Annotated in this window: 79 protein-coding genes, 1 tRNA gene and 3 pseudogenes (1 of these 83 cut by a window edge); 33 read left to right on the top strand and 50 right to left on the bottom strand. The window is 41.9% G+C overall.

The features are described from left to right. Positions 1-331, top strand: the final stretch of a protein-coding gene (locus NXV01_RS05195; RefSeq protein ID WP_148367861.1) for a tyrosine-protein phosphatase. The gene continues 731 nt to the left of window position 1, outside the view; 331 of the gene's 1,062 nt are visible here — the last part of the coding sequence; its start codon lies off the left edge, out of view; the stop codon is at positions 329-331. 74 nt (positions 332-405) lie between these two features. After that, the gene (locus NXV01_RS05190) at positions 406-2,343 is read left to right on the top strand and encodes a DEAD/DEAH box helicase (protein WP_148367860.1); all 1,938 of its coding nucleotides are present in this window, start codon (positions 406-408) and stop codon (positions 2,341-2,343) included. 162 nt (positions 2,344-2,505) lie between these two features. Here NXV01_RS05190 and NXV01_RS05185 read toward each other — a convergent pair whose 3' ends face one another. The 9 genes from NXV01_RS05185 to NXV01_RS05145 form a co-directional block, all read right to left on the bottom strand. Beyond that, on the bottom strand, positions 2,506-3,498 hold the full coding sequence (locus tag NXV01_RS05185; protein ID WP_234131722.1) for a DUF4973 domain-containing protein: 993 nt from the start codon (positions 3,496-3,498) through the stop codon (positions 2,506-2,508). Between the two features lie 14 nt (positions 3,499-3,512). Next, positions 3,513-5,582 carry a RagB/SusD family nutrient uptake outer membrane protein gene (locus NXV01_RS05180; RefSeq protein WP_259021849.1) on the bottom strand — a complete coding sequence of 690 codons (2,070 nt, stop codon included), beginning with the start codon at positions 5,580-5,582 and terminating at the stop codon, positions 3,513-3,515. 10 nt (positions 5,583-5,592) lie between these two features. Next, positions 5,593-8,685 (bottom strand): TonB-dependent receptor, encoded by a 3,093-nt coding sequence (locus NXV01_RS05175; RefSeq protein WP_195649690.1) that lies wholly within the window; start codon positions 8,683-8,685, stop codon positions 5,593-5,595. 24 nt (positions 8,686-8,709) lie between these two features. Continuing rightward, positions 8,710-10,050, bottom strand: coding sequence for an IPT/TIG domain-containing protein (locus NXV01_RS05170; RefSeq protein WP_195649689.1), 1,341 nt, complete (start codon positions 10,048-10,050; stop codon positions 8,710-8,712). A gap of 298 nt (positions 10,051-10,348) precedes the next feature. Then, positions 10,349-11,569 carry a glycoside hydrolase family 76 protein gene (locus tag NXV01_RS05165; RefSeq protein ID WP_234131725.1) on the bottom strand — a complete coding sequence of 407 codons (1,221 nt, stop codon included), beginning with the start codon at positions 11,567-11,569 and terminating at the stop codon, positions 10,349-10,351. Between the two features lie 38 nt (positions 11,570-11,607). Continuing rightward, positions 11,608-13,620 carry a glycoside hydrolase family 97 protein gene (locus NXV01_RS05160; RefSeq protein WP_259021848.1) on the bottom strand — a complete coding sequence of 671 codons (2,013 nt, stop codon included), beginning with the start codon at positions 13,618-13,620 and terminating at the stop codon, positions 11,608-11,610. A gap of 52 nt (positions 13,621-13,672) precedes the next feature. Next, positions 13,673-15,253 (bottom strand): sulfatase, encoded by a 1,581-nt coding sequence (locus NXV01_RS05155; RefSeq protein WP_195649686.1) that lies wholly within the window; start codon positions 15,251-15,253, stop codon positions 13,673-13,675. 6 nt (positions 15,254-15,259) lie between these two features. Continuing rightward, on the bottom strand, positions 15,260-17,512 hold the full coding sequence (locus tag NXV01_RS05150) for an MGH1-like glycoside hydrolase domain-containing protein (protein WP_258978944.1): 2,253 nt from the start codon (positions 17,510-17,512) through the stop codon (positions 15,260-15,262). A 23-nt stretch (positions 17,513-17,535) separates the two neighbouring features. Beyond that, the gene (locus NXV01_RS05145; RefSeq protein ID WP_195649684.1) at positions 17,536-18,717 is read right to left on the bottom strand and encodes a glycoside hydrolase family 76 protein; all 1,182 of its coding nucleotides are present in this window, start codon (positions 18,715-18,717) and stop codon (positions 17,536-17,538) included. A gap of 295 nt (positions 18,718-19,012) precedes the next feature. Between NXV01_RS05145 and NXV01_RS05140 the strand changes: the two genes are divergently transcribed. Then, positions 19,013-23,071, top strand: coding sequence for a hybrid sensor histidine kinase/response regulator transcription factor (locus NXV01_RS05140; RefSeq protein ID WP_234131728.1), 4,059 nt, complete (start codon positions 19,013-19,015; stop codon positions 23,069-23,071). Between the two features lie 708 nt (positions 23,072-23,779). Here the strand turns inward: NXV01_RS05140 and NXV01_RS05135 are convergent. After that, a complete protein-coding gene (locus tag NXV01_RS05135; protein WP_195649682.1) occupies positions 23,780-26,434 on the bottom strand; it encodes a glycoside hydrolase family 78 protein in 2,655 nt (884 codons plus the stop codon). 193 nt (positions 26,435-26,627) lie between these two features. On the opposite strand from NXV01_RS05135, the gene NXV01_RS05130 reads away from it, so the two are divergent. Then, positions 26,628-27,494: a DMT family transporter gene (locus NXV01_RS05130; protein ID WP_259021847.1), complete on the top strand. Its 867-nt coding sequence runs from the start codon at positions 26,628-26,630 to the stop codon at positions 27,492-27,494. 39 nt (positions 27,495-27,533) lie between these two features. Here the strand turns inward: NXV01_RS05130 and NXV01_RS05125 are convergent, their stop codons facing one another. The 5 genes and pseudogenes from NXV01_RS05125 to ruvB all read right to left on the bottom strand — a co-directional run bounded on the left by NXV01_RS05125 (position 27,534) and on the right by ruvB (position 34,427). After that, positions 27,534-29,675, bottom strand: coding sequence for a S46 family peptidase (locus NXV01_RS05125; protein ID WP_259021846.1), 2,142 nt, complete (start codon positions 29,673-29,675; stop codon positions 27,534-27,536). A 19-nt stretch (positions 29,676-29,694) separates the two neighbouring features. Next, a pseudogene (locus NXV01_RS05120) lies at positions 29,695-31,051 on the bottom strand (TIGR00341 family protein). A 2-nt stretch (positions 31,052-31,053) separates the two neighbouring features. Next, positions 31,054-32,550, bottom strand: a complete 1,497-nt coding sequence (locus NXV01_RS05115) for an oligosaccharide flippase family protein (protein WP_259021845.1) — start codon at positions 32,548-32,550, stop codon at positions 31,054-31,056. A gap of 30 nt (positions 32,551-32,580) precedes the next feature. Continuing rightward, positions 32,581-33,357, bottom strand: a complete 777-nt coding sequence (locus NXV01_RS05110; protein WP_195649677.1) for a dienelactone hydrolase family protein — start codon at positions 33,355-33,357, stop codon at positions 32,581-32,583. Positions 33,358-33,395: 38 nt separating this feature from the next. Beyond that, positions 33,396-34,427, bottom strand: coding sequence for a Holliday junction branch migration DNA helicase RuvB (gene ruvB, locus NXV01_RS05105; protein WP_148367853.1), 1,032 nt, complete (start codon positions 34,425-34,427; stop codon positions 33,396-33,398). Between the two features lie 126 nt (positions 34,428-34,553). Between ruvB and NXV01_RS05100 the strand changes: the two genes are divergently transcribed. Both NXV01_RS05100 and ybeY read left to right on the top strand, forming a co-directional pair. Next, positions 34,554-35,786: a nucleoside recognition domain-containing protein gene (locus NXV01_RS05100; protein ID WP_259021843.1), complete on the top strand. Its 1,233-nt coding sequence runs from the start codon at positions 34,554-34,556 to the stop codon at positions 35,784-35,786. Between the two features lie 16 nt (positions 35,787-35,802). Beyond that, complete coding sequence (gene ybeY, locus NXV01_RS05095; protein WP_007762844.1) at positions 35,803-36,222, top strand: rRNA maturation RNase YbeY; 420 nt, start codon at positions 35,803-35,805, stop codon at positions 36,220-36,222. Between the two features lie 159 nt (positions 36,223-36,381). Here ybeY and NXV01_RS05090 read toward each other — a convergent pair whose 3' ends face one another. From NXV01_RS05090 to NXV01_RS05005, 18 genes and pseudogenes are all read right to left on the bottom strand, one after another. Then, complete coding sequence (locus NXV01_RS05090) at positions 36,382-38,988, bottom strand: zinc-dependent metalloprotease (RefSeq protein ID WP_259021842.1); 2,607 nt, start codon at positions 38,986-38,988, stop codon at positions 36,382-36,384. An 8-nt stretch (positions 38,989-38,996) separates the two neighbouring features. Continuing rightward, a pseudogene (locus NXV01_RS05085) lies at positions 38,997-41,583 on the bottom strand (zinc-dependent metalloprotease). A 95-nt stretch (positions 41,584-41,678) separates the two neighbouring features. Further along, entirely contained in the window at positions 41,679-43,313 is a 1,635-nt protein-coding gene (locus NXV01_RS05080; protein ID WP_259021840.1) for a PKD-like family lipoprotein, read from the bottom strand. 21 nt (positions 43,314-43,334) lie between these two features. Next, positions 43,335-44,024 (bottom strand): DUF4843 domain-containing protein, encoded by a 690-nt coding sequence (locus NXV01_RS05075; protein ID WP_195649674.1) that lies wholly within the window; start codon positions 44,022-44,024, stop codon positions 43,335-43,337. A 26-nt stretch (positions 44,025-44,050) separates the two neighbouring features. Further along, positions 44,051-45,472, bottom strand: coding sequence for a RagB/SusD family nutrient uptake outer membrane protein (locus NXV01_RS05070; RefSeq protein ID WP_195649673.1), 1,422 nt, complete (start codon positions 45,470-45,472; stop codon positions 44,051-44,053). Positions 45,473-45,496: 24 nt separating this feature from the next. Beyond that, the gene (locus tag NXV01_RS05065; RefSeq protein ID WP_195649672.1) at positions 45,497-48,865 is read right to left on the bottom strand and encodes a SusC/RagA family TonB-linked outer membrane protein; all 3,369 of its coding nucleotides are present in this window, start codon (positions 48,863-48,865) and stop codon (positions 45,497-45,499) included. A gap of 39 nt (positions 48,866-48,904) precedes the next feature. Then, positions 48,905-50,089, bottom strand: a complete 1,185-nt coding sequence (locus NXV01_RS05060; RefSeq protein ID WP_258978939.1) for a FecR family protein — start codon at positions 50,087-50,089, stop codon at positions 48,905-48,907. Positions 50,090-50,179: 90 nt separating this feature from the next. Next, positions 50,180-50,749 (bottom strand): RNA polymerase sigma-70 factor, encoded by a 570-nt coding sequence (locus tag NXV01_RS05055; protein ID WP_148367846.1) that lies wholly within the window; start codon positions 50,747-50,749, stop codon positions 50,180-50,182. A gap of 226 nt (positions 50,750-50,975) precedes the next feature. Continuing rightward, a complete protein-coding gene (locus NXV01_RS05050) occupies positions 50,976-51,398 on the bottom strand; it encodes a lipocalin family protein (protein ID WP_148367845.1) in 423 nt (140 codons plus the stop codon). A gap of 4 nt (positions 51,399-51,402) precedes the next feature. Next, positions 51,403-54,120 (bottom strand): prolyl oligopeptidase family serine peptidase, encoded by a 2,718-nt coding sequence (locus NXV01_RS05045; protein WP_259021839.1) that lies wholly within the window; start codon positions 54,118-54,120, stop codon positions 51,403-51,405. Beyond that, positions 54,104-56,461, bottom strand: a complete 2,358-nt coding sequence (locus NXV01_RS05040; RefSeq protein WP_259021838.1) for a DPP IV N-terminal domain-containing protein — start codon at positions 56,459-56,461, stop codon at positions 54,104-54,106. Before NXV01_RS05040 ends, NXV01_RS05045 begins: the two co-directional genes overlap by 17 nt. A gap of 18 nt (positions 56,462-56,479) precedes the next feature. Further along, entirely contained in the window at positions 56,480-58,834 is a 2,355-nt protein-coding gene (locus NXV01_RS05035) for a DPP IV N-terminal domain-containing protein (RefSeq protein WP_259021837.1), read from the bottom strand. A gap of 39 nt (positions 58,835-58,873) precedes the next feature. Beyond that, positions 58,874-60,580 carry a PKD-like family lipoprotein gene (locus tag NXV01_RS05030; RefSeq protein WP_148367841.1) on the bottom strand — a complete coding sequence of 569 codons (1,707 nt, stop codon included), beginning with the start codon at positions 60,578-60,580 and terminating at the stop codon, positions 58,874-58,876. Positions 60,581-60,598: 18 nt separating this feature from the next. Beyond that, positions 60,599-61,357 (bottom strand): DUF4843 domain-containing protein, encoded by a 759-nt coding sequence (locus NXV01_RS05025; protein WP_148367840.1) that lies wholly within the window; start codon positions 61,355-61,357, stop codon positions 60,599-60,601. Between the two features lie 41 nt (positions 61,358-61,398). After that, complete coding sequence (locus tag NXV01_RS05020; RefSeq protein WP_148367839.1) at positions 61,399-62,913, bottom strand: RagB/SusD family nutrient uptake outer membrane protein; 1,515 nt, start codon at positions 62,911-62,913, stop codon at positions 61,399-61,401. A 10-nt stretch (positions 62,914-62,923) separates the two neighbouring features. Then, complete coding sequence (locus tag NXV01_RS05015; protein ID WP_148367838.1) at positions 62,924-66,265, bottom strand: SusC/RagA family TonB-linked outer membrane protein; 3,342 nt, start codon at positions 66,263-66,265, stop codon at positions 62,924-62,926. A gap of 39 nt (positions 66,266-66,304) precedes the next feature. Beyond that, positions 66,305-67,507, bottom strand: coding sequence for a FecR domain-containing protein (locus NXV01_RS05010; protein ID WP_148367837.1), 1,203 nt, complete (start codon positions 67,505-67,507; stop codon positions 66,305-66,307). Between the two features lie 246 nt (positions 67,508-67,753). Continuing rightward, positions 67,754-68,323: an RNA polymerase sigma-70 factor gene (locus NXV01_RS05005; protein ID WP_148367836.1), complete on the bottom strand. Its 570-nt coding sequence runs from the start codon at positions 68,321-68,323 to the stop codon at positions 67,754-67,756. Between the two features lie 1,316 nt (positions 68,324-69,639). On the opposite strand from NXV01_RS05005, the gene mnmG reads away from it, so the two are divergent. From mnmG to NXV01_RS04970, 7 genes are all read left to right on the top strand, one after another. Then, complete coding sequence (gene mnmG / locus NXV01_RS05000) at positions 69,640-71,526, top strand: tRNA uridine-5-carboxymethylaminomethyl(34) synthesis enzyme MnmG (protein ID WP_148367835.1); 1,887 nt, start codon at positions 69,640-69,642, stop codon at positions 71,524-71,526. Between the two features lie 50 nt (positions 71,527-71,576). Then, a complete protein-coding gene (locus NXV01_RS04995) occupies positions 71,577-72,107 on the top strand; it encodes an adenine phosphoribosyltransferase (protein WP_148367834.1) in 531 nt (176 codons plus the stop codon). Between the two features lie 196 nt (positions 72,108-72,303). Next, the gene (gene uvrC, locus NXV01_RS04990; protein ID WP_148367833.1) at positions 72,304-74,145 is read left to right on the top strand and encodes an excinuclease ABC subunit UvrC; all 1,842 of its coding nucleotides are present in this window, start codon (positions 72,304-72,306) and stop codon (positions 74,143-74,145) included. A 229-nt stretch (positions 74,146-74,374) separates the two neighbouring features. Continuing rightward, the gene (dtd, locus tag NXV01_RS04985; protein ID WP_148367832.1) at positions 74,375-74,827 is read left to right on the top strand and encodes a D-aminoacyl-tRNA deacylase; all 453 of its coding nucleotides are present in this window, start codon (positions 74,375-74,377) and stop codon (positions 74,825-74,827) included. Between the two features lie 19 nt (positions 74,828-74,846). Then, the gene (locus NXV01_RS04980; protein ID WP_117610926.1) at positions 74,847-75,185 is read left to right on the top strand and encodes a nucleotide pyrophosphohydrolase; all 339 of its coding nucleotides are present in this window, start codon (positions 74,847-74,849) and stop codon (positions 75,183-75,185) included. After that, a complete protein-coding gene (gene deoC / locus NXV01_RS04975; protein ID WP_004296713.1) occupies positions 75,172-76,074 on the top strand; it encodes a deoxyribose-phosphate aldolase in 903 nt (300 codons plus the stop codon). The genes NXV01_RS04980 and deoC overlap by 14 nt, the downstream gene beginning before the upstream one ends. Positions 76,075-76,469: 395 nt before the next feature. Next, on the top strand, positions 76,470-77,150 hold the full coding sequence (locus NXV01_RS04970; protein WP_148367831.1) for a DUF1266 domain-containing protein: 681 nt from the start codon (positions 76,470-76,472) through the stop codon (positions 77,148-77,150). On the opposite strand, the gene NXV01_RS04965 is transcribed toward NXV01_RS04970, so the two are convergent. Further along, positions 77,151-78,125, bottom strand: coding sequence for a polyprenyl synthetase family protein (locus NXV01_RS04965; protein WP_195649664.1), 975 nt, complete (start codon positions 78,123-78,125; stop codon positions 77,151-77,153). A gap of 88 nt (positions 78,126-78,213) precedes the next feature. On the opposite strand from NXV01_RS04965, the gene polA reads away from it, so the two are divergent. Both polA and NXV01_RS04955 read left to right on the top strand, forming a co-directional pair. Further along, positions 78,214-81,063: a DNA polymerase I gene (gene polA / locus NXV01_RS04960; RefSeq protein WP_148367829.1), complete on the top strand. Its 2,850-nt coding sequence runs from the start codon at positions 78,214-78,216 to the stop codon at positions 81,061-81,063. 390 nt (positions 81,064-81,453) lie between these two features. After that, the gene (locus NXV01_RS04955; protein ID WP_004296707.1) at positions 81,454-81,849 is read left to right on the top strand and encodes a DUF3836 domain-containing protein; all 396 of its coding nucleotides are present in this window, start codon (positions 81,454-81,456) and stop codon (positions 81,847-81,849) included. An 88-nt stretch (positions 81,850-81,937) separates the two neighbouring features. Here NXV01_RS04955 and NXV01_RS04950 read toward each other — a convergent pair whose 3' ends face one another. Both NXV01_RS04950 and NXV01_RS04945 read right to left on the bottom strand, forming a co-directional pair. Beyond that, complete coding sequence (locus NXV01_RS04950; protein WP_259021835.1) at positions 81,938-82,717, bottom strand: LytTR family DNA-binding domain-containing protein; 780 nt, start codon at positions 82,715-82,717, stop codon at positions 81,938-81,940. Further along, a complete protein-coding gene (locus NXV01_RS04945; protein ID WP_259021834.1) occupies positions 82,714-84,765 on the bottom strand; it encodes a histidine kinase in 2,052 nt (683 codons plus the stop codon). Before NXV01_RS04945 ends, NXV01_RS04950 begins: the two co-directional genes overlap by 4 nt. Before the next feature lie 124 nt (positions 84,766-84,889). On the opposite strand from NXV01_RS04945, the gene NXV01_RS04940 reads away from it, so the two are divergent. The 18 genes from NXV01_RS04940 to NXV01_RS04860 all read left to right on the top strand — a co-directional run bounded on the left by NXV01_RS04940 (position 84,890) and on the right by NXV01_RS04860 (position 103,739). Continuing rightward, positions 84,890-85,795 (top strand): serine O-acetyltransferase, encoded by a 906-nt coding sequence (locus NXV01_RS04940; protein WP_004296704.1) that lies wholly within the window; start codon positions 84,890-84,892, stop codon positions 85,793-85,795. Positions 85,796-85,812: 17 nt separating this feature from the next. Next, positions 85,813-87,252, top strand: a complete 1,440-nt coding sequence (locus tag NXV01_RS04935; RefSeq protein WP_234131742.1) for a class I SAM-dependent RNA methyltransferase — start codon at positions 85,813-85,815, stop codon at positions 87,250-87,252. A gap of 149 nt (positions 87,253-87,401) precedes the next feature. Further along, a complete protein-coding gene (locus tag NXV01_RS04930; RefSeq protein ID WP_148367824.1) occupies positions 87,402-87,965 on the top strand; it encodes an ORF6N domain-containing protein in 564 nt (187 codons plus the stop codon). A gap of 14 nt (positions 87,966-87,979) precedes the next feature. Next, a complete protein-coding gene (locus tag NXV01_RS04925) occupies positions 87,980-89,887 on the top strand; it encodes a DPP IV N-terminal domain-containing protein (protein ID WP_409012917.1) in 1,908 nt (635 codons plus the stop codon). After that, entirely contained in the window at positions 89,802-90,179 is a 378-nt protein-coding gene (locus NXV01_RS25995; RefSeq protein ID WP_409012916.1) for an alpha/beta hydrolase family protein, read from the top strand. The genes NXV01_RS04925 and NXV01_RS25995 overlap by 86 nt, the downstream gene beginning before the upstream one ends. Positions 90,180-90,244: 65 nt before the next feature. After that, on the top strand, positions 90,245-91,519 hold the full coding sequence (purD, locus tag NXV01_RS04920) for a phosphoribosylamine--glycine ligase (RefSeq protein ID WP_259021833.1): 1,275 nt from the start codon (positions 90,245-90,247) through the stop codon (positions 91,517-91,519). Between the two features lie 236 nt (positions 91,520-91,755). Beyond that, entirely contained in the window at positions 91,756-92,766 is a 1,011-nt protein-coding gene (locus tag NXV01_RS04915) for a hypothetical protein (RefSeq protein ID WP_259021832.1), read from the top strand. Next, positions 92,751-93,230 (top strand): YqaA family protein, encoded by a 480-nt coding sequence (locus tag NXV01_RS04910; RefSeq protein ID WP_117610918.1) that lies wholly within the window; start codon positions 92,751-92,753, stop codon positions 93,228-93,230. The genes NXV01_RS04915 and NXV01_RS04910 overlap by 16 nt, the downstream gene beginning before the upstream one ends. 66 nt (positions 93,231-93,296) lie before the next feature. Then, positions 93,297-94,043 (top strand): tRNA (5-methylaminomethyl-2-thiouridine)(34)-methyltransferase MnmD, encoded by a 747-nt coding sequence (mnmD, locus tag NXV01_RS04905; protein ID WP_259023431.1) that lies wholly within the window; start codon positions 93,297-93,299, stop codon positions 94,041-94,043. A 44-nt stretch (positions 94,044-94,087) separates the two neighbouring features. Next, a complete protein-coding gene (locus NXV01_RS04900; RefSeq protein ID WP_074559799.1) occupies positions 94,088-95,017 on the top strand; it encodes a metal ABC transporter solute-binding protein, Zn/Mn family in 930 nt (309 codons plus the stop codon). Between the two features lie 37 nt (positions 95,018-95,054). Further along, a complete protein-coding gene (locus NXV01_RS04895) occupies positions 95,055-95,876 on the top strand; it encodes a metal ABC transporter ATP-binding protein (RefSeq protein WP_195649658.1) in 822 nt (273 codons plus the stop codon). Positions 95,877-96,075: 199 nt separating this feature from the next. After that, the gene (locus NXV01_RS04890; RefSeq protein ID WP_259021831.1) at positions 96,076-99,489 is read left to right on the top strand and encodes a DUF2723 domain-containing protein; all 3,414 of its coding nucleotides are present in this window, start codon (positions 96,076-96,078) and stop codon (positions 99,487-99,489) included. A 126-nt stretch (positions 99,490-99,615) separates the two neighbouring features. Further along, complete coding sequence (locus tag NXV01_RS04885; RefSeq protein WP_148367818.1) at positions 99,616-100,230, top strand: polysaccharide deacetylase family protein; 615 nt, start codon at positions 99,616-99,618, stop codon at positions 100,228-100,230. Positions 100,231-100,917: 687 nt separating this feature from the next. Continuing rightward, positions 100,918-101,148, top strand: a complete 231-nt coding sequence (locus tag NXV01_RS04880) for a hypothetical protein (protein WP_148367870.1) — start codon at positions 100,918-100,920, stop codon at positions 101,146-101,148. Between the two features lie 99 nt (positions 101,149-101,247). Beyond that, complete coding sequence (locus NXV01_RS04875) at positions 101,248-101,739, top strand: hypothetical protein (RefSeq protein WP_032842839.1); 492 nt, start codon at positions 101,248-101,250, stop codon at positions 101,737-101,739. Positions 101,740-101,759: 20 nt separating this feature from the next. Beyond that, positions 101,760-102,395: an outer membrane beta-barrel protein gene (locus NXV01_RS04870; RefSeq protein ID WP_195649656.1), complete on the top strand. Its 636-nt coding sequence runs from the start codon at positions 101,760-101,762 to the stop codon at positions 102,393-102,395. A gap of 105 nt (positions 102,396-102,500) precedes the next feature. Then, complete coding sequence (locus NXV01_RS04865; protein ID WP_409012948.1) at positions 102,501-103,220, top strand: hypothetical protein; 720 nt, start codon at positions 102,501-102,503, stop codon at positions 103,218-103,220. 48 nt (positions 103,221-103,268) lie between these two features. Continuing rightward, complete coding sequence (locus NXV01_RS04860) at positions 103,269-103,739, top strand: lipocalin family protein (protein WP_074559731.1); 471 nt, start codon at positions 103,269-103,271, stop codon at positions 103,737-103,739. 218 nt (positions 103,740-103,957) lie between these two features. Here the strand turns inward: NXV01_RS04860 and NXV01_RS04855 are convergent, their stop codons facing one another. The 14 genes and pseudogenes from NXV01_RS04855 to NXV01_RS04790 form a co-directional block, all read right to left on the bottom strand. Continuing rightward, complete coding sequence (locus tag NXV01_RS04855; RefSeq protein ID WP_074559733.1) at positions 103,958-105,199, bottom strand: DUF4861 domain-containing protein; 1,242 nt, start codon at positions 105,197-105,199, stop codon at positions 103,958-103,960. Between the two features lie 148 nt (positions 105,200-105,347). Then, positions 105,348-106,151 carry a gluconate 5-dehydrogenase gene (locus NXV01_RS04850; protein ID WP_099147396.1) on the bottom strand — a complete coding sequence of 268 codons (804 nt, stop codon included), beginning with the start codon at positions 106,149-106,151 and terminating at the stop codon, positions 105,348-105,350. 40 nt (positions 106,152-106,191) lie between these two features. Next, positions 106,192-107,034 carry a 5-dehydro-4-deoxy-D-glucuronate isomerase gene (kduI, locus tag NXV01_RS04845; RefSeq protein WP_074559737.1) on the bottom strand — a complete coding sequence of 281 codons (843 nt, stop codon included), beginning with the start codon at positions 107,032-107,034 and terminating at the stop codon, positions 106,192-106,194. Between the two features lie 759 nt (positions 107,035-107,793). Beyond that, positions 107,794-108,729 carry a transposase gene (locus tag NXV01_RS04840; protein WP_259021648.1) on the bottom strand — a complete coding sequence of 312 codons (936 nt, stop codon included), beginning with the start codon at positions 108,727-108,729 and terminating at the stop codon, positions 107,794-107,796. A 40-nt stretch (positions 108,730-108,769) separates the two neighbouring features. Continuing rightward, positions 108,770-109,141, bottom strand: a complete 372-nt coding sequence (locus NXV01_RS04835; RefSeq protein WP_259021647.1) for a transposase — start codon at positions 109,139-109,141, stop codon at positions 108,770-108,772. Positions 109,142-109,282: 141 nt separating this feature from the next. Next, positions 109,283-109,353 (bottom strand) — tRNA-Gln (locus tag NXV01_RS04830). Positions 109,354-109,460: 107 nt separating this feature from the next. Then, positions 109,461-110,753, bottom strand: coding sequence for a tyrosine--tRNA ligase (tyrS, locus tag NXV01_RS04825; protein ID WP_148367813.1), 1,293 nt, complete (start codon positions 110,751-110,753; stop codon positions 109,461-109,463). An 86-nt stretch (positions 110,754-110,839) separates the two neighbouring features. Further along, positions 110,840-111,532, bottom strand: a complete 693-nt coding sequence (locus tag NXV01_RS04820) for a TatD family hydrolase (RefSeq protein WP_259021829.1) — start codon at positions 111,530-111,532, stop codon at positions 110,840-110,842. Positions 111,533-111,556: 24 nt separating this feature from the next. Then, complete coding sequence (yidD, locus tag NXV01_RS04815; RefSeq protein ID WP_004298909.1) at positions 111,557-111,832, bottom strand: membrane protein insertion efficiency factor YidD; 276 nt, start codon at positions 111,830-111,832, stop codon at positions 111,557-111,559. Beyond that, positions 111,829-112,218 carry a ribonuclease P protein component gene (gene rnpA / locus NXV01_RS04810; protein ID WP_081352769.1) on the bottom strand — a complete coding sequence of 130 codons (390 nt, stop codon included), beginning with the start codon at positions 112,216-112,218 and terminating at the stop codon, positions 111,829-111,831. The genes yidD and rnpA overlap by 4 nt, the downstream gene beginning before the upstream one ends. 5 nt (positions 112,219-112,223) lie before the next feature. Next, positions 112,224-112,970 (bottom strand): uroporphyrinogen-III synthase, encoded by a 747-nt coding sequence (locus NXV01_RS04805; RefSeq protein ID WP_074559743.1) that lies wholly within the window; start codon positions 112,968-112,970, stop codon positions 112,224-112,226. A gap of 4 nt (positions 112,971-112,974) precedes the next feature. After that, positions 112,975-113,809, bottom strand: a pseudogene (locus NXV01_RS04800) (DUF4271 domain-containing protein). Beyond that, positions 113,806-114,393, bottom strand: coding sequence for a TIGR00730 family Rossman fold protein (locus NXV01_RS04795; RefSeq protein WP_074559771.1), 588 nt, complete (start codon positions 114,391-114,393; stop codon positions 113,806-113,808). Before NXV01_RS04795 ends, NXV01_RS04800 begins: the two are co-directional and overlap by 4 nt. 498 nt (positions 114,394-114,891) lie before the next feature. Continuing rightward, on the bottom strand, positions 114,892-115,263 hold the full coding sequence (locus tag NXV01_RS04790) for a DUF3244 domain-containing protein (protein ID WP_259021828.1): 372 nt from the start codon (positions 115,261-115,263) through the stop codon (positions 114,892-114,894). Positions 115,264-115,343: the final 80 nt, after the last annotated feature.

The following is a 115,343-nucleotide window of genomic DNA, read 5'->3' as shown; positions in this document are numbered from 1 at the left end:
TGTAATTCATTGCACATCCGGGAAAGGGCGTACAGGAGTCGTTTCCGCTTTATTGCTTGCCGCTCTTGGTGTCAACGAGGACGTTATTATGGAAGACTATCGTTTGAGTAATGACTATTTTAATATTCCAAAAGCTTCTAAATATGCATATAAGCTGTCGATCAATTCGCAAGAAGCCATTACAACCATCTACTCTGCAAAAGAAGATTTCCTGAACGCTGCTAAAGAACAGATTGAGGCAGAATATGGAAGCGTACAAGCCTATCTGAAAAAGGGAATCGGACTTTCTGCAGAAGAAATTGAACAGTTACGCAGTATCCTGCTGGAATAAATCGCAAATCGTAATTCGTAATTCGTAATTATTCTCTATCTTTGCAGCCGAAATAAAAGATATACAGAGATTTAATGAAGACATTTGAAGAGCTTGGCGTTTCTCCGGAGATACGTAGAGCAATTGAAGAAATGGGATACGAGAATCCCATGCCGGTACAAGAAGAAGTGATTCCGTACCTTTTAGGAGAAAATAATGATGTAGTAGCTCTTGCACAGACAGGAACAGGTAAAACAGCCGCATTTGGTCTGCCCCTGATCCAACAGATTGACGTAAAGAACCGAATCCCCCAATCACTTATCCTCTGCCCCACCCGCGAGCTTTGCCTCCAGATAGCAGGAGATTTGAACGACTATTCCAAGTATGTTGACGGATTGAAAGTACTGCCTGTTTACGGCGGTTCTTCCATTGACAGCCAGATACGCAGCCTGAAACGCGGTGTACATATCATTGTGGCTACTCCCGGACGTTTACTGGACTTGATGGAACGGAAAACCGTATCCCTGTCTACTATCCGCAACGTAGTGATGGACGAAGCGGACGAAATGCTGAACATGGGATTTACAGATAGCATCAATGCCATTTTAGCGGATGTTCCGCAAGAACGCAACACCTTGCTGTTCTCGGCAACCATGAGTCCGGAAATTGCACGCATTTCTAAAAAATACCTGCGTGATGCGAAGGAAATTACGATCGGTCGCAAGAACGAAAGTACCAGCAATGTGAAGCACGTCGCTTACACTGTACAAGCCAAAGATAAATTCGAAGCACTGAAACGCATCGTCGACTATTATCCGCAAATTTATGGTATCATCTTCTGCCGCACCCGTAAAGAGACACAGGAAATTGCAGATAAGCTGATGCAGGAAGGCTACAATGCCGATTCCCTGCATGGAGAACTTTCACAAGCACAGCGAGACGCAGTTATGCAAAAGTTCCGCATCCGTAACCTGCAACTTCTCGTTGCCACTGACGTAGCTGCCCGCGGACTGGACGTAGATGATCTTACCCACGTTATCAACTACGGACTGCCGGACGATACGGAAAGTTATACGCACCGTAGCGGACGTACAGGACGTGCCGGAAAAACAGGAACCTCTATCGCTATCATCAATCTTCGTGAAAAAGGAAAGCTCCGCGAAATAGAGCGTATCATCGGCAAGAAGTTCATTCCCGGAGAGATGCCAACAGCAGCAGGCATCTGCCAGAAACAGCTGATCAAAGTGATTGATGACCTCGAGAAGGTAAAAGTAAACGAAGAAGAAATCTCCGAGTTTATGCCGGAAATCTATCGCAAACTGGAATGGTTAAGCAAAGAGGATTTGATTAAACGAATGGTTTCTCACGAATTCAACCGCTTTGCCGAATATTATCGTAACCGTGCAGAAATAGAAGTACCGACTGACATTCGCGGAGAACGTGGTGCAAGAGGTGACCGCAAAGAGGGTGGCTTTGAAAAGAGAAGCCGGAAGGCTGCTCCGGGCTTTACCCGTCTGTTTATCAATATGGGTAAAACGGACAACTTCTTCCCCAGTGACCTTATTGGTCTGCTGAACAGCAACACACGAGGGCGCATAGAACTAGGACGCATCGACCTGATGCAAAACTTCTCTTTTTTCGAAGTCGTTGAAAAAGAAGCGCAGAATGTAGTGAAAGCATTGAACCGCGCCAACTGGAACGGGCGTAAAGTCTCTGTTGAAGTGGCCGGCGAAGAAAGCGGAGAAGGCCGTAAAACAGGTGGTTTTGCAGATCGTAAAGGCGGAAAAAGGTTCGGAGGTAAAAACGACGAACGTACACCACGCTACGAGAACAAAGACAGAAAGGATAGAAAATCAGAAACTTCGACAAGAGGAGGTGCTAAATCTGCAAAGAAAGAAAAGCCAAGCCGTGCCGAACGAGGATATGCCGACGCCCGTGGCCCGAAAAAGAAAGAAGACTGGCAGCAGCTCTTCAAAGATAAAGAGCCTGATTTCAGCGAAGAGGGATGGGCACGCAGGAAGCCGAAAAAATAAGTATCTTTTCCCCCAGAATATGACTTAATACAAATTTCACGTTTGAAATCTATCTTATATAAATTCCCCTTATTTTACTTTTCTCTTAAAAGAGAATAGAGTAAAATAAGGGGAACTCTTATATTCTTTCCTGCCTAATGAAAACCGAAGAAGAGAGATAATTTACCAAATATAAGACTGATCTTCATCTGGTATATTGATATTACGTTTACGTTCCATAATCATAGAACCTGTTACCTTATAATTCATTGGATATGCCTCGTTTGCAACGTCACTATAATGATATTCAACATACAAGGTCACATATTTATGTTCCAAATAAGGAAGCTTGGTATCCATATTAGTTTCAATTTTATAACTTCCCGAAATCGGTACAAACTTCATGCGATTATCAGGATCCGGATTAGTTAATATCAACGGTCCCGTATGCGTCACTTCATCAAATTCTCCGAATGTAGCTACCACCTTATATATCTCGCGCTCTTTTAGCTCTTCATCAATGGCCCCGGCATAAAAGAATACCGAATTCTCATCCTCTACCCATGTATTACGAGTAGAAACAGAAAAAGCTGTTTGTTTGTCATCAGCCACATCTCGATTATAGATCATAGCAGTAGTTGATGAATAAGAACCTGAATAGTCATTGAAAGGAATCACATTCAATAACGCTTTCCGGTAATGCTTCCGATAGTTAGGAACATATCCATCTCCTTCAAGAATCGTTAATGGTAAAATATGTTCCCGCGAGAGATTGATACCATGCAGAGAAAAATCTATATTCAGCAACGCAGTATTAGCACCTGCCGGAATATTGACTGCCATTTCCGGAATCGTATAATATTCTTCGGCCAACTGCAAATAATATAAATCATCGCGGAATCTGAAACGTTCAAAATTAAGAGTTTCCAGAGTATCAGGATCTAGTCCTATACGGACATGCAGATTTCTATCATTGTTGGTAGAGCCGCTAATAATAACCGGCAACTGATAACTTACATTTCCATCCGATTTGTACTTCACATAAGTCGAATAAACACCGTTTTTGGCAAAAGAAACTGACTGTTCAAACAACTCATCTTCCCATTCTTTGTTACAAGCAGTAAAAGCCAGGACGGTCGCCAGTAACATTATATAATACACATATATCTTCTTCATAGCTTTATCTTTTATTAGTCAAAATAAGTCCAACCCGGATTTTGAGTCAGCTTTCTATTCTTACGCAATTCATCATGTGAGATAGGCCAAAAATACATCTTCTTCACAAACACTGAAGGAAGGGAAGAGATAACTACCGGAGAATGGAAGGCTTCTCTTTGAGCAGATTCCAAATTCATATTACAACCATACACCTGAACTACTTCCTCTTTTGAAGCATCTTTCCAACGCCGTAAGTCATAATAACGATGTCCTTCAGCAAACAGTTCAATCTGACGTTCACGTTTCAAACACTTACGGAATTCATCCGGATCGTCATAAATTGTTTGATCAAAATCCGGCAATCCGGCACGAATACGTATCTGCGACATTGCTTTCTGCATTTCTCTTGTATTACGACCAACAGACATCGTTTTACTTCCATCCCATGAAGCTATTTCGTAAGGTCCATTTTCCAACTCATTCAAAGCCTCAGCATAAATCAGCAAGATTTCAGCATAACGAATAGCCGGTTCTATCTTATTGGAATGCGTACTTTCTGCATCTTTAATATAAGAATCCTGTGGATTATAGTACTTTTTAATACCAATACCTGTGCGCATATTGTGAGAATCAGAAGCAGAAACTTGCTGCCCGTTAGGATAATCACGATAATACCATATTTTCTGATAACGCTGTGATTGATCTTGCGCACTGGTCATCTCCCAAACACTCCCATTATAAGCCACCGAGGCATAGAAACGTGGTTCGCGATGAGCATATTGCTTACTAATACCTTCTCCTTGTGGTCCTAGCTCCGGATATGTACCTGCATTTATTTCCGCCTGTGTTACAAAATCCTTATCACGCGGATTTAAATCAACCCGTCCTTCGTATCCTGCTTCACCGGCATATTCCGAATTCATTCCCTGACAATTTTTACCATCATTCATATAATAAGCATCACACTGCTTTTGAGTCATACCATGGCAGTTCCATCCTCCGACAGACGAAGGCATCTGATGTTGCCCCATTGCTACAATATCCTCATTAGCATTCTGATTTTGCCCGCGTGTAAAAATCAATTCCGGATTATCAGAAGCTGCTACATCCCCATTAAACAAGGATCGATAAGATTCAAACGGATCAATATCTCTCCATCCGTCAGGAAAATCCCTGTTAGAATAGATTTCATGATAAGGAGGACGTACTGTTGCCGGATATGCTTGATTAATAGCCTGTTCTCTGAAAGCAGCAGTATATAACTCATAAAAATTCAAATCCATTACATCTTTAGCAGCTGCAGCAGCTCTGGCCCACTTTGATTCATCATACGTCTGTGAAATCAGACAATTACCCTGATCATCAGTCAAATCCACCATTTCTGTATTTCCATTAGCCAAAGGACTTGCAGCATATAACAAAACTTTCGCACGTGCCGCAAGAGCAGCTCCCCGAGTTGGTCGGGCAATATTCCGATTGTCACGTAACATCGGTAAATCATAAGCAGCTAATACCATCTCATTAGCAATGAAATTTGCGCATTCATCATAAGTGTTACGGGAACAGGCAAGAGCATCATAATCTTGCATATAGTCCAAACCTTCATCCGGAAGAATAGGGACCGGACCATATTTACGAAGTAGTATCCAGTAAAAATAGGCCCTTAAAAAACGTGCTTGTGCCTTATAATCAGCAACATCCTCATGAGACATTTCCTGATTAATATCTATGTTATGAATCATTGTAGAAGCATCACGGATACCGATATAAGCATTTGTCCATGTATCCTGCCGAGTCCCTTCATTATAAAACCCGTTTCGGAATGTTGCATAATTCAAATCTCTGCTATCTCCAAAAAACATATCATCAGCAAAATTATGTAAAGCAGCACCTTTACTGCCTACATCCATCATATTATTTTTCGACAAATAAGCATATACTCCTGCCAACCAGTTATCACAATAGTCTTTGCTGGCAAAGACTTTCTCTTCCGTCATGCGATCTTTGAAATACTTGTCTACATTCAGATAATCGGAGCAGGAACTCAGGACAAAGATCCCCAAACTCAAAGCACTCCATAAAATAATATTTCTTTTTTTCATGTCTTTAATATTAGAAGTTAACAGTCAATCCTAATGAGTAAGTACATGCAATTGGATATTTCATTCCATTACCACTTGCAAGTTCCGGGTCCCACAACTTAAGACTATCCCATACAAACAGGTTATTGCCCAGAAAGAAAATACGTGCATTATCCATACGCAGTTTATTAACCCATGTTTTTGGTATAGAATAACCTATTTCCAGTGTTTTAAAGCGTAAATATGCTCCATTACGAAGCCAAAAAGTAGACTCACGATAATTATTGGCATTCCCCCCATAACTTAGACGAGGATATTTAGCATTTGGATTCTCTGTTGCCGGATCACCCGATATTTCTGCTGCAATCCAACGATTTCCCGGTTCTGCCATATCAGTCAGAATATTTCCCCACTCGCCTTTGTTAAAGGCAAAAACCGTAGGTCCATTGATGAAATAAGAAGATTTACCTGCTCCCTGAAAATGAACATTAATATCAAATCCACGCCACTGCAAAGAAATACCCATACCATATATTAAGTTAGGAATACGAGTAGCTCCGATAGGTACTTTATCCAAATCAGATATCACACCATCACCATTCACATCTTTGTATTTGATATCACCCGGAGCATAATCTCCGAATTCTTGCTTCGGACTATTACGAATGTCATCCCAATCTTTAAATAATCCCAAAGCAATCAAACCGCGCGCCTGATTATATCGGAACCCTTCAGTTTTTCTATAAGAATATTCTTGTGCTTCTTCGTCATAAGCCTTCATCTCGTTTTTGGTCAGAGTCATGTTGCCTCTTACCGTTAACTGTACTTTCCCTATCTTCTGTCGGTAAGAAAAATTCCCGTCTATACCTATAGACTCCATTTTACCGACATTTGCATACGGTTGACTAGTTACACCTACTATATTGGCAAGATGTTTGCGCTGCATATAAATATCTTCACGAGTATCTTTATATAAATCAATCGTTGCCGTGAGGCGATTATTTAAGAAAGCCATATCAAAACCCAAGTCATGCTTTTTAGCAACTTCCCATGTTAAGTTATTAGAAGCAATTTGATCATAATGCAATCCATTATAACTATTACCACTTCCATAATCACCAAAATTAAAACCATTACTATCACCGAAAGAACTCAAATAAGGGAAACGGGTACCTACACGGTCATTACCAACCACACCATATGAATAGCGAATCTTAAACATATCTACCCATTTCAGATTGTCTTTTATAAAACTCTCTTCCGCAATATTCCATCCACCGGAGATAGCCGGGAAAAATCCAAACTGATTTCCGGTCGCAAAATTCTCACTACCTGTGTAACCAAAATTCGCTTCTATGAAATAACGATATTTATAAGAATAGGTAAAACGCCCGGCTAATCCTTGATTGCGTTTAGATATACCTTTCATTATATCACTGTCAGTACCGACTGTTTGTATTTCTTCTCGCTGCGTATATTTCAGCATGGCGCCTACATCATGGTATTTAGCAAAAGAACGATTATAATGCAATTCTGCCTCAAAATTCTGCAAGCGTATTCCTTCTGCATTAGATGATTGCGTCATTACCTGTTCTTTCACAATACGATTCATTATCAAACCACCATTTGCATCCCGATGACGCTCCGCACGATACTGCTCCGGCTTACGAATACGATTGATAGAATTTTTGTTTTCAGTATCGAATCCAAAACGACCAATAAATTTCATCCCTTTGGTAATGAATTTCAGGTCCTGCTCCAATGTTACATTTGTCTGAATTGTATTTTCCCACTTTTCCCTGTATCCAGTCTGGGTAGCCAGCACCCAAGGATTCATACGGTCTCCTTCTACAGAGTCGAAAGCTGAATAAACAGGTACTGATCCATCCGAATACATCACCGGAATACTAACAGGATTTTGTCCCACCAATGAGCTCCATATATTATCTGCCAATCCTGGAGTATTGTACTTTTTCAATGAACCAGACAATCCTACTTTCAACAAAGTTAATTTGGTTAAATTAATGTCCACATTCATACGGTATGTCCAACGTTTAGCATCTGCATTTGTATTATATTCTTTACTAAATGCTTTATCTGTCTTATACATACCTTGCTCATCCGCATAACTGGCAGAAACAAAGTAGCGGGCCGAAGTACTACCACCACTCAAGTTTAAAGAAGCCTTATATGTCATAGCACCATCCTTCAATAAAACATCCTGCCAATCTACATTCGGGTACAAATCCGGATCTACCTTTTGGTTGATAATTTCCAGTTCATTAAGAGTATAAGCAGGCTCAAGATTCCGGGTAGTACGAGCCTCATTCAACATTTGAGCATAAGTATATCCGTCAACAAACTCCGGAGTGCGGGTACGTGTGTTATAGGTACTCTGTAACTTCACATTCACATTGACTTTACCAAGATTACCGCGTTTTGTTGTAATCAGTACTACCCCATTAGCACCCTTTGAACCATAAATAGCAGTAGCAGACGCATCTTTTAATACAGAGAATGATTGAATGTCTTCTACACTAATTTCATTCAGGTCACGTTCAAATCCATCAACCAACACCAATGCACCGGAGTTAGCACCAAAAGTAGAAATACCACGAATCCAAAACTCTGAAGTAGCCCCTGGTTCACCGGAAGATTGCATGGCAATAACTCCAGCTACATTACCCGCTAATGCATTGGTGATGCTAGTAGTCGAATTAGAACTTAAATCTGCGACATCCACCGAAGTGACAGCACCTGTCAGTGTTGCTTTCTTCTGAATACCGGTACCAGTAATGACAACCTCATCCAATGCAGTATTCGAAGTTTCTTTCATTGTCACATTAATCTCCGTCTTTGTTTTTACGCCGACCTCCACCTTATCATAACCAATGTAAGTAAACAATAGAGTTGAATAAGGACTGACCTTTATTCTATATTTACCGTTTATATCTGTCACTGTTCCAAAACCAGGGCGATCTTTTACAACAATATTAACTCCCACAAGGAGTTCTCCCTGACTATCCCTTACAATACCTGTCACATTTATTGTCTCCTCCTGAGCTATAATATCCAGCGGAAAAGTCAGAATTAAAGTTACCAGAATTAATAAATATTTTTTCATTTCCTATAATGTTTTTCATGAGTATTATTCTGCAGTTATCGTGCGGATTCGATAGTTGTTCTCATCTGCAATATAAAATGTCTTGGTCTCTTTGACATACACAATTCCACTCGGTTGATTAAATTGAGCTTTTGTTAATTCGCCATCTGCATACCCTTTTTCATTCGGTCTCCCTGCAAAAGTCTCAACCTTACCTTCCGGAGATATTTTTCGGATACAATGATTGTATCTGTCACATACATAGAAATTACCTTCTTCATCAAAAGTTCCCTGACGGGGTTGTGAAAATTTTGCTGCTTCTCCTACCCCATCGCTCCACTGTACATTATATTCATCATTACGTCTTGCACCGCAAAGTAGAAGAGGCTTACTTAGCGAACGAGTTTCACGATTGTAAGTTGATTTAAACACAACATGCTTATTTTCAGCTGTAAGATAAACAAAGTCTCCACTTGGATGAAATTGCATCGCATAATACATATCTGAATTACCATCAGTCACATGCTGGGATTTTTTTCCTGTTACGGGATCGTCCAACTTATAAACATAACCGTCAGCGCGTTGAGTAAAGAAACAAGTTCCATCCTGCGGATGCATAGCAACAGCATCGCATCCTTTTCCTTTGGCTAATACTCCATAGCTCCCCACTGCACCACTGTATCCCTTATCCTTAAACAGCATGACAACGGCTTTTCCATTGTCATCTCCTTGCACCTGATTAGCCACTAATAACGTATCTTTTGTTGGAGAAAAGCACATGGAATGCATACTACTAATTCCTTGTCCCTGCCCTCCTACAAGCAAGGTAGAAACCTTATCTCCATCAATTGAGATTCTACGTACAGACCGATTATTTTCAAGTAGAAACAGATCACCATTATCGTCTATTTCCAACCAATAAGGAGCCTCAAACTGTGCCTCTTTAAGAGTTCCGTCCACACGTGCAGTTTTACCATCTTTATCTGTAAAGCCGCACAAAGTCCCCACGCGTAGTTGATATTCATATTTGAATTCCTTATCGAAAACATGTTCTTCAGTATTACCTATTCGTACACTAACCTTACCGTCACCGGCACGAATCGGCACTACACAATAGATACAATGTCCGTTAGATCCAATTACAATAGCTTTTTTCCCAGACACTGTTACATTGATCTTCGAGATATCGGTTCCGAAATTCTCACCATAAATAAATAGTTCACCCTGACCTTTGCTAGATTCAGGATAAAAACGGTCAATCACAACCGGCTTAGAAGGATCAAATTCTTCACCTTTAGCGTCATCTTTGCAACCATAGATACAAAGAAGACAACCTAAAAATAGAAAACTGAAACTCTTAAGTTTTTCCATGATTTTGTTTCCCATAATTTTAAAAGATATAATTGATTAACTTTATCGTCAAACACTATGTCCGCCATATTTAACGGCACAAATATAAATAGAAGGATTAGGGATGCTTTTATAAAAGCATGACAGAAATTTCCACGTCTAACAGAAAAACAGAAAACAACACAAAAAAGACAGAAAAGCAGACTTTAATCGAAATGTATAAACTAAACAGCAACATTCATTGACATATCATTACCATAATATATGCCTCCATGACACTATCCAAGTTTCTTTCACTGCCTGATTAAATTAATGATATTTCCTTTTTCAGTCTTTAGCGGGTACTCAACATACGGGTCACATTCTCAAGCAAAGAAGCTCCGCTTGCATGAGCACACATATAAGCAGTTCCATTCTTTTCATCACTTTTCACCGAATAGGTATTTCCCCAATAAGGACCGCAATACATCTCGGGCCACAAGTCACGATTCATGTGTTCGAACCATAGAGTTTTAGCATTATGAAGCAAGAAATTTCTCACTTCCTCACGAGTCCTGTAAGAAGTCGATTCATCCAACACTAAATTAACTGCATAAGGAATGAATACCGCTTTAAAGATTAATCCGTCATCTGCATCAAGACTCCCTTCATTTCTCAATAACCCTTTGTCAACGCAACGACTACTGGAAATGGTATATACTACTGCCGTCTCCGCTTTCTTCAAATAACTACGTTGTTCAGTAATATGATAAAGTAAACGGGCAGCTTCAGCAAATGTACCTTGAGTATACGTCAATGGAGGTTCCTCCACTCTACCATCCGGGAGCATCAGGTTTGCAGTGATAAAGTCATATAGTTTCTGGGCATCTTCAAGATACTTAGGTTCTTTTGTTTTCATATAGAGCTTGCAGGCTACAACACAAGCCGGAGCATTCGTACAAATATAACGAGTATCCTTATCAGCGGGACTAGTCGTTTTCCATGGCAACGCCCAACCTTTCTCATCTTCCTTGCCCTGGGTGACCATATGTGTATCATAAATCTTCTTGGCCATATTGAAATAGGTATCATCGCCCGTTGCCTCCGTCATATGCAACATTGTCGACGAAATCCAAGCCATATCATCTATAAACTCATTCAGGAAGCCCGTCTCATCTCCCTGCCCCCTCCAATCATACCAATTATTGGCATGGTTCTCAAACCATAACTTGAAGTAATTCTCATAAGTTGCAGCCCGTTCAGGGTCTTTATCCTTAATACGTTCGTAAGCATATACCAACACATCCATGGCGTGCGCCTGTTGCCAATAAAGATATTGCGTCCTGCTTGGAAGTTTATTCTGAACAGCAGCCCAGAATGTTCCTTTCTCTTTATCCATAAATTGATCTATCAAGACTGAAATACAGCTATCGGAAGCCGCAGCCCATATCTCTTCAGGAGTCTTTGTTTCAGCGTTATTTTCATTTTCATCAGGAAAGGATGCTCCCTCATTTTCGTTACTACATGCTAGTAACGAAAAAGTAATTACAGCAAATGCCCAAAATAATCTCTTCATGTTTTTCAATTTAAATATGTTTTTATCAGTAGATTCTCTTATTTCATTTTAAGGAAAGTTATTGCTTGCCCTCCACCTTTTGCCATTACTATATCCAATTCGTCCTCGGAAGTAACCGCCTTTTCGTAAATTCTATATTCTGTCGGGTTGGTCTTCCAGTCGGTTTTCTCCGTATCTGCATAAATAATAGCTTTATAAGACCGATAAGGTTCCAGAAAATCCAGCTTAATATGAACTGTTCTCGCCTCCTCATTGGTAGCTGCGCCCAAAAAGTACTTGTCATCAGCCTTCCGCACAATAACAACAAACTTCCCCGGTTCCCCATCCAAAGCTTTCGACCAATCACAATCGGCATCAAAATCACGAAAGAATTGAAACGCCGGATGCCCGTCGTAGTTATCAATGAGGTCAGATGCCATCTGTACCGGTGAATATAAAATAACCCAGTTTGCCAATTGTTTGGCTAATGTAGTATTTACGCGGCTATTCCCTTTATCAAGTCCATGCCATTTTTTATGTTTGGGTGAACTTTTACTTTTCTCCAACAATATATCAAAAGTTCCCGGAGTATAGTCCATCGGCCCTCCCAATAAACGCGTAAAGGGCAATATCACGTGATGAGAAGGCGGATTACCTTCACTCCAGCCGTTCCACTCCATCCCACGGGCTCCTTCTCTTGACATCATGTTTGGCCATGTTCTGCGAATACCAGTGTCTTTGATCGGTTCGTGCGCATTAATAGTCATGTGATGGGCAGCAGCCAGTTCTACTACTTTCTGATAATGATTCACGCCATATTGTCCGTGATGACTGAGATGATTGGGGAAACCACCCGCATATCCGGTCTTCACATTGATAATCCCCAAGTCTTTATACCACTTATAAGCTTTCTCCATTTGAGCTTCATAATAAGGGATGTTCCCTCCTGTCTCATGATGACCGATAACAGTCACTCCACGTTCTTTTGCATAACGAGTGATTTCTTCTATATCGAAATCTGCAAAAGGTTTCGTATATTCAAAACGTTGATTACCGCCCCAATTCTGCCAACCATCATTCCAACCTTCAAACAAAACACCCCGGATGCCATTTTTAGATGCAAAGTCAATATATTTTTTGGCATTCTCTGTAGTAGCTCCATGTCGGTCGCCCATCGTCCAAGTTTCTACACCAACATGCATTCCCCACCATACACCTACGTATTTCATCGGTTCAATCCAGTCGGTGGTTTCCAACTGACAGGGAGGATTCAGGTTCAGAATCAGTCCCGAATTAATTAAGTCCACAGCTTTATCGCCAATCTGCAATGTTCTCCATGCAGTAGTAAAATGATTCGGTTTCTTCACTTTCACTCCATCGGGCCAAGGAGCCAGATTAGACTTGAAACTCGTACCTTCTCTATGTTGCAGTGTCATTTCGGGAAAGTCGTATAATGCCGCTTCATGAATACTGCCATATACACCGCTATTTGTCTTGAAAGTCATTGGTGTGTTGGCATCTTTAATGGCACTGACCGGTTTTTCCGAATACAATATTTCATAAGTATCAAAGTTAGCCGGAATAGACCACGAAACACCATCTTCAGCAATATTGAATGTAGTCAGTTCATCCATTACAAAAAGAGAATCGACACTTGGAACATCATATTCATAACGGAAACCAACTCCGTCATTAAAAGCACGAAAACGAATTGTCAGGTTTACTTTGCTATTCTTCAAGTGAACGGCCAACTCATTATAATGCTCACGCATGGATTTATTTTCTCCCCATGGCTGAGTCCAATGCTCGTCTTTTGTATGAAAGCTTGTCTTTCTGAGTTTGAACTCATTCGCCAGATTTATATTATTCTTCTCTATAAATCCCAAAACAGAGGGTGAAATCAACATTTTACCATCGCGAAGGAGTTGATAAGTCGGGGTTCCGCCAGCATCCAAAGAGAATACGATTGTATTTCTACCATCAGGTGACGACACCTTCTTATCATTAGCCGCCTGCAGACAATTTACATAAAAAAATGCCAATAACAATAAGCTTAATACTTTTACTTTCATCTTCTTTCTTATTAATTATTTTATTATCGTATTGTAAGAGCGCACGGTTAACTCAAAATTCATCGACTTTCTGTTCGGTCCGGATTTTATCCAATTCCTTTTGTAAGCGTGCCGCCACTTTATCATATTTCGGATTACCATACAAATTGTGTAATTCATTCGAATCTTCCTTTAAGTCATACAATTCATTGTAGTTAATCCCATTCCCGTAGAAATGGATTAATTTATAACGACTGTCACGTATCCCATCGTGACGGCGCACATTATGCACTGCCGGATAATCATAATAATGATAATACAAATATTTACGCCAGCCAGAAGGAGCCTTTCCCTTATTCTTGAAAAGAGGAGCCAATGACGTTCCTACCATAAAATCCGGTTTATCAATACCTGCCATATCCAGAAAAGTAGGAGCATAATCAATGTTCTGAACCAGTGCATCAGATACCGTGCCAGCCTTAATCCTTGTCGGATAGCGGATGATCAACGGAGTACGGAAAGATTCTTCATACATGAAACGCTTGTCAAACCAGCCATGCTCACCCATATAGAATCCCTGGTCGGAAGTATAAACAATAATGGTATTATCCATCAATCCCTCTTTCTCCAGATAAGCCAACAATCGTCCGACTTCTTCATCAACAGATTTGATACAACGCATATAATCTTTGATATAACGCTGATATTTCCACTTCAGCAATTCGTCTCCCTGCAGGTTTTGCTCGATAAACTTCCGGTTACGGGGTTCATAAGCTTCAAGCCACTTCTTACGGTCTGCCGAATCCATGCGGTTCAATGATCCCTCCATGCTCCGGATACTCCAGTCATTCTTCAATCCCGGTCGGTCGCCCAGCTCCCGCACCTTCAGGTCATATGCCAATGAAAGGTCTTTGGATATGCTCATCTGTTGCTTACGCGCAGCCTCACCACGGGTAGCATAATCATCTTTGAATGTTGCCGGATAGGGAAACTCTACCTCTTCATATAAATCCACATATTTCGTATCAGGCATCCAGTTCCGATGCGGAGCCTTGTGGTGTACAAACAAGCAGAATGGTTTATTCCTGTCTCTTTCTTCCAGAAATTCAATGGCATGGTCGGTGATCAGGTTGGTTACATAGCCTTTCTCTTTCACATATTTTCCATTCGTTTTTTTACTCCTGAAACCCGGATTATAGTATTCACCCTGATCCCACAGGATATGATAGTAATCAAAGCCCTTCGGTTCACAACGCATGTGCCACTTACCAACTACTCCGGTTTCATAACCATTCTCCTTAAGTATCTCCGATACAAATACATGCGCAGTGTCAATGCCCGCATCCAGACGACGTTGCCCGCTTTGATGGCTATACAGCCCCGTCATCAGGCAAGCACGACTGGGAGTAGACAAAGAGTTCTCAACAAACGCTTGCCGGAACAGCATACCTTCAGAGGCCAAGCGATCCAGATTGGGAGTCGGAGCCTGCACGGAAAGCGGATGTCCGTAAGCACTAATGGCTTGATAAGAATGATCATCCGTCATAATGTGGATGATATTAGGACGTTGCTGCACTTCTTTCTGTGCAGAGGCATCAGACAGCACAAAAAACATCGGCACAGATGCACAAATAAGGTTCATTTTGTTATTCATGTTCTTCTATTTTTTCAATCTCGTCAAACGCAACTGATCTATCAGTGCCTGATTGACATTAATATTCATATTTTCATTATGAGGTTCAAATGAAAGTGAAATGGTGTGTTCACCAGGTGTCAGATGAACCTGATGGCTATTGCTCCATCCCCAATTCTCCCACGCATTCATCCCACGCTGTGGGAATATCGAAACTCCCGACAAGTGATTATCTACATACAAGGAACGAATAGCACAACGGTTATCATCAGCAATGGTATTATTGCCGTTTGCGTATCTCCAGTCAATCGCATAAAGGCCTTCATCTTTAATTGATACCGGAATTTCAATCATAGTATTCTCTTTCTTGTCAATGTTGACAAAGCCTGTCCCCATGAATCCTTTGTGTTTCCTTTCTGACTTTGGTGCATAATCTTCTACTTCGTATGTGCTATGCTCTTCAATTACTATCGGTTCACTCGCAAATGAAGCCGTATATTTATCTGCGGCAACAGCGATTACCTGATATTCACCATACGCATCCTCCGGCAAACGATAATGAGTTGTCTCAACAAGCTGACATATCTTACCATTTCTCAAAATCCGGTAAGCAACGGCACTTTCTATTTTATTCCAAACTATCTTATTCGAGTCTTCCAGTTTAATAACCGGAGTCTCGATAGAAGCAATAGCTGGTTGCAAATTAACACCTTGCTTTTTGAGTTCATTGTTGGCCATGACAATCTTCACGTCATGATGTCCTGTCAATGTGCCGGCTACTATCGGATTCTGCTTCTTTCCATCCAGATAAAAGGCTTTAATCTTATTTCCATGACCCTCTACCTCAATATCGAGTGTAGAACTACGGTATGGAAAATTCTTTAGTATACGCCTGCCAGTCAACGCCTTCGGGACGAAAGGCTTAAACAACAATTGTTCGTCATCAAAATGGATGCCCATCAACAACTTGTACACAATGCTTAAGTTTCCTGACAAGCTCCATAGCATATTACTTGAATTAATTTGCGTACCTCGATAGTTACCTGTACTTAGCACAAAGTTTTCCTTATTGGTAACAAATAAGGCAGCTGCACGATAAATACTTCCAACCGCGTGAAGAACAGCCTCTTCATTCCCCGCCATAGCTGCAGCATGCATCCAATAAGAAGATACAAAAGGCCAAACGGCATTATTATGGTAAGGAGGTATATTGGGAATTTCCGGATAGAAAATCGGTGTTCCGAACTCGCAGACCGGAGCATTGCGGATAATTTCCGCACGTTTCCCGGCTGGCGCAATTCCCCACAGTATTGCTAAAGACTCGCCTAATGATTCACTTCTGGAAGAAAGTATATTATAATTGCGTCCGTACAAAAACTGGGCATAATAACCTTTCTCCGGCATCCACAAATAACGATTAACCGCATCGGCAACCTGCTTCGATCTCGTGGCATATTTCTTTTCAGCCACCGTATCACCCATCCTACCTGCCATACAACTCAAAACACGGAGGGCTTCCACATGCACCGCATTAGTTCCCAAACACTTCGATTGGAATATATCTACAGGTTGCATCCAACGGGGATAACTCTGATTTCTCCAATCAATAAATGAAGATTCGCCCATCACCAGCCCTGTCTTTTCATCATAGACAGTGAGATAATCATCTTCCACTGATTTACGGATAATCGGATAGACTTTCTCCAACCACTCACGGCTTCCCGTCACCTTATAGATCTCCCAAGCGGCAACAGCCCAAATCATACGGTCGGTACTGCAGGGCCAACTTCCTCCAGTACCCGTATCCTGAATGATACGTCCGAAACGGTCTACTTTCCGGAGCAAACAGTTCATCGAGACTTTAGGTTGCATATAAGCCATGCTCAAAATAATACTATAGCTTACATCACGTGTCCAAACTCCCGGAAAGCCGGAGCCCGTGCGCAATGTACTATCCGGTTCGATAGCATTGACCATTTCATCCAAAGACATATTATACAATGTATGCTCAAGTAAAAAAGGAGTTTGAAGTTGGGGATAAAAAGCCAAGTCATACTTAGGTTTCCATTCTCCTTTAAAATCCCTAGTACGTTCCTCCTCAAAATTAGAAGATAGATGGACAGGAGACAGTGCTTTACCTGTAAACTCCCCCTGTTCAATACGATCTGTATACCAGGCATACTTGTCATTCTTAAAAATAAGTCCATCAGACTGTGCATAAGAATGTCCTACAGAACAAACTGTAGCAATCGACGCGATAAAAAAAGTAGTGTATCTCATAATTTTCATTCTATAATCAAATCTCATTTTATTGCAGCTAAGCGGGCGTACATCTCCACAATGGCAGCTTGTGTCAATAACCATTTGCGATTCTCCTTTTCTTTGCCACTAAAGTCGACATTAAACAAGCCATTCTCTTCACGGGCATATTTCCAAGCACAATCCAAACTTTTCTTAAAAGTGTCCAGATATGTCTTGTTTTTATCTTGCTTATACAACTCAATATAGCCTCTAAGCATTATAGCAGTGAACCATATATCTCCCTTTCTGATTAGCTTAACAGATGATTCATCAGGAGTTGTAACATAATTAAAAAAGTAGCAATAAGCCTCTTTCGCAATATTCCGGGCATCCGTAAGATAAGCAGAATCGCCTGTCAGCTCAAACAATAATGCCGCAGCTTGCATCATTTGCCCGCTATTATATGCAAATTTCGCCTTTCCTATTTTTCCATCCAACTCTATGTGGTCAAAATAGAGATAATCCGTCGTATCTTGTAGTTTTTCTTTTGTCCATTCATATTGTCTTTCGGCTTCTTTAAGGTATATGCTTTCATGAGTTTCCTGATATATTTTCAATGCTAATACCGCAGCGGGAGCATTAGAGCAAGTATTTTTAGTATCTTTTCTCTGTTCACACCAATAAATACCACCACCTAATTTATCATCTGTCCCACTTTTTACAAACCTCCATATCGCCTTTGCTTTCTCCAAATATTGTTGTTCACAAGTCAGCCGATAGAGATCTATAAAATCAATACCCAACCAAAGGTTATCATCATAAAAGCGGTCGGAAACTGGAGCTGTTGAGATATAAGAAGAGTAAGCATGAGGTTCCCTTTTCCGGTCGTAATATGCTTCCAAGCCGGGTAATATGCTGTTTTCCAGAAGTTCCTTATAGATTTTATCACCTGTCGCCTCCAATAGAGCAACTCCCGCAGAGAATACGCCTGAATAAGGCCACAAATAAGCGTATTGATTGAAGCCTCTCTGGCTGCCGGACGCCAGACTGGGTATAGAATAATATGTATCAGAAGGATAATTCTCGTGAAGCAGACAAGTGGTATCTATGGCATAATTGGTATAAAGGGAGGTAAAAGTCTTCTCAGCCCTCTCTAACCAAATGTTCCGCTCAATAGGATGAGAAGAACAGGCAAGCAATAGAAACATGGACAACAACGTGCCCCAAACAGGAATCAATTTCATAGTCATTAGTATTCTGTAGATGTTCTGATGCGGCAAATATAGGAAGAAGCAGAAGTGGGGTTTATACAAATGCATGACAGAAAATTCCATAATTAGCAGAATAACAGAAAATAATACAAAAATGACAGAAAAGCATACTAATATCTTTTATGTGCCTAACCAGCATCAACACTCCATCCCGAAAAAAGTCATTTTTCTCATGTTTTTTATCTTTAAAAAAAGGTCTCATCCAACAAAATTAGTACATTTGTCACAATCAATCCTATGCTAAATATACTCCAATACTATAAGTACAATGAAATGTAAAAAAGGTTTATTCAAACTACTTCTAGCATTTTCGATGCTTCTTCATGTCCAAGTTTCCTCTGCCTATAATTTACACCAATACTCCAATAAAAACGGATTATCCAATAGTGCAGTTTTGTCCATTTGTCAGGAACAGAATGGAATGATATGGATAGGGACTTGTGAAGGACTGAATATTTTCGATGGTACCTCTATTCATGAATATACTCCAATCAATAGAAACCAGACCCTGTCGGGCAACCTGATAAATAAAATCATCGAAACCGAGAAAGGAGTCATATGGGTAGAGACACCTTATGGGCTAGACCGGCTGAACACTCAAGAACAAACGATCCAAAGCTTCAGGGAATTTAAGGATGTTCGTTTGGCCGCAAGCCAGACAAATGATGTTTTCATATTGAAAGAGAACGGAAGTATTTATTATTATCAGAAAAAAGAAAAACAAGTGAAGCCACTGATAATTCAGGCACTTAATCCAAATCATATCTTAGGAATGACTATAGATAACAATAACAGGTTATGGTTATTTGCTTCTAACGGTAATACGCAAAGTTATCAAATAGAAAGAAGCGGTGATGAAATCAAGTTAATTCCACATACGATTTTCAAGAATAATATCGAACTACGATGGGCCTTTTCTGATAAAGACCAGGCTTTTTTTATTGACGATTCCCTCTCTCTTTATGAATACAACTTCCAAAACCAAAGATTATATTATGTCTTTGATTTAGCGGACGAAATAACAAAACGCGGAGATATCTCCTCTATTGTCAAGTCACAGAATGATTTCTATATCGGATTCAAAAGCAGCGGTTTAGTAAAACTTACCTACCTGCCTGACCAGAAAAATAAATACCAACTGGAAAACATTGCCATCCAATCCGGTATTTTCTGCCTGGTAAAAGATAAATATCAAGATATTATCTGGATTGGAACAGATGGACAAGGACTGTATATGTACTTTAATGACACATTTACAATCACTAACACAGCATTGGACACTCCGACTTATCAAGTAAACCATCCTGTACGGGCACTATTCTACGACGAAGAATCGACTTTATGGGTGGGAACAAAAGGAGGAGGTATTCTACGCTTCCCCAACTATATCCCCCACACACAACACTCGTCTCCTTTTGAGCGATTATTTGCCGGCAATACTCTATTGGGAAATAACTCTGTATATTGCTTTGCTCCCAGCCGATGGAAAAGAATATGGATTGGCACGGAAAATGGTATAGACTACTATTCTTACAAAGAAAAGAAGATTCGTAATTTTCCGGTCACTGCCAGCGGAAAACCTGTGAGATATATACATTCTATCAATGAAATAAACGACAGTACATTGTGGATTGCCACAGTGGGAGAAGGCATTATAAAGGTATCTTTTTCGACAGACGGAACAAATCCGGTCGTAAAGGAAGCCAAACGGATAGTAATGAACGAAGGACGGGCAAACTCCAACTATTTCTTTACCTCTTATCAGGAAAACGATTCGACAATCTGGTTTGGTAATCGCGGATATGGAGCCTACCGACTTAATACCCTGACTGAAGAGATCACGCCATACTACATGGAGAATGCCCCAAGTCAAACCATTAATGATATTTTTGCCATTCATAAAAACTCCCAAGGATACTGGTTAGGCACAAGTGCAGGACTACTGCATTATCAATCCGGCAAGTATCAGCTTTATAATGATACAGATATTTTCCCCAGTAAAACAATCCACGGGATTCTGGAAGATCAACAAATGAACCTTTGGCTTAGTACAAACCAGGGATTAGTTCGTTTTGACCCGACAAAGAAGAACTTTCAGATATATCAGCAACAGGGAATGCTTGCTGTCAGAGAATTCAGTGATGGTGCTTTCTTTAAAGACCCATGTACCGGCACACTCTTTTTTGGGGGAACGAACGGGTTTGTTACAATCAGTATCAATCAATACCAACCCAAACTTCACTCTCCCGCTATTCAGTTTACCGATTTGTCCATATTCGGAACTGAATACAATATTCACAATTTCATGGACACACATAGCCAGCCGGAAGCTCTTACCTTAAATTATAATCAGAATTTCTTCTGTATTTCTTTCAATGCGATTGATTTTATCCATGGCAACAATTATACATATTCCTATAAAATAGAAGAACTAAGTAATCATTGGATAAAAAACGGTAAATCCAATCAAGCCATCTTCTCCAATTTAGCTCCGGGGAAATATACCTTGCTCGTAAAATACAAAAACAATATTACAGGCCAAGAAAGTGATATTCAATCACTCATCATACACATCACTCCCCCGTGGTATATGACAGGATGGGCATATACGGGATACATTCTCTTAATCATTAACATAGCTATATGGCTGATTTTCCTGGGTATTAAACGATACCGGAAGAAACAGAATGCAATACTGGAGCGTTTAACTCTTCAGAAGAAAGAAGAAATCTACGAGTCCAAACTTCGTTTCTTCACCAATATCACTCATGAGTTTTGCACCCCGCTCACATTGATTTATGGTCCTTGCGAGAAAATTCTATCTCATGCCAATACCGACCCATATATTCAGAAATACGGGCAAATCATTCTACAGAATGCAAAGAAGCTCAATGAATTAATCCTTGAGCTGATTGAATTCAGACGACTTGAAACCGGTCACAAGCAACTTAGCATCATCCGTTTATCTGCGTCTGAAAATATACAGAACATGGCTGCCTCATTTAATGAACTGGCAGAAAGTAGAAATATAAACTACCAGTTAAAAATAACGCAAAATATCGACTGGAATAGTGATTTAAGCTGCTTGAACAAGATTGTAAACAATTTGCTCTCAAATGCATTTAAATATACACCGGATAATGGCTCCATTGTTATAGAACTTAAGGTAGAACAGGAACAGCTCTATATTTCGGTTTCTAATTCCGGAAAAGGAATTGCCAAAGAAAATCTGGATAAGATATTCGACCGATATAAGATTCTGGATAACTTTGAAACTTCCAGTATCTACTCACGAAGCGGATTGGGACTGGCCATATGCCATAGTATGACAAAGCTCCTTTCCGGCAATATCGAAGTGACAAGCATTCCGAACGAAATCACGACTTTCACAGTCACTCTGCCCAATCTCCCACTGTCTGAAGAACATGTGGAATACCAGCCCAATGATCTGACACAAAATCCGGCATTTGAATCCCTGTCTGTACCCGGACAGGCATCTTTACCATTCGATGCCAATAAACAAACGGTCATGATTATTGATGATGACACTTCAATGTTGTGGTTTATATCCGAACTTTTTGCAGATACGTATAATGTACTTTCTTTCAACAATGCCGAAGATGCTTTGAAACAACTAGAGATAAAGCAACCTGATTTGATTATATCCGACGTAATGATGCCGGATATAGACGGTATTCTATTTACTCAAAAAGTGAAAGAAAACAAAGTATGGTGTCATATACCTCTCATCCTGCTATCTGCCCGCCATCAGTCTGAAGAGCAAATTAAAGGAATAGAGGCGGGAGCTGAAGCCTACATAACGAAACCTTTTAATAGTAACTATCTCAAAAAGATTGTCCAAAGACTAATACAGAGGGAAGAAGACTTAAAGAACTATTATAGTTCTATTGCCAGTTCTTTCCAGCTGGATGATGGCCGCTTCCTGCATAAAGAAGACAAACAGTTCTTTGACAACATGATGGAGATTATCAACAGCAATATCGCCAATCCCAATCTGTCAGTAGAAACACTTAGTAGCGAACTTAAATGTGGTGTCCGACAGTTCTATCGCAAACTGAAACAGATTACGGACAAAACGCCGGCAGATATTATTCGGGAATACCGACTGGAGACTGCCAAGCAATTGCTCTTCTCTTCAAATTTCTCTATTGATGAAATTATGGATAAAACGGGATTCAATAATCGAAGTACCTTCTACAAACTATTCTCACAGAAATTCGGATTACCACCCCGGCAATATAGAGAAGAAAATAAGAACCAATTCAAAGAAAAGATTCAAGATAAAAATAAAAGTCAGGGAGAGTAATTAAAAAATATGTTGGACATGAAATCTTTGACGACTATTATTATCATTGTAATTTATAGTATGGATTTATGAATTTAAGGCTGCTATATTCAGAACATAGATATACAAGGATGTTATTTTATGGATGTAATATTACAATACTTATTATTTACTTTGTATTTCCACTTTTCACTTTCTTCACGGAAAGATAAGTTTCTATCCGATAGCCATTTCCTGTGAATCAAAACCGGAGAGTACTAGTTTCACAGTTCTTCACAGCCTTCACTGTGAAATAAAACGATAGTCATGTATATGGATGACTGTAGTCAGCTATTCAGCCGACTACAGTTGTCTTACAGGTCAATTGCAGTCGGCTTATAAGACAACTATAGTCGACTATCTATTGATAAACGCTAAACAAATGAGAAAGAGACGACTTATCTGCATTAAGAAAGGACATTTTTATCGAAGAAGCATGACGTCAATGATATCGCTTGACAACATACAATATCGGGAAATTTGTATCCGGTGAAGAGTGTGAAGGGCTGTGAAAAAGCAAGCAGTGCTGTTCATTCACAGGAGATATCTGAAAATAAACGGTTTAGCATGATGTGAAAAAGGTGAATAGAAGAATAAGACTGAACATTGTACTTATCCGCATAATCTACATTACAGAAGATAAATCCCGGACCGATGTAAAGACATCGGTCCGGGATTTACTGTTTTCCATTAACGTTTTAGTTTCAATTCCAGTACATGTTCTCCCGCTTCTAGTTTTACTACACGTTCTCCCTCCACATTGTCGGGTGCATAAAAGGTAGCAGTGCTATTTGCAGGGACAGTTACCTGATAGACAATACGGTTCTTTTTACGTTCCCATTTTGAACAGATTTCACCATAAGGCGATTGATGTCTGGCTTCGAACTGATTTAGTCCACTGGGGAAATTAGGGCGAAGGAGGATATGTTTGAATCCGGGATTTTCGGGGTCAGGGAAGATTCCGCCCAATCCTTTATAAAACCACCCGCCAATTTCACCAAACATCATATGATTGTCTGAAATGTCGCGCGTTGCATTCAAATCCCAGTTCTCCAGCAAGGTGGTAGCCCCATTGGCAATCCAACAGCCCCATGATGGATAAGTATCTTGTACGGCTAATTTATAAGCCGTTTCGGCTTCACCGTTCTCACTCAACGCATTCAAGATAGCTTTTGCTCCCAACACACCTACATCCAAATGAAAACCGGCTGCCTCTACCTGTTTTGCAAGATTCCTGGCCACTTTCCTCTTCAGTTCTTCGGGAACAATGCCCCATTGCAAGGGAACGCTCTGTTCTGTCTGGACTCCGCTACCATAAATACCCGTTTCTCTATTCAAGAATTTATCATTAATCGCATTCTTTATCTTGTCGGCAAGGGCAGAATAATACTCGTAATCTTCCGTTTTATTAAACATCTTTGCGGCATTGGCAAGTATCTTGGTATCCACGTAGAAATAGACAGAAGAAGTCAGTTCCTTGGAAGAATGGGATTTAACAGGCACCCAGTCTCCTCTTCCCCACGAGGTTAATCCGGTTGGACTAGTACGATCCACATAGTCTACATACCGTTTGATGTTCTCATAACAGTCCGCCAATAGTTTACTATCACCGTAAAACATATAAATATTCCATGGAATGATGGCGATGGTACTCGTCCAGTCCAGCCCATTATCCGTGCCATATCCCCAGCCTCCTGTAGGGATAATGTCAGGTAATACGCCATTGGGCTGTTGCTCGTCTCTGTGGTCGGCAAGCCATTTCTCGTAGACAGTGATACCGTCATAATTGTACAATGCCGTTTCAATAGCAAAGTGACCGTCGCCCGTCCATCCGTTTTTCTCACGCTGGGGACAGTCGGTAGGATAACCCATTAAGTTGGATAAATAGGCATTATTCGTAGCCCACCAAAGACGGTTGATAAGTGCATTCGAAGTATGAATCGTCCCTTTCTGCGGAACATCACTATGCACAAAGTAGGCAGTCAGACTATTTTCATTCAGTACAATGGGGTTATTGCTTGTTACTTCCACGTATCTGAAACCTTTATAATTGAATCGTGCCATAAACTCATCCTCTCCTTTCCCGCTCAAAACCAGCATATCCGTTTGGAAAGGATCGGAGTTGTCTACCGGGCGGTGATACACATCAATATTTGACGTATTCACTCGTCCGTTGTCATACAACCGCTCGCCATGTTTCAACCTCACGACAGTTCCTTCTTCTCCGGATACTTTGATGCGGGTGACACCTGCCATATTACGGGCAAAATCAAATACATACGTTGTGTCATTGAGCTTTTTCCATGTCTTTACAGGAATTGTTTCTACCGCACGGATCGGCTGCACTTGTTGAGACACTACATTTAGTGAAGGAACAGCCCTATATCCTACCCCACTCCATTGGGAATCATCAAAGTCCGCTGTGTTCCAACCTTTTTGCTCCAGGCGGGCGTCGTAATGTTCGGCTGTATAAATACTATTGAAGACTAATGCCCCCGATGAAGTTTTCCAGTCGCGCTCTGTAGAAACCACTTCAACGGAACCGTCTTCATACGTAATCCGCACATCCATACAGAAAGCAGGGCGGTTGCGCCACGGTGCACGGTGGAAATCCCACACAGCCATCGACTGATGATTATACCATCCATTACCCAGCAATACACCAATCGCATTCCGTCCCTTCTGTATTTGAGGGGTAACGTCATAAGTTACGTAGAAATTACGTCTGTCGAACCGGGTATATAGCGGGTCCAGTCTATGATTTCCTATTTTCTCGCCATTGATGTACAGTTCATACAAACCTGCCACGGCAATGTATGCCCTTGCTGACCGGACACTCTTCTTTGCATCAAACACTTTCCGGAAATAAGGTGCTGGTTGATAATTAATATCCCTGTTATCCCCAATCCAGGCGCCCTGCCAGTTCTCCATCCCCATCATTCCGGTTTCAAAACAATTGATATCCGAAGAAGATTGGATTCCATCCTGATCCCATACATTCACTTTCCAATAATACTTGGTGAATGGGGTGAGGCCCTCGCCCGAATAAGTAATTAGAATCTCTTCAGTATTCTTTTTGCCTGAATCCCAAGTATCTCCTTTTCCGGCAACAAGTTGAAGAGAGTCTTTACCCACCATGACTTGATAAGCTGTTTGTCGTGCCCCTCTCCGGGTATCATTCAACATCCATGATAACCGGGGAGCAGGATTATCCACTCCCAGAGGATTCACTAAATAATCGCAAGCCAAATTCACGGGTTTGCAATTGCCCGGTACCTGCACCTGCGAAAATGTTGTTTGCAACATTAAAAAGAGTAGCCCCGATACTAATGTCAATCGTTTCATTTTATTCAAAAATTAGTCTGTATTTTCTTTCCATCTCATAAAGAGCATATTGCGCGCTAATTTACGAAAAATATCGCATAGGGAAGTTATTTTGCTGCAATACTCTTACTTTATCAGTTTATAGGAAATGAATCGGAACGGTACACTTACCTCAAAAAAAGCTATATCTTTGCGACCCGAAATATACTTGACTATGAATAAAGTGAATGGTTTGCTATATGGGCTGCTTTCATCGGCCTCTTTTGGACTTATCCCTCTATTTACCATTCCTGCCATGCAAGCGGGAATGCAATTTGAATCGATACTTTTCTATCGGTTCCTGTTTGCCTGTCTGGCAATGGGAGGGATTTTATTGATGAACGGACAGTCATTTCGTATCAAACAACAGGACATTCCTTCGCTGTTTTTTCTTTCACTTCTTTATTTAATGTCCGCAGTATTCTTATTTTGGGGATATAAATTTATGGCCAGCGGAGTTGCCACCACTATTCATTTCATGTATCCGGTGCTTACCACGCTAATCATGATGCTCTTTTTTAAAGAAAAGAAGTCCGGCTGGCGGATCGCTGCCATTGCGTCCGCAGTAGCAGGAGTCTATTTCTTATCCGGCGGAAACACAGAAACGGGGGGCTTTTCTTTCATGGGTCTTTTCATTGTCCTGCTGTCGGCACTCGGATATGCGCTTTATCTCGTTACAATGAGCCAACTAAAGATCGGACAGATGAAAGGCTTACTGCTTACTTTCTACGTATTCCTTTTCGGGAGTATTCTTCTTTTTATCGGAACGGAATCTATCAGCCAACTTCAACCCATCAGCGAATGGCATATTGCCGGCAACTTGATCCTACTGGCCTTAATCCCCACCGTAGTTTCTAACCTCGCTTTAGTAAGAGCCGTAAAAAGCATCGGCTCCACACTCACTTCTGTATTGGGAGCCATGGAGCCGGTAACTGCTGTATGCGTTGGAATCTTTCTTTTCGGAGAAGCCTTCACCACAAGCATCGGTGTAGGCATTGCACTGATTATTGCCGCCGTGATCGTTATTATATTAAAACGATAAAAGAGAGGGGGAAAAATGCACTGCCCCCCATTACTTGATTTACCGGGCAATGTTCAACTCCTGAACAAGATTCCCCGCCTTACCGTATTTCTCCATAATAAAAAGCATATACCGCACGTCCACTCCGATACACCGCTGCAAATCAGGCTCGAATACGATATCGCTACTCATTGCTTCCCAGTTGCCATCGAAAGCCAACCCTAGCAATTCTCCTTTAGCATTGAACATGGCACTGCCGGAATTACCTCCTGTTATATCATTGTTGGAGATAAAGCAAACATTCATATCCCCCTGTTCATTGGCATATCTTCCGAAATCACCGGAGGAAAGCAGATTTAACAACTCCGGCTGGACAGCAAAGTCAATATCACCGGCATGTTCCTTCACTTTCTCAAAGATGCCTTTCACGGTTGTATAATAATCATAAGTAGCTCCATCAAAGGGAGTATATCCTCCAACCGTTCCGAAACTAAGTCGCATGGTGGAATTGGCATCCGGATAGAAATTACGTTCGGCATACATACGGCGCATGGCAGCATTGAATAAACGCTCCCCCTGCTCTATCTGCTCGGAAGCCTCGGAAATGCTCTGATTCATCTCATAATACTTCACGATCAGATCCAGACTCAAGGAAACAGCAGGATCCTCTATGAGATTGTACGTAGTATCTCGCTCCAGAAAGCGTTTCAAGCCCTTAGGAGACGTTATATTGGAAGTTGCATACAAAGAGTCTACATAGGCCTGAATATTCCCGTTGTAGAGCGTATCTATCTTCTCATACATAGCAGGCAGAAACTTTTTATCCACTTTCGACTGATACTCTTTAAGCATGGCAGCAAAAACCTCCTTATCAATGGAAAGATCGAGATTATCATATTTCTCCAGTAACTTCTTCATGCGGGTTATCACCAACTTCTCTTCCGCCTCAAAGTCGAAATTGAGAATTTCAAGAGCAAGCTGCACCAACTCGGGACCATTGATAAACGATTCACCGAAATAAGCCAACGCACGATTGGTTTCCCGACGATTACTATAACTCAACTCTAAAGAAGAGAATAAACGAATCAGTTTCTCTCTCTCTTCCGGATGAGACTGAATCCAGTTACGAAGCGCTGCTTCAGCCACCCGTTTCTTTTCCAACACTTTCAAATGCTTGATGGCTTTATTCGTTCCGATGCTATTTTTCCAATAATTGGAGCTTTCATCGTATTTTGAAGCATACTTAATGCGAATATCCGGACGCCGGTCCATCTCCCGTTTCCAGATGGTTTGTTTCACTCCCCGTACATCAATCATTGCCTGATTGATTCCATTCATCATCTCTTCGATACCATACGAGGAAAGGTAACGTTCCGTACTGCCCGGATAGCCAAGCGTCATGCAGAAAGAACCTTCTTTGTATCCATCCAAAGAAATAGGTGCTACATATTCGGGATGATAGGGGACGTTTTCAGGAGAATAATCCGCCGGACCATTCTTGGCATCAGCATAGATACGGAATACACTGAAATCACCCGTATGACGCGGCCACATCCAATTATCCGTATCCCATCCGAACTTCCCGACAGAAGAAGGAGGTGCAAAAACCAGACGGACATCGTTATAATCACGATAAACAGAAAGCCAGAATTCATTCCCTGCATAATAAGCATCTACAATGCCAGTCAATGTAGAATCCTTTTCAGAGACTTCCATACTGATTACATTCATAATCGAATCAACAACCACACGGCGCTCTGTTTCCGTTTTAGCATGCCGGGCGGCAGACAATACCCGTTTGGTAACGTCTTCCGTACGAAGCAGGAAACGAACATACAATTCCGGATTCGGCAATTCTTCCTCAAGACTACGTGCAAAGAATCCATCTTTCAGATAATCATGTTCCACTGAAGAATGTTGCTGAATACTGCTGAAACCACAATGATGATTGGTAAACACCAGACCGTCTTCGGAAACTACCACTCCCGAACAGAAACCTCCGAAGCTGACAACAGCATCTGCCAGACATGGCTTCTTCGGATTATATATTTTATTTACAGGCATCTGCAAACCAAGTTCTTTCATTACCCGGTCAGTCTGTTTATTCTTTCGGAGATTTCCCAACAGCCACATTCCCTCATCGGCAAACACATTCGACAGACAGAGAGAAAAGACTATCAAGACGGTTAGTCTGAACTTCATATTATTATTTTTAGATTCATTATTCTGTAATCAGCCTCAACTTCTTCGTTCCTACGCGGGCTTTCAACCATTCGCTGATTTTCTCTTTTTTCGGCAACAGACGGATGTCTGGCGAATTTAAGGACAGCCAATGTTACCGTATCCGTCTTCATCGAATCGACCCGCACTTCGAGCGAGTGAGCGATGGAAAGAGTAGTGATGGAAGGATAAAGCACCTTCAATTCGGGTACTAATGTACGACTCATAGCATCGTACGTTCTGTATTGCTCCAGTGTTGTCTCCAGTTGGGAAATTTTCACCGCCTGTTGTTGAAGCCGTTGCTCACTGTTTTTATAGAAGTCTTCCATGACCATGGCACGGATAGAAGATACATCTACCGCCTCATTGTTCATTCCCTGTAATACAATCAGTTTCGTATCTTCCAGCTTATACTCTTTCAACTTGCTACGGGCAATAGATATCGAAGCGTCAGGCACTTCAGGACCAATCAAGACAACCCGTACTTCTTTATGTTCATAGCTGATTTTCTTATCAAGTACCTGCGTATTCTCAAAGCTCAACTGATCGTTTATAAAACGATTGGCTGCTGCTTCATAGAAAGTGCTCTTTATAATTCCAAATGTCAGATAAACTGCAGGGCACATGGTAAGTACCACAATCAAAACAATGTATTTACGTACAGTCTTCTCACGGGTTTTATCCACAAATTCCTTTCGTTGGAAATGCATCACACGAACCCCGAGGAAAGTAGCGAGACTGATAAAAACAGAGTTGATGAAATAAAGATAAAAAGCTCCCAGGAAATAAATAAGATTGCCGGAAGCCAGTCCGTAACCTGCCGTACAAAGCGGCGGCATCAATGCGGTAGCAATGGCAACGCCCGGAATCACATTTCCTTTTTCCTTGGTAGAGAGAGCCACCACACCCGCCAAGCCACCAAAGAGTGCGATGAATACATCATAAATAGTGGGCGATGTGCGTGCCAGCAACTCTGACTGTGAACCGGCAATAGGAGCAAGAAGGAAAAAGATGGTTGCCGTCGTCACACTGAAAGCGGTCGTTATGAGAAAGCTCTTCAAAGAGCGTTTCATTAATTCAAAATCATTCAGTCCGACAGACAATCCTACTCCCATAATAGGTCCCATCAATGGAGAAATCAACATGGCACCGATAATAACGGCAGTGGAGTTCACATTCAATCCGAGTGATGCCATGAATATGGCAAAAATCAGAATCCATAAATTGGCACCCTTGAACTCTACCCCCTTACGGATAGAATCCACTGTAGCCAGTTCGTTATCCTTATCTTTCCTCAAGTCCAGATATTCTCCCAGAAAGGACTTGATAGCAAACTTATTACGTTCATCTGTCTTCATAGTTATTTCTTCTTTATAAATCGATTAATAACAGGAATCTGACTCAATGGTAAATCCTTCTTGATAATATAAGCTATAAATAGCAATAAGAGTACGGTACGGAAAGCGAGACGGAGCACTATATTAGGGATAGGAACCTGCTCTCCGATAACGTAGAGTACCGCTGCCAGCAGAACATAAAGTCCGAGGCTCTTCAAGTCATAACGAATCGGATATTCTTTCTGTCCTATCCAATAGGATAGCAACAAGATGACTGCATAGCCTGCAACAGAAGCCCATGCCGAAGCAAGATAACCGTAAACCGGCACAAACAGAATGTTCAATACGACAATAATAACACAACCAATCACCGAGAAGTAGGCTCCCCAATAGGTCTTATCCGTCAGTTTATACCAAAAGGAAAGGTTGAAATAGATCCCTTTACAGATCTCTGCAAGCATTACAATGGCTACTACCCCCAGGCCTTCCCAGTAACCTCTTGCCACCAGATAACGCAATAAGTCGAGATAAAACATGACAGCAAGGAAAGCCAGCAAGGAAAATATAAGAAAATACTTCATCGCAGCGGCATACATCTTCCGGTTGTCTCCTTCGCGGTCTTTGCCAAAGACAAACGGTTCGTAAGCATAACGGAAAGCTTGCGTAAACATTGCCATTACCATCGCAATCTTACTGGTTGCCGCATAGATACCCAATTGTACCAACCCCTCCTGCCGGTCTTCAAAAAGAAACGGATATATCATCTTATCCACAGTCTGGTTTAGAATACCTACCAAGCCTAAGATTAATACCGGGAAAGAATATACGACCATTCGTTTCAACAATACCCGGTCTAATTTATAAGCAAAACCTGTCAGTTCCGGGATGAAGAAGAACATCTGAACAACTGAGATAATCAGGTTGCTAATAAAGATATATCCCACTAAATAATCCGGATCATAAAACCAGGAGATAGTTGACGGACAATGTACATTCAGCCACGGGCACACCAGTAGGAAAAATAAATTCAAACCGATGCCACCAACGATAGAGAGCAGTTTGATAGCAGCAAACTTGATGGGCCGTTTTTTATACCGTAAATAAGCAAAAGGGATGCATTGGAAAGAGTCTAAAGCTACCACAACAGCCATCATCGCTATGAACTCCGGATGATCGCCATAATCCAGTAAATTGGAAATAGGTTGCAGGAATAACAGGCAAAGGAAAACAAAAATCAAAGATACCCCTCCTACCGATAACAAGGAGTTGGCATATACTTTCATCGGGTCTTCTCCCGATTTATTGGCAAAACGGAAGAATCCCGTTTCCATACCGAACGTAAGCAATACAAGCATCAGGGCTGTAAACGCATATACGTTTGATACCACTCCATAACCTCCGGTGGAAGCCGGCAATACCGCTGTGTACAAAGGCACCAGCATGTAGTTAAGGAACCGTCCGACAATACTACTCAACCCATAAATTGCAGTATCTTTAGCTAATGATTTTAGTCCAGCCATGTTTTATTATTGATTATCATTCAGATTGGCTCAACGTTGCCTCTTTTGTTTGAACAACCAATCCATAAATCCGGGATAATTGAAAGCCGGATTCCAGCTTCCATGATTACAACCGGGAAATTCAATATATTCCACATCTGCACCGGCAGCTTTCAGTGCTTTATACGCTTCACGAGAACCTTTCACCGGAACTACATCATCCGCATCTCCATGGAAGATACGAAACTTCACATCCTTGGCAACTGACAGCCGGCTCGGATTGACTGTACCGCAAATAGGAACTGCAGCTGCAAAAATCTCCGGATAACGCACTACTAAATCATACGTTCCCATCGCTCCCATTGAAAGACCGATAATATAAACCCGCTGTGTATCCACTTCGGGCATTACCAGATAAGAATCGAGCAACTGTTTAAGCGTTTGCAATATAGGACTGATCTCCTGTCCCACTGGCATTTCTGTAGGGATAAGCGACTTCGGACGTCCTGTATAAGCCCAGTAACCGTCTGTCGGACACTGTGGAATTAGAACGAAAGCGGGATACTTTTCTTGATTGACCGGATTAAGAAACATCTGTCCACCATGAGTCAACTGTTTCTCATTATCATTTCCCCGTTCGCCGGCTCCATGCAGAAACAGTACGAGCGGATACTTTTCACCGGGCTTCACCGATTCGGGATGAATCATCCGATAAGGTAAAGAGTCTCCTTCAGAAGAGACAAAAATATCCCTCCCATATTCCTGTTGAGCCGATAAAGAGAGGCTCAAAAAGAGAAAAACAAGTAAAGTAGTCCATTGCTTCATCATCCAACTACGCTTTATAAAGTTCTTTAATTCCGTTTTTATCAGTCATTAAACAGCGTTTTCTGGCTGTTATAAAGACTCCTTCCCAAATGTTTATAGGCAAGTTCAGTCACTTCACGTCCACGGGGAGTACGCTTCATGAATCCTTCTTTTATCAGGAAAGGTTCGTAAACTTCCTCAATGGTTCCCGCATCTTCTCCCAAAGCCGTAGCAATGGTAGTGATACCTACCGGGCCACCTTTAAACTTGTCTATAATAGTGCAAAGTATCTTGTTGTCTATCTCATCCAGACCGTATTTATCGATATTCAGTGCTTCCAATGCAAACTGGGCAATCTCCGTATCGATAGAGCCGGAGCCTTTCACCTGCGCAAAGTCACGTACCCGACGGAGCAAGGCATTGGCAATACGAGGCGTTCCGCGGCTACGGGAAGCAATCTCCGATGCCGCGCGTACCGAACAAGGCACATCCAGTATGGATGCAGAACGACGGATGATATTGCTCAAAACGTCGTCATCATAGTACTCCAAATGAAGATTAATGCCAAAACGTGCACGAAGCGGAGCTGTCAGCAAACCGCTACGGGTGGTTGCGCCAACCAGCGTGAAAGGATTTAAATCTATCTGGATACTGCGGGCCGAAGGTCCCTTATCAATCATAATATCGATGCGGTAATCTTCCATGGCCGAATAAAGATATTCCTCCACCACAGGCGACAACCGATGAATTTCATCGATAAAAAGTACATCATTCGGTTCGAGACTGGTTAACACTCCTGCCAGATCACCCGGTTTATCGAGTACCGGACCGGAAGTCACTTTAAAGCCAACTCCCAATTCGTTGGCGATAATATTCGAAAGAGTTGTTTTTCCTAATCCGGGAGGTCCGTGCAACAGCACATGGTCGAGTGCTTCGCCACGCAGACGTGCCGCCTTCACAAAAATGCGAAGGTTTTCCACCACCTTGTCCTGCCCGCTAAAGTCTTCAAAGCTTAACGGACGGAGTGCATTCTCGAAATCCCGTTCTTTTGAAGTAAGCTGATGTTCGCGTATGTTAAAATCTTCCTGTTCCATTTATTTCTTGAAAGTAGGAGACAAAGATAGAGATTTACATTCATTTTCAGTATAAGAAAGACGAAGATTTAGTTTATTTGAAACGTAATAACTACTTTTGCACTATCTATATACACGTTATCAACTATGGTTCTAAATTACATTTGGATAGGATTCTTCGTCATTGCCTTTATCATCGCTCTTATAAAAGTGATTTTTCTGGGAGATACGGAGATATTTACGGCTATCATGAACTCTACATTCGACTCCTCCAAAACGGCATTCGAGATATCACTGGGACTTACGGGTGTACTGGCTCTTTGGTTGGGTATCATGAAGATCGGAGAGAACAGCGGATTGATTAATACACTGGCGCGCTTTCTAAGTCCGGTGCTATGCCGTTTGTTTCCGGACATTCCTAAAGGACATCCGGTGTTGGGTTCCATCTTTATGAATATGTCCGCCAATATGCTCGGTTTGGACAATGCCGCCACTCCGCTGGGACTGAAAGCAATGAAAGAGCTGCAGGAACTAAATCCGAAAAAAGACACGGCTTCCAACCCGATGATTATGTTTTTGGTGATTAATACCTCCGGCCTCATCATTATTCCGATAAGTATCATGGTGTATCGTGCGCAAATGGGGGCTGCACAGCCTACGGATGTATTCATTCCTATTCTGATAAGTACTTTCATTTCGACTCTAGTAGGAGTCATAACAGTCAGCATCACTCAAAAGATAAACTTAATCAATAAGCCTATTCTCATTTTAATGGGCATTATCTGTCTTTTCTTTTCGGGATTGATTTATCTGTTTCTAAGTGTATCGCGGGAGGATATGGGTACTTATTCTACACTGATAGCGAATATTCTGCTGTTCAGTGTCATCATCCTGTTTATTTTAACGGGAGTCAGAAAGAAAATCAATGTATACGATTCTTTTGTGGAAGGAGCCAAAGAAGGATTTACGACGGCTGTACGCATCATTCCTTATCTGGTTGCTTTCTTGGTAGGAATTGCAGTGTTCCGCACTTCGGGAGCAATGGATTTTCTGGTGGGAGGTATCGGCTATATAGTAGGCCTATGTGGGGTTGACACGAGCTTTGTCGGGGCTTTACCTACTGCACTGATGAAATCACTTAGTGGCAGCGGCGCAAACGGCCTGATGATCGATACGATGAAAGAATTAGGACCGGATTCTTTTGTTGGGCGTATGAGCTGTGTTGTACGCGGAGCTTCAGATACTACATTCTACATTCTGGCCGTTTATTTCGGCAGTGTGGGAATCACCAAAACTCGTAATGCGGTAACCTGCGGCCTGATTGCAGACTTTTCGGGTATCATAGCCGCTATCTTAATCAGTTATTTATTTTTCTTTTAAATCATAACATTCAATTATGGCTGTAACTTATCAAACAGAAGGCGTAAAAATGCCTGATATCAAGAAACGTGAGACTACGGAATGGATAAAAGCCGTAGCAGCTTCTTACGGAAAAAGACTCGGTGAAATCGCTTATATCTTCTGCTCGGACGAAAAGATTCTGGAGGTAAACCGTCAATATCTGCAACATGACTACTACACGGATATCATTACTTTCGATTATTGTGAAGGCGATCGTTTATCAGGAGACTTATTCATTAGCCTGGACACAATACGCACTAATGCGGAGCAATTTGGCGCTTCTTATGACGACGAACTGCACCGTGTCATTATCCACGGGATTCTTCATCTCTGCGGTATTAACGATAAAGGACCCGGAGAACGGGAAATTATGGAAGCTGCGGAAAACAAAGCATTAGCTATGCGACAAGTGTAAGCAAGCCTCGATAGCAAACGATTTCAAAAAGTTTTCAATTTATTAAAACATACACTGTAACGTACACTATAACAAAGACGCCCCATCGTAATCACTACAGTGGGGCGCTTCATTAGCAATACGATGCTAACATTAAATTATTTAAGAGAGAGAAATTTATTATTTTATCTCTACCGCTTTGTTTATGCGATAGATTAAAAGATCATAATGTGAACGATCAGCCTCAGGCATAGTCGAAATACTCTTTTCCAACATCTCTTTCGTACGCATCAACAGATCAAAATAATATGCAGCAACTTTCGTCTGATTCGTATAAATAGGCGGAACAGATGAAAAACCACTTATTTCTTCAGGAGCCTGCAAAGAGCACAAATGATGCTCTACATTCTCTCCTTCACGTAAAGCCGTCAGATTAATTTCCGATTTCCGTGTATCTGCAAATGACGCCTTTGAAGCCTTAAAGCTACCAATAGGTGCAGTTACCGTAGAGGTGGCAATGATACTTTCCAGAAAAGCTGTCTGCAGAGCTTTCTCAACATTACCCAACGGACGATGTTTCAGAGTTCCTTCCCATACTACATTATAAATGTCATCCAAATATTCGGAAGCCGTATAAGCTGTTTCCGGGAAACGTTCCGTACACACTTCGATATAAGGCAAACGATTAAAGATATTCTTGAAAATATTCAAACGCATCATATCGGCCTTTTTATCAGCAATTGTAAAATCTGTAGCACGAGCCGTACTCTCTATCCAGTCCAGTTCTTTTGCCAGGCGAAGAACCCTATCCAATGCTGCCTTTTGCTTCTCGCGGTCTACCATCGAGTAACTCGGAATCACATCTTTTTCACGAATATCGTTAAGATAAATACCACCGACATACGAAAGAACCGCATATACACGACTGTTCAATCGATCACAAAGTGCTGAATATACCCGCTTCCGCATTGTCATATCCCTGTCTCCTTCTGAGAACCAAGTATAATAATTCTCACAACCGGTACGGATATTGGAAAGCATATAATCAAATGACTTCAAATGATCGTCTCCCAAACCGCCACGACTATTACGCGGATCCGAATCGAAACGGGGCTGACTACGTATATAAGCATAATGAGGATCTCCTGTGCGTTGACGAATCCAGCTATCCAACGTCACTTTCTCTTCTTGTAATGAAGAAGCATAAATAGGTTGGTACAGATATTTAATAACCAACTCATCATACGGTCCAGGGTTCGTATTAACTAAGCGTACTCCCTTCCGGACATCATCTGCCGTAGCTACATCATTAATCACTACCCCACCCATAACAGAAGAAGCCAAACCATACTTTTGTGTAAAGCTAGCAGAACGCAAAGAGTCTACCGGATAAGCAACAGAAGCTCCCCAGTTCGCAGAAAGTCCCAGCCCTGTTCCTACCGCCTGGGCAATAGCAGCCTGAATCAGCTCACCTTGTACCTCTTGTGGGAAAATGACAGTACGGACACGAGGATCGGTTGCTACAGTTGCCGCAATACGGTCTATATACTGTACACTGATCAGGTTTGCATTAATCAAAATAGAAGCATTCAAGATCTCACCGGTACGAGCATCAGAGTGAAGAGTTGTTTGTGCAGTATTCATCCATGAAGCAGAATAACGGATGGTCATGCAGTCCAAACTGTGTGCATTAAACAAAGTGTCATTTTCAGGAAACTCCTTCACACAAATCACATTCTTAAAACCAATCTTTTCAAAAGCTCTATTCCAAGATTCCGCTCCAGCTTTAACATAAGGATGCCATTTGACGGGTAGTAAGCTATCAATATAGAATACTAATTGTTTCTTCGGTTCCACCAGTTCACCCCGACGATAAGCAGCAGAATCCGAAGGCTCAATCCGCCAACGTTTTGCATAGCGTATATTCTTCACCTCTTGTCCAGCTCCGACAAAATCACTTTTCAACTGTGTGGTCAATCCAAGACGTGAATCAGCCAGGCGAGGAGTCATCGGCTCTTCGGGCAAAACGCATAACATTTTATTTACTACAGCCGTCAACGGAACATTCTCATACATGCTATAAGCTCCCATCAAGGTATGATTCACCTTATATGCCAATTCCTCACGAACGGTAATATTATCTCCGGAAGCAGAAACGCCTAAAATAGACGATTTATCAGATTCTAATGAGTGGTCGCGAGACACAAAACCATAATAGCCGTTAGCAGAAGTCGACGGAAAAGGTTTGGTAAAAGCCGAACCTTCCAAGAATAAGCTTTTCATATTCACCACAAGAGCCGAACTATCCGGCGTACACGCCAACACTTTAAAGCTCTTGAAGATGCCCGGATTATGTGAATTATTCAGCGCACGGGCGATATCAGAATCACCACTCGTATTGACAGGTTTGCTCAACAAAGGCATACGTGCCACGACTGTAGAATCGATCATCTCAAAACGCAGACGTACATCTGTTCCTCCCAACTGTCCCGGTGCACCTTCTCCCCCATCACTTGTATTCTCAATGGAAGATGTGAACAACAGCTCACGACCCAACATCGCAACCGGAAACTCCACATATATCTTGTCTTCCACCTTATGAATAGTCATCAACCCATGAGCTGTCTGTACTTTCTTATTCTTAAAAAGCTTCTGATAAGGTGTCAGTACTTCTTTCTTTTCCTCTTTTTTCTTCTTTTTAAAAGGCCATATCGCATTTCCGTCTTGTGGCAGGCAACACATAAAAAGAAGCAATAAACAAAGTATCTTACTATATCTATTTCTCATACTTCCTATCATTTTAATGCCTGGTCAATTTTGTACAACAATAAGCGATAATGGCGTTGCGTATCAGCAGAGCCGGTAGAAGCACTTGCTGCAACCAAGCTGCGGATTTTCTTCAGTTCACCGAAATAAACGTGTTCCATCGGTTCCAACGGAGCCTTTAAATCAACATCATCTTCAAAACCGCTAATTTCCTCCAGACGAGCTGCCTGCATCTCAGCATGCTTATTATTAAAACATCCCATAAACTCTTCCGAGATAATGCCGAAACGCTCACGCGAAGCAGCCTTCAACCATTCAGGAATTTCAATAATACCATACATATCCGTAATGCCTTTACGAGTCGCATTTTTAGCAACTCCAGTTACAGATCCTTCTATCAATTTTGTCAAATAATTCATCTGCAAACGCATCTCCGTATCTGTCAAAGTTTTACCAGCACGTGTTGGTGCCCATACAAAACGTTCGATATCTGCCAGATATTCTTTTTGAGTATAAGGAGCGGATGTTGCCTTGTTCGAGCAGATAGAAACAGCACCACAACGGGATAAAATACCATCAATAATCGCATTCTCCATTTGCATAGCTACAGAAGTACGAATAGGGAACTCTTTCAAGGTCTCATCCGCCTCCAACCAAGAAAGATCCTTCAACTCATTCAGCAAAAAATTCAATGCTTTTTTCTGTTGTTCTTTCGACACAGTCTGATAACTCGGACGTTGATCTCCATCATAACGCTCATTCAGGTAAATACCTCCGATATCTGCTAACACGAAGCTTAAATAGCGTACATATCCGTAGACAATCTCATCATATAAAGCAGTACGGAACTCAAAATCCTTATCTTTGTCTGCTACCCATTCATTAATATGTTTCAGGATATATTGCAGATTACGACGTCCATACTCTGAAGCTTTCACAGGATCATCCCCTAAATCTTCTTCTACGGAACTCGGGTCAAAGCGACGTTTAAACTGCTGCTTACCATAACGATACTTAGGATCACCCGATTTCTCACTGATCCATTTGTCCAGTATAGGAATTTCTTCTTCAGATGTTTTCGCTTCAAATATCGGTTTATACAACCAAGAGATCGCATAATAATCATAAGCACCAAGTTCAGGAGGTGTCATACGTACTCCTTTCTCCTTATCACCCGGCTGTGCTATATAGTTATTACGTGCATAATCCATGATAGAATAGGTTGTTCCATATTCCTGAGTAAACTTCGGATCACGCAACGACTCTACAGGAATGGAAGAAGAACCCGCCATATTGTGCATCAGGGACAAAGTATGCCCTACTTCATGAGAAAGTACGTAAGCGATACAGTCTCCCAACAAATCTTCACGCAACACTACATCACGAACTTCTTTATCTGCCGGGGCAGTCTGCAAGAAACGCCAGTATTGAACCAACTGCACAATATTATGATATACCGTTACTGATGCGTTTATAATCTCTCCCGAGCGAGGGTCAATCCAAGAAGGTCCCATTGCGTTAGCTACTGTAGAAGGGGCATAACGGATACAAGAATATTTGATGTTTTCCGGATCAAAGTTAGGATCGTCTTTAGGAAAATCCTTTGCTATAATCGCATTCTTAAAGCCAATCTTCTCAAATGCTTTCTGCCATACCTCAACTCCTTTATGGATATATTTATTCCAACTCAACGGAAATGCATCATCAATATAGAAAATAATAGGTTTTTTAGGCTCTACCAACTCTCCACGCAGATATGCGGCAGAATCCGATGGTTCCAGATTCCAACGATGAGCAATATGGCGAGTACGCAATCCGCGTCCTTCGGAAGCAAACTCAACAATAGAGTGTTCGAAAATACCAATACGCGGATCGGCATAACGATGACGCATCGGCTTTTCCGGCAACAAGATAAAGCTACGGTTCATCACAGCCGAGAAAGGCATGTTTTTTACTGCATAACTTCCTTTAGCTCCTACACTTACTTTATAAGTCAGCAAGGAACGAACACTGATATTGTCTTCGAAGCCTTTGATGCCTTGTATAAAAGAACTTTCCTTTTCAAAATTCTTATCAACGCTCCCTCCCATCATTTCTATCAATGAATAAGGAGAGAAAGGAGAAAGCATTTTCTTATCACTCAACAGATAGCTGGTCATATCAAATACAACCGCGGTACTGTCATTATTGTAAGCCTTTATCTCAAAAGTTTCGGCGATAGCCGGCATTGTACTACTCTGCAGACGTTTTTTAATCTCACGATCGTCCGAGAATTGCCCTGCCTGCACACGACGCAATGTAATCGTTGAATCACGCTGCACGAAACGAATCAAGAAAGGATCACTAGACTTCTCTCCTACACATCCAAACTGATTGTCCGTTGTTTCTGCAATTGTAGATCCCAACAGGATATCACGATTGAGCACTTTGAGCGGCAACTCAAAATAAACTTTGTTATCAAACTGATGAAGAGTGATGAAACCTTTTGCCGTCGTGACTTTCTTACCCTTAAACAGCTTATCATACTTGGTTTCTTTTTTCTCTTTCTTTTTTTGTCGTAGCTTCTGTTGAAGCTTTTTTCTTGCTTTTCTTCTTGGCTACAGCGGGAGTAATCATAGCCCCGCATAATGCAACCAAAAGAAGTAAATAGATTTTTTTGTACATTACTATATATTTCCTTTAAGTGTTTTCCTTTTTCATATTTGACAATTTTACCAGGAATCACGAGTTGCCTTCCGTTTGAAAAGCACTTGCACAATTTTGCCTAAACTTTCTTGTTTAAACAACACTTTTTTATCACTATCCCCATTTTTAATCACCTCTTCTAATACCGACTTACTTAAATCCAGCACATAAAAGTCTCCATTTTCCAATCCTACTCCAGCGTGTCCTTCGTATGCACCACCTCCGGTGTCAATTCCTGTTATCGGTGCGTTAAATGTAGCAAACTTTACCAATTTTTTACCTGCATCGCCTTCAAAATAGTATAAATAAAGGATATTATCGCTACTAAATAACAAGTATGGACGATCTGTTTGTTGATAATAGCAAAGTGAATACACGTTTTTCTTACCTGCACCTATCAATCCGTCAAAAGGGACTTCATCTTGACTATTAAAATAAGCACCTGGAGGATAAGAACCACCTGTATAATCATCCACCTCAAAATCTTGAATATAGTATTTTCCTCCTTTCTCTATAACAGATTTATAACTTAAAGAACCACCCCAATCATAAGGAGATTCTGCAACGCCAATATAATGTACTACACACCCCTCCATATTGTCAAAACGTTCATCCCAAGCTTCTAAAGCAAGTACATTACCTGAATAATTCTTTTCTGTCATGCCACCTCCAATTACAAAAACTTCAGTTTTCAGGTCAGCTATATGTAAATAACGATTAGAATTCTTATCAAATAACAAAGTTCCTCCATGCGTATAAAACTCAGGCGTCTTGGCTATCATAGTTCCATCTACAGGATTGCCTTCATAAAGTAAAGGTCTGTCATCCAAAAAATAATTAGTATTAAATAACTCGTACACATCCTTTACGCGAGTATAAATTTTACCATCCTTCCCTATAGCCATTGAAAGATAGATCATATCATATACACTTTGCGGTTCAAATCCTTGCGGATAACTGGCATTAATGAACATGGCCGGCAATGTTCCTTCTATTTGGTATGAGCTACCGGATACATCCACACAGCCTTGACCTCCTTGTTGAGTAATCCACAACCAGCTTGTATTATCTTCCCCTTCCCATTGAGTAACAAAATGTTGCTCCATAGATAGCGGTTTTCCACCCAATGATGCCCCTTCATTAGAAAGACCAAATACATCTTTAGTAACATCCAATGTGTATTTCCGATCTTCCTCATTTTCTGCTTCCGTACGAGTGGGACGCATATAAGTCAACATCGTTGTCCCATCTTCTTTGGCCGACAAAACCACCCAAGCACTCGAAGCATATGGAGAAATAACCGATATCAATGCTGTACCGAAATAAGTCACACCAGTAATTTCATCCTTTACAGCCAAACGCAAATCCTTATATTGTCCCGGATCGTCCACAATCCAATTCAAATTTCGTTCTGTAGATATCTCCTTCCCACCGAAAGTCCACGAGTAGGTTAATTCATTCGATTCCTTTCCAACTGCGAACTCCAGGTTGGGAGTTATTTCCAATTTATCTCCCATCACGTATTCATTGTTTTCCAATGGGATGTGTATCGTGATATCATTTATCTGCCGATAATCATAGTTTCCCTTATCCTCATAACAAGCCGAGAATAGGCAACATGATAAAATCACCGCTACAAACATTAATTTTATCTTAATCATTTTCGTCTTCATTCTATAAAATTAGTAAATAGGTACGGTCATAGCCTTTCCATCGTCCTCTTTTAAACCATATAGTGCAATGGCATCCTTCAAGCGTAAGGCACATTGGCGTTTTTGCGAAGCATTCATACTACCAAAATCAGCTGCTCCCTCACCACCATATTGTACCAAAGCTCTGTACTTGGCACGTGAATAAGTGCCCAAATAAACGTTCTTCACATCCTTATCCCACCATAATGGCTGACTTTCCACAGCATTGAACACCACTCGAATAGTATCAAAGTTCTGAACACTCCCCGCGAAATAATCGTTTGCCTCAATCTTCAATAGAAGCGAAACATCTTCAGTCAAGTTTTCTGTCTTAATAAGTTTCAACTCCAAATTATCCGTAGCAGAATTTGCTTTAAACACAGGATTCTGAGGGATACTATAATTTTCAGGCAAAGCTGTGGTTTTTTCTTTCACAACACCTATCTTGTAAGGAGCATCCTTCGTAAACGGATCACCTACTAATCCCAAACTAATTTTTACAGTCAATTCATTATCTAACGGATAGTTATTGAAAGAAACCCGAATTGCATTTTCATCTTCTTCAGCATCTTTCAATTGACTAAAATATAAGTATTGCCCACCATAATATGATTCTATCTCATCTTCCGAACAGGAAAACAAACAGCAAGCAAAAAGTAACAACAATATATATGGTTTCATAAATATGTACATAATCATTTTATTCATTAAATATCTTCATTCTCTGGAAGGTCGAATACAAATTTCACATTATCGGACAATGATTTATCATTGAAACGCTTGTATTGAAAATAAAGCTGTCCCTCACCCACAAATTCTTTACGCATCTCTTTCAGTAATTTTCTCCTAAAGTCCTCCATTGAAGAGAAATTAGAAGAACTAGAAATCAGTCCTCTTGCCGAACGAACCTTGTCAACCATCTTCCCCGCCTCTGTGAAATTCCCATTTTGGGCATAATACTCTGCCATAATGTAGTACATTTCACTCAAACGAAGTACCGGAATAACATCATATCCCGTTTCTGATTCCTCTAATAAGTATTTCTTAGAATATTGTAAGCTTCCCAAATTGCTGACCCATACCTTTCCCCGCTGATCCTCACTTGAACCTTCATAAATATCTTCTACATTGAACAAGAATAAGTTATCATTACCACTTGTTACAAAAGGCTTGTAATCATCAAGCAACGTTTCACTATTCACAGAAAAAATCAAATTCGTACAATCCTTCATATCACCACTCAACGTTTCTGTAAATCCAAATAACGTTTTTTTGTTATTAGAAGCTTTTGTTACCTCATCTGCACAATCAAACGCTTTCTTATATTCCTTTTCCCACATATATACTCTTGCTAATAAAGCAGTAACAGCATAATAATTCATACGGAATCCACGAAAAGCAAAGAAAACCTCTTCAGGAAGCTCACCAGCAAGTCCCTTTCCAAACATACGGTATTCTGTTTCCATCCACACCGGATGTTTCTCCACATCACACTTTGCTACCAACTTCTGTGCTTTCAACAAGTCAGCTTCTATTTTTTTCAAAATATCAGCATTAGAATAATATGCAGTACTTATCACCGGATAAGAATCTACGTAAGGAATATAGCTTTTCCCATCATTTACCTCCATAGAAGGAGCAAACATACGAAGAATATCGAAATGAAACAATGCCCGTAATGCTAACGCTTCTCCCCAAACCAAGTCCCTTTCCATCTCATTCTCAACAAAAAGAGCAGGATCAGCTTCACTCACCATACTAATAAGTTTATTACATCCGGCGATGGCATTATAGCTTTCGGTCCATAATCCTGAAATGATCGACTTTACATCGGTATCATCATATTTATATGAAGCTGCTTTAGCATAAACCTCCGTAGCTTTCATCTTCTCTGTCAGATACTGCTGTCCTAATACTTCTATAAAGCCCCAACTCATATTTTTGCCGTAAAGAGTACTTCCCGACAATTGCAAATAAAGCCCATTCAATGCATTGCGGTAACCATCTCCATTGCTATACATATCGTCAGCGTTCACCTCGTTGCTCGGTGATACTTCCAACCAATTACAGCTACTCATCAAAAGCAGAGTAAGCAACGAACATAATATGTTTTTTTTCTTATTTATCATTATTCTAACTTTAACAGTTTCAAATTATAAACTCATTTTAAGTGATATAGCAAAAGAACGAGAATACGGATAATCCAATCCACGTTCAGCACGTACTGTAGACACATGGAAAAGATCGTTACCAGAAAGTTCTAATCGCAACATGCCTAAATGATACTTCTTCAACCAAGAAGAATCAAAATCGTAACCCAATGTAAGTGAATTAAACGTCAGCATATTATAATCCTGTATAAAACGACTAGTAGGACGAGTGGTAGCAACCAATTGAGTCTGCAATGCAGCATACGGTGTACGATCCCCTACATTTTGCCAACGTCCAGTCAGGACCCGACGGTCTACGTTCTGTGATGAAATACGGGCATTCTCAACCTTATCTATCAAAGTACGATTGTAACGCTGTCCACCAAATTCATACAAGAAAGAAGAAAATAAAGTAAAATTCTTCCAACGCAAATTCAACCCAAAAGAACCTTGGGCCTTCGGCTCTTCATTACCTACCACCACTTGATCGGCAGCATGCCAATCGTAAGTGATAGTTCCATCACGTTTCACAAATATCTCCTTGCCATCAGACGGATTAATCCCCAATGAACGTACAGCAAAGATAGAGGTCAGTGAACCACCTTCCACATATTGCAGATGAGTATCCGCATACTCTTGTTTGGTTCGCTCATATGCTTTGTCATAATCTTCATATTTAGCCAAAACCTTGTTATTGTAATCTTTCAGACTATCTGAGATTTTTAAAATTTCATTTTTATTGTGTCCTAAGTTAGCATACAAAGCCACCATCCAGTCCTTGGTATTAAGTAACGTACTTCTAATTTGAACCTCTATCCCCTTATTCATCACCTCTCCGATATTATCCTTATAAGAAGTAAATCCTGTAGAACTAGGTAGTGTAATATTAGTCACCAAGTCTTTTGTCTTTTTACGGTAATAAGAGAAATCCATTTGAAACAGTCCATCAAACATATTCAAATCAACACCAAAGTCCCAGTTTCCTGTCTTTTCCCAACCTAGATTAGAATTCCCCAAAGCAATAAGCGAAGCTCCAAGCCCGGTTTTATACCATCTATCTGTAGTAATACGATACATAGTTTGTGCATCGTAGGGAGAAAAGTTTACCTTACCTGTCACGCCGTAAGTTGTACGAATTTTCAAGCGATCAAGCCATTCCCAATCTTTCAACCTTTTATAGTTATGAATATTCAACCCTACCCCTCCTGAGAAGAAAGGAGCAAAACGATTATCAGATCCAAACTCTGAGTTTCCATCAAAACGGGTAGACACATCAGCAAGATAAATATTATCATACGAATAGTTGAAGGTAGCCAAAGCACCCAACAAGCGGCTCTTCATATCAGACGCAGAGGGATTACCATAAATAGAGTGCGCATATCCCGGCGCAGAGAGTGTTCCTGAAGGGAATCCCCGATAGGATATAGCCAATCCATTACCTGCGCTGGACCTAGCATTCACACCTGCCAGAAAATTAAGATTATTCTTCTTTATACTATGATTATAAGAAATAGTCAAATTTGCATCCCAGCTCAAGCTATTACTAGTTACTACGTCCAATTGTCCGGAAACAACATTATTAAATGCAAGTTTTTCTTCATTTTTTTGCGAACGGGGATCTAAAAAATCATTTGCTTCCGAATTTGACTTCGTAATACTAAACTGCCCCTTCAATAACCAGTGGGGAGTGATATTCCAAAGTAACTCGATATTGTCAATTAACTCCCATGATTTATCATGACTATAACTACCCAAAGTAGCTTCATATAAAGGATTTTCACTCCCGTTTGTGGCATTCCACCCATAAGTCGTTTTCAAATAATTCCCATATTCATCCAAATACTCATCATACGGCAACTTAGAAGTATAATCAGAGAAACTTCCATAAGGAGAGTCTGACGATTTAGTATATGTATAAGATAGATAATTACGCAATTGGAATGCCCCCAATCTATAAGACAACGAAAGCCCGGCTGACATACGATCACGAAAAGATTCCTTCATCACACCTGCATCTTTGTGATAAGAGAGATCAACTCCCCAACGCAGGTCTTCCGTACCACCATCTAAATAGAGACTATGTTTATGATTAAAAACAGTACGTAATGGTTTTGATAACCAATATGTATTCACTCCACGAACTACATTATTCAACTTTTTATTATAAATCTCATCCAATTTATTTTGTTCAGTAATATAATTCTCACTTTTCGGATCAGCCTTAAATAGCTTTGCAGCTACTTCTGTTTCCAACTTTTCGCGTGCATCCATAAGGTTATAATCCGTCAAATCCGGATATTCCAATGTTCCTGTAAAATTATAGTTCACATTAATCTTACCCGGTTTAGGAGTTACAGTGGTAATAATAACCACACCATTCGCAGCACGTGAACCATACATTGCCGTAGCAGCAGCATCTTTCAAGATAGTAATACTCTCAATACGACTCGGATCCATATCGTACAACTTTTGCACAGAGATCTCAAATCCATCCATAATGAAGGTAGGAAGATTCGGATTATTTTCCAAAGATGACTTAGAAAGACTTTCCGCATCCAGCTCGGTTGTTCCAATACCGGAACGGCCACGAATATACAATTCTGGCACTTTATTCGGATCTGAACCGGCCAGATTATTTTCTGCAATACGAAAAGAAGGATCAAATACCTGCAGAGCCCCCAATACATTGGTTTTTGACACTGACATTAATTGATCTGCAGAAACAGTCACCGAAGTTCCTGTAAAACTATTCTTACTAATTTTCACATAACCGGTCACCACGACTTCATCCAGCTGCTTTTCGTCCGGCTTCATCACTATTCGCAAAGGTTTATCATTGACAACTTTTATTTCCTGTGCACTCATACCTAAATAAGAGATTGACAATACAGGATTGTACTGATTCGATAAATTAATAGAAAATTTGCCCTGACTGTCTGTTACCGCTGAAGTATTTGTTTTTAGTAACTTGATATGAGCTCCCGGCAAGGGTCCTCCTTCTTCATCTACTACAACTCCGGTTACAGTTTTTTTCTTTTCTTTTGGCTGTTGATATACAATAGTCACAATATTGCCTTCAATCTCGTAAGTATAGCCTGTATTAGCCAATACTTTATCCAAAACTTCAGTAATAGGTTGCCCCTTACTTTGGATCGTGATACGAGACATACTCTTTACTTGCTCAGTGTTATAAATAAAGTTCAAGCCTGTCTGAGCTTTCACTGCATCAAAAAACTCTTTAACTGATGCAGACTTTAAATTAAGGGATACTTTCATTGAATTAGACTGCGCTGTTGCCGATATCGGTGCGAACAACAGAAAAATAATACAGAGAGACATCACAATACGCTCTCTGGCCCTTTTTATTTGCATGGACTCCTCCTTTTTTAGTAAATGTGGTTAATAATTGTTTTATTCTCTTCTAATAATAATAGCTTCGCCTTCAACATCCATTTTCAGATGAGTAACTCTTTGAATTGCTTTTAATATAGGGATTATGGAACCGTAACGATCAAGGTCGCCGGTAAAACGTATCGTCTTTATATCTTCATCTTCAAACATTATCTTCTTATCATACCAACGGGATATCACCTCCATAAGAGTTTCCAAAGAACAATTGTCAAATACAAAACGCCCACTATTCCAAGCTATATAAGGTGATATGTCTACCTTGCTGATTTGAACATCTTGTGTTGCTCCATTTAGTACAGCCAGTTCTCCAGGATGTATCTTATGTTCATCTCCCTGATTAGGAAGGACACTGATAGCCCCTTCCACCAGTACCACTTTCGTGACTCCGGCTACATATGTATTAACATTAAAAGAGGTACCATATTGCTTGACAATCCCATTTGCTGTTATAACCCGAAACGGTCGTTTGTCATCCTTAGCTATTTGAAAATAAGCCTCTCCATCCAAATAAACAGTACGGCTAACAGTGCTAAAATGCGACGGATACTTTAAAGTTGTGTTATAGTTCAAATGAACTTTTGTTCCATCCTCAAAGGTGAGCCAAAATTCACTATCATCATAAGTGACTAATTTATTATTGTCAGTAGCAGCAACTTCTTCATTTTCTGTTTGTGTTTCTTTCACAACCTTGGGGGATAACACCGGCAAAATAGTCGAATCCTGCAATGATTGATTAGTAACCGATTTCAATTCAATTTCTTGCCCACCGGCCAATACAAGGATAGCTTTCTGCTTTCCCATCTTTTCCGACCGTAACATTGCTAATTGATCGTCCTGTACTCTTACAGGTCCGGTATCGGCATTTCGCCACATTCCAACCCAAATGGCTGCACCAATAATCACGGGTATCATAAGGATAGCAGCATATTTCCAAAGCATTCTGCGATGGATTCCACGAACTTGAAAATGTTTTTTCTGAAATTTTTTCCATGCCTGTTCTTCGTCTACCGTTGCAGACAGACGATATCTTTCAGCCAAATCAGTACCATGCATTAAACATTCATAGTTCTTTTTATTTTCCAAAGAACTTTCAATCCAAACCTGCAATCGCTTCCTTTCTTCTTCTGAAAGCCGTCCTAGTAACTGATCATGAATTACAGAATTTATGTTTCTTTTACGTTCCATTATATGTTTTTGCATCATTTATATAAAAGACGACTAAACAGATAAAATGAGGGACAAGTTAAAGCAACTTTTTTTTAAGAAACATCTTTTCTATGGAAGAATAGACAAGAGCAACGCAAAATGATGTGGACCTAATTTTTTCCTAAGAAAAGACATTGCCCGTTTCTTTTGTGTCTTAACGGTCTCAAGAGAAACACAAAGCACGGCTGCTATTTCCTCGTTTTTCTTACCTTCCATATACAACAAAAAAACTTGTCTGCAACGTTCTGGCAAAGAGTCAATAGTCATAAACAGTTGGCGAAAAATCTCCTCAGTGAAGAAACCATCCTCCTCATCATCTCCTATACTGTATGCCTGATGTGATTCTATTATCTTTTGCAAATAATCAAATTCAACATCCTTATGCTTGAGATAATCAATTGAAGCATTCCGAACGGAATTATATAAATAAGCCTTAAATGACACCAATGACTTAAATGACATTTGCTTTTCCCAAATGGTAGAGAACAGCTCCTGTACAATATCTTCTGCAGCTCCAGATTCCCCTGTTATCTGTATTGCATAGCAAACCAATGCCTTATAATAAGTTTTATAAAGCATACGAAAAGCTGTAGCATCCAGTTTATTTATCTGCTCTATGGAAATCTCTTTGCTATCCATTTTGGGTATTTTGTGCCAAAAATACAATTAAATAGCGATATTCCATACTAAATATAATATTAAATTACTCAGAGCATACCTCATGAAATTAATATTTTTTTACACAGAAAGATACAATTCAGATACTAAAATAACAAAAAACGCCCCATCATAATCACTACGACAGGGCGTTTTCATTAGCAACACGATGCTAATATTAACACTAAATTATTAAGAGAGAGATTTATTACTTCTTGTCAGGAGCTACTTCAGGAGTAACCAATTTCTTGATTGATTTCATATTCAGATATAGAAAAGCCAATCGCGGAGGTCCATCCTGAGCTACCAATTCCAAAGAATCAGTTGTCAACTTTCCAATGCGTTCACGTGTTTTATACACTTCTACCTTTCCATCGTCTTCCTTGCTGAAACCTTCGATAATCAAATAACCGTCCTTATCAATCTTCCAAGTCTTTAAATCCAAAGAAGGAATATTAACAGCAGAACATTTCCCGCCTTTTTTAAACTCAAATCCTTTGAGTTCACCAGTAGATTCATAGGTATAAGGATTACACCATTTACCAATAATTTGTTTTTCCACCTTGTCTTGTCCGTAGCTGCTGAATGCAAAGCAAGACAGAGCTATTACTGTAATTAATAGTTTCTTCATTTTTTTATTTTTCTAATAAGTCATATTTTTGATCAATTCCGCGTTCTCTTAGATGAATACCCTCTTTCATCCAACGCGGCTCTTTTGTTCCTTTCAGGTAATAGTCAAAGAACTGCATCATCCGAATGGTCCAATCTTTCTGAGCGGCCTGACTACTAAGGAAATGTCCCTCGCCCTTGTAGTTAAGATGCCATGCCGGACGCTGTAAACGACGCATAGCCAGATAAAGTGCACGACCTTGTTCGTAAGCAACGGCTTCATCCTTATCATTATGCCAAATTAGCAATGGTGTATGTATCTTATCTGCCTCTATGAGAGCCGAACTTGCCAAATACTTATCCTTGGCTTCCCACAATGTCTTTCCCATACGACTTTGCCATTCTTCGTACATGAAATAACGCGGCAAGCCGCTACCATTACGGATTCCCAGATAACCAGTCACCATATCAGTAATAGGAGCTCCGATATTAGCACAAGCGAATATATCTGTCTTTGTCACCAGATAACTGGTTTGAAATCCTGACCAGCTATGCCCTTGCAAACCTATCTTCCCCGGATGTGCTATCCCCTGTTCTATCAAATATTTTGTTCCACTTACCACGGCATCGTAACAACTCTGCCCAGGTGTTCCTATGGTGAAGTGTACATCCGGCATAAATACAACATATCCATTGCTGACAAAATACATCACATCCGCCATTGCACTGCTCAACATAGGAGCATGATAAGTATTCAATCCTCCGGAATGTGTCTCGTAAAACTGCACCAGTACGGGATATTCTTTTTTTGCATCATAATCTTCCGGCAGATAAAGTATTCCCTTATTAGGTTTATTCTCATAATTGGTCCATTCCACTAACTTTGCAGTACCCCATTTGTATTCACTTTGTTGAGGATTAGCATTCGTTATACGAATTGGATCAGAGAAATCAGATTTACTCCACCACAGATCACGAAATTCTGATATATTCTGACGATTCCAGATACAAAACTTCTGATTGTCAGAGAAACGATGAATTGCATAGATATAAGGACCTTCTGCGAGCTTCTTCAAGCGACCTTTCATGTCAAGTAAATAAACACCTTCATCCATTGTGTTTTCATCCCATACGCTGACCATGACCGTCTCGTTCGGTTCGAATACTTCCTTATCAATATTGCTGGTCATTTTACGGATAGATTTCTGATTTTTACGACCATATCCTTTGGTTAAACATTCTGGTTGACTTTCTCCGGTCAAATCTATTTTCCACCAGTCATAAGCGTCATAAATCAGCACATGATTACCATCGGCAGTCCAGCCTGCAATACCATAAGCAGGTGCAGGATTCGGTTTGTCATAAGTCTCCTCGAATACAGGATATCCAATAGCCGTTGAAACATCAGTAACCTCACCCGTTGTTCCGTCAAACTTATTCCACACTTGTGCAACAGGATCATACATTACAGCCCATTTGCCGTTCATCGACCACTTCGGTCTTGTCCGATAACTACGTCCTACTAACCGCTTTTCCCCCGTATGTACATTCACAGAATAGACATCAAATGGTATATCATGATGCCATTCCTTCTGCATATGGTAAGGGGTTTCGTCTGTATAAAGTACATGATGAATCTCTTCCGCACGGTCCGGCACCAACAAATCAGCATAATCCGGAGCTACTTCCGTCACTTTTTTGGAAGCAATATCATAAATATATTTCGAATATTGAGGACGGAAATAATGGCTGCGAGTCTGCAAAGGAGGAACTTCGCATTCATTCCAAGTCCACAATTCCAGTTCGAAACTCTTATCCGGCTTTGCCTCTTCTTTATTTTGCTCCACTTTTTCCTGACAAGGCCGGAGTTCCATCGTCAGAAACGCCTGACTATGCGACAGACTAGCGCGAACAAGTTCCATCCCAGTAGGAAGAACAATGTTTTTACGATCAAATACCAAATCACAGGTATTCTTCTTCAAAGAAAAATTGTACCATAATGAATCTTTCACACAAAACTCTCCTGTCATCCGCTTTGTATTCAAACTGAAAGAAGCCGGTTCCTTCTTTACAGGACTCTGATAAATAGTCTGATAAGGTCCGGCCAGTGGTCCATAGCACAAAGCATTACCCTTCGCTTGTCTGTGTACAAAGACAATAGACCGTCCCTCATTGTACAAAGTATAATAGCCAATACTGTCAATCTGGAAAGCAGTGCCGGTTTTGATATTACGAACCACTAAACGATCAAAAGAAGGAACATGATTGATTGTATCTTTCGGAACGTTTGTTACTGAAACCGAATAAGGAGTCCCATTTACCGGTCGAAAAATTTCTTTATACGCCCATTCGGTCTTTACACCTGAAGGCAACTCCATCAAAATCGTTTTCATATTTCCCACAGAGTCCGCCTTCTGATAAGAAAGAGCCTGATCTGAATTATAAAAATCTATGTTTTCCACATCATCCAACAAAATCTCCTTACGGGTATGTGTATCAAACAAATGCAAAGTCTTTGCCTCTTTGTTTTCAGGATTATATTCCATAGGAGAAATCCGATAGGTTACCCATCGTCCTGTCGGAGAAATATCAGGTGATTCGACACGTTTCCACGACATACAGGCTTCAATATCTAGCGGTTTCTTCTGTGCATGAGCATCGACATTCGGAACAAAACCGATTAACAACCCTACCATTAATCCGATTCCCATTTTTGTCCGCTTCATTTTATCTTCTCCTTTCATCTTTTATCATATCTTTATTCAAATCAACATCACAATCCGCCGAATTGTCGTACAACAACAAACGTGCAAAATGACGCCACATTTTATGCTCAAAAAAGCGCTCGGACTCACCGAAGAATCCATGAGTACATTTCGGCAGCACAAACATATCAAAGTCCTTGTCCGCTTTAATCAAAGCATCTACCAGACGTAAAGTATTGGCCGGATTCACAGTCTGGTCTATGGCACCGGTAAACAACAGCAATCCATGCTTGTAATTCTTCGCCAGTTCCTGATTCGGACGCACACGTACACTATAATCATACGTTTTGCTTTCTACTCCCAAACTGTCTTTAGTCGTTGTCACCTTCTCATCTACACCATAATGAATCTCCACGAAACCTTTATTGTAAATACGATTGTCATGGTTACCAGCCGATGAGACAGCAGCCGAATAAAAGTCCGGATAAGTGCAAATAGCAGCAGCCGACATAAATCCGCCGCCTGAGTGACCGTAAATACCTACCTTGGTAGCATCTATAAACGGATAGCGGGCAGCCAGTTGCTCAATAGCATATTTATCATCCGCCAGCGGATAATCACGCATATTGTTATATCCGTAGGTGTGATAAGCCTTTCCACGCATCGGAGTACCGCCTCTGTGCCCTACGGTAATTACAATAAATCCCAATTGAGCCAAACGGGTATTATAAACATCATTTATTGTAAAACGAGTCGGCACATACTCGAAGAACGGCCCCGGATAAACATTCGAAATGATAGGGTAAACTTTCGTCGAATCAAAATCGGCGGGCTTCCACATCACACCATAAAGGTCGGTTACTCCGTCGGCTGCTTTTACTTTAAAACGTTCCGGAGCTTTCCAGCCCATTTCATAGACAGGTTGCAAGTCTGGTTTCTCCAATGTCATGATTACCTTCCCATTCCGGTTACGAACCACATTTACCGGCTCCTGCGACACAGTAGAATATGAATCTACCAGATAGCGACAGGACGGAGAGATACTGACTTCGTGTGACGCATTCTCCGGCGTCAACAGACGGAGTGCATTCGGACGATCCAAATGAGCTTCATAAAGAATATAGTAATAAGGGTCAATTCCTTTCTCCCGTCCGTAACCATAGAAATACATCTTGCGTCCGATAGTATCAATCTGCGCAACCGGACCGGCTACCCAAGTGCCGTCTGTCAGTTGATTTTTCAGGTTTCCTGTTGCTGTATCATACAGATAATAATGCCCCCAACCGTTACGTTCGGAACGGAACAGGATTTCTTTTCCGTCATTCAGGAAAGAAACATTACGCATCTGATAATCGAGATACGGCTTATTTTCTTCATGAATCACCACACGCACTTTTCCGGTCTCTACATCCACTTCGCAAATATCCGACTGGTTCCATGTACGGTTATAACGTTGGAAGTACAAGCGTTTTCCGTCTTTTGACGCATACAATACATCAATATACTGATCCGGCCAACGATTGATATCCACCTTCTTAACTTCCCGCTTGTCTATATCTCCCAACAGTAATTCATATTGAGTCACGTTTTTATCGCCGGCCAATTCGGCTTTATAAGGAATCAATTCAGGAGAAGGCTTGGATAAAGAATTAATAACCCACAAGTCACGAACCTTTCGGTTGTCTTCACGGACAGCATAGAAACGGTGGCTTCCCGGAATCCAGTGAGCTGATTCGGCTCCGAAACGACCTTCCATCTTACCTTCGTCTTCACGATTGAATGTATAATCCGGCATACCGTCCGTCGTCAATTGAACCGGGATTGTATCCTGTCCCTTTTTCGGGTTTCCAACGAAATACAAATTATCCTTGCTGGCGTAAAGAAAATACAAGCTATCCGGAGAATATTTCATCCAATACGGGTCGCCAGTCTTATAAGTCGGCTTCTCATCAAGTTGCTTCAATTCTTTCGTATGGATATTGTATGTATAAAGTCCACTGTCAAAATCAATACGAATAGTTTCGTTGTCTTCCATAAATGTGAAAGACAAATGCGGATCTGCTGAAGAATAGGCTTTCTTAGTATATACTGCAATTTTGCTCAATAACTCATCCGTATCAAACAACAAGCATTTCTCCTTTTTCTTCGGATTAACATAATAGTATTTCTTCCCTTCACGTGTTGTAAAGGAGTAATAAAAACAATCCGTATCATTGATAAACCTCGGCCTGACTTCTGTAGAATACTTAGCTATAGGGTTCTGCTCCAACAAACGGAACTTTTCCGCTAACTGATAATTCGCTTTTTGTTGTGCACCAGTAAGGTTGCATGATACTAAAGCAACTGCCAAGCACAAACATCTAAAGAGATAGTTTTTCATAAAATCTTATCTATTGTCTTATTTACTACGGTTAATATCTCCCCAATAGTCTGCACGGGCATCACCTAGCAAATGTTTGGCAAAGAAACGGTACATTTTCTTCTCAAAATACTTATCGGCAGAACCGTACCCATGACCGGCTCCGGGAATGACAAGCATATCAAAATCCTTACCGGCCTCAATCAAAGCCTGCGCCATACGGTATGTATGTGCAGGATTCACGTTCTTATCCATATCTCCAGTGACAAGCATCAAGTGTCCTTTCAAATTTTTGGCAATCTCAGCATTCGACTTTACGCTAAACTTGTATTCATAATCTTTAGTCTCATTGCCCAAACTGTCTTTCACCACTTTCTCTACTTCTCTTACACCGTTGTAACATTCTCCCCAACCACGATTATAGATACTGTTATCATGGTTCCCAGAGCAAGAGACAGCTGCCGTATAAAAATCAGGATAAGTACAGATAGCAGCTGCAGCCATAAATCCGCCACCGGAATGTCCGTAGATACCAACTTTCTGACCGTCAATAAACGAGTGACGTTGAGCCAACTGCTCAATAGCATATTTGTCATCTGCCAACGGATAATCACGCATATTGCCGTAACCATAACGGTGATATGTCTTTCCCCGCATCGGAGTATCTCCCCTATGTCCTACAGTGATTACAATAAAGCCAAGCTGCGCCATACGAGTACAATAGCTATCATCCAACGTAAAGTTAGTAGGTACAAACCCAAAGTATGGCCCCGGATAAACAACCGAGATAATCGGATATTTCTTTTCCGGATCAAAGTTAGACGGCTTCCACATCACTCCATACAAATCTGTAACATTATCGGCAGCTTTCACCACAAAATTTTCCGGTTTCTTCCAGCCAGCAGCATATACTTGACTTAAATCAGGTTTTGCCAGCTCCATAATCACCTTGCCGGTATTATCCTTCAATAATATCTTCGGCTCCATATCGACTCTTGAGAATGTATCAATGAAGTAGCGCTTAGACTTCAAAAAGATTACCCGATGCTGCCCGTCTTCTTTAGTGAGTAGAGTTGCTCCCTCGCGATCCATATTGGACTTATACAAACGATAGTAAAACGGATTGATCTTCGGGTCATCTCCATATCCATAAAAATAAACCGTACGTTGCAGCGTATCAATAGCGGCAATATGTCCGCTTACCCACGGTCCTGAAGATATCGCATTTTTCAGGTTCCCTTGACCGTCGTAATGATAATAGTGTCCCCATCCAGTACGTTCGGAACGAAATAGAATATCTTTTCCATCATTCAGCACTTCCACACTACGTGCATGCGGATCACGATAAGGCTTATCCACCTCATGAATCAGTTCTTTGACTTCCAAGGTAGAGGTATTGACCGAACACACATCAACCTCATCCCATGTACGTTTGGTACGTTCAAAAAAAACATACTTGCTATCCGACGTTACATTAAAAGGCATCACATACTGGTCATTCCACTTCTGTATCTTCGCTTTTCTCGCAGTCCGCTCTACAATATCAATGATTACAAGTTCATTCTGGGTTACATATTTATCTCCCGGAAATTCATACTTATATTTCTTCAACTCCGGCTTGTCCGAAATCGAGTTAATCACCCAAAAGTCACGCAATTTCCGATTATCATCAAGCACAATATATGCATGCCGGCTATCAGGACACCAACGAGCATTAGAAGGAACTTCACCATTCTCCCCCGCATCATCCTCACGAGCATACGAAAAATCAGGGACTCCGTCCGTAGTCAATTGCACTTCCGTAGTGTCTACTCCCAATGCCTTGTTGCCCTTCACATACAAGTTATGGTCTTTCGCATACAGTATGTACTTCTTATCCGGAGAAAAATTCATCCATGAATATATCGGCTCGGCATCTCTGTCATCTGCCTTTTTCTCCTGCACCTCTTTCAATTTGCGGGTAATTCGATTGTAATCATACTTTTTCGACCTGTAACTGAATACAAATGACTTTTGATCTTTTGCAAACTTTAATTCTGACAGATCCAATCTTACCGAATTCACAACCTCATGAGTTAAGCCGGAAAGCAACATAGCCATTTCTTCGTTATCGAAAAGTAACTCCTTCTTTCCCTCCTTGGGGTTGACATAATAGTAGTGTTTACCTGCCGAAGTCGTAAAATCAAACCAGAAATTATCCGTATCATTGATTTCATGCGGATAAAGGGACATACTATTATTAGACAGTTTTCCCCCTAATGTAAATTCATGAAACTTCTCCGCCAATTCATAATTAGCTTGTACTGTATCATGCCCAGTAGAAGCCTGTCCCCATCCTTGCAATGCAAGAGTAAAAGACAAGCTGCCGGCAATAAAAAGTTGTTTTAATACCATAATGGTTATTTATTATCAAAAAATGCTTTTAAAGTTCTTCTAGAACGCAAATGACATATAATCCATACCGCGTCCCAGTTTATAAAGAACATCTACTATTTTACCAAACTTCTTGTTTTCTTCCGAAGTGGTTTCATTCGGGAATTGTTGTTTAAGAGAAACCGCCGTACACGTCCCATCTTCCAATCTTGTTTCTACAACACTGTATATATAGAAACTTCCGTCTTCCAAAGCAACTCCTAATTGCCCGGCATAAGGATACTTCTGTTTATATAAGTTAGTGGTTACATCCATACCCGACAACGTCTTAACAGCCGCAGGTAACGGTTCCCCCAATGGCATCAATTCACCTCTATATTCCACATCTCCATAAGCATCCCAACCATATTGATAATAATAAAGTTGGTTTCCGCTGGCAATGACCGCATAACGCTTGTTTCCAAAATTAGCCATACCACGATAATCATTGATAAGGCCCAAAGAAGCCTCGTAATACCAACCTTCCAAGCAACCAACATACCTTCTTTCAGCCTCCAGTCCGAAATAACGTAATTCATACACCGATGTTGCTTCATCTTTCAGCAGAACTGTCCAATATGGTTCAGCTGATGTTATATCATTCCCAGAGTTGTATGGAGCGGGTAATGCATCCACCACAGTCTTCTCTATATTCGAGAAATGATCTTCTCCACTCGGATCAGTGATATTATACATATTTCCACTTGTATAGCTGGAATTTTCAGTAATCACTGTACCATTAGTAGCATATCCCATATCCAAGATTCCCACCAATGAATTATCTTCTTCCGTCAATGCAAGCATCACATCTGTAATATTGTTATTAAACTTGTAGGCTTGGAATAAACGACTGAACCGAGTATTATTATTCAATCCTATGGGCATATAAGTACCCGCATGAAAATCCGTTATATCCGCCTTTTTTTCCCAATAAATCAATCCATTCTCGTCCAGTAGTGCTTTGGATGAAAAAGTCATAGCAGCTTCTACCGGAGAAAAATCAGCTGGGATATCTCCGTGAAATTCTTCATCCGTATATACCTCGCGTTCCAACGTATTGCCATTAAGTTCGACCCATCGATCTTGCTTCACCACCAACTCATCATACACGCCAATCCCATACTCGCTATTATAATCCATTTCACCAATATTGTTCATTAACCCTTTCGGATTTGAACCAAGATTGGAGACAATATCACGTTTTACTATATGATAAACCAACGAATCGCGAGTAAACGTCTCTCCACCATACGTTACCTGATAACGTTGTGTTGTAGGCACAATGAAATGGAGCACAGATCTCCCACCATCATTCGACAAAATCACCCAGCCACGCTGATAGATAGATCTCACATTAATGGTTGTGGATTTCCCGAACTGAACTCCCGTCTTATTATCTGTTACCGCAAATGTCACTTGATATGTGCCACTCTTTTCGGCTTTAAATGTATAAGTGGGACCTGTTTCGCCTGTCTGCAACTTCTTATCTACATACCATTCATAGCTGACATCCGGTGTAATACTATCTATTGTAAACTTAAAAGTAGGTGCCAATACCAATTCTTCTCCTTCTATCACACTATAATCCAAATTAAAGTTCTCAAAATTGAGTGCACCACCTTGCATTTCATTTATCAGCTTGTAGTTATAGTTGTTATCATCATCCAAGCAACTGGAAACAACTCCGACTAAAACTACTATCACTGCATATATTCCTAATTTTTTCATACTTTGCAATTTTATAATTTACCCTGCCACTTCTACAGTAATCACATTATTATTCTCATCTTTCACCCAATCTTTCATATCCTTTCCTGCGTTCATCTGCTTCAAGGTATTCTTCAATCTCAATGAATACTTACGCAACACCTGCTTGTTCTTTCCATCAAATACCATATCATCCTTTTTCAACTCGTCCAAAAACATCTGATACTTTTTTTCTGAGTACTCACCTAAATAATACCAATCAACCGAATTTCCTGGATTTTCCTCCGTCCCAGCATCGTTCACCGACCACCAGTCGGGCTTAAACAAACGATCGGTAACAGAAATGAGAGCACGCGAATACAAATAATCACCTTGTTTCACTGTATTTGCTTCTACAACCTGCAACGCTAATATCTTCGTTTCTGTCCTCAATATCGGATCATTCTTCAATGTTACATAAATAGTATCCGTAAGCAATCCTTTTCTAATCTTACAATCTGCAGGCAATACATACAAATTAGCCGGCAAAGTAGTACGTTCGACATCTGCAATTATATTGAAATGTAAATCTTCATCCTGCATCTGCCCATAAACAGAAACCTCTATCGGTATCTCAGCATCCTCACCTTCATTATACATTTTAAAAGATACTGTAGTAGTATCCTTAGTCATATCGTTAACGAATTTCAAATAGGCTGTGTCGTTGCTGCTGACCAACAATCCCTTCTCTTCACATGAAGCGAGCATCAGACATACGCTGTAAAACAACACTCCCCATATAGCATATCTTTTCTTCATTTTCGTTTCTTTTAAGTAGTTATTCTAAAATAGTATCACACTTAAATGTTTGATTCCGAATCGGGCTTGGGTAATATCATATTTTCGTCAGTTGGTAACACGGGATTACTATAATAAGAACTGGCAGGCATCGTCCTATTCAACCGTTTATACATATAGAAAATCTGTCCTTCACCTAAGAACTCACGACGGGCATCATTTACCAGCAAGTTTATAAACTCTGACTTATTTGTGACATTATCAAATTTCTTTGATACTCCTCTTCCTTTCTTTACCAATTCCAAATACCCCTGCGCTTCTTGGGGATTAGTATCAAAAATTGCTTCAGCGGCAATGTAATACACTTCAGACATACGTATCATAGGAATTGTCTGATTATTTGTTATTCCGACAGTAGTACTCTCCGTCTGTTTGTAATATTTCAAGGTACGATAATAAAATCCATAATACTTTTCTTCCAGTTGATACTTAAACCGCCAGTCACTGTCTTTTTCATCTCCATACAATTCTTTTGCCACCTCACTATCAAGACACAGATAATGTTCCTCACTAGAGCCATCGGAACTATGATTTATTTCCAGATCCCATTCCACCAATTCCTTGGGGGAATAAAGCCCAAAAATAATATCATTATACATCTTCATATTTCCATTCCTGAAACCGGATGAACTGGTTGATGCTTTAAAATAACCTGTTTCACTTTCCTCATCAATGATTTTTTTGGCTTCTGCATAAGCTTCCGCATTCTTTCCTGCATACAAATAAACACGAGCTAGTTCTGCTGTTACCGCATAATAATTCAAACGATATCCCCTAGATCCAGCAAACAGGCTTTGTGAAAGCTCATTGATGTCAAATCTAGAGTCTGTGCCCATTTTGGATTCTTTATCGACTTCCCCCAATATACGCTGTGCTTCCTTCAGATCAGCAATAATCTGTTCCAAACAATAACTAACCGTCTGATGATCGTTAACATAACTAGGATAAACATTGACATAAGGAATAAAAGTACGGTTATCTTCTCTGAAACCAACAGATGAAGGAGACGGAGCATAAATACGAAGCAAATCAAATTGTACAAATGCACGCAATCCAATAGCTTCTCCCAAAATCATCTGACGTTCACCGTCAAGCCCGTAAAAAAGACTAGGGTCAGCTTGAGCAGCTTGCTGAGCCAATTCATTACAATTGGCAACCACATTCCAAGCAGCATTCCACATTGCATCAGTAACAGGAACCAATTCGGTATTTTTAAAAGCAAGATTTGCAATCTTTCTCATGGGGGTACCACCAGCTATACTTGGAGCTTGTTCTATGTAATAAGCCTGTGCCCAGGCATCCAGAATCCCCCAAGTAAGGTTACTTCCATACAAATCGAAAGTAGCCATTTTCCGGTAAATACCATTCGTCGCTGTACGAAAACCATCACCGGAAGAGAACAAATATTCCTCCTTTATCTCGTCGGAAGGATAAAGGTCCAGCCAATCTGAACACGAAGAAAGAGTCAAGGCTACAAACGCAAAAGAAATAAACGTAGTATATATTTTTTGTATCATAATGGTATACTTAGAATTGTGCTTTAATAGAGAAATCGACCGTCCATGACTTCGGATAGCTTAAGCCTCGCTCCTGACGGATAGAATTCCAGTTAATAAAATCGCGTGTACTTGCTTCCAATCGGAGCATATTCATCCCCAAATGTTTCTTTATCCACTCCCGATTAAAATCATAGCTCAAAGTCAATGCACTCAAGCGCAGATAAGCCTTGTCCTGAACGAAGCGTGAAGTCGGCATAGTAACATTATCAGCATTTTTAATATCTTTAAACTGAGCAATATCTCCCGGTTGTTTCCATCTGTCGGTCAACACACGCAAGTCTACATTTTGATATTGTATTCTAGCGTTTTCCACCCGATCCACCAAGGTCTGGTTATACTCCTGTCCGCCCCATTCGTATTGGAAAGCCGCAAACAAGCTCCATGCTTTATAGGCAAGATTAAACCCAACAGAACCGTTGAATTTAGGTTCAGTATTACCAACAACCACTTCCTGAGTGGCATTCCAAGTATCAGACACACTACCATCACGATTCAAGAATATTTCCTTACCTGTAGTGGGATCAATACCCAAAGACTTCACAGCCCAGATAGAAGTAAGTGACTGTCCTTCCTCATATTGAGAAATAGGTACTCCATATTTAGAATTATATTTACCATACTCTTCATTCACTATATTCTGATAAAACTCTTTTACTCGCTGATTGTAGGCACGTTGTGAATCTGATATTTTCACAATCTTATTCTTGTTGTGTGCCATATTTCCCCACAGAGCCACCAACCAGTCACGATTACGGAATACTTCACCACGTACTTGCAACTCGAATCCCTGATTCAATACTTCACCCATATTGTCTTTATAACTAGAGAAACCTGAAGTTTGAGACAAACTGACATCGTTCACTAAATCGATGGTTTTATCATGATAATAATCCACATCCACTGTCAAGCGCTGATTCAAGAACTGCATTTCAATGCCTACATTAAATTTATCAGTCTTTTCCCAAGTCAAGTCATTATTTCCTAAAGCTTTCAGCACTGCTCCAAAACCAGTTGCATACCATTCATCGAAAAGTGATTCATACATGGTTGTTGCGGCGTAAGATGGGAAACTAGCCTTACCTGTCCGACCATACGATGCACGTACCTTCAATTTATTGACTATCTCGTTTCCTTTTAAGAACTCATAATTATGAATGTTCACTCCCAAACCTCCGGAGAAGAACGGTGCCCAACGTTGATTGGACCCAAAATCAGACGACCCATCAAAACGTACTGAGAAATCAGCCAGATAAATATCATTCCATGTATAGTTTCCGGTAGCCCACGTACTGACCATACGTGAAGTATTTTCGGTACGCGACGGTTTTTCATATATCTCGGCCGCATAATTCGGTGAATGGAATTGTCCGCTCGGAAATCCGCGATAATGAGCATTTGTCGCATCTGATGAGCCGGAAGATGCCTCCCACGCCACAGACAGATTCAAATTATGTTTATTGAAAGAACGTGTATAATACAAGGCTGCATTCGCATTCCAACTCAAATTATTCCCATTATCTACATAAAGGTCACCCAAATTATGCCCACCGTCACGAGGGGAAGCGGTTGTTTTTGAAGATAACGGATCGATGAACCGTTCTCCGCTAGAATACTTGCGGTTCACACTGAATTGCCCCCTGACGGTCCAATAATCAGTTAAATACCAATTCAAGCTCAAATTATTAGATACTTCATCATAAGCACTCCAAGTATAATTGCCAAGAGTCGCTTCATATAATGGGTTTTTAGCCGTGCGCCCACCACTAACTTGCGAAAATTTTAAATATTCTTTCAATGTACCGTTATCATTATAAGGTGTATCATACGGCTGTAGAATAGTATAATCACTAAAAGAACCATAAGGCGACTCTTTAGATTTGGAATGAGTAAACGATACCGTGTTTTTCACTTGTAAAGACTTCATTCGATAATCCAAGGAGAAACCAACACTGTAACGATCACGACCGGAACCTTTCATCACACCGTTCGCTCCATTATAAGATGCATCTACACCCCAACGCAAATTCTGCGTACCTCCTTCTATAAAAAGACTGTGTTTATGATCGAATGCATTTCGCAGAGGCAATACCATCCAGTCAGTATCCACACCACGTTGAATCTCAGCAAACTTCCGGTTGTAATCATAGATCTCAGTACCAAAATCATTATTATCGAAAAGTCCGGCAAGACGTTCCATTTCCAGTTTCTCCGAAGCGTTCGCCAAACTATAGTCGCGCAAATCGGGCATTTCCAATGTACCGGTGAAATTGTAAGAAACACGAACTTCGCCCGGTTTCGGAACAACCGTAGTGATTACCACCACGCCATTAGCAGCACGCGAACCGTAAATAGCCGTAGCAGCAGCGTCTTTCAATATAGTCATACTTTCTATGCGGCTAGGATCCAAGTCATATACCTTTTCGATGCTAACCTCAAATCCATCCATAATAAATGTAGGAAGATTCGGATTATTTTCCAGATTCGATTTGGTCAATTGATTCTTATCCAAATCTCTGACACCTACTCCTGAACGTCCACGAATATACATTTCAGGTAATGCGTTAGGATCGGAACCAAATTGCGTATTAGTCATCAAGCGGAAAGAAGGATCAAACGACTGCATGGCATCAAGCACATTTGTCTGTGACACCTTACGCAATTCATCACCTGTTATTTGCGTAGAACTACCCGTAAAACTGGATTTACGGATATTACTATATCCTGTAACGACTACATCCTCCAATGTTTTCACATCGTCCACCATAGTAATCTCAATCATCTTCTTGCGTGTAGCATCTACCTGAAGAATCTGCTTTTTCATACCGATAAAAGAGACTTCCAAAGTCACTTTGTCACTTTTCACATCCAGCGTAAACTCACCTTCAATATTAGTAGAAGTACCCGTACGAGTACCTTTCACAATAATGCTGGCTCCTGGTATCGGTTCCTTATTCGAATCAATAACCGTACCATGGATGCGGTTGTCACGCTTCTCGGTCTGCAATTTACGGACAACAACAATACCGTCTTTCACCACATAATCAAATCCTTGAGGATTTAAAATTAACTTCAGAGCGACTTCCCATTTCTCATTTTTTGCATTAATTGATACCGGAGGAACACCTTTAAACATTTGTGAATTATACAACATATTCACTCCTGTTTGTTTCTTCACTGCATCCAAAACTGTCTCGATAGAGACATTATGCAGATTCAAAGTTACCGTCTTATCCTGTGACGGTAGAGCCCATGTGCTAAATGTGCAACACACTGCCACTAAAAAACATAGCAGCCATCGTTTTTCTCTCATAAATTAATGATTAAACTTTACCTAATATTCTATTTACTCTTAATCTTTCATTCTATCGTATATCAATACTTTCCGACCACTGATTTTATAGGTCAAATCACCTGTCAGTTCTAATGCATCCAGGAATGAATTGATCGCTCCGTTACGCTTCAAACTGCCACTGTAAGTTATATCCCGCAAATCCGGTGTTTCATAATAAACTTGTATATCATACCAGCGTTCGAACGTCTCCATAATCTCCCCTAAAGAACGATTTTTAAAGTTGTACACACCGTTTACCCACCCGATATATTCATCCAAGTCGACGGTACGTTTTTCTGTACCATTGGCAGAGACTGCCGCTTGTTCACCCGGCTGAAGAGTTACCGTTCCTACATTCGGTGCAGAGAATTGTACTTTTCCATGTACCAATGTAGTGTAACAAACAGAAGCATCGGTATAAGCATTCACATTAAATGCCGTGCCAAGCACCATCACTTCTCCTAGATGAGTTTGTACCACAAACGGATGGGATTCATCCTGTACAACCTCAAAATAAGCCTCACCCTCCAGAACTACAGTCCTGCGTTTACCCGCAAAGCGTACCGGATAAGTCAGCTTGGAACCAGCATTCAAATAAACTGTCGTTCCATCGGCGAGGATTACAGTATTTTCCCCTCCACGTGGTATGACAAGTTCATTTGACTTGACTGGCTTCTCTTCGACGTTTTTCTCTTCGTGTTGTGTTGTGACGGTTGGCTCATATGACAGCACTCCTTCCTTATATTTTACCTGGACGCCATCTACTATTACGTCAAATTCTTCCTTACGCACATCAATAATGCTGCCATCGGGTAAAGTCAATTGTGCCTGTTGAACTCCCGGCTGAATCAATGGTCTGCTTTCCTCTTCAATCGAACCATAATTCGACATATAGAAAGATAAACCGATTACTAAAAAAACAACAGCTGCTGCAACAGACCACCAAATCCGGAAAGCACGAGGCTTCTTTATTATCGCCGGTTCCGTTTGTCCGATTTTCTGAAGGAAAGATTCATAGGCTTTCTTTGATGAATAATTTTTATATTCTTCAAATGCAACTCTTAATGTCTCGCCATTCTGCAACTGTTCAAACACTTTTTGTAAGTCCGGGCATTCCGCCAATCGCTTTTCAAGCTCTTGCTGTTCCGATTCGTTAGCTTCTCCTAAAAGAGCTTTTTTCATTAAAGCGGCATCTTGATATACATTTTCGAACTTCTTCATCTTATTTCTCCTTTTTAAATTAAACATTGTTTAATTTGCTTTATTATAGATATACATAACTCATAGAAAGGGGTGACAAAAAGATGATATTTTTTTGAGATAAGAGCGTAAAGAAGAGGATTTTAGGGACAAAAATATAACATTATGTCACAATTTGAAAGAAATCTATTCGCTTTTAACAAAGAAAATAAATCTTAAGCAATCAATAAAAAGATAAAGAAGTATCAATTTGACTTTTTTATCTTTTTAGAGAAATAAACAAAGAATTATAGAATGTACAGAGTCGCCCAGTCTTTCACGAAGGAATTTATAGCTACGTGTCTTTTGAGTTTTAACAGTATTGATACTTATTTCCAAACGTTCGGCTATCTCTTCCCATGTATGTCCTTCGATTCTCATTAAAATGATCCGGCGTTGTTCGGCCGGAAGTTCTTCAATATGGCAATAGAGCTGCCGGATAATTTCTTCTTTTACCGTTAACGCATAGATTACGTCTTCATCCTCCACGTCTTCTTCCTCGGCGAGAGAACTTAAAATAGTATCATGAATCTGATTATTGCGTATATATAATAAAGTATTATTATAGCAGGCGCGATAGAGATAATTTGTGAGCTCTTTGATATCGGAAAAGGTACGTTTACCTTCCCAAACAGAAATGAAAACTTCCTGAACCAGATCTTCCACTGCATCCGGAACAGGCAATATTTTGGCGACATAAGCGCATAGAGCAGCATAAAAACGATCGTAGAAATCGCCCCATATCTTTTCATCCTTCCGGTTGACTCCTGCTACTATGATGTCAATCTTATCGTCCATACTGTCACTCTACCTATCAAAAAACGAAATAGATTTCTCTGAAATCGCTATAAACACTTACTATAGCGGCATTTATAAATGCAAATATATTGTTTTTTTTTCAGAAACGCAGGCCCAACTAACCTACAAAATAGAAAATAAAAGGCTTCTCTCTTCCAATCAAAAAACACAAAGTCCTCTATCACCTATCACCGCACCTCTCCAATCGACTTATTCATCGTACATTGAAGCATGGTGATAGGTTGAAAATAATCTTTCACCTAACCTATCACCTATCACCACCTATTTCGGTCAATATAAGACGCAGAATACGGCAGTGATCTACTAAAGGAAACGGTAAAAGAAAGCTTTTTAGTCAGTTCAAACGGCCTAAACTTTAGTCTTCTGCCTTCAAACAAGTTGTTCCCCAACCTAAAACTATTTGTTTCAAGGCTTGAAACCATAGTTTCCATGCCGTTGGAACTATGGTTTCTCGGTGTTGAAACTACAGTTTCCCAATGCCGAAACTTTAGTTTCACGATACGAAACCTTTGGTTTCAAACCATGAAACACTTTTTTTAAAGGCATGAAATCAAACTTTCCCAACATGATTGAGAGTAAAGTGCTTACGAGATATATTTAAAAGAGGCATAAAAAAAGAGCGAATCATTCCGCTCCACCTTTAAAGAATCCCCATAAATGGGATTCTTCTTTTTTCTTCATTTTCATTTACTCGTTACCTAAAAACGTCTTTTTCCTAATACCTAATCAAAACAATCCTTTTCCTAAAAACTAATCTTAAAATCTAATACCTTAATTTTATAAACTAATACCTTTTAATTATAACCTTTTTTCTAATACCTAAAATATAAGTAGTTTCACAACTACACTGCAAAGGTATAGCTGTTTACGAAAACAACAAAGTCCATGATGCTAAAAAATACATTTGGGCTTGTTTTTTTGACTTATGTCAAGACATGAAGCAAATTTTGAGTGTAAACCTCACATTTATTCTGACGATAGCCTCTATTTTGAACAAATTCTCCATTTTGCTTTCTAGTTTCATCCATTATTGAGCAAACAAGCAACTAATAAAAAGACAGCAAAACAAGGCATAAAAGAGCATAATATCACTATTTTTCACAAAAACGCACGATTACAAAATTCGAAGAATAGTCAAATCTCGAACAATCTGCATATTTCTAATCCAAAATTACGGCGTTTTTTTCAGTTAAGCCGGATTCCTCCCCGGATTTTCAGAAGCAAAAACAGCTTGAAGATACAAGTCTCACAACTTTTCTGTAACTTTGCAGCGTTTGATAATAAATAAGATAGGAATGGATTTTAAGTACGACGTAATTGTAATTGGTGCCGGACATGCTGGTTGTGAAGCAGCGGCAGCCGCTGCTAATTTAGGTTCCAAAACTTGTCTCATCACTATGGACATGAACAAGATTGGACAGATGAGTTGCAATCCGGCTGTAGGAGGAATCGCCAAAGGACAAATTGTACGTGAAATAGATGCACTGGGTGGACAGATGGGATTAGTGACAGATGAGACTGCCATTCAATTCCGAATTCTAAATCGCTCGAAAGGTCCAGCCATGTGGAGCCCCCGCGCCCAATGCGACCGGGCTAAGTTCATTTGGTCCTGGCGGGAGAAACTGGAAAATACACCCAACCTTCATATCTGGCAAGATACCGTATGTGAACTGCTCGTTGAAAACGGTGAGGTCACCGGATTAGTCACCGCATGGGGCGTCACCTTCAAAGCGAAATGCATTGTGCTCACCGCAGGAACTTTCCTCAACGGACTGATGCATGTAGGACGTCATAAATTGCCTGGAGGAAGAATGGCCGAGCCGGCTTCTTATCAGCTGACCGAATCCATCGCCCGTCACGGAATCTCTTACGGAAGAATGAAAACCGGTACTCCGGTACGAATCGACGCGCGTAGTGTTCATTTTGACCAGATGGAAACACAAGACGGCGAATCAGACTTCCACAAGTTCTCATTCATGAATACTAGCACGCACCACTTAAAGCAACTTCAATGCTGGACATGCTACACCAATGAAGAAGTACACCGGATTCTGCGCGAAGGTCTGCCGGATTCTCCCCTATTCAACGGACAGATTCAAAGTATCGGACCACGCTATTGTCCAAGCATCGAAACCAAAATTGTCACTTTCCCGGATAAAGATCAGCACCAGTTATTCCTCGAACCGGAAGGAGAAACAACACAAGAGTTATATCTTAACGGATTCTCTTCTTCGCTTCCGATGGAAATACAAATTGCAGCATTAAAACAAATCCCGGCTTTCAAAGATCTGGTTATCTACCGTCCGGGATACGCTATCGAATATGACTATTTCGATCCGACCCAATTAAAACATACGTTGGAATCGAAGATTATCAAAAACTTGTTCTTTGCCGGACAAGTAAACGGAACCACCGGATACGAGGAAGCAGGAGGACAAGGATTGATAGCCGGTATCAATGCACACATCAACTGCCACGGCGGAGAAGCATTTACTTTGGCTCGAGATGAAGCATATATTGGCGTATTAATCGACGATTTGGTTACCAAAGGTGTGGATGAACCTTACCGTATGTTTACCTCGCGTGCGGAATACCGTATTCTGCTTCGTATGGATGATGCCGATATGCGCTTAACAGAAAAAGCATTTAAGCTTGGTTTGGCAAAAGAAGACCGGTATCAGTTAGTAAGAAGCAAAAAAGAAGCCGTGGAACAAATCATTTCTTTCGCACGCAACTATTCGATGAAACCGGCACTAATCAACGATGCTCTCGAAAAGATAGGGACAACTCCCCTACGTCAAGGATGTAAGTTGATAGAGATTCTGAATCGCCCGCAAGTGACAATAGGAAATATAGCAGAATATGTTCCGGCGTTTCAACGGGAGCTGGAAAAAGCAACGGGTTCGGACCAAGACCGGAAAGAAGAAATTCTCGAAGCTGCCGAAATCTTAATCAAGTATCAAGGATACATTGACAGAGAAAGAATGATAGCAGAAAAACTAGCACGATTGGAAAGTATAAAGATTAAAGGAAAATTTGACTATTCTACTATTCAGTCTCTTTCCACCGAGGCCCGACAAAAGCTGGCAAAGATAGATCCGGAAACAATAGCACAAGCGAGCAGAATTCCGGGAGTCTCTCCAAGCGATATCAACGTGTTGCTGGTACTTTCCGGACGATAAGCGACAACGTTTCACGTGAAACAAAACATTTAAAGAAACGATATAATTCAATGATTATGAGCAAAGAAACGCTAATCAAAAGCATTCGGGAAATACCCGATTTTCCGATTCCCGGAATCCTGTTCTACGATGTCACCACTCTATTCAAGGACCCTTGGTGCTTGCAGGAATTATCAAACATTATGTTTGATATGTATAAGGATAAAGGGATTACTAAAGTAGTAGGTATAGAATCAAGAGGATTCATCATGGGACCTATTCTGGCAACCCGCCTGAACGCAGGTTTTATTCCAATTCGCAAGCCGGGCAAACTCCCTGCAGAAACGATTGAAGAAAGCTATGACAAGGAGTACGGCAAAGACACGGTGCAAATCCACAAAGATGCACTGGACGAGAATGACGTAGTTCTATTACATGATGATTTACTGGCAACAGGAGGCACCATGAAAGCAGCTTGTGAACTGGTGAAAAGACTAAAACCAAAAAAGGTATATGTAAACTTCATCATCGAATTGAAAGACCTGAATGGAAAATCATTGTTCGGAGATGACGTAGAAGTAGAATCGGTATTGAGTTTATAAAGAATTTGGTTCTATTTGCAGAAAATATGCCAAAAGTAAGCAACTAACCTTTTGAGACGCGAATGACGTGGATGACACGGACCATAAGAATAGGAATCCATATTATCCGCGTCATTCGTGTTTAAATAGCCACCGACTGCGGGTATGCTTCATGTCAGGCACATACTTTTCACTTATTAGCCATCCTAAAACAATTATGAATACAGAACCAGAAAGCAGAGCCAATGAATATTTGAAAGGGATCGTAGCCAACCTTCCCGAGAAACCGGGTATTTACCAATACCTGAACACGGAGGGTACAATTATATACGTTGGAAAGGCCAAAAATCTAAAGAAAAGAGTCTACTCTTACTTCAGCAAAGAACATGAACCGGGAAAGACACGAGTACTGGTCAGCAAAATCGCCGATATTCGTTATATTGTAGTCAACACGGAAGAAGACGCGTTATTGCTGGAGAATAATCTGATAAAGAAATACAAGCCGCGCTACAACGTTCTATTAAAGGATGACAAGACCTACCCTTCTATTTGCGTACAAAACGAGTATTTTCCCAGAGTTTTCAGAACAAGGAAAATTATCAGGAACGGTTCATCTTATTATGGACCGTATAGTCACATACCATCCATGTATGCGGTACTGGATCTGATAAAGCATTTATATCCTTTGCGAACTTGCAGTTTAAACCTAACTCCGGAGAATATACGGGCAGGAAAGTTCAACGTATGCCTGGAATATCATATAAAGAACTGTGCAGGACCATGCATCGGACTGCAATCACAGGAGGATTATCTCAAAAATATCGATGAAATCAAAGAAATCCTGAAAGGAAATACGCAAGAAATCAGCCGTATGCTACTGGAAAAGATGCAGACATTAGCCGGCGAGATGAAGTTTGAAGAAGCACAGAAGGTGAAAGAAAAATTTCTTCTGATAGAAAACTACCGCTCCAAATCGGAGGTAGTAAGCGCTGTATTGCACAACATAGATGTATTTTCTATTGAAGAGGACGAGTCCAATTCCGCTTTCATCAACTATCTGCATATTACAAACGGTGCCATCAACCAGGCGTTTACATTCGAATATAAAAAGAAGTTGAATGAATCAAAAGAGGAACTTTTGACACTGGGTATTATCGAAATGCGAGAACGCTATAAGAGCCAATCCAGAGAGATTATAGTGCCTTTTGAGCTTGATTTGGAGCTAAACAACATCGTATTTACCGTTCCACAGCGGGGAGACAAGAAGAAATTGCTGGATCTTTCGATTCTAAACGTAAAGCAATACAAGGCCGACCGACTAAAACAGGCGGAAAAGCTGAATCCGGAGCAAAGAAGTATGCGATTAATGAAAGAGATACAGCAAGAGTTGCATCTGGACAGACCGCCTTTGCAAATTGAATGCTTTGACAACTCAAACATACAGGGTTCTGATGCTGTGGCAGCTTGCGTTGTCTTTAAAAAGGCTAAACCATCAAAGAAAGATTATCGAAAATACAATATAAAGACTGTTGTAGGACCTGACGATTATGCATCCATGAAAGAGGTCGTCAGAAGACGTTATCAGCGCGCTATTGAAGAAAACACCCCTCTACCCGACCTGATTATCACCGACGGCGGAAAAGGCCAAATGGAGGTCGTTAGAGAGGTGATTGAAGATGAGTTGAACCTAGCGATCCCTATCGCCGGACTGGCAAAGGACAATCGCCATCGCACATCGGAACTGCTTTTTGGATTTCCTCCGCAGACTATCGGTATCAAACAGCAAAGCCCGTTATTCCGTTTGCTGACCCAGATTCAGGATGAGGTGCACCGTTTTGCCATCAGTTTCCATCGTGATAAACGCAGCAAACGACAGGTAGCATCGGCATTAGACAATATCAAAGGGATTGGAGAAAAGACAAAAACAGCGCTTCTGAAAGAATTTAAAAGCGTAAAGCGGATAAAAGAAGCCTCTTTTGAAGAGATTTCCGCTGTGATTGGAGAAGCAAAAGCCAAGACTGTAAAAGCGGGATTGAGCGATGAATCATCAGAAAATTAATAAGAAGTTGGGGAGTAGGCCTGTTATCTTTCTATCACTTTTAGGCACGGATTACACGGATTTCACGGTTGAATTACTAAAAAACCGTGTTATCCGCGTAATCCGTGCCCCAATAATAAATCATTAACGCTTTCGGCAAAGCCTTATAATATTTTCCCACCAACACACCGTTTTCTCTTCTGAATTTTGTAAATTTGCCTTTCCTAATCATGAAATAGAATAAATAACAATGAGAATAGTCATACAACGGGTAAGCCATGCGTCAGTAACCATTGAAGGATACTGTAAGTCGTCCATTGGGAAAGGAATGCTGATATTAGTCGGCATTGAAGAAGCGGATGGACAGGAAGACATCGACTGGCTTTGCAAGAAGATTGTAAATCTACGTATCTTCGATGATGAGAATGGTGTAATGAACAAATCTATTTTAGAAGATGGAGGCGAGATTCTGGTTATCAGCCAGTTCACGTTACACGCTTCTACCAAGAAGGGAAATCGCCCCTCCTATATCAAAGCCGCCAAACCGGATGTCTCTATCCCACTCTACGAACAATTCTGCAAAGATTTAAGCGGCGCATTGGGAAAAGAAATAGGCACAGGCACCTTTGGGGCAGACATGAAAGTTGAACTTTTAAACGACGGCCCCGTTACTATATGCATGGATACAAAAAACAAAGAATAATAACCAACCATCAACAATTATGACTCTGGAAGAAGCACAGAAACAAGTGGACCAATGGGTGAAAACATACGGCGTCCGCTACTTCAGCGAGTTGACCAATATGGCAGTTCTGACGGAAGAAGTAGGAGAACTGGCGCGTGTCATGGCCCGCAAATATGGAGATCAGTCCTTTAAAGAGGGAGAGAAAGACAATATAGATGAAGAAATAGCAGACGTTTTATGGGTTCTTCTCTGCATTGCCAACCAGACAGGTGTAGACATAACCACTGCTTTCCGGAAAAGCATGGAAAAGAAAACGAAACGAGATAATAAAAGACATATCAACAACCCAAAACTGAAAGATCATGGAAGAGAATAACTCACAGCCCAACAAGTACAATGCCGCATTGGCAAAGTATAATACCAATCTGAGCGATGCAGATATTCAAGCTCGCGTAGCTGAATTGATTGAGAAAAAAGTGCCGGAAAACAACACGGAAGACGTTAAGAAGTTTCTGTTCAACTGTATTGACCTGACTACTTTGAATAGCACAGACAGTGACAAAAGTGTGATGCACTTTACCGAAAAAGTCAATCAGTTTGACGACGAATATCCTGATCTGAAAAATGTTGCAGCAATCTGTGTATACCCCAATTTCGCAGCCATCGTTAAGAATACGCTGGAGGTAGACGGAGTCAATATAGCCTGTGTATCAGGAGGTTTCCCCTCTTCACAGACATTCATTGAAGTAAAAGTGGCAGAAACAGCATTAGCAATCGCAGAAGGTGCCGATGAAATAGACATTGTCATTTCCATCGGCAAATTCCTAAGCGGAGACTACGAAGGAATGTGTGAAGAAATACAGGAATTAAAGGAAGTTTGCAAGGAACGTCATCTCAAAGTGATCCTTGAAACAGGTGCACTAAAGAGCGCTTCCAACATCAAGAAAGCTTCTATCCTATCCATGTATTCGGGCGCAGATTTCATCAAGACTTCCACCGGTAAGCAACAGCCTGCCGCTACTCCGGAAGCCGCTTACGTGATGTGTGAAGCCATCAAAGAATACCACCAGAAAACCGGAATCAAGATTGGATTCAAACCGGCAGGTGGCATCAATACCGTTAATGATGCGATTATTTACTACACAATCGTAAAAGAACTATTGGGTGAAGAATGGCTGGATAATCAACTGTTCCGTCTGGGAACCAGCCGTTTAGCCAACCTCCTTCTTTCTGACATCAAAGGAGAAGAAATCAAGTTCTTCTAAGTTAAAGGCTACATTAGCAATCAAATACGCCTTACCGCGCTGTTCCCGTACTCCGGGAACCGACGCGGTATTTTTTATTTAAGAAAATCTAAAGATAGTTACAGGAAAATTCAGAAAAATACTTATCTTTGTAAAAGGTTTAGCGATGAAAATATAGCTAATTAGTTATATTAGAGAACGTTTCATTTATTACCAATTCCTGGAATTCGGCAAAATTCAAAGTTATGAATGGTAATAAGCAAACGGGTCTCACGCACCTTCATGTATATACTTTTGTTATATATCGAATGGAGCGTGGGACTGTTGCTTGTATATTCATAACGGCTTGCCGAAGCCTCAGGAAAATACATGGCAACAGTTCTCACGCTTTTCATGAACCTTATGAAGGTATTAGGATGGACGCATATACGAAAACCTTAAGATTCAATCACAACCCTCTGAACCTCATCCTCGGAACAGAGAAAAAGAAGGGGTTACGCATCGGTTATATGGAAGCCGGACTGCAAGGCTTCTATCTCAACTCTATGGAGACCGGAATCCATCCGCTAAAGCTATCCAAACTGCTGGCAGAAGAGTTTCACTGCACCGACAATGAGTCCGTCACCGGACTATTCCAATTCCTTATCAACGAAGGCGACAGAGTCTCCTACCAGATTATGCTCCCCTATTTACTCTCTACAGAGAACATCAACGAGTTCGAAAACATCATTCAAAAGCGTTTTTTCGGGGTGGAACGTTTCATCCGTCAAGGAAAGAATCTATACAAATTCGTGAAATATACAGAGGAAAGAAGGGACCCGATTATATGGATAAATGACTTGGAAAAAGGCATTATCGGATGGGATATGGGACTGCTTGTGAACTTGGCACGCGCCTCCCAAGCATGTGGTCACATCACCAAAGAGAAAGCCTGGGACTACATAGAACAAGCCGACAAATTATGTTCTTTAGATCTTCATACAGCGGAAGAAATAGACAAGAGTTTCCTTTTAGGAAAAGCGATGAAATCGGAAAAGATAGAAGATTGGGACCGGTTGTTATTATGCTATTCACTCCTGGGAAAGTACAGGAAGTAATTATTTTTCGCGGTCTACTACATAATCCAGATAAGACCGGAGAGCTGCACAGACATCGGAATCCGGCAAAGAAGCCAATAGATTGAAAGCTTTTTGTTTATAGCCATTCATAGTCTGAACCGCATATTCAATTCCTCCGTTTTCTTTAATAAACGAAATCAAATAAGCTATTTCATCGAGAGTAGCCGTACCCTCCTTTACTTTGATTGCAATTTCTTGCGCTTCCTCGTTTTTCGTCGTATTCAGCACATACAAAGCGGGCAATGTCAGCTTACCTTCAAGCATATCATTACCCGTAGGTTTACCAATCTCCTTATTATCAAAGTAATCGAAAATATCATCCTTTATCTGGAAACAGATACCAATATATTCGCCCAGCAAACGGGCAAGTTCAGCTTCCCCCTCACCCACACCCACCGAGAAAGCGGCAGCCTTTGTGCAGGCAGCAAAAAGAGCAGCAGTTTTCTTGCGGATTACATCAAAATAGACTTCCTCGGAGAAACTGTGATTACTTACATTTGAAAGCTGAAGCAACTCACCGTCAGCAAGATCCTGTCCAAGAGTGGACACCAGCTGAATAATACGATGGCTGTTTGTCAATTCAGCATGTACGAGGCTGGTTGCCAATAAATAGTCACCCGTCAACACGGCCACTTTATTATTAAAGATTGCATTTACCGAGAGCTGTCCACGGCGTTCGGTGCTTTCATCCACTACGTCATCATGTACCAGGCTGGCCGTATGAAGGAGTTCCAGCGAAACAGCCGCGTGAAGAGTGGAAGGACATATAGCGCCATAAAGGCGTGCCACGAGCAAAACAAGAATAGGCCGCATCATCTTACCATTCCTCTGCCGTATGTGAGATACGACGCTATCGAGCAATGCATTTGAACTGGAGAGAGAACTATCAAAAAGTTCTTTGAAGTCGCCCAGTTCCGCTTCAATCGGAGTTCTGATAAGTGAGATGCTGTCCATTTATTACACAATTTGAGCACAAAAGTAATAATAAAACGCTTAATACCGTATTTTTTTGTACTTTTACCATGAAAAATTAATTAAATCTATGGATTCAGGTAATAAATTATTTCTTTTAGACGCTTATGCATTAATATATCGGGCGTATTACGCCTTTATTAAAAACCCAAGAATCAATTCCAAAGGATTCAACACTTCAGCCATACTGGGTTTTGTGAACACCCTCGAAGAAGTGCTGAAAAAAGAGAATCCCACTCATATAGGAGTAGCCTTCGACCCCGCAGGTCCCACCTTCCGCCACGAAGCTTTTGAACAATATAAAGCACAACGCGAAGAAACTCCGGAGGCAATCCGTCTTTCCGTACCTATTATAAAGGATATTATACGTGCCTACCGCATCCCTATTCTGGAAGTGGCAGGCTACGAAGCCGATGATGTGATAGGTACGCTCGCTACCGAAGCCGGTCGTCAGGGTATCACTACCTATATGATGACTCCCGACAAAGATTACGGGCAGCTGGTAAGTGACAAAGTATTTATGTATCGTCCCAAACACACTGGAGGTTTCGAAGTGATGGGCGTTGAGGAAGTGAAAGCCAAGTTTGACATTCAGTCTCCGGCACAGGTGATCGATATGCTCGGACTAATGGGCGACTCTTCGGATAACATCCCCGGATGTCCCGGAGTAGGAGAAAAGACTGCTCAAAAACTGATCTCCGAATTCGGAAGTATCGAGAATCTATTGGAACATACCGACCAACTGAAAGGAGCATTGAAAACAAAAGTGGAAACTAACCGGGAAATGATTACGTTCTCGAAATTTCTCGCCACCATTAAAATCGATGTCCCCATCCAACTTGAGATGGATTCTCTTGTCCGTGAAGAGGCAGACGAAAATTCACTCCGTAGCATTTTCGAGGAATTAGAATTTAGAACGCTCATTGACCGGGTACTCAAAAAAGACATTTCCGGAAACGGAATAACCTCCGCCACCGGAAGCAAAGTTACCACTGGAAAAAGCGCCCCCTCTCCTCTTCCACTTTTTCCCGAAGAAGGAGGCGGAATGCAAGGCGATTTATTTGCGAATTTCACGCCCGATGAACCGGGTGAAGCAAAAAAATCGAACCTAGAGACGTTAGAATCGCTCACTCACAACTACCAACTCATTGATACAGAGGAGAAAAGACAGGAAATTATTCAAAAGTTACTTACATCGAAAATTCTCTCGTTAGATACGGAAACCACCGGAACTGAACCAATGGATGCCGAATTAGTCGGAATGAGCTTTTCGATTGCAGAAAACGAAGCTTTTTATGTTCCCGTACCATCGGACCAAGACGAAGCGTTAAAAATCGTAAATGAATTCCGTCCGGTCTTCGAAAATGAGAATTCGTTGAAAGTCGGACAAAATATCAAGTACGACATGATTGTTCTTCAAAATTATGGCGCAACAGTAAAAGGTCCGCTTTTCGATACGATGATCGCTCATTATGTTCTTCAACCGGAACTTCGTCACGGCATGGATTATCTTGCGGAAATTTACCTGCACTATCAGACTATCCACATTGACGAACTGATAGGTCCCAAAGGAAAGAATCAGAAAAACATGCGTGATCTCGATCCGAAAGATGTATATCTATACGCCTGCGAAGATGCAGACGTAACTCTGAAACTGAAAAACGTATTGGAGAAAGAGCTGAAAGAGAATGACGCAGAGCGTTTGTTCTATGATATAGAAATGCCGCTAGTTCCCGTATTGGTTCATATAGAACGGAACGGGGTATTGCTGGATACGGAGGCCCTGAAACAGTCCTCCGCCCATTTCACCGCCCAGATGGAGCAAATCGAAAAAGAGATTTACGAATTGGCCGGTGAGACTTTCAACATCGCTTCGCCCAAGCAAGTCGGTGAGGTACTGTTTGACAAACTGAAGATCATAGAGAAAGCAAAAAAGACTAAGACCGGCCAGTACGTCACCTCGGAAGAAGTACTCGAAAGCCTCCGGCACAAACATCCGGTAGTAGAAAAGATTCTGGAACATCGCGGACTGAAAAAGCTATTGGGCACGTATATCGACGCACTCCCCCAGCTTATCAATCCACGCACAGGAAGGGTGCACACCTCTTTCAACCAGACTGTAACCGCTACGGGACGTCTTAGTTCAAGCAATCCGAACCTGCAAAATATTCCTATCCGAGACGAGAATGGAAAAGAAATCCGCAAGGCTTTCATCCCCGATGAAGGCTGCCTCTTCTTCTCTGCCGACTATTCGCAAATCGAATTGCGCATCATGGCACACCTTAGCGAGGATAAGAATATGATTGATGCTTTCCTTAGCAATCACGATATTCATGCGGCCACTGCTGCCAAAATTTATAAGATCGACCTGAAAGACGTAGGCTCCGATATGCGCCGTAAAGCCAAGACTGCCAATTTCGGTATCATCTATGGCATATCCGTATTCGGTCTTGCCGAACGAATGAATGTAGACCGCAAAGAAGCCAAAGAGTTAATCGACGGTTATTTTGAAACTTATCCGGGAGTGAAAGCATATATGGATAAAAGTATTCAGGTGGCCCAGGAAAAAGGCTATGTGGAAACAATCTTCCATCGGAAGCGCTTCTTGCCGGACATTAACTCCCGGAATGCCGTTGTACGCGGATATGCGGAACGAAATGCCATCAACGCCCCTATTCAGGGAAGTGCGGCAGATATTATAAAAGTAGCAATGGCACGTATCTATCAACGGTTCCAGGCCGAAGGAATACAAGCCAAAATGATCCTGCAAGTGCATGACGAATTAAATTTCAGCGTTCCTGTCAATGAAAAAGAGCGTGTAGAAGAAATCGTCATCGAAGAAATGGAGAAAGCATACCGCATGCACGTCCCCTTGAAAGCAGATTGCGGATGGGGCAAAAATTGGCTTGAGGCACACTAAACCATCAAGTGAATAAAGGCCACCTCAATCAGGAATTGCTATCTTTTAGACATTAATTACATAGGGAGACTCCATCTTATCCAAAGCCTTCCCTTACAAAATAGAAGCAAGTATGGGTAATAACATTATTTAACTCCATATCCAGAAAGCTAGAAAAAAGATTCCTTTTTCGACGAAGTGATTCATTCTATATCCGGCAAATTGACTGCCGGATATTTTTTTGTCACCAATATTGGCAAAAAGCTAGTTATCATCCATCTCCACTCTTGACATTTTGACAATCTTTTATCTTCAAAAATGCATAAATACCAAATTAATATGTAGATTTGCAGCGTAAAACCAATGCATTTGGTAGACAAATGAAAGTATAACCCAAAAACTTAAATAGCCATGAAAGCAAAAGTATCTTTAAAAATGTTCGTTTTATCTGCAGCTCTTCTTGTTGTATCGCTTGCTACTTCTGCACGTAGCTACGATAATCAATTGATTTATAATCCAATCGAGGAGAATGGTATGACAGTGGGACAAACCGTTTACAAAATGGATGGAAATACACTTGCCAACTACATGAAGTACAACTACAAGTACGATGACAACAAACGTATGATTGAAAGCGAAGCCTTGAAATGGAACAATAGCAAGGACGCATGGGAAAAAGACCTACGCATCAATTATACTTATGAAGGCAAGACCGTTACTACGAATTATTATAAATGGAACGCTAAAAAACAAGCCTACGTACTGGTACCCGAAATGACCGTTACGATGGATAATACAAATATGTAACATAAACTCTCTCTCATTCTAATATTCTAACAAAAGGATACGCCGCTTCTGCTGAAGAAGTGGCGTATTTCATAATATGAGGTCTACATTACAAAACGAAGAAACGCTCTTGCAGTTCTTTTAGATAACTTCGGGAAATAATCAGATCATTCTTATCGTGAAAAGGCGGATAGAGTTGACAGCATTTACCATCAATCATTGCCAGATAATTAACATTTACAATAGCAGATTGGCTAATCTGTACGAAAGCTTGTGAATAACTGATAATATCTTCTGCTTTTGTATTCCGCTTCAAATTCAGACAAGTTTGATTAAACAAGACCACCTGCCATTGACGTTTGTCTTTCAGATATTCAAAAAAGCCGATTTCCTCCAGCCGCAAAAGCTTGAAACCTGTCACTGTGCTAATCATAAACATGCCTTGCTGGGGCATCAATGCACTAATAGAAGAAGCAAAAGAAGGCAAAAGAGGAAGCGAAGTAGAGGTCATAGCCTTCCGGTAACGGTCTATAATTACTTTCAGGTCTTCCGCTTCAAAAGGCTTCAGCAGGAAGTCGAAAGCCGACTCACGCAACGCCTGAAGCAAGTATTTGTCATAAGAGGTGTAAAATACGACCTTCATATCCCACAAAACATCTTCCCTTATTTCACTTAATAGATTGAGTCCCAACGTATCCGGAAGTTCCACATCAAGAAACAATAAGTCCGGATGCAACTCCATAATCATCTTTTTACCCTTTGCACCATTCCCTGCGATTCCTTTTACTTCAAATTCACGATAGGGCTCCAATTCCCGGCGCAAAGCATCAATCGCTGTACGTTCATCGTCAACGATAACTACCTTATACTTATCCTCTGTATCCATCATAAATCATAAGAAAAATGAAACGGGATATATACCGACACTTCCGTACCGGTTTGTCCATCGCTTCTGTTGGTTATATCAAAACGTATTTTATCACTCTTATTCTTTGTATTCAATAATTGAACGGTCTGATACAACACTTTCAATCCTGTACCAGTACCCCGTGTGGCGGAAACCACCTGCGGGAGATACCCGCGTCCGTTGTCGGTAACCGTTATGCGAATCCCATTTGTTTCACGGGAAACATATACCATTAGCTCCTTTTTTCCGTCCTTTCCCGCCAGCCCATGTTTAATTGCATTCTCCACCGGAATTTGCACAATCATAGATGGAATCATGATGCGGGCTGCCTCTAATTCGTCCTCCACCGTAATTGTTGCGACAAAATCTTCTCCAACACGCCCACGTTCCAGTTCGATATATGTACGCACGAAATCCAGTTCGTCTTGCAAAGACACGCTCAATTTCTCGGTAAGTTCGAGGCTACGACGGAGATATTTCACCAGTTCCATCAGATTATGTTTCACCTCTTCCGAGCCGTTAAACTGGTTGATTTCACGTCCCAGTACATTAAAAGTAAAATGAGGAGAAATCCGGCTTCTCAAATTCTCCATGCGGACACGGTTGATTTGCTGGAAGAAACGCTGGCGAAGAAACTCCCTTTTTTTACGCATATACCAGACAATTACCACTACCCCTGCCACAAGCAACACGCAGACAAGTACCCAGATAGATACGCTCAATTTGAGCACTCTCATCTCTGCCGCCTGCCGCTGAATCTTCATTTCCTTACGAAGCACTATCGTATCCTGCCGGTAACGCATATCCAATTCGGCAACACGCATCTGTATCCGTTCGCTCCTAATGGAATCGTCCAGATGGCGATCGCGTTTCAGGTATTCATAGGCACGACGGTAATCACCGGTATGCTCAAAATAATGTTGCAGATACTGATTGCGTATAGTCAGCATATTGGCGTCAAGATGCCCCACAGGAGCGGTCCGGGCAATCATAGTCTTCGCTTGAGCTATATTTCCTTTCTTTAATGCCAGTTCAATCATCTGGGTTTCAATGTAATGAACGGCCGAATTATGCTGTATATCGGAGAAAAAACGATAACTTTCGTCCAGACAGATCTGTGCGGAGTCCAGTTTGTCAGTCAACAAATACAATTCTCCCAGGTTTACTTTGATAAAATTCTGTTCAAATACCATCTGTGGATAAGAAGATACGAGTGCATTGGCCTTGCGCATATATTTCAAAGCCTCCTGATAGTCTTTCCGGTAATAATAATGGTTGCCGCGATTGTTGAGATAAGTCCATTGCTCGCTCACATTCATTTCATTGAAAAACTGTCCGGCCAATTCATAGTAATGATTGGATAAATCGAAATCACGCAGTTCCATGTAAGTCTGCCCCAATCCGTAGTAAACAGGAAATTTCGTGTGCTCGGACAAGTTCAAAGAATCGCAGAGAAAGAGGGCGCGCCGGTAATACGAAGCAGTGTGCGCCAAGTCACTGCGGTGCAGATAGGCATCAGCGATATTGATACAAATATCCGGAAGCAGATGCAGTTTTTTTCCTTTCAGGCGATATCCGTAGGCTTTCTTATAGTCGATAATTGCAGAATCGGGACGGTTCAGCTGCATCCACACATTGCCTTCTATATTATAAACATCGGACAATACATCATTCCATCGTGGAGATTGGAGAGATTCAGAAGATTGGGAAGCATTGCGGGAAAATCCTTTTACCCGGCGGTTGTAATAGAGTATAGAATCAAAATCGGAAGAGACAAAAAATGTTTTCCCGTAAAGGGCGAGCAGACGATAATAAACCAGGGAATCTTGCGTCTGCGTCAGTGCCTCAAGCAGTTGTGAGCGGGAATAATGCACATTGGAAAACAACGAATCCTGCACACGAACTTCCAAAGAATCAACCAAAACCTGTTCGCACGAAGAGCTATTGTGATGTCTATCAGCGTATCCGCAACTTAACAACACCAACAGTCCCAACAGCGCAAATAGTCTCATAGCAGTCCTCTGATTCATCAGTCCCCTTTATATATGTCATGTTTTGAATGTGACAAAAATACATTATTTATCCTGAATCCCAGCGAATTTTATTATTTTTTTTAATACCTTTGTCCCCATATAAATATGAGCAACTGACCTAATGAGTCCACTGAACTTCACCCACATTTTGACACAGGCAGTCGATGAGCTATCGGAAAGCGAATCTTATAAAGGACTGTTTCATCAGCACAAAGATGGCGAACCACTGCCCTCTGCAAAAGTCTTGTATGAAATTATTGAGCTTTCACGCTCCATTCTTTTCCCCGGATATTACGGAAATTCTACGATTAACAGCCGGACTATCAATTATCACATCGGTGTAAACATTGAAAAATTGTTTGATTTACTTTGTGAGCAAATCCTGGCCGGATTATGTTTTAGTACTTCCATAGAGGGGAAATGTAACGTCTGCTCCGACTCGAAACGGGAAGAAGCTGCGCGTCTTGCCGCTAAATTCATCAGTAAGTTACCTGCCATGAGAAGGATACTGGCAACAGATGTGGAAGCCGCCTACAACGGTGACCCGGCTGCCGAAAGCTACGGAGAGGTCATATTCTGTTATCCGGCTATTAAAGCGATCAGCAATTACCGTATCGCGCATGAATTGCTGGAACTGGGTGTTCCTCTGATTCCCCGTATCATCACGGAGATGGCGCATAGCGAAACGGGAATCGATATCCACCCGGCCGCCAAGATTGGCACTCACTTCACCATCGACCATGGAACGGGTGTCGTAATCGGTGCCACGAGTATCATCGGAAACAACGTCAAACTATATCAGGGTGTCACACTGGGAGCCAAGAGTTTCCCGCTGGATGCCGACGGAAAACCAATCAAGGGAATCCCCCGCCATCCGATCCTGGAAGACAATGTGATTGTTTATTCCAACGCCACTATTCTGGGAAGAATCACCATCGGGCGTGATGCAACCGTAGGCGGTAATATCTGGGTAACGGAAAACGTGCCCGCAGGAGCAAGAATCGTACAAACTAAAGCAAAAAAATAAAATCAAAAAAAATCTATATGAGCGAACAATTCGAGATGATAGCCAAGACTTTCCAAGGACTGGAAGAGATACTTGCAGAAGAACTGACAGCATTAGGAGCCAACGACATTCAAATAGGACGTCGTATGGTTTCATTTACAGGAGATAAACGTATGATGTACAAGGCAAATTTCTGCCTACGCACCGCCATCCGTATCCTGAAACCCATCAAGAACTTTACGGCCAAAGATGCTGACGAGGTTTACAATCAAATACAGGCTATTCCATGGGAAGAATATCTCGATGTGAACAAGACATTTGCTATCGACGCAGTAGTATTCAGTGAGGAGTTCCGCCATTCGAAATTCGTTTCGTACAAGGTGAAAGATGCGATTGTGGACTACTTCCGCGAGAAAACGGGTAAACGTCCGTCGGTACGCATCAACAATCCGGATGTACTTCTGAACATTCATATTGCACAGACTACCTGTACTTTGTCTTTGGACTCGTCCGGAGAATCACTTCACCGCCGCGGTTATCGCCAGGAAGCGGTAGAAGCTCCGTTGAATGAGGTATTGGCTGCCGGCATGATTTTAATGACCGGATGGCGTGGAGAATGTGATCTGATCGATCCGATGTGTGGTTCGGGCACGATCCCTATAGAAGCCGCACTGATCGCTAAGAATATCGCTCCGGGAGTATTCCGCAAAGGATTTGCTTTCGAAAAATGGGTGGATTTCGATGCGGATATGTTCGATGAGATTTACAATGACGACAGTCAGGAGCGTGAATTTACTCATAAGATTTATGGGTATGACAACAATCCGAAAGCGAATGAAATTGCTACTCACAATATAAAAGCTGCCGGTGTATCGAAAGATATCGTGCTGAAACTGCAACCGTTCCAGCAGTTCGAACAGCCGCAGGAGAAGTCGATTATCATCACCAATCCTCCTTATGGGGAACGTATCTCTACGAATGATTTGCTCGGTCTTTACCAGATGATCGGCGAACGCCTGAAACACGCATTTGTAGGAAACGAAGCATGGGTGCTTTCTTATCGGGAAGAGTGTTTCGACCAGATTGGCTTGAAGGCAAGCCAGAAGGTTCCTTTGTTCAATGGACCGTTAGAGTGTGAATTCCGCAAATATGAGATTTTTGACGGAAAATATAAAGAGTTCAAGAGCCAGGAAGAGGGCGAAGAGAAGAAAGAGGGTGAAGGTGAACAGGCTCCAAGATTCAGAGAAAAAAAAGAGTTTAAGCCACGTCGCGAAGGTGAATTCAAACCACGCCGGGATGGTGAGTCCAGACCTCGCAGAGAGGGAGAATACAAGCCACGCAGAGAAGGTAGCGACTTCAAAGGCGGCGACAGAGATAGAAAGCCACGGGGAGAATTCCGCGGAGGAAGAGATTCGAGAGGGCCAAGAGAATTTAGGGGGAACCGGGAGCCGAGGATTCCGAAGAAGGAAGAGGAATAATTGATTCATAATTAAGAACAATCCACAACACCATATATCTACTAACGCACTGATACTCAATATGAGGTCGCAAATTGCGACCTCAAGTTTGAACAACAATAATGTTAAGTAATAGGCGTAGATAGTAAACCAAAAAGTTAGACTAGAAAATGAATGAATTAGTCATTATAGAAAATAAGATATATGAAATCAGGGGACAAAAGGTTATGCTTGACTTTGATTTGGCAGAAATGTATGAGATTGAAACAAAGAACCTGAAACGAACAGTAAAAAGGAATATAAATCGTTTTCCTGCGGATTTTATGTTTCAGCTTACAAAATCAGAAGCTAACTTACTGATAAACAATATAAGGTGCCAAAATGGCACCTTAGAAATAAACTGGTTTAGATATCAGCCCTATGCCTTTACCGAACAAGGAGTCGCAATGCTATCAGGTCTTTTAAATAGTGAAAAAGCCATCGAAGTCAACATCAACATCATGCGAGCCTTCGTCCACATGCGCCAATACCTGCTCTCCCATGCTCCCAAACAGGAATTGGAAGAATTGAGGAAAAGGATTGAATACTTGGAAGAGGACATATCCTCCGACAGAGAAAGCTACGAGAAGCAATTTGACGACCTATTCACCGCTTTTGCCAAATTGAGTGCTGCCATTCAAATAAAGCAGACTCCTTTGGACAGAGTAAAAATAGAAGGATTTAAAAACAAATAATAAAAAAAAGAGCAATGAGTAAAATTGGAAAAAGAGCCATTCTGTTATTATTGGCACTACCAATCGGATTCAATGTTATGGCACAAGAAACCAAAAAACCGACGCTGGAAGAACTGATTCCGGGCGGCGAGAGTTACCGCTATGCAGAAAACCTGTACGGGTTGCAATGGTGGGGCGACGAATGTATCAAGCCAGGAGTAGATACCCTTTATTCAATTCAACCCAAAACCGGGAAAGAAACAATGGTTATCACTCGCGAGCAAATCAACAAAGTGCTTGAAGAAAACAAGGCAGGAAAATTATCACACCTGTATTCCGTCCGTTTCCCATGGGCAGACAAGCCACAAATGCTATTCACGATAGCAGGAAAGTTCATTGTATATGATTTCAAGAACAATCAGGTTGTCAGCACTTTCAAACCAAAGGACGGGGCGAATAATGAGGACTATTGCGCAGCCAGTGGAAATGTGGCTTACACGATAGATAATAATCTATATGTAAATGAGAAAGCAGTAACCAATGAGCCCGAAGGCATCGTTTGCGGACAAACAGTGCACCGCAATGAATTCGGTATCAACAAAGGAACTTTCTGGAGTCCGAAAGGTAACCTGCTCGCTTTCTACCGTATGGATGAAAGCATGGTGACACAATACCCGCTTGTAGACATCACTGCGCGCGTAGGCGAAGTGAACAATGTACGCTATCCGATGGCAGGAATGACGAGCCATCAGGTAAAAGTAGGGATTTACAACCCCGCTACCGGCAAAAGCATTTATCTGAATGCAGGCGATCCGACAGACCGTTATTTCACCAATATCAGCTGGGCACCGGATGAAAAGAGCCTCTACCTGATCGAAGTAAACCGCGATCAGAATCATGCCAAACTCTGCCAGTACAATGCAGAAACAGGAGAACCCATGGGAGTTCTCTATGAAGAAATGCACCCTAAATACGTTGAGCCGCAAAACCCCATCGTATTTCTGCCGTGGGACCCTACCAAGTTCATCTATCAAAGTCAGCGTGACGGCTACAATCATCTTTATCTCTTTGAGGCAGATGCAGCAAACAAGAAAGGTGAAACCTATAATAGCGCCAACGGTGGCAGTTATTTCCAAGCCGGTAAAGTGAAACAGTTGACCAAAGGTAACTGGCTGGTCAGCGAAATTCTGGGATTCAACACAAAGCGTAAAGAGATCATCTTCACTGCCGTAGAAGGTTTGAGAAGTGGACATTTTGCAGTAAACGTAAGCAATGGCAAAATAAGCCAGCCGTTCGAAAATTGCAAGGAAAGCGAACATAGCGGAGCACTTAGTGCTTCCGGTACATACCTTATCGACCGTTATTCCACCAAAGACCAACCCCGCGTCATCAACCTGGTAGACACCAAAAACTTCAAAGAAACAGCCAACCTGCTGACAGCTGAAAATCCTTACGACGGATACCAGATGCCAAGCATCGAAACCGGAACAATCAAAGCGGCAGACGGCACTACCGACCTGCATTACCGCCTGATGAAACCGGCAAACTTCGATCCGGCTAAGAAATATCCCGTCATCGTATACGTCTACGGAGGCCCTCACGCGCAATGCGTCACCGGAGGATGGCAGAACGGCGCACGCGGATGGGACACCTACATGGCAGGCAAAGGCTATATCATGTTCACCATCGACAATCGCGGTAGCAGCAACCGCGGACTAACATTTGAAAATGCCACCTTCCGCCGTCTCGGTATCGAAGAAGGCAAAGACCAGGTGAAAGGTGTTGAATTCCTGAAATCCCTCCCCCTACATAGACAGCGAACGCATCGGCGTACACGGATGGAGTTTCGGAGGCCACATGACTACCGCCCTGATGCTCCGTTACCCGGAGATATTCAAAGTAGGCGTTGCCGGAGGTCCGGTAATCGACTGGGGTTACTATGAAATAATGTACGGCGAACGCTATATGGACACACCGGAAAGCAATCCGGAAGGCTACAAAGAATGTAACCTGAAGAATCTTGCCGGTCAACTGAAAGGTCACCTGTTGATTATTCACGACGATCATGACGATACCTGCGTGCCACAGCACACCCTGTCGTTTATGAAAGCCTGTGTAGATGCCCGCACTTATCCCGACCTGTTTATCTACCCGTGCCACAAGCACAACGTAGCAGGCCGTGACCGTGTACATCTGCACGAGAAAATCACCCGGTACTTTGAGCAGAATTTATAAAAACTGTAAAGTCCACCGCATCTATACGAATCATATATAACAGTATAACTTATAATAGCACAAAGATGAAGATATTATTACTTGGCTCGGGCGGCCGCGAACATGCACTGGCATGGAAAATTGCCCAAAGTCCGAAAGTTGAAAAACTGTACATTGCTCCGGGAAATGCCGGAACAACTGCCGTAGGCGAGAATGTCAACATCAAAGCAACCGATTTTGAAGCCATCAGTGCTTTCGCTCTGAAAGAGAACATTCAAATGGTAGTAGTAGGCCCCGAAGATCCGTTGGTAGAAGGAATCTACGACTACTTCCAGAACCGTCCGGAGCTAAAGCATATTGCCGTTATCGGCCCTTCGGCTCAAGGAGCAGAACTGGAAGGAAGCAAAGAGTTTGCCAAAGGCTTCATGATGCGCCATAACATTCCGACAGCCCGCTACAAAAGTATCACTTCTGCAAACCTCGAAGAAGGTCTCGCTTTCCTCGAAACGCTGGAAGCTCCCTATGTATTGAAGGCTGATGGTCTTTGTGCCGGAAAAGGAGTACTGATCCTCCCTACACTGGACGAAGCGAAGAAGGAATTGAAAGAAATGCTGGGTGGCATGTTCGGCTCTGCATCGGCAACTGTTGTAATCGAAGAGTTCCTAAGCGGTATCGAATGTTCTGTATTCGTACTGACAGACGGAGAACACTATAAAGTCCTCCCCGTAGCCAAAGATTACAAACGCATCGGTGAAGGCGATAAAGGACTGAATACAGGCGGTATGGGTAGCGTAACCCCCGTCCCGTTTGCCGATGAAGTGTATATGGAGAAAGTTCGCACCCGCATCATTGAGCCGACCATCAACGGCCTGAAAGAAGAAAATATCACCTACAAAGGCTTCATCTTCCTCGGTCTCATCAAGGTGAAAGGTGAACCGATGGTGATCGAATACAACGTCCGCATGGGCGACCCGGAAACAGAAAGCGTGATGCTTCGCATTCAAAGCGACTTCGTAGAACTGCTTGAAGGCACTGCCGCAGGCAACCTGAACGAAAAAACACTGGTGATGGACCCGCGTTCGGCAGGCTGTGTCATCCTTGTCAGCGGAGGTTATCCCGAAGCCTACGAAAAAGGATTCCCTATCAGCGGACTGGAACAGGCTGCCGCCACCGACAGCATCATTTTCCATGCCGGAACAGCAATGAAAGACGGACAAGTAGTGACGAACGGAGGACGTGTGATTGCCGTTTGCTCTTACGGTGCAACGAAAGAAGAGGCACTGGCACAGAGCTACAAAGTGGCAGACATGATCGACTTCGACAAGAAGTATTTCCGCCGCGATATCGGATTCGATTTGTAATTCAAGTTTCGCACGCAAGTAGCCCTATTCCGCATAGCGTTGAACATCATTGACTTGTCAAGCATTAATAGTTGAGTTATCAAGTATTAATAGTTTAGACGACAATTGTTAATACTTGAGGAATCAGGTATTAACAGCTGACAGGATGGTTGTCAACATCGAGCATGCAGGATATTAATATCCAGAATATCAACCGAATGTACCTATAGTATCAAGAGATAACAAGTAATAAACTCATGAGAAATAAAAGACTACAAAGTCAAGTGACGGCAGGACGGTGGACCCTGCCTGCCGTTATCTTTATCTGCGCCCTGTGCTGGGTGTTGACTTACTTTTTATTTCCCAATTCCATAACCTCAACCGTACTCGAAGGCAGCCCTTCTGCCTGGCAACCCACCCGTGATTTTCTGCTTCCGGGATGGGCAGACCGGATTGTCAGCTTCCTGATTTATGCAACCATCGGCTACTTTCTGATAGAGTTGAACAATCAGTTCAGCATTATCCGTATGAGGGCATCCATGCAGACGGCTATCTATTTCCTGCTGGTCACCGTCTGCCCGAAAATGCATTTCCTATATACAGGAGATATTGTTGCCCTGGGCTTTCTCATTTCCATTTATTTTCTGTTTAAAAGCTACCAGCAAACTCAAGCTGCGGGTTATTTATTCTATTCCTTCTTCTTTATCGGAGCAGGAAGTATTCTGTTCCCACAGTTCACCATCCTCTCGGTGCTTTGGTTGCTCGAAGCCTACCGTTTCCAGTCGCTCACTCCGCGTAGTTTCTGCGGTGCGCTGCTCGGATGGATGCTGCCATACTGGATGTTGTTCGGACATGCCTTCTTCTACAACGAGATGGAGTTGTTCTACCGCCCTTTCAATCAGCTACTAACTTTCGGGGAATTCTTCAACCTGCAAATCCTCCAGCCTTGGGAACTGGCAATACTCGGCTATCTGTTGGTGATGTTCATCGTCAGTGCCGTCCATTGCATCGCCGCCGGATTTGAGGATAAGATACGCACACGCGCCTATCTCCAATTCTTGATAGACCTGACGATTTTCCTGTTCCTGCTGATTGCCCTGCAACCGATATATTGCAGTGCCCTATTGCCTTTGCTTATCATAAGCAACAGCATCCTGATCGGACATTTCTTTGTACTGACCAATAGTAAAAGTTCGAATGTGTTTTTCATCATTTCATTGGTCGGTCTCATCCTCTTATTCGCTTTTAATATATGGACGCTTTTATAGATTCAACGATACAACTCCTCATAGAATGGGGACTCCCGGGATTATTCATCTCGGCTTTATTGGCTGGGAGCATCGTGCCTTTCAGTTCCGAACTGGTACTGGTGGCACTGGTGAAACTCGGTCTGCCCCCGATAGCCTGTCTGATCTCCGCCACTTTGGGCAACACAGTAGGCGGAATGACCTGCTACTACATGGGGCGTCTGGGCAAAATCAGCTGGATTGAGAAATATTTCAAGGTAAAGAAAGAGAAAGTAGACAAAATGGTGAAATTCCTGCAAGGAAAAGGAGCATTGATGGCCTTCTTCACCTTTCTTCCCGCCATTGGGGAAGTGATAGCCATTGCACTGGGATTTATGCGAAGCAACACATGGCTCACCATCGTTTCCATGTTTGTCGGCAAACTGATACGCTATATCCTCCTCCTGTATGTGCTCGAAAGTGCCTGGGATGCTATGGCAGGATAGGAAATAAGTATTAGGTAGTAAGTATAAAGTATTAGACGTTAGGCAGTAAGTATTAGAGATTGTATGATGAAAAGGATTATTGAGAAAACCGATGACGGGAGTGCTACCCTGTTTGTTCCGGAATTGAATGAACATTATCATTCAACGAAAGGGGCACGCACGGAGTCTCAACATATTTTCATCGATATGGGACTTAAAGCCTCTTCCGCCACTACTCCGCGTATTCTTGAAATCGGCTTCGGGACAGGGCTAAACGCCTGGCTCACCCTCGAAGAAGCAGAAAGAAGCGGACGAAATATACACTATACAGGATTGGAACTCTACCCGCTGGAATGGCAGACGATAGAGCAACTAGGATATATCTCCAATGATGAACAATTAACAACGACCGACCGGCAACAACCGGCCATCGAATTGTTTAAGCAACTTCATACATCACCTTGGGAGAAAGACGTGCAACTCACTCCACACTTCACCCTACGGAAAGTAGAGACAGACGTTAATAAATGGGTTGAAAACAGAGAACAGACAATAAGCAATGTCAATGATAGCGTAACCAACGCTGAATCACCTGCCCTGAATCCTTCATTTAACCTCATTTACTTCGATGCCTTTGCACCGGAAAAGCAGCCGGAAATGTGGTCGGAAGAACTATTCAACCGCCTCTACGTTTTATTAGATAGAGATGGCATCCTGACCACTTACTGCGCCAAAGGTGTCGTCCGCCGGATGTTACAGACAGCCGGATTCACAGTAGAACGCCTGCCCGGACCTCCGGGTGGTAAACGGGAAATATTACGGGCCCGGAAATAAGAATAGGAACAAGATAAGAAAGAAACCCCGAAATAGAAGAAGTCATGAAAAAACAACTAAAAGATATGAGAACCCTTTTCCTCCTTAGTGCCTGCCTCCTAATGGCAGCCTGCACAGGACGCTCTTCCCAAGCAGGCAACGATGACGAAGCAAAACCGGTGATTACCGTCACCCTGGAACCGCAACGTTATTTCACGGAAGCTATTGCCGGAGATAAATTTAAAGTAGTCAGCATGGTCCCCAAAGGTTCCAGCCCGGAAACTTATGATCCTGTCCCCCAACAACTTGTTTCTCTGGGAGACAGCAAAGCTTATTTCCGCATCGGATACATCGGCTTCGAACAGACCTGGATGGATCGTTTAATGAACAATACCCCCCATATCCAAGTGTTCGACACCTCCAAAGGGATCGACCTCATACTCAACAATGATGATCACGACCACACCCACGGACATAACAGCCACGACGGACATATCCACGCCGTAGAGCCGCACGTATGGAATTCCACCGGTAATGCTTTAATCATTGCAGGAAACACCTACAAAGCCCTTAGCCAACTGGATAAGGCAAATGAAGTATACTACAGAAACCGTTACGATTCGCTCTGCCAGCGCATCCAGCACACCGACAGCCTGATTCGCCGTCAACTCTCCGTTCCCGAAGCAGCCAAAGCCTTCATGATTTATCATCCGGCCCTCTCCTACTTCGCCCGCGACTACGGATTGCATCAGATTTCCATCGAAGAAGGAGGCAAAGAGCCTTCCCCCGCCCATCTGAAAGCCTTGATAGACCTGTGTCAGGCAGAAGATGTACGCGTTATCTTTGTGCAACCGGAATTTGACAAACGCAATGCGGAAACCATCGCGCAGCAAACCGGAACGAAAGTGATCCCTATCAATCCGCTAAGTTACGACTGGGAAGAAGAAATGCTGAATGTAGCCAAAGCCCTTGCGCCACAGGCTGCAACAAAATAAACGTATAAAGAAAGAACCCATCAAGCCATTTCCAACGATGAAACCAATAATCGAAATAAAGAATCTTTCTGCCGGATATGACGGCCGCACTGTTCTTCACGATGTTAATCTAAGCATCTACGAACGGGATTTTCTAGGTATTATAGGTCCGAACGGAGGCGGCAAGACAACGCTTATAAAGTGCATCCTCGGTCTGTTGAAGCCAACGGGAGGGGAAATTATATTCCATACACCTGAAGAGACCCCTGAAGAGACTTCTGCAAAACCATCTGCCAAAAGTTCCCGGCAAAGTTCTTCCGCAAAATCCTCTCCCCTCCTCGGTTATCTGCCTCAATACAGCACCATAGACCGGAAGTTTCCTATTTCCGTGGAAGAAGTAATTCTATCCGGATTGAGCATACAAAAGTCACTCACTTCCCGATTCACTCCCGAACAGAAGGAGAAAGGCAGACAGATTATTTCCCGCATGGGGCTCGAAGGCCTCGAACACCGTTCTATCGGACAATTAAGCGGCGGACAACTGCAACGTGCCCTGTTGGGACGCGCCATCATCTCCGACCCTGCGGTATTGATTCTCGATGAGCCCAGCACGTATATCGACAAGCGTTTCGAAGCGCGTCTTTATGAGTTATTGGCTGAGATCAATAAAGAGTGTGCCATCATCCTTGTCAGCCATGATATCGGCACTGTGTTGCAGCAGGTGAAATCCATCGCTTGTGTCAACGAAACGCTGGATTACCATCCGGATACAGGCGTCACTACCGAATGGCTGGAAAGGAACTTCAACTGCCCTATCGAGCTATTGGGACACGGTACATTGCCTCACCGGGTTTTAGGAGAGCATCATCACCATCATTAAACATAGACTTTATATAGATATCCGGCTATCTTGTTTTAAAATGTATCTTCCCTCTCTGCTGCCTCCCGGAAGAGTGAAAGAGATAGTAAATCACCCCTTTGTTACTTAATATTTCTTACTTTCTTCCTCATTATCCTTACAAATCACTATCTTTGCGACCTCATAATTTGTTTTTAACGAATAAACTACGATAGTGCTAATGAAACAGTACAGAACCGTAAACAACCTTATGGGTTGGCTTACATTCATCATTGCGGCAACCGTCTACTGCCTGACAATAGAACCAACCGCAAGTTTCTGGGATTGCCCGGAGTTCATAACCACCGGCTATAAACTGGAAGTCGGACACCCGCCCGGCGCACCTTTCTTCATGCTGATGGCGAACCTGTTTACTCAATTTGCTTCCGACGTGACTACCGTTGCTAAAATGGTGAACTACATGAGCGCCCTGATGAGCGGTGCCTGTATCCTGTTCCTTTTCTGGAGCATCACCCATCTGGTACGCAAATTGATTATCACTGACGAAAACAATATCACCAAAGGACAGCTTATCACGATTATGGGTAGCGGACTGGTGGGTGCACTGGTCTATACGTTCAGTGACACATTCTGGTTCTCCGCTGTAGAAGGTGAAGTATATGCCTTCTCCTCCCTGTTTACCGCTATCGTTTTCTGGTTGATTCTGAAATGGGAAGACGTGGCCGACCAGCCTCATAGCGACCGCTGGATTATCCTCATCGCCTATCTGACGGGATTAAGTATCGGTGTCCACCTGCTGAACCTGCTTTGTCTGCCCGCCATCGTATTGGTATACTACTACAAGAAAACTCCAAACGCTACTGCCAAAGGTTCGTTAATCGCTCTCTGCGGTTCAATGGTGCTCGTTGCTGCTGTGCTATACGGCATCGTACCGGGTATTGTGAAAGTAGGCGGCTGGTTTGAGCTGTTGTTTGTCAACGGACTCGGAATGTCGTTCAATTCAGGTGTAGTGGTTTACATCATCCTGCTTGCAGCCGCTCTAATCTGGGGCGTATACGAAAGCTATACCGAAAAGAGCAAAACACGCATGGCTATCTCCTTTATCCTGACGATTGCTCTACTGGGTATCCCGTTCTACGGACACGGAGCCAGCAGTATCATCATCGGTATTTTGGTGATCGCCGCACTGGGACTTTACCTCGCTCCGAGTGTACAGGCCAAGATCAAAGAGAGATGGCGTATCACCGCCCGCACCATGAACACGGCTTTGCTGTGCACCATGATGATCGTAATCGGATATTCTTCTTATGCACTGATCGTTATCCGTTCTACTGCCAACACTCCGATGGACCAGAACTCACCGGAAGATATATTCACACTGGGCGAATATCTCGGTCGTGAACAATACGGAACCCGCCCGCTTTTCTACGGTCCTGCCTTCTCTTCGAAAGTGGCACTCGATGTAAAAGACGGATATTGCATCCCGCGCCAGTCGGAAGCAGGAAGCAAGTTTGTCCGCAAGGAAAAGACTTCGCCCGACGAAAAAGACTCTTATATCGAACTTCCCGGACGTGTGGAATACGAATATGCACAGAATATGCTTTTCCCGCGTATGTACAGTTCGTCACACGCACCGCTCTACAAACAATGGGTGGACATCAAGGGATATGACGTTCCTTATGACCAGTGTGGAGAAATGGTGATGGTAAACATGCCTACCCAATGGGAAAATATCAAATTCTTCTTCTCCTACCAGTTGAACTTCATGTACTGGCGTTACTTCATGTGGAACTTTGCCGGACGGCAGAATGACATACAGGGTAGCGGAGAAATCGAGCACGGCAACTGGATCACCGGTATTCCGTTTATCGACAACCTGCTGGTAGGTAACCAAGAATTGCTTCCGCAAGATCTCAAAAACAATAAAGGTCATAATGTATTCTACTGTCTGCCGCTGATTCTCGGTTTGATCGGACTCTTCTGGCAGGCTTACCATAGCCAGCGAGGCATCCAGCAATTCTGGGTGGTATTCTTCCTGTTCTTTATGACAGGTATCGCTATCGTACTCTACCTCAACCAAACTCCTGCGCAACCCCGTGAACGAGACTATGCGTATGCCGGTTCGTTCTACGCCTTTGCTATCTGGGTAGGTATGGGAGTGGCAGGCATCATCCGTATGTTGCGGGATTATGCCAAGATGCAGGAACTTCCGGCAGCCGTTCTGGCTTCTGTTCTCTGTTTGTTCGTCCCCATCCAGATGGCGGGACAGACATGGGATGACCACGACCGCAGCGGACGCTTCGTTGCCCGCGACTTCGGACAGAACTACCTGATGACTTTGCAGGAAGAAGGCAACCCGATTATCTACACCAATGGTGATAACGACACCTTCCCATTGTGGTACAATCAGGAAACGGAAGGTTTCCGCACGGATGCCCGTACCTGTAACTTAAGTTACCTGCAAACCGACTGGTATATCGACCAGATGAAACGTCCGGCCTACGATTCTCCGTCACTCCCTATCACTTGGGACCGTGTGGAATACGTGGAAGGACAAAACGAATATATCTCTATCCGTCCGGAAATGAAGGCTCTCATCGACAGCTATTTCAAACAGGCAAACGAACTGGCTGCACAGGGAGACACTACCATATTGTCACTCGTTCACTCCATCTTCGGTGAGAATCCTTATGAACTGAAGGAAATCATCAACCGCTGGATGCTTGGCAAGAACGACCAATTGAAAGAACTTCTCAAAAAGACAGGAAAAGAAATACAGCTCCCGCTCATCCCTACGGACAGCATCGTCATGAAGATAGATAAGGAAGCCGTACGCCGCTCCGGCATGAAGATTCCGGAAGCTCTGGGCGACTCTATCCCCGAATACATGACAATCACCCTTAGAGACGCCAACGGCAACCCGAAACGCGCCCTCTACAAGAGTGAACTGATGATGCTCGAGATGCTTGCCAATGCCAACTGGGAACGACCTATCTATATGGCAATCACCGTAGGAAGCGAAAACCATCTGGGCATGGGCAACCACTTCACACAGGAGGGTCTCGCCTACCGCTTCACTCCGTTCGATACGGACAAGCTGGACAGCAAGATCGACAGTGAAAAGATGTACGACAACCTAATGAACAAGTTCAAGTTCGGCGGTATCGACAAACCGGGTATCTACATTGACGAGAACGTGATGCGCATGTGCTACACGCACCGCCGTATCTTCACGCAACTTGTAGGTCAGCTCATCAAAGAAGGCAAAAAGGACAAAGCACTCGCCGCGCTCGATTACGCTGAAAAGATGATTCCGGCATACAACGTACCGTATGACTGGGCAAACGGCGCCTTCCAAATGGCAGAGTCTTATTATCAACTGGGACAGAACGAGAAAGCCAACAAGATCATCGACGAACTTGCCAACAAGTCGCTCGAATACATGATCTGGTATCTTAGCCTGAACGATAACCAGCTTGCCATCGCCAGCGAAAACTTCGTGTACAACGCCAGCTTGCTTGACGCCGAAGTCCGCTTAATGGAAAAATACAAATCAGAAGAACTCGCAAAACATTACTCAACGCAACTCGATCAACTATACAACGAATACGTAACGAGAATGAAAGGGAAATAAATATCAAGTATTAAGTAATAAGTATTAAGTATTATTTGCAGCTTCCGACATGTCTTCCGCACGGTATAATACCTAATACTTATTACTTAATACTTATTACTTAATACTTGTTTAACGCAGATTTTCATGTTTATAGAACAACCACCTTGGCTTTTCCGGGCGTTGTATCCACAAGCTATCTTCCGGATGGACCCGAATGAACGGGCAGTCTATCTGACTTTCGATGACGGCCCCATCCCCGAAGTGACTCCCTGGGTACTGGAAATACTGGAAAAGCATCATATTAAAGCTACCTTTTTCATGGTAGGCGACAATATACGCAAACACCCGGATGAATACCGGATGGTGGTAGAGCACGGACACCGCATCGGCAACCATACTTTCAACCACATCCGTGGATTTGAATATTCCAATCCGGATTACCTGGCAAATGCCAGAAAGGTAGATGATATGATTCATTCCGATCTCTTCCGTCCGCCACACGGACATATGGGATTCAGGCAGTATTATACGTTGCGCTATCATTACCGCATTATTATGTGGGATCTCGTGACCCGTGATTACAGTAAACGGATGAGTCCGGAACAAGTGCTGAACAACGTGAAACGCTATGCGCGAAACGGTTCCATCATCACTTTCCACGATTCGCTGAAGTCATGGAACAACGGCAACCTGCAATACGCACTTCCACGCGCTATCGAATTCCTGAAAGAGGAAGGCTATGAATTCAAGGTGTTATAATCTTTGAGAAAACAGAAACTTCGAAAAGAACAGAGCTTCCTGATAAGAAAGGAAGGTTTCTGATGAATAAAAAAAGCTCCCTGACAAGAAGAAAAAATATAAGCCGAGGTATTATACCCCGGCTTTTGTAGTTTAAAGCCCGTTTCGTGCCCAAAATTGAAAGATTCCTCCTCTTTCTTATAAGATGTCAGCGCAACCGCATTTCGCCCGGTAAAGGGCAAAAAGAGGGCAAAACAACCTGCATTCAAAAAGTTTCTGATTCACATTACCCTTTCCAACCGTATTTTTTTATACATTTGCAACGTTCTCTTCCGCAGAAAGCCTTCGGGTGACGGGAGAGAGATGTTTATATTGAGAAGACGTTTACAAGCGTTTGTCATTTGTGTTCAAAACTTCGCAAACTTTGACCTATCGGAATGACGGACAGCAACTAAGACGTCCTCCTGATGTGTATTTATATACATCCGTGCCTCACTTTGACAAACAAAGGGAGGTTACGGGTGTTGTACATATCGGCGTGGGCTTTCTACGTTGTTCGTTCCCGGTAGTTGGCATTGCGAAGGCCTTGAACACGGAACGGACGAAGATGAGATTCCCACGCCTTTTCTATATATTCCTGTCAACATTAGATGAATTTGTCCGCCCAACGGGAGTCTGGGGGGGGACACACATAAGCAGAATAGGCACATGATTCATGCGGGACAACTTATTGAACGCACGCTTCACGAACAGGGACGCACCGTCACCTGGTTCGCTACCCAACTATGCTGCACACGCCCCAATGTTTACAAGATATTCCGGAAAGAGAATATCGACATCCACCTGCTCTGGCGCATCTCCTGCATCCTCGGACACGATTTCTTCCGCGATTTTTCCGACAGCATCAACACCGGAAACTTCCCGAGTGTATCCAAATAGGATACAATTCCGTTTCTTTCTTGGAACTATGCTTTCTCCCAGTGGTATACTCCTTTCGCATACCTTTGCAGACATATTAACATCTAATCACAAAAGGACATGAAAACGAAAAAACTATTTCTGATTATTGCTCTGGTTGTCGGTTGTGCCGTCGGAGCCCATGCGCAAAAGACGGTCTTCAAGTTTCGTGATGCACAGGCACGTGCAGGCGATGCAGTTACTGAAGTTTGTGTCAAACCCACAGTTGTCGAGGTGAAAATACTGGAAGATAAGGGACGGATCAAGGATGAATGGACACTAAGCAAAGAGGAAGTGGAGATCGCCATGAAAGGAGAACTTGACAACATCCGTGCATGGGGGACGTATCTGTCCACCATCAAATACAACTGCGATGTCATCATGGGAGCCACTTTCAAAGTGGAAGATAATGAAAAAACAGGGGGATACACGGTTACAGTAGTAGGTTATCCCGGCATCTTCGTCAACTGGCATCCTGCCACCCAGGACGATTATGAATGGATACGTCTGCAGAAGCTATCACCCACGGATGGAAGAAGCCAGATAGCACCTGTCGTTAAGAATAAGAATTAATCACTAAAACATAAATAACAATGAAAAAAGTACTATCAATGGTTGCCGCACTCTTATTGTGCGTAGGAACTCAAGCGCAAATCGTATCATCCAGAAGCGCAATCGTCAAAACAGAGAAGCAAGCCAGCAGCACACAATGGTTCTTGCGTGCAGGTTTGAATATCATGAACTTCTCCGGTGACGGAGCCGAAGGAGCTGACTCAAACATCGGATATAACGCAACATTTGGCTACCAGAAGCCTTTAGGCAGCACAGGAGGATACTGGGGAATGGAATTTGGACTCGGCTCCCGTGGTTTCAAAGTGGAAGACACGAAGTGCATGGCTCATAATATACAATACTCTCCGTTCACATTCGGATGGAAATTTGCAGTGGCGGACAATGTTCATATCGACCCACATGTAGGAGTCTTTGCCAGCTACGATTACACAAGTAAAATGAAAACAGACGGGGAGAGCATCAGTTGGGGAGATTACGCAGATTACATGGAAGTTGACTACAATCATTTCGATGCCGGTATGAATATCGGTGTAGGAGTCTGGTACAACCGTTTCAACCTGGATCTCACCTATCAACGCGGATTCATAGATACATTCAGCGATGCCGACGGATTCAAGACCAGTAACTTTATGATTCGTCTGGGTATTGCCTTCTAAGGACAACCAAACCTCAATAAACCATATTATTTATTCAGCGTCCACGATCTTTTCTCTTCGCAAAAAGGGCCGTGGATGCTGTTTTCTTAAAAATAACGGAATATGATGACCAAACGACAATTTCTGGCAATCATGTATCTGCTGACGGGAGTTATCCCGCTGATAGCACAGACTTTCACCGAACAGAAAAAGAGCTATCCCATCAGTGCAGACGGCAATAAATATGTGGTCAGCGGATTTACCCCTTTCAGCAGCATGCAAGACGAGAACATCTACGCTAATGCACTGTTATGGACCGTCAAAAATGTCTGTCCGCAGCTACGGGAAGGGATCACAGAGGTAAACGTACCGGCTAAAAACTTCAGTTGCGATCTGATACTTGCCTCGCAAGCAGATTCAAATCAGAAGAATACTTACTATTGCAAAGCCCTGTTTCAAGTAAAAGACGGCAAGTTGGTCTACTATCTTTCCAATATACGGATAGAATCATCAGCAGTGATAATGAAGAAAATCACTCCCATGGAGAAGTTGCAACCGGACAAGAAAGCATCTCACAAAGAAATCATGGATGACTTCGTACAGGTGGAATCGCAAGTATTAAATAAAATGTTCGACTTCATCGTAATGAAGCAACTTTCACCAATCACTCACTGGAATGAAATCAGCATCAACAAGCCGGTGAAAGGCATGACGGAAGATGAATGTCTGCTGGCTTTCGGCAAACCGCAGACTATTCAAGAATCAAATGGAGAAGTGCAATGGATGTATTCCAGCTCGTTCTACCTGTTCTTCAAGAATGGACATGTGGAAACGATTATCAAATAAACCCATAAAACAAATCATCTCAAAATCAAACAATTAAAACAATTTATTATGAAAACAATCTGGAAAGCAACTGTTTGCATAGTTGCAGTATTACTGTCATTCAGCATTTATTCCTGTGGCGATGACGACGATGACACTGTCGGTTCACGCGATTTACTGTTAGGAACATGGAATGGAGTGTACTATCTTTCACAAGAATGGGAAGATGGTGAAAAAGTAAGTGACTCTAAAGAAGATTTTGTAAATGGAACCAATCGTTACTCCATAGAGTTCAAGGAAGATGGTACTTATGTCGAGAAAGACGTTTATAACTCTTCCGGAAGTACTAATTATTATCATGGTACATGGAGTTACTCCGGCAATAAGCTGACTCTCATCGACACTGAAGAAGATAATTACACAGAAGTGTGGACAGTGACCACAATGACTGATAATGAATTAATCTATGAACTTCGTGAAAAAGAGAAAGAAGACGGAACGACATACGAATATTACGAACAACACGCTTTTAAGAGATAGCTCAAAAACATTGTAACACAAAAATTTCTTTCTTCTTTAGAAAGACAAGATTAGGCAAAAGTTTCTTTTTATCAAAGAAACTTTTGCCTAATCTATTGAAAAAGACGCATGATATTCAATAACAAATCACTCACTCCGTGACTAAAAAGAAATTAAAGAAGGTATTTCGACATACCCCGACAATCCTCTTTTTGTGATCGTATAAGCAATTTAGCGCATTAATATGCCACCGCCAGCGGAGTACGCAATTTCTGCGCATATTCAGCCATGTATTTATTCCAGGCATCCGGAGTCTTGATAGCCGCCTTATCCCAGGCAGATCCCCAGTAATAAGTATATTCAGCACCCGGCTCATATTCGCTGATAGCCAGCACATGACCGTCGGCTCCGCCACGATCTTTCTTTTCCTTTTCGGAAAGAAGAACCACTTTCGCCTCTTTTACCTGTGCAGGGAACGCAGCACCGACAAATATCTTACCGTTTGCACCGCTACGGTCAGTTGTAGGATCTACGTAAGTGATATAGCCATTTGCAGCATCTGCCACCACCGCACCGTCCGGTTCACGCAACACAAGTCCCGTAGTTACCGGCATTGCTTCTTTCAAATTGGTATATGAAACAACTGTTTTATTGAGATAAGAACCTGCATCCAAGGAGATGACGCGTGTTTCCACCACGTTAGAATCTCCACGGACCACCAGCGGATTAAACTCCAGCTTCACCGTGAAACGCAGCGGACCATTATCAAGGATTTCCTGTGTGCGATAGCAGTAAGGATAGATAATAGTGTCACCTGCCATCAAAGCGGCAACGCCGGCACCCAATGTGGGTCCTACGGCATAGCAATCCATACCGTATCCATGGTCGATATGGTAAGAGATGGCATTCTGCAGTTCGGAAGCGGCTTTCGGGTCTGTCTTTTTCAGTTCGGCTATCTTGGCACGCTTTTCAGGATTGAGCTCTTCAGCATACAGAGACTCCAAAATCGGCTCCGTAGTGTTATACTTCGTAAAAAGATCGTAGCCGAAACCACGTTCTCCACGAGCCTGCAAAGCAGGACCATAAGCACGGAATCCGCCAAGATCATTCTCCCAGGCAACGTCGTCCAGACGTTCGGGGTAGTATTTACCGCAAGCAATGACATCAAAAGGTGCAGGTGTGCCCGGTTGAATGGTATAAGTAACCGCACTGTTTGCCCCTACCGTAACGGGGAAGACCACCTTCTCATCATACGTCACCTGATAAGGCACTTGCTGACCGTCGACGTCAAGCACCACAATCTGTGCCGTATCCGCCAGTTTCAATTTAGCGACCACATCGCTCATCGGCACTTCAACCATCTCCCCTGCCCGTTCAAGAGCCAAAGGATTGGTCACTGTGACTGTCATTGACTGCTTGCTGTCGGCACAGGAAGCAAAACCGATCAAGGCCACAGCAAACAGAATTAATATCTTTCTCATAATTAGTCTACATTGAATAAATAACATATACTTTGTAAATTAGAGGCTATTATATCCTGCAAAGGGAATAATAAAAAATAAGGTGACAGATGAAAAGAGGATGCTCTTTGCCATTCTATCACCTTACCGGAATCTCTTCTATCTTATATTATTTCGGTTGTTTTCCGATATAAGCAAGAATACCACCATCTACGTAGAGAATGTGACCGTTAACAGCGTTAGAAGCTTCAGAAGCAAGGAACACGGCAGGACCTGTCAGTTCTTCCGGATTCAACCAACGACCGGCAGGAGTCTTAGCGCAGATGAATGAATCGAATGGGTGACGGCTTCCGTCTGCCTGCGGCTCACGAAGAGGAGCAGTTTGCGGAGTAGCGATGTAACCCGGGCCGATACCATTACACTGGATGTTGTATTCACCATATTCAGAACAGATATTGCGAGTCAGCATCTTCAAACCACCTTTAGCAGCAGCGTAAGCAGATACAGTTTCACGACCCAGTTCGGACATCATAGAACAGATGTTGATGATCTTACCTGCACGTTTTTCCATCATAGCCGGCAAAACAGCCTTAGCAACGATGAACGGAGCATTCAAGTCGATGTCGATTACACGACGGAAATCAGCAGCATCCATCTCGTGCATAGGAACACGACGGATAATACCTGCATTATTTACAAGGATATCAATTGTACCTACTTCTTTCGCAATCGTAGCAACCATCGCCTGAACAGCCGGTTCGTCTGTCACGTCGCATACGTAACCGTGAGCTTTGATACCTTTTTCAGCATAAGCAGCCATCCCTTTGTCTACCAACTCTTGATTGATGTCGTTAAAACAAATTTTAGCGCCTTGTTCTGCAAATGCAGAAGCAATAGCAAATCCGATACCATAAGAAGCACCTGTAACGAGAGCTACTTTACCTTCCAAAGAAAAATTCAAAAACTGATTCATAATTCTTTTTGTTATTAAATTAGGAAAATTATTGTAGTTGTTATTTCAAATCTGTAATCAACGAGAAGTCCTGATCGCCGTAGTCGAGGTTCTCGCCACCCATTCCCCAGATAAAGGTATAGTTGTGGGTAGCAGCAGCCGAGTGGATTGACCATTCGGGCGAAAGAACGGCCTGATCGCCTTTCATCCATACATGACGCGTCTCGCCTACCTCACCCATAAAGTGGCAGATAGCATGATCTTCGGGGATCTCGAAATAGAAGTAGGCTTCCATACGACGGCTGTGTACGTGTGCCGGCATCGTGTTCCACACACTTCCCGGAGCTAGTTCCGTCATACCCATCTGCAACTGGCAGGTAGGCAACACCTGATTCACCAACATCTTATTGATGTTGCGGTGATTGGAACCTTCCAAAGAGCCCATTTCAGCTACCACGGCATCGGCTTTCGTCACCTTACGGTCGGGATAGTTGCGGTGTGCAGTCAGTGAGTTGAAGTAGAATTTAGCAGGATGGGCAGCGTCTTTGCTTTCGAAAGTCACTTCGCGATCGCCCGAACCCAGATAAAGAGCTTCTTTATAGTCCAGTTCGAACTCTGCGTCACCAGCTTTCACAATACCGGGACCGCCGACATTGTAGATACCCATTTCGCGACGGGTGAGGAAGAACGGAGCTTTCAGCGGATCAATCGCTTCGAGCGTCAGCACCTCTCCTACCGGAAGCGCACCACCTACCACCATACGGTCGTACATGGAATATACCATATTTACTTCATTGGGGACAAATATGTTTTCGATTAAGAAATCTCTGCGGATTCTTGTTGTATCATAACTTTTTGCATCTTCCGGATGCGCAGCATAGCGAATTTCATAGTTCGTTTTCATACCTTATTTATTTATAGTTATTGAATAAGTTCTCTTTCTACGTGCACTTCGTTTACGTACACGATGCAAAAATAGCAAAAGAAAACGGGTTTACCTTGCAATTTTGTTCCAATTATCCACCAAAAATGTCCAGAATCTGTGCAATGTACACTTTTTTAACGAACTATAATACGTTTTGGGAGAGATTTCTACTTAATGCAGCTAGAAGCTTCCATTAAAATAAGATCAGCTATTGACTTTCCTCTTTTTATTTTGTATCTTTGAGGAACAGAAAAAGAAAAAGCAATATGAGTTATATAAAAATCAAGACATAATAACACATTATCAAAACATATATTTCCATATATGGAAGAACCGAATGGGAGAAAATCAGCACTGATCTTCTCCCATTTTGTATATATAAATCCCAAACATTCCAATAATTTCCTGAAAATAGTTTTTAATAAACCCAGATACCGTTCTTAATAAACTCCCCCACTATTTATTAAAAACGGTATTCGGATTTATTATAGAACTGTAAATATATTATCGCTAACAATATAGAAGTCTATTCAAATATGAGTAAGGCAAACATCGAAACAGTCAATATTACGTACAAATAAGCTATAATAAATTTCTTACATCCTAATAAAGAGATACTTCTTCAAGGCATTTTACTCGACTTCGGCAACCAAAATATAGAAATCATCGTGTTGTTGTTCCGTATGTGAACGTTGGCTCAGTTGGAAATCTTGGGGGATTACCCATTCTTAATTTCTGCTATGCATATACTTTAGCTAATCTAAAGAGGAAGAATCTCATATCTGCGACTCCTCTGAAGGAGGCTCTGAAAGCTTTTATTTTCGCATTAAAAGCTTCAGCTGCCGCATTGGTACTTCTGTTGACAAAGAAGTTTAATATCCTTTCATAATGATTCTCAATAGAGTTTGCTACGGTTGCAAACGTTTCATAGCCATACTCTTCTATTTTACTATACCATAAAGCTAATTTAGCTCTTGCTACATCTTTATCATAGTTTGTGGAAAATATCTTTCCCAAGTGTAAAGAATAATAATACACCTGCTTGATATCATCAAATTGTTTGAATAATATTTCAGCTCTAATCTTCTGGCTTTTAGTCCATTTATCAGGTGCTTTAAATAGTAAATATCTACTTCTTGCTAGTAACTGCCTAAGCGTGTCTCCATTTTTAAAAGTCTCCGGTTCATAAGCTACTCCTTGTTCCTTTGCAGCTTTTATTGCCTTGTTCTCATCTTTCATTACCTGCCACCGATAAGTAATACGCAACTCCTGTACGGCTTCGTATACGAGTTTCTGGACATGAAATCTATCGATAACCTGCATGGCGCGTGGAAAACAAGTTTTAGCAATCTTCTGCATACTTCCTGCCATATCCAATGTGATTTCTTTGACCTGATTACGTTGTTCTTTAGGAATCTTCATTAAGATAGCTATAATATCTTCGGCCTTTGTTCCTTGGACTACGGCAATGATTGAACCTTTACGGCCTCGTTTATCCCTGTTGAGTAAGATGGTATAAAGTTCACCTTTACTTAGCGCCGTCTCATCGATACATAGATTATAACCTATATTTTTAGGGTAAAGAATATGGTCTTGGGCATGCTCTTTTTGATTCCAACTCTGATAATCACTCAAATGGTCCTTATATTGATTTTGAAGCTGTTTGCCGTCCATGCAGTAATGCTCGGCCAGACTTTGACAGCTAACGGCATGATTATCTAAGTAATTCTTTTAAAAAAGCACCGAACTCAGCTGTGATGCGAGTACCGGTGGCTACTAAATTCCAGTCACGACTATAAGTCTGACCGGTTGAAGGATCTTCCCAACGACGACGTTTGATACGCAAGTAAACGGCTTTGCCGCGAATAGGAAAATCCTGAACTTCTATCTCAGGAAAAAAGCCTTTCGAATGAAGGGATAAATGGGACAGTTCAGAAGGAATAACCGGGGTTTCTTCTAAAAAGAGAATAAAGCAGGTCTCTTGAGAAAGGCTATCAACAACGGTGAAGTACTCAAGGATACCGGAAGGCAGAAATAGGCTTAAAATATCAGCCGGAAGAAGTGGAGTTTTAGAGTTCGTTTTCATAATGCAAAAATAAGCATTTTAACCAAATCCCCCAAGAATTACAACTGATCCTGAACGTTCTAATGACTCAAGAAGTGACTTCGCATCCACAAAAAAAAAGAAAAAGCCCCGAAAGATATTCTCTTTCAGGGCTTTTCTTCGTTGGACTACCAAGATTCGAACTTGGACAAACAGAACCAAAACCTGTTGTGCTACCATTACACCATAGTCCAAACTTATGTGCTTTCTGTTAAAAAGCGGTGCAAAGATAGAGGTTTGCAAGCAAACCTCCAAATATTTCGTTCACTTTTTTATATTCTATCGAGTGAATCGTGCATTATTACTTTGCAATCAGCAGATAATAGTTCTTTTTGCCGCGCTGAACAAGCAGATATTTCTCATCGAGCAGGTCAGCAGTCGTAATTACCTGATCAAAGGTCGCCAGCTTCTCCTTATTCAACGAAACGCCACCGCCCTGAACCAACTTACGCATTTCACCTTTCGACGCAAATACGGCCGCATTATCAACGAATAGATCAACAGCCTTTACTCCTTCTGCCAATGCATCACGGGAAATCTCAAATTGAGGCACTCCTTCGAATACAGCAAGCAACGTATCTTCATCCAGTTTGCGCAAAGCTTCCGAAGTCGCATTACCGAACAAAATGTTCGATGCGTCTACTGCTGCGTTATAGTCATCTTCAGAATGAACCATCACAGTCACTTCCTTAGCCAGACGTTTCTGGAGGAGACGCAAATGCGGAGCTTCCTGATGTTCGGCAATCAATGCTTCAATTTCTTCTTTCTCGATAGAAGTGAAGATTTTAATATAACGTTCGGCATCGGAGTCGCTTACATTCAACCAGAACTGATAGAACTTGTAAGGTGAAGTATAGCGAGGGTCCAGCCAGATATTTCCGGATTCTGTTTTACCAAACTTACCACCATCAGCCTTTGTAATCAGCGGGCAAGTCAACGCGAACACCTCTCCCCCATTGGTACGGCGGATCAATTCGGCACCGGTAGTAATGTTTCCCCACTGGTCGGAACCACCCATCTGGAGCTTACAGCCTTTCGTTTCATACAAATGAAGAAAGTCATATCCTTGAAGCAACTGATAAGTGAACTCGGTAAATGACAATCCATCACGCGCTTCACCATTCAGACGACGTTTCACAGAGTCTTTCGCCATCATATAGTTTACAGTGATGTGCTTTCCTACTTCGCGAACAAAATCAAGGAAAGTGAAGTCTTTCATCCAGTCGTAATTGTTCACCAGCTCGGCACGGTTAGGTACATCCGACTCGAAGTCGAGGAATTTGGCAAGTTGATTCTTGATACACGCCTGATTGTGACGCAATGTCTCTTCGTCCAGCAGGTTACGTTCTGCCGATTTACCGGAAGGGTCACCAATCATACCTGTAGCGCCGCCGATCAGTGCCAACGGCTTATGACCGCAGCGTTGGAAATGACGAAGGATCATCACTCCACAAAGGTGACCAATGTGTAGCGAATCGGCAGTCGGGTCGATACCCAAGTAGGCAGTCACCTGCTCTTTGCTTAACAACTCTTCTGTTCCCGGCATGATGTCCTGCAACATGCCACGCCATCTCAATTCTTCTACAAAATTCATCGTATTACTCTTTAATTATTTGGTTTTTATTGTATTTCAATTCCATGTGCGACAAAAGTACGACTCTTTCTCGGAAGATACAACTCTTACGCCTTAAAAAAGACATTTTGGATATTCCGGCGAATCACCTCATGCAACGCTTCCACTTCTACCCCACGCACCCTGGCTGCCCGACACAGGATATCTTCAATATCAAGCAAACTGTCATCCGTTTCCAAAAACAGGCGTTCATCGGGGACTATCTGCATCGTTTCATCGGGATAATATTCTCCAAAAGAAAGATAAAACCCTTTCTTCAACAACTGTACTGCCTGCTCCGGTTTTCCACGAAAGCCATGCCATATCCAAGGTTGTTGGGGACGAGATTCTTTTTTCACGGCCAGCAGTTCTTCCATTGCTTTCACGCAGTGGATAATCAACGGCAAACCGAGCTTTTCCGACAACTTTACCTGTTCCTTAAACACCGCTAACTGAAGCTCCATCGAAGCTTCCGCCAATTTATCCAGCCCCGCCTCTCCTACAGCTACAAACTGTTTTCCCTGCAACTGCTGTTGAAGAAAGCTCAATTGCTGACTGACATTACTCTCTCTCACCTCCCAAGGATGAATACCGACAGAATAATAAGATCCTCTACCCACAGTCACTTCCACATTCTCTGCCAGAGGCATATACGATGGAGAGTCCGCCAATAACGGATAATTGATGATAGATTTCCCTAGAGAATCAACTTCCTGTTTATGAGTATGGATATCTAAAATATCAGTCACATTCTTTTTCATTTCCTATTTCTCATTTCAGTTGTTTCAAGGCACGGGATCATAACCGGAACCACCCCAGGGATGGCATCGCAGAATACGCCGCACAGCAAGATAAAGCCCCTTTATAGGACCGTGTTTCTTAATTGCTTCGAGCGCATACGCTGAGCAAGTAGGCGTGAACCGACAAGAGGGAGGAGTAAGGGGTGAAATACAAATCCGGTAAAAATAGATGGGAACAAGCAGGAAGAAGGAAAATACCTTTCTCAAAATTCCCGTAACGAATACCCATGCGGTAGATATCCGGGAGTTATGAGGTTTCATGAGAATAGTTTTTCAGAGATGCGCGCAAGCGCTATTTTCATTTTCTCTTCCAGCTCGGCAGTAGCAACAAGCTCGTCCGACAGATAGATAAAGGCAACGGCCAACCGTTGCTCCCGGCGTTGCAGTTCGTCCACCAGAAGAGACTTGTTCTTCCGGTAGGCTTCACGTATCTGGCGTTTCACCCGGTTACGTTTCACCGCCCGTTTAAAACGACGTTTCGATACACTGATTAATATAGAAGCAGGAGCCTCTCCCTGCTCGACAGGCATATATACAACGCGTATCGGAAAGATGGAAAACGATTTAGAAGCACCGCCTTCAAACATCTTTCCGATCAAAATTTTACTATTCAGCCTTTCGGCTTTACACAAAGTATATATACCCACTCTGTTTATTTATTGTTTTCCTTGATAAACATGTCAAGTGCGGCAGTCATTGACGGAGCCTGCACCGTAGGAGCCTCAAGATCCAGACGGAGACCTGCGTCACGTACAGCCTGTGCGGTAGTAGATCCGAACGTTCCGATCTTAATCTCTTTCTGATTAAAATCCGGGAAGTTTTTCTTCAAAGAAGTCACTCCGGCAGGGCTGAAGAACACTAACATATCGTAATCAAACTCCTCGTCCGGTGTAAAGTCGTTGCTCACCGTGCGATACATCACAGCTTCCGTATGCTGAATGCCGTTCTTGTCGAGCAGGTTTTTCACATCGTCATTATGTACGTCTGACATCGGAACGAGATACTTCTCCGTTTTATGCTTCACGATGGAAGGAATCAGGTCTTCAATCTTTCCGGTAGCCCCAAAGAAGATCTTACGCTTACGATATTGCACATATTTCTGAATATACAATGCAACAGCTTCCGTCACACAGAAATACTTCATTGTCTCGGGAATTGTCACACGCAACTCTGTACACAAAGTGAAAAAATGGTCAATAGCATGGCGCGAAGTGAATATTACGGCAGTGTGGTCGAGAATCGAAATTTTCTGTTGCCGAAATTCTTTCGCCGAAAGACTTTCAACCTTAATGAAGGGTCGGAAATCTATTTTAACGCCATACTTCTCAGCTATGTCGTAATAGGGAGATTTCTCTGACGCAGGCTTAGGCTGCGACACTAGTACTTTTTTAATTTTCAACGTCCTAAAATTTTATTAGCAAAATATTGTTCATTTGAATCATACCCTGATACAGTAAAAGACAAGGTACTATTTCAAGAGCGCAAAAGTACAAAATTAATAGGAAAAGCCCGCTAAATTGATGAAAAAAAAGCTTTATCCACTTATAAAACATCAATATTTTAGTGAAAATTAAAATAATAGACCCGATTATAACCAAATTCGTTAGACTCAAATCAAAATAAACCAGGAAAAGGACGAACGGAAAAAGGGCAAATCCGACATAATATATGAGCGCAGAATACGATTCCAGCCATATATTTGTCTTATTTTTATCAAAAAAAAGTCCACCCCAAAAACATATAAAGCAACCATTTCAGTAAGAAATAAGCGAGGCAAAAACCAACGTAAATACCCAGCAAAAGGAGGGAGGATACATGGTCCATCAGAGCGGGAGATGTATCATGAAAATAATTAAAAAATGTGATGCCCGACAAGACACAGGTCTGCAATACAAGCACAAGGAGATAACGCACATCGGCCGCCGTAGAGCTATCAAAAATGCTCGTCCGTTCGCGATGCAACACAAAGTCTTTCACCTGTTGGGAGAGAAATTTCTTTCCGCGTGCCAAGGCAATGGAGGAAAGAAAGAAGCAAGCCAGTAATGTCAGTGCAATAGCATCGTCCGTACGGGGAGAGTAGGAGATAGGGGTTCCTTCAAAGCCGGAGTCAACCTCTTGTACAGCATGAAGATCGGCCAACTGCAGGCTATCACTGTCTGCCTTTGCCGGACTAATCTGTTTCTGCTGGAGAAGAGACAAGGTATCCGCGTTCTGGGAACTTAGTGTGTCGCCTATCATATCGCTGCAAATTTACGAATGGAAATATCCCATACAGGAGTCTCATAAAGGAGCTGAACCGCTTCTTCCGGCGTCTGTGCCACTTTCCATATATCACCGTGTTGGCGTCGCATAAAGTTCTCATCGATTGCCTTTTCAAGCATTTCGAGCAATGGATCGAAGAATCCGTTTGTATTGAGGATTATAATCGGATTGAGATACAACCCCAACTGTTTCCAAGTGATAATTTCCAGCAATTCTTCAAGGGTACCGCATCCACCCGGCAAAGCGATGATACCATCACTCAAATTGGCCATCTTCTGTTTGCGTTCGTGCATGGATTCTACCTCGATCAGCTCTGTCAGTCCAGTATGATGCCAGTTTTGTTCCACCATGAAGCGGGGAATCACTCCGGTCACTTCACCGCCATTTTTCAACACAGCATCTGCCACAGAACACATCAGACCAATACTCCCGGCTCCGTTTATCAAACGGATACGGTGTTCGGCAAGCAGACGGCCGAGAGTCTCGGCTGCTTGAAAGTAAACAGCATCTATCTTGGTACTGGAAGCGCTATATACGCATACGGAATTTATCTGATTCATCTTCATCACTATCCTTTATTATATCAAGGAGGCAAAATTACGAAAAAATTCCGTTATTCATATTCAACTTAATCAGAGATCATTGTTATCTCCACATTTATATCTTCATAAAAAAATCTTGGACTTCTTATTTATAGAAGTCCAAGAGCTTTTCTCACAGAGAATACATCTATCACAGATTTCTCATCTACTAACAGGTGTATCACATTGTTGCTGAATAAACTTTATTATCTGAACTATAAAATCGTTCAAATACCCTACCAGTAGTAATCCAGCAGACAATTAAAAGTGATTTTAATTTTACGTTTCAATATACCTTTATGGGCCTTTCACAAGGCTTATTAAGCCCACGAATAAAAGTGAACCGATTCTTTCCCCTTTCGGTCATCTAAATCGTCATTTCAGCAATGCGCCATATATTTCAACAGCGGGGCTTCAACAGTTAATGATTTAGGTATATCATCTTATGTTAGTTGCAAATAATATATATCCAAAGATTTAATCTAATTCAAAATCTCCGATAAAGGCTTCCTTCGGAAGTTGTATCTCCAAAGTATATTTACCTTTTTCCTCACCTGCAAGATCAATATAAACCTTATCTACATTTATATCAGTAGATGTATAAACTACTTCTCCTGTTTCTGCATCTTTGATGGTAACGGTTACAGTAGGAACAGTAGAAAGAAGGTCAATAGACAACAATGAGTTTTCAATACAAGCAGCAGGAGAGATAGGAATAGACCGGTGTTGTACCTCAGTCTTAGTTCTCAATTTAATCTGCCGTGCAGATATCATCTCATGCGCATAAGAAAACATACTCATTTGAAGCAAAACAATCAATAACAAAAGAGGAAAAAATTTAGCTTTCATAATAATTGAGTTTAAAATTTCGCTTCAAAAATACACAGATGAAGCAAAAGAAACGATTTTTATGTGGTAACAATGGTAAC

Origin of the sequence: Bacteroides sp. BFG-606 (assembly GCF_024788145.1) — a bacterium.
GTDB lineage: Bacteria > Bacteroidota > Bacteroidia > Bacteroidales > Bacteroidaceae > Bacteroides > Bacteroides vicugnae.
The sequence above is the reverse complement of the archived record's forward strand: the minus strand, read 5'-3'. Positions and strand labels throughout refer to the sequence as shown.

Excerpts from the sequence above, each read along its gene's own strand:
- NXV01_RS05190 (WP_148367860.1), top strand. The coding sequence starts at position 406 with ATGAAGACATTTGAAGAGCTTGGCGTTTCTCCGGAGATACGTAGAGCA.
- NXV01_RS05185 (WP_234131722.1), bottom strand. The coding sequence starts at position 3,498 with ATGAAGAAGATATATGTGTATTATATAATGTTACTGGCGACCGTCCTG.
- NXV01_RS05180 (WP_259021849.1), bottom strand. The coding sequence starts at position 5,582 with ATGAAAAAAAGAAATATTATTTTATGGAGTGCTTTGAGTTTGGGGATC.
- NXV01_RS05175 (WP_195649690.1), bottom strand. The coding sequence starts at position 8,685 with ATGAAAAAATATTTATTAATTCTGGTAACTTTAATTCTGACTTTTCCG.
- NXV01_RS05170 (WP_195649689.1), bottom strand. The coding sequence starts at position 10,050 with ATGGGAAACAAAATCATGGAAAAACTTAAGAGTTTCAGTTTTCTATTT.
- NXV01_RS05165 (WP_234131725.1), bottom strand. The coding sequence starts at position 11,569 with ATGAAGAGATTATTTTGGGCATTTGCTGTAATTACTTTTTCGTTACTA.
- NXV01_RS05160 (WP_259021848.1), bottom strand. The coding sequence starts at position 13,620 with ATGAAAGTAAAAGTATTAAGCTTATTGTTATTGGCATTTTTTTATGTA.
- NXV01_RS05155 (WP_195649686.1), bottom strand. The coding sequence starts at position 15,253 with ATGAATAACAAAATGAACCTTATTTGTGCATCTGTGCCGATGTTTTTT.
- NXV01_RS05150 (WP_258978944.1), bottom strand. The coding sequence starts at position 17,512 with ATGAGATACACTACTTTTTTTATCGCGTCGATTGCTACAGTTTGTTCT.
- NXV01_RS05145 (WP_195649684.1), bottom strand. The coding sequence starts at position 18,717 with ATGAAATTGATTCCTGTTTGGGGCACGTTGTTGTCCATGTTTCTATTG.
- NXV01_RS05140 (WP_234131728.1), top strand. The coding sequence starts at position 19,013 with ATGAAATGTAAAAAAGGTTTATTCAAACTACTTCTAGCATTTTCGATG.
- NXV01_RS05135 (WP_195649682.1), bottom strand. The coding sequence starts at position 26,434 with ATGAAACGATTGACATTAGTATCGGGGCTACTCTTTTTAATGTTGCAA.
- NXV01_RS05130 (WP_259021847.1), top strand. The coding sequence starts at position 26,628 with ATGAATAAAGTGAATGGTTTGCTATATGGGCTGCTTTCATCGGCCTCT.
- NXV01_RS05125 (WP_259021846.1), bottom strand. The coding sequence starts at position 29,675 with ATGAAGTTCAGACTAACCGTCTTGATAGTCTTTTCTCTCTGTCTGTCG.
- NXV01_RS05115 (WP_259021845.1), bottom strand. The coding sequence starts at position 32,550 with ATGGCTGGACTAAAATCATTAGCTAAAGATACTGCAATTTATGGGTTG.
- NXV01_RS05110 (WP_195649677.1), bottom strand. The coding sequence starts at position 33,357 with ATGATGAAGCAATGGACTACTTTACTTGTTTTTCTCTTTTTGAGCCTC.
- ruvB (WP_148367853.1), bottom strand. The coding sequence starts at position 34,427 with ATGGAACAGGAAGATTTTAACATACGCGAACATCAGCTTACTTCAAAA.
- NXV01_RS05100 (WP_259021843.1), top strand. The coding sequence starts at position 34,554 with ATGGTTCTAAATTACATTTGGATAGGATTCTTCGTCATTGCCTTTATC.
- ybeY (WP_007762844.1), top strand. The coding sequence starts at position 35,803 with ATGGCTGTAACTTATCAAACAGAAGGCGTAAAAATGCCTGATATCAAG.
- NXV01_RS05090 (WP_259021842.1), bottom strand. The coding sequence starts at position 38,988 with ATGAGAAATAGATATAGTAAGATACTTTGTTTATTGCTTCTTTTTATG.
- NXV01_RS05080 (WP_259021840.1), bottom strand. The coding sequence starts at position 43,313 with ATGATTAAGATAAAATTAATGTTTGTAGCGGTGATTTTATCATGTTGC.
- NXV01_RS05075 (WP_195649674.1), bottom strand. The coding sequence starts at position 44,024 with ATGAAACCATATATATTGTTGTTACTTTTTGCTTGCTGTTTGTTTTCC.
- NXV01_RS05070 (WP_195649673.1), bottom strand. The coding sequence starts at position 45,472 with ATGATAAATAAGAAAAAAAACATATTATGTTCGTTGCTTACTCTGCTT.
- NXV01_RS05065 (WP_195649672.1), bottom strand. The coding sequence starts at position 48,865 with ATGCAAATAAAAAGGGCCAGAGAGCGTATTGTGATGTCTCTCTGTATT.
- NXV01_RS05060 (WP_258978939.1), bottom strand. The coding sequence starts at position 50,089 with ATGGAACGTAAAAGAAACATAAATTCTGTAATTCATGATCAGTTACTA.
- NXV01_RS05055 (WP_148367846.1), bottom strand. The coding sequence starts at position 50,749 with ATGGATAGCAAAGAGATTTCCATAGAGCAGATAAATAAACTGGATGCT.
- NXV01_RS05050 (WP_148367845.1), bottom strand. The coding sequence starts at position 51,398 with ATGAAGAAACTATTAATTACAGTAATAGCTCTGTCTTGCTTTGCATTC.
- NXV01_RS05045 (WP_259021839.1), bottom strand. The coding sequence starts at position 54,120 with ATGAAAGGAGAAGATAAAATGAAGCGGACAAAAATGGGAATCGGATTA.
- NXV01_RS05040 (WP_259021838.1), bottom strand. The coding sequence starts at position 56,461 with ATGAAAAACTATCTCTTTAGATGTTTGTGCTTGGCAGTTGCTTTAGTA.
- NXV01_RS05035 (WP_259021837.1), bottom strand. The coding sequence starts at position 58,834 with ATGGTATTAAAACAACTTTTTATTGCCGGCAGCTTGTCTTTTACTCTT.
- NXV01_RS05030 (WP_148367841.1), bottom strand. The coding sequence starts at position 60,580 with ATGAAAAAATTAGGAATATATGCAGTGATAGTAGTTTTAGTCGGAGTT.
- NXV01_RS05025 (WP_148367840.1), bottom strand. The coding sequence starts at position 61,357 with ATGAAGAAAAGATATGCTATATGGGGAGTGTTGTTTTACAGCGTATGT.
- NXV01_RS05020 (WP_148367839.1), bottom strand. The coding sequence starts at position 62,913 with ATGATACAAAAAATATATACTACGTTTATTTCTTTTGCGTTTGTAGCC.
- NXV01_RS05015 (WP_148367838.1), bottom strand. The coding sequence starts at position 66,265 with ATGAGAGAAAAACGATGGCTGCTATGTTTTTTAGTGGCAGTGTGTTGC.
- NXV01_RS05010 (WP_148367837.1), bottom strand. The coding sequence starts at position 67,507 with ATGAAGAAGTTCGAAAATGTATATCAAGATGCCGCTTTAATGAAAAAA.
- NXV01_RS05005 (WP_148367836.1), bottom strand. The coding sequence starts at position 68,323 with ATGGACGATAAGATTGACATCATAGTAGCAGGAGTCAACCGGAAGGAT.
- mnmG (WP_148367835.1), top strand. The coding sequence starts at position 69,640 with ATGGATTTTAAGTACGACGTAATTGTAATTGGTGCCGGACATGCTGGT.
- NXV01_RS04995 (WP_148367834.1), top strand. The coding sequence starts at position 71,577 with ATGATTATGAGCAAAGAAACGCTAATCAAAAGCATTCGGGAAATACCC.
- uvrC (WP_148367833.1), top strand. The coding sequence starts at position 72,304 with ATGAATACAGAACCAGAAAGCAGAGCCAATGAATATTTGAAAGGGATC.
- dtd (WP_148367832.1), top strand. The coding sequence starts at position 74,375 with ATGAGAATAGTCATACAACGGGTAAGCCATGCGTCAGTAACCATTGAA.
- NXV01_RS04980 (WP_117610926.1), top strand. The coding sequence starts at position 74,847 with ATGACTCTGGAAGAAGCACAGAAACAAGTGGACCAATGGGTGAAAACA.
- deoC (WP_004296713.1), top strand. The coding sequence starts at position 75,172 with ATGGAAGAGAATAACTCACAGCCCAACAAGTACAATGCCGCATTGGCA.
- NXV01_RS04970 (WP_148367831.1), top strand. The coding sequence starts at position 76,470 with ATGGACGCATATACGAAAACCTTAAGATTCAATCACAACCCTCTGAAC.
- NXV01_RS04965 (WP_195649664.1), bottom strand. The coding sequence starts at position 78,125 with ATGGACAGCATCTCACTTATCAGAACTCCGATTGAAGCGGAACTGGGC.
- polA (WP_148367829.1), top strand. The coding sequence starts at position 78,214 with ATGGATTCAGGTAATAAATTATTTCTTTTAGACGCTTATGCATTAATA.
- NXV01_RS04955 (WP_004296707.1), top strand. The coding sequence starts at position 81,454 with ATGAAAGCAAAAGTATCTTTAAAAATGTTCGTTTTATCTGCAGCTCTT.
- NXV01_RS04950 (WP_259021835.1), bottom strand. The coding sequence starts at position 82,717 with ATGATGGATACAGAGGATAAGTATAAGGTAGTTATCGTTGACGATGAA.
- NXV01_RS04945 (WP_259021834.1), bottom strand. The coding sequence starts at position 84,765 with ATGAATCAGAGGACTGCTATGAGACTATTTGCGCTGTTGGGACTGTTG.
- NXV01_RS04940 (WP_004296704.1), top strand. The coding sequence starts at position 84,890 with ATGAGTCCACTGAACTTCACCCACATTTTGACACAGGCAGTCGATGAG.
- NXV01_RS04935 (WP_234131742.1), top strand. The coding sequence starts at position 85,813 with ATGAGCGAACAATTCGAGATGATAGCCAAGACTTTCCAAGGACTGGAA.
- NXV01_RS04930 (WP_148367824.1), top strand. The coding sequence starts at position 87,402 with ATGAATGAATTAGTCATTATAGAAAATAAGATATATGAAATCAGGGGA.
- NXV01_RS04925 (WP_409012917.1), top strand. The coding sequence starts at position 87,980 with ATGAGTAAAATTGGAAAAAGAGCCATTCTGTTATTATTGGCACTACCA.
- NXV01_RS25995 (WP_409012916.1), top strand. The coding sequence starts at position 89,802 with ATGACTACCGCCCTGATGCTCCGTTACCCGGAGATATTCAAAGTAGGC.
- purD (WP_259021833.1), top strand. The coding sequence starts at position 90,245 with ATGAAGATATTATTACTTGGCTCGGGCGGCCGCGAACATGCACTGGCA.
- NXV01_RS04915 (WP_259021832.1), top strand. The coding sequence starts at position 91,756 with ATGAGAAATAAAAGACTACAAAGTCAAGTGACGGCAGGACGGTGGACC.
- NXV01_RS04910 (WP_117610918.1), top strand. The coding sequence starts at position 92,751 with ATGGACGCTTTTATAGATTCAACGATACAACTCCTCATAGAATGGGGA.
- mnmD (WP_259023431.1), top strand. The coding sequence starts at position 93,297 with ATGAAAAGGATTATTGAGAAAACCGATGACGGGAGTGCTACCCTGTTT.
- NXV01_RS04900 (WP_074559799.1), top strand. The coding sequence starts at position 94,088 with ATGAAAAAACAACTAAAAGATATGAGAACCCTTTTCCTCCTTAGTGCC.
- NXV01_RS04895 (WP_195649658.1), top strand. The coding sequence starts at position 95,055 with ATGAAACCAATAATCGAAATAAAGAATCTTTCTGCCGGATATGACGGC.
- NXV01_RS04890 (WP_259021831.1), top strand. The coding sequence starts at position 96,076 with ATGAAACAGTACAGAACCGTAAACAACCTTATGGGTTGGCTTACATTC.
- NXV01_RS04885 (WP_148367818.1), top strand. The coding sequence starts at position 99,616 with ATGTTTATAGAACAACCACCTTGGCTTTTCCGGGCGTTGTATCCACAA.
- NXV01_RS04880 (WP_148367870.1), top strand. The coding sequence starts at position 100,918 with ATGATTCATGCGGGACAACTTATTGAACGCACGCTTCACGAACAGGGA.
- NXV01_RS04875 (WP_032842839.1), top strand. The coding sequence starts at position 101,248 with ATGAAAACGAAAAAACTATTTCTGATTATTGCTCTGGTTGTCGGTTGT.
- NXV01_RS04870 (WP_195649656.1), top strand. The coding sequence starts at position 101,760 with ATGAAAAAAGTACTATCAATGGTTGCCGCACTCTTATTGTGCGTAGGA.
- NXV01_RS04865 (WP_409012948.1), top strand. The coding sequence starts at position 102,501 with ATGACCAAACGACAATTTCTGGCAATCATGTATCTGCTGACGGGAGTT.
- NXV01_RS04860 (WP_074559731.1), top strand. The coding sequence starts at position 103,269 with ATGAAAACAATCTGGAAAGCAACTGTTTGCATAGTTGCAGTATTACTG.
- NXV01_RS04855 (WP_074559733.1), bottom strand. The coding sequence starts at position 105,199 with ATGAGAAAGATATTAATTCTGTTTGCTGTGGCCTTGATCGGTTTTGCT.
- NXV01_RS04850 (WP_099147396.1), bottom strand. The coding sequence starts at position 106,151 with ATGAATCAGTTTTTGAATTTTTCTTTGGAAGGTAAAGTAGCTCTCGTT.
- kduI (WP_074559737.1), bottom strand. The coding sequence starts at position 107,034 with ATGAAAACGAACTATGAAATTCGCTATGCTGCGCATCCGGAAGATGCA.
- NXV01_RS04840 (WP_259021648.1), bottom strand. The coding sequence starts at position 108,729 with ATGGACGGCAAACAGCTTCAAAATCAATATAAGGACCATTTGAGTGAT.
- NXV01_RS04835 (WP_259021647.1), bottom strand. The coding sequence starts at position 109,141 with ATGAAAACGAACTCTAAAACTCCACTTCTTCCGGCTGATATTTTAAGC.
- tyrS (WP_148367813.1), bottom strand. The coding sequence starts at position 110,753 with ATGAATTTTGTAGAAGAATTGAGATGGCGTGGCATGTTGCAGGACATC.
- NXV01_RS04820 (WP_259021829.1), bottom strand. The coding sequence starts at position 111,532 with ATGAAAAAGAATGTGACTGATATTTTAGATATCCATACTCATAAACAG.
- yidD (WP_004298909.1), bottom strand. The coding sequence starts at position 111,832 with ATGAAACCTCATAACTCCCGGATATCTACCGCATGGGTATTCGTTACG.
- NXV01_RS04795 (WP_074559771.1), bottom strand. The coding sequence starts at position 114,393 with ATGAATCAGATAAATTCCGTATGCGTATATAGCGCTTCCAGTACCAAG.
- NXV01_RS04790 (WP_259021828.1), bottom strand. The coding sequence starts at position 115,263 with ATGAAAGCTAAATTTTTTCCTCTTTTGTTATTGATTGTTTTGCTTCAA.